Origin of the sequence: Sporosalibacterium faouarense (genome assembly GCF_016765695.1) — a bacterium.
GTDB lineage: Bacteria > Bacillota > Clostridia > Tissierellales > VENL01 > Sporosalibacterium > Sporosalibacterium faouarense.
Map to the genome: position 1 here is coordinate 115343 of NZ_JAETGO010000037.1, position 90372 is coordinate 205714.

Here is a 90372-nt window from a genome sequence, read left to right on the forward strand (position 1 = left end):
ACGATAAATTCATTGTATTCCTTTGGACTTAATCCCAAATAAGCTAACTTTTCCTGTAGAAACTCAGCTGTGTTTTCACCTTTAACTACAAACCCTTCATTTATATCCCAATTGTTCTCATACTCTCCTTCCCAGAATAAATAGCTATATTCTTTTCCATCTTGTAGATTAGTAAGAGAACCATCTGGATTTGCTAATACATTCCATTCATCATTATATGTTGGATATGTCACAAGCAAATCACCATCGAATTCTAATTTAACCTGGACCTCTGTCTTTTCCTCAGGATATAAATAAATTACAGGCTTACTTCCTAAACAGGGTACTCCCCCTTCACATTTTCCAATCCCTATTACTATAACAACTAAAATCAACACTATAACAATTAACTTTGATTTCTTCAATTTACCTTCCCCCCAATTTTATATGCAATTATCTCAATTATATATCGGTTCTAAAAATGATACCCTTCTCTTACCAATCGTGAAATGCTTTATTCTATTATAACCTTTATGCTTTATGATTTCTTTTTTATCAGTGATTATGGTCATAATAGAATCAGGTTTTAGATTTAAAAGCATACTATTGAGAAATTGTTCTAGACTATTCCCTTCATCCCCTGACCACTCTACTAGATTCCCATAAGGAATATCAGTCATAATTAGATCTACAGAATTAGATATGCCTTTATTATTTAGTGCATCTTTTTTAAAGCATTCGACAGTTGTACTTTTATCTAAGCCTCCTAACATTTCTTTTAGCCTTATTCCACTATTCAACGCTTTTTTATGGGAACTCTTTCCAAATTCCTCTATGTATCCTTTAATTTCTTCAATACGATTTTCCATACCTTCTTCTGTTAAAAGTGATAAGTTGCGAGCCGCTAAACTAATCATTTCCTCATTAATATCAGATGCCATTATCTTTGAAAAACTTTTCCCGTAAAGAAATCCTAATGTTGTTAGTAAGTAAGCTCCACCACAGCAAGGATCATATATAGTAATCTTTCCATTATTCCCTTTTTCTTCTAAATGATTTTTGCTCCTTAAAAATATTTCACTTGCCAATCTAACAGGAAAAGAAGTTGCTCCTTTTCGGTTATACAGCACATGTCCACTAGCAAAGTCTTCATAGTTCTTACGTTCTTTCTCAAAAATGTATTTCATAAAATCATCCTCTGTAATTATATTTATAGTAATCCTTTAATGGCTTCAAAGATATATTGAATTAAGAAAAACTCCAAGACTGTAATCACTATGCATAGAAATATAAATCCTCCAGCTTTCATTTCCGACATTCTATCCTGCCAATATTTACCCCTAAATAAAGAGAATAAATCTGGCGTGAAGATATATCCTAATGATTCCTTAAAGTCTTCAATATCATAGAAAAAACCTTTAAATATAAATTTGTATATTGGTATATTAATTATTAATAGTATTCCTATTATAGCAACATTCACGTCTACTCTCCCTCCTTTTCAATTAAAAACAAAGAATACTTCTATCTAAATTTTATTATGATAATCTTCTCTTAATAAACCATATTCTACTCTATCTTTATATTCTCCATCATGCCATACGTGTTTCCCATATTCTGCTTCTTTTACCATATTACACTTTTTCATAATTTTTTCTGAATTACAGTTTTCTTTTATACACCCAGTAACTATTTTATGTACATTACATTCTCTAAAGGCGTAATCAATAACTTTTATTGCAGCTTCAGTAACGAAACCCTTTCCCCAATGCTCCTTAAGGATAAAATAACCTAAATTGACCACTTTGCCCAAAGGACTATCCTCAATTACGGTAAAGCCAATTTCACCAACATATTCTTGACTATCCCTCAATATAATTCCGAAGAAATATTTTTCTCTATTAGCTATTTTGGATTCTAATATTGCTGTTTCTAGGTTTTGCTTTGAATCTTCAAAGCTATTAGACTTTATATCTTGTAGATAATACATTATAGTGCTATCAGATAGCAACTTATGTAAGCCTTCTATATCTGTGGGAATATGATCCCTTATTAATAATCGCTCACTTTCTATCTTTATCATATATGTCCTCCTAATTACTATGTAGAATAGAATTTTAAATCCTTTCTGTACTTTTTATAGAATTCAATTCTATCTTTCCTTGATTTTGTATGTAGTTCAAATAAATGTCCATCTAAATCCCTAAAATATATTGATTTTCCTTCTTCTATATGCCTTTGTCTACCTTCAACTATGTCCACATTGAAAGACTTTAGTTTAGTGAGAATGTGGTCATACTCTTTATTGTCTATGGAAAAACTAATGTGAGTATATGAGTCATAAATTTCATTCCTACTTACATTTTTTTCTACGTTTAATGCAATCCATAGTCCATTAATATCAAAATATGCAAGTTTGTTACCTTTAACTAGTATTTTAGCTTCAAAAACGTCTTGATAAAACTTTATTGATTTTTCAAGATTAGATACTGAAAAAGTTATATGATTAATACCATTTAATTTCACTTAAAACCCTCCAAAGTTTATAAAAAAGTACTGACCCTAATTAGGTAAATAAATTATATACTTATAAATTAAATAAGATATAGCCTGATATAAAATCCCTATGCTCAATTTTCTAAAATAATAAATTTTCTTATCTACATGCATAGATAATCCTAAAAAAATTTTCAAAAATTAAGACTAAACAATAAATTTGAAAAAAATATATATCCAAAAGGCAATCAATAATAAATACACAAATCTATATTCTTTCTCCTTTACTTCTTCGACTTTATACAAATACGACTTTTTCAAAGTTAAAAAGTATCTAAAGTAAAAGCCATACTTACCCATAAAGCCATTTATAATAAGAGCTCCTAGCATATGTACCCAATATATTATTAATGCTACTTCTATATAATTAGGATACTTCAGATCAATAAAAAACAGTCCAATAACTATTGGAAGCCCCAGAGAAAGATATATAATTTCAAATATACCTATTGCTATTTCTTTTTTTATATCTTTAAATATATCCTCTTGTAATCGTTTAAGTATCTGCATAACTCCCCCCTAGTTATATAACAGTCTTAGTCACCATATTAATTTGGCCCCTTTCATCCTTACATTGGAATCCAAACTTCTCATATAATTTGATTGCATTATGGTTTTCTGCATCACAAGCTAGAAAACTTCTTTTTGCCCCGTTCTTCTTTCCAAATTTCATCGCATAATTAATCAGTTTATATCCAATTCCCTGGGATTGATGTTTAGGATGTACAGCCAATTCTCTTATCCATAAAACTGTACCTTTTTCACTATCAAAACCATATAGCCTAATACAGCAAACCCCTACAATCTCTCCAGAAATTTCTCCAACAAAAATCCATGAATTTTCTGATTCATTCCAATCCTTTATCCACTGATTACTTTCTCCACAAAAGCCTCTAGAGTATCCTTCACATGCTCTAGTTATTTCCCCAGAAATATTATATTCTTCTTTTTCTATCTTTCTTATTGATAGGGATTTATCATCCCTTGTAGTGAGATTTATTAAATCATTATTCCAAAAATCTATGTACTCACTTTCAATTTCAAATCCAAGTTTTTCAAGATCAATAACAAAATTCTCAGGTACAAACTCTGTATAAATCTTTTTATCTGACTTTTCTTTTAAAACTCCAATCACTTGCTGTAATCCACTTAAAAAGTCTGCTTTTGACTCAGCTGCCCAGTCTAAATGAATCTTTTCATCACTATATCTGGCAATAAATAAATCATCTTCATTATTTAAAATCACTTCAGCATCGGACATATCTTCAATATCTACATATGCTAGAGTATTAAATTTGTAGTTTCTTGCTTTATTAATGATATTTTTCATCCTATATCCCCCATTTTTAACATTCATTAATTCATATCATATAAAATTATATTATCAGATAAACCCGTATAAATTTTAAAAATTCAATTTCCCCTCTTTAGTCTTCATATTAGTTTTAAAGTTCTTCTCAAAGAATTTTTCTCAAATCATTTATCATTTCCAAACAGAAATAAGCAATAAATGTCACACTCTTCAACTTACACTATTAATCTTAATATTGATTCATTATAGATGATACAACAATTTCTTCTGACATCACTTTAAAGCCTATTCCCTTAGCTAAATTTATTGAAGCTACATTAGTAGAATCAACCCAGTAAATAGGAATTACATTATTTCTAAAGCACCATTTAACTGCATCTAGAGTTACCTGTTTGCCATATCCTCTTCTTCTATACTTAGGAGAAGTCCACACTGCTAAGTTTCCACCATCAAAATCTATATCAGAAACTTTACACCAGCAAGTTATTTTTCCATCATCTAGAATAGTATATTGCCTTCCGTCTTCTACCTCTGTCTTTTTTCTTCTCCATATTCTATCCTTTTCTATTCTATCTTTATCTTTAATATTATCCATTAATATTTCCTTAGTAAGCTGAATAGCTAAAGAACTGGGTATATCAATCATTTCATCTTTATTTACAGTGAGCCTATACATTTTTCTAATTTGATGTTTTTTTAACTTATTCTCAAAAAAACTTTGTAAAAAGGGCTTCAATTTATTAACCCCTTCTAGTTTATTCTCTTTGTATTTTAATATATGCTTTTTAAAGCCATTGTAATATTTAGGTGAGATAGAAAAAATTTGTTTGCCATCTATCTCGGTAATTATTAGATGTTGAAAATGACTACCTGAAATTGGCTCATTCCTCTGATTACAGCTAAATATAATGTTCCCTTTACTTAAATCCAGAATGTTAATTCCTAAATATTTACAATAATAATCTATATACTCTTGTCTCTCATCCAATATTTAAGCTCCTTTATACTCAATTAGTTTATTGCATTGTAAATACTCATATCCTATTGCTTTAATTACAATATCTAAAAGATTATAATTGTTTCATGGTTTCTCTATTATTCTATCTAATTTAGCAACATGGTTTTCTTAATCTATAGTGAAATTTCATCTATTATTATTTGACATATCTAGAATTTCATCTCTATTATATACTTCTGTATAGCTTGACAATTGAGAGCCATTTTGAAATTTTGTATATTCGATAGTAACTTTGTCTCCTTCAACTATAATATCACTAATTTGATCATACCCTTCAGGCTTAATTGTCAGTAAAAATTCTTCATCATTAACATTATGCAAATATAGGTCTCCACCTACAGTTCTTGTACCATAAGCATATTTGATTATAACCAAAAGATTATTATCGTCCAACCAAGCTAACTTGCTAGGAGTATATTCATGATCAAAATCAATTTCTTTCTTAATAATTACTTTATTTGTTCTTTGTATTACATCATAAAGATATACATCCCCAATTGTTTCCCATAGCACCATGTCTATATATGCTACCTTCTTCCTATATGGAGATACTGCAGGTACCGAAGGCTTTTTATCACAAATTACTGCTTCTCCTTCAGATAACTGTACTGATATTTCACTTTTCCCACCCAACTCATCACTTTTATATAAGAGTGTACTTCCATCTGCAAGTTCATATTTGTTTTTTATCTTAAGTGGATATTCATCATCATTCTTAGACTCATCTTCTTTCTTTTTCGGTTTTACTGTCTCTTTTTCTTCAACTGTAGTTTGTTTAACATTTGTACTAACTGTAACTCTTGTGCATCCAGTAATTATTGTCATTATGATTATCAATACCATGACCTTAGCAAAATTCTTACTCATATAATCACTTCCCCCAGTTTTTTATTAGAATAGTCCATTTACTGTATAAAGAAAATCATATATTTGATCTTGAGGAAATTGCATATTTACAAATTCAATATAGTTTTGCACGATTTCATCCCAGTTGCGACTTATTTAGTTACTTTTTTCTTAAATTAAAAAGAAAAGCGGTTGAATATTGGAGTCACAAGGATATAATTTTACATAAAATTTTAATATGCAATTTGCTTATCTTAAATATATTCTCACAAACCTTATTATTAATTTAAATCCATGCTTAATCTAATCATATCAACACATTTAATACCATTTTCTATAATTTCTTCATCATAATGTCTTATGAAAAAATCTTTATCTACTCCCACTATACGAAATCCACATTTTTGATATAATGCCAATTGTCCTAAGCTAGAATTACCCGTTCCTATTTCTAATGTTTCCATATTTGACTCTTTTGCTTTTCTAATTGCATCTTGAACAAGGATTCTTCCTATACCTTTTCTTTGCATATCTTCTCTAACCCCCACATTCACCAATTCCATAGTTTTCGGGCGAGTATTCAATAAAACATAAACCCCCACTATTTCATTAGTCTTGCATACATAGCATATTCCTCTCTTTAAATATTCATCTATAATATCTTTTGAAGGGTCAGCTAGAAGCAATAAATCATATGGTGGAGTATCATAGGATTCTAGTTTAGTAATTCTATAATTACATTCCTGTATTTTCACTTGTTGTTCCTCCAATTTCTAATTGATGATTTTATTATCATCTATAGCTTCATTCTATTGACTAAAATTCTTTAATCCAATATTTACATACTCCTTCATTAACCTCTTCTAAAATTCCTTTACTATACTCTATTACTTTTCTTGAAGGTACATTATCTTCATTACATGTTAGAAGTACTTCTGTTATCCCCTTTTTCTTAGATTCCTTTAATAACTCTTTTAAAATAATATTTCCATAACCTTTACCACGTTCTGAAGGTCTAATGCAATATCCAATATGCCCACCATGCTCTCTTAAATGCTCGTTTAAATAATGTCTTAGCTTCCCTATACCCACAGGCTTATTATTTACCATTAACCAAAACATTGTTTGTGACACATATTCTGACTTTAATCCTATCCCCTTTGACATTTCTATATTATCCTGTAGAAAATTTGAAAAGTCCTTAAATTCAATATCATACCCTCTGTTTCCAAATCCATTTTCACCAGGTCCTATCTCTACAATCATTTTATAAATTTCTTGTCCATCAGATAAAGATAACTCCTTTAACTCCATATTCATTATAAAATCCTCCTAATTCCTATTTAATCATGTACATATCATTTAGACTTCCATTATTGATAAACCCTAAATGGTCATAAAGCTTTTTTGCAGGATTATTATCAAAAACATATAGTCTAATAGCTGAGTATTTTTTACTAGTACAATTAATGCCGTATTTAACTAGATACCTCCCTATTCCCTTACCTTGATGTTCTGGACATACAGCTAGTTGAGTAAGTAATGGCATGTTTTCAAATTCCATATATAAGGATACTCCTACTATTTTCCCTGTATTCATACATACTACAACTCTTGAACTATCATAAATTGCGCCATTTTTACCTTTATTCTTTAAGTGACTATTTACGCTAATAAGGTATGTTTCTTTGTCATAAACAATCTTAATAGACGGATTCTCAGTGTATGCTGTTAAAATCAAACTTGCTACTTCATTTTTATCTTCTTCATGTAGAGGTCTAGATACATAACCTTCTGGAACAGAAGCTTTAATTTCTTCTGTTGGTCTAATCATCCAAAATCCTTTCTCTTGGATTTTAAACCCATTTTTTTCATAAATGGGTACGAATTCTTCTATTATTTCTTGCAGTAATATTTTCTCATTCGTATCCGAAATTTCAATTAAATATTCTGTTATCTTTTCTGCTATGTAATTATAATCATCAAATGGTGGAATTATGAATAAATCACTCATGAAATTAGGCTTTAGAATAACACCACCTATGACTTTATCTCCTTTGAAAATGAGATAGCATGAATCTATAAACTTAGCCCTTTCCTTTAGAGAATCTACAGTATCCCTAAAGTAATATTGCGAAAACTTATGTCCATAATATACAGAGTAATAATTGGCAAAAATCTCGTGCTGTTGATAAGCTATCCTAATATTTTCACCTAAATCAATATCTTTCCCTAGTTCCTTTCTTACTACATCCATACTAATTCCCCCAATTTCATAATATAATAAAATATATTATAATACTGTATTACATTTTCTGATCTATTTTCTCTACTACCTAACTGATTGCCCTTTAGGGTAGTACAACATCAATTCCTAAAACTCCTATAAATTCATCATCTTTATATACAGCTTTTGATAATGAAAAAACATTGGCATCGGTTGAAATATCTTTAAATATACCAGAAACATAATATTCTTTATCTAATGCATTCTTATACCATGCTCTTTCAGCTACATCATAATCTTCTGGTAATTCTACATATGGAGAAATAATAAATTCACCTGTCTTCAAGGCGAAATATACATTTGTAATTTTAAGCTCGCTATTTTCTCTAAAATCATTTAATTGCTGAGTAATATCATCACTATTATCAAGTTTAGACATACTTTGGCTAAGAGAGCTAAGATCATCAACTAATGCATCCATATCTATTTCAGATAAATCTGGTGTCTTTTCCTTTGATGTATTATTTGAAGTTTGTTTGGTTGTCTTCTCATTTGATTTATCAGTAATATAATCTATTCCAATTACTCCTTTTATTTCATTGTCTATAACAATAGATTTAGAAACTGTAATAATGTTTTTCCCTGTAGAAAAGTCCATATATGGTTCAGATACAAAGTAATCTAGTCCCTTTGCCTTTTTATACCATTCACCTTCAACTGCGTTAAAATTCTCAGGCAATTCAACTTGTGGCGAAATAATAATACCACCTGTTTCAAATCCCATATAAGCATTTAATATGTTTTCGTTGTTCTCTTGAACAAATTTATCTAAATACTTTTGAATTTCATTTTGATCTGTGCTGTAGCCCATCTCTTTATCGAATAAATTCAATTTTTCTTTAACCAAATCCAGTTTAGAGCTGATTTCTTCTTTACCCTTAACTGAATTAGCATTAATTGAATTATTATTTGTTGTTAATTTAAGAGATGCACCACAAGCTGATAATAATAAAACTATTAAAATTAGTATTAGTCCTGTAGTTAATTTTTGTTTTGTTTTTATCATCTTCTTCCTCCTAAGTTTTTCTTTTGATGTAAAGCTTGTCCAATCTACATATCTGCGAAAATTTTGTATTTACAAATTAAGTACAGTTTTATAAAACTTTACAGGAGTTTGGGCTTATTCAGATTCTTTATATTCCTTAATCATTTCCATGATATCTTTATTAAATCTACTTTTGTATATTTTGTCATTCATCATTAATTTACCATCTTCATAATTTAGTTTTGTATTTATAATTTCATATGTATCCTGCTTTTCATTAAATATTGGCATCTCAATATTAATTTCATTATCAATTATTTCCACAACTGACTCATGTAGAAAAGCAATAGGCACCCCACTGCCATATATCATATATACACCCATGGGTTTATTATCATTTTCATAAAAATATATTCCCTTTCCAGCCCATGTATCAAAATTACTCCATTCCTTGTTTTCAATATCCATCCACACATTAGAATTTAATACTTCTTTACTAGTAGATTTTGTGCAGCTAGTTAAGAAAATCAATAAAAAAATAATAAAAAAGCTAACTTTTTTATATCCCATATTTTTTACTCCTTCATTTTTATTAATCTATATTACTATCTTAATTTTAATTACATGTACTAATTAATTTGCTTTATTATATCAAAATTTTAGTATAAATAGTACTTTTGTAAACCTACACCATTTATAGGAGTGGTGACACCTTAGGTCCATCCCAAGAATTAAAGTTTGCCCTGTTTAATATTTCCCATATAATCTAATTAGAACTGTCTTAAGATACAATTATGATATAGACAGACTTATTATATTTAGATGCCAATTAATGTAAATTTGTTCCATATTTGCATAATTGTATTTATATGTGTAATCTAATTACAACTTATAGAGATTATGCTTTACGAACTATAACAATTTATTTAAATCCTTTATCTGACATATCTCCATATCAGGTTTAATATCTGTATTATTAATAACCTTGTTTTTATTGTACCAAATACTCTTAAGTCCAAGCTCTTTTGCAGGGGCAATATCACTTGAAAGATTATCTCCTATCATAACTGACTCATTAGGTTTAACTTGAAATTCATTTAATGCGTGTTGAAAAATTTGTTTATTAGGCTTTCCTATCTTAAGATAATAACTAAAGGTAAATGAATCAATATACTTAGCTATTCCAGCTTCTTTAAAACAATTTATCATCACTTCATCATAAATACTTGCATTGGAAATTACCCCTATCTTATATCTTTTATCAACTATACTACTTAGCGTTTGAATAAGTTCTTCCTCAATCCAAATATATTTTCGATACTCTGTATAGAAAATATCTAATGCTTTGATACACATATTTAAGCTTAGATTAACATCATAGCTTTTTAAAAAGTTATTTAAAAAGCTTTCAACAGGATACTCAATATGAGTGATTTTCCTCAATGGCATTATATTTTGCCATTTCGTAAAGAATTTTTTCTTTACATCTTCATATTTTATCCTAGAGTCATATTTTTGCAAAAAATTTGTAAGATATTCTATTCCCTTTTCATCCTTCTCTTCATCGCTTTTCCCATGATGAAAATGCAATAATGTATTTCCCATGTCGAAAAAAATTACTTTGATATTATTCTTCATTAAATCCCCCAAAATTTTATTTTAATTTATATTTTACTATCTGTTTATTAGGGCTAAACTCCAATATGCCAATACCTTCTATTGTTGCATCAATTGGTAATCCTAAGTCTTTACATGATTTTATAGCCCTATTTATATTATTGTTCTCAATTCCCATTATCAAAGTGCAATGAGGAACCCAGTTATCTGGTATATAATACTCCCAAGCAGAACCACTGTGTTTCTTAAATTTAGTGTGAAACTCAGAATGAATATTTAATAGCTCTTTTGTTACAATAGGACTGATAAATAACACAGGACTTTCTGTAACAAACATTCCTATATTTGATAGGGTTATATCAAAGGTCTTTATTTCTTGAGAATATGCTTTCAATTCTTCCTTATATTTTTCCAGGTCCAAATCTTCATAAATTGCCAAAGTTATGTGTGGCTGACCTACATTCTCAATAGAAATTCCTTGTTTATGAAACTCTCTCCTTATCTTAATAATCTTTTCCGTACTTCTCTTGTCGAAATATAACTCTATAGAATATGGCATAGCAACCTCCTATCTTTACAATCAATATAATTAATGTATTGCTATAATTTTACATCATAAACCTATTATATCAAATGTTTCATTTTAATAACACTTGGTACAATAAATTCCATAAAAAAGACTCCTATTGTTGTAACAGTTTTCTTATTTTAACTGTTTACTTCAATAGGAGTGAGTCATTCCAAAGCATTCATTCCTTGATAAACCTTTTCTATATAACTCAAGTTAACTTCATCATCCTGTATTCTATAATATTTTATGTATCTTTTATGTTTCCAAACTGTAAGATTCTTTGACTTATTCTCATCTTTTCTCATTAATTGATAAATGATTCTAATCGTCTTCTTATCATTTATCCCTATATTTAAATACTCATGGGTTTTTGTATTATGAAGTTTTATTTCATATTTGTATCCATCAATCTTTGAAATTTCATTTTCCCTAAGCTCTTCCAATTTCAAATCGTTAAAATGCTTGATTATCTTATCTATATCACTATTTTCTTCACTTTTTCTTATATCATAATTACCATTTTCTATTTCTTTATCTATCAATATCTCATTAAAATCTTTTTCTTTATATTTTTCTAATACTAATTCAGAAAAAGAAGCATTTTCAGTAAAACTAATATTTATGTATTTCACCATAAAAGCTGTAATTAATAAAATAACAACGATTAAGAACTTCCTCTTCATAGAATCTCCCTTTAAATTGGTAATTCTCTTTAAAAAATAATTATAAGCCAATAAGTGATATATGTTTCCTATTCATATACTTATTTTAACTATCAAACACCTTTTCATAAAATTTTTCTCTTCCTAGATTATCAAGAAATTCTATTTTTCTTCTCTCATAAAAGTTCTCACTACTTCCTCTTTCAAAAAACCAAATACAATCAATTAATATACTTAATTTGTATAAATCAAATAGATGTCTTTTTTCTACACCTTTTAAAGGCCTGTACTTTATATATTCAGCTATTGTTTCTTTCATCTTTTGAAAGTTAAATATGTTATCCTCTATCTTAAATTTCTTCCATGTTTCCCAATTAAATTCAGAGATGAAAGGGTCGACTAAACAGACAATATCATATAAAAGATATGTATAGTTGGCATCATCAAAATCCAATAGTGCATTGAACTTTCCATCTTTAAAAAGTATATTAGAATAATGAAAATCACAATGACAAATTCCTTTAGGCAATAATCGTGGCAACTGCAAATTGGATAGCTGTGTTTTAAACCATTTTAATTTTTCTTTAGAGTTTGCCGTGTTAATTTTTTTAGCCTCAAGGTTAGCTAGCTTTTCACAAAATTCCACACTATAATTCCATCTATGTTCTTTATATAGAGGTTTATATTTCTTTGTAATATTGTGTAATCTAGCTATATTTTTAATCAACTCTTTTTCTTGATTTGAATTTAGTTTCTCAATATGCACTCCCTCAACAAACTCAAAAACAACATAGGGTTTTCTATTATATGTCCCCATACATTCTTTAAATCTATCTTTAACTATTTCTGGGCAAGGATAATTATTATCTTTAAGAAATTTCAAAAGATGTACTTCAAATAATACTGAGTTTTTTGAACGGTTTTCATAGTATCTAATTACAAATCTTCCCTTAGTTGTTTGTACATAATAGTTTGTTTGAACAGATCCACTTTTAATTGGTTGATACTCTTTAAGTTCTCCTATATAATAACTTGAAAGAATGTTTATTATATCTTTTCTTGAAAATTCCGTTTTTATAGTCATATATTAAACCACCTTTTTAAAAATAAAACCTTATTTTTATGGTATTATTCCATCCTAGCCTGTACAAAATATCTCTTTGATTTTTTCAATAGCTAATTCTGGATTCGGAGTCTGTAGCAATATAGTTTTATCATTATAAGAAATTCTAATTACTTTATTTAACTCTTTATAAAATAAATTATTAAATATGTTTTTAGTTTTAGCAACTGAAATATGAACCTCTTTTATTTCCTCTTCTCCAAAAGTAAATCCTTCATTCTGAAGATTTTCTCTAAAGGGCTCGAATATAATTTTGTTATTAGTAATATGTAATGCCCCAAAAGTTGGACCGTCTATCTTCTTAAGATTACAAATTAAAACTAACCCATTGGAATTACTTAAGTCTGAATTAAAAAAATTATTAATCGCCTCTTTTGTTTCCTTATACAAAAGATTTGGTGTAAGTAAAAAGACAATAGGTGTTATAATTAATACAACAGTGAGCATAATTAAAACTTTTTCTTTGTCTATAAAACATTCAAATGCTATCCATAGTAAACCAAATAAAAGAAATCTTTTAATTCGTGAGCTCATAAAAAATCTTTTTATAAAAATATTAATACTTTCTTTATATTCACTATTCATAATTTATCGCCTCCATGTCTTTAGACTCAATGACTATAATTTCTAATCATATTTTCAAACATAAGTTTACACTTCATTAACTGTCTATTAATAAGTTTAATAGTTTGAAATTATTCAAGGTCATTAATCCCATAATCAGATAGAAATTTTTCCATTACTTCATGGGTTTCTGTTAAAGCATCTTTTCTAGCATTAGCTGGCCCAGATATTATAATGCCATCTTTGCTACTCCAATTTCCGACTAAAATAACAATGGGATTTAAATTAGTATTAGAATAAATGGTGCCATATGTTCTTGTATAGCCCTCATCAGTATATGTCAATGGTGAAGAGTTCGAATTATTAATTATACAGCTAAACTCTTTATTGTTTAAATATATCTGACCTTCAAATTTGAATCTTCTAAACAATTTTCTCGAATATCGTCCTTCAACTCTTATTTCAACATTTTCTTGATATGATTTATTGTTAGTTTGATATTTTATTCCAGATATATTTCTCTTAAAATTTTGTGGTCTAGTGTAATATTTATATCCAACCATAAAAATTAAAATAAAGAATATGCTGATTAGTATTATCTTTTTCTTATTAGTCATAGTTTCCCCCTATTTAAATACAGCATCTCAGATAATTCTATTAATAACGGCTTTTATTCAATACGCTTTAATAATTTTATTTGTTCACGAACCTATCTAAAAAATCCTAATTTGCCATTAATATTTATGACCACAATCAGGACATTTAGAATAATCAAAATCATGTACTACTCCACAGTCTGGGCAAGTTATTTGCGGCAAATTTTCATCATGCTCTATCCCTAATTTCTACTCTATATAGTCTACCCTATCTAGCAACTCAGATATTATAATGAAAGATAGACCAAGTAAAATCAAAATAGTTATATAAATTAATGAAAATATTATGTTATCTCTAATAAAAAGTAAAATATACATATGAATTTGTATTTCAATATTCATAAAATCCAAATAATAATTATAGTACTATACTAGGTTTGTTTAAAATCTCCTGTATCTTTATAAAATATTTACCTACATGAACTCCGTCCATTAAGGCATGATTTACTTGAACTGAAAAAGGAAGCTTTAACACTTCATTTTCTTTGAAGAATTTTCCCCATGCAATTCTTGGTATCGAATCAGATGAGGATATATCTATTGGATGGGTTACACTAGTAAAAGAAACCCAAGGCATAGTAGTTATATATATTAAATCATCACGATTTGGCTCATCTTCCAGGTCAATTTTACCCTTCAATAGTTTAGCCTTTTCTTCTGCTTTTTTATTAAATTGTTGAAAATTTTCCATATAGTCTACAGTACAAAAACTAAAAACTTCTGGTTGCGTCATAATTGTGAAAGATGGATGAGTTAGGTCATACTCAATAATCTTATCATCTTTCATTCTATATCTAAATTCTGTTATGCTATTCGCTGTATTTGTTGCAATAAATATCATAGCTTTATAGAAAGATATATTGTTCTCTTTTATATAGGAATAAAACTTAGTGATATCAAGATTAGCACATACATTAAAATGTGGATAATCCATCTCCTTAAAAAGCTTATATTGTTGTTTTCTTGGCCAAGATTCCATATCTAAATATTTTTTCATTTTTACCTCCTATAATTTATCATTAGTTTTATTAATAGCTATGCATTATAATTCTAGCTATAATATTTCAATAAATTGTATTAATTACCTTACTTCATTCTATCAATTCAACTTTACTTTATTTAAAAAACATTTGAATAATCATTGAAATGGCTATAATGCAAACCATAATATTTGCTACTGTTCCACCTAATTTTGCTCCCCAATGAACTTCAAATCTCCTTCCTAAAAAGAATCCTAGAATCAACAAAATTATAGAAAAAATCCCAGTATAGTTCACGCCAAAATTTTCATTTGACCATACTTTATTGCCAATTAATCTAAAAAATTTATCACCAGTAGTAGTTCCAAATATTAGTGAAAGTAAAACTAGTGGCAAAGATAGACTTCCTATTCCAAAGTTTTTCTTTTCAACTGCCATAAATCTCACTCCTAAAAATATATTTCTTAATCTATAGATTGTCTTAACTCTAGCTCCATAACATCACTTTGAATTCTAAATCCCTTTCTTTCATAGAAGTTTATTGCTCTATCACTTGGCCATACAATTAATGTTTCCAAATCCTCTTCCTTAGCCCATTCTATTACATAACTCATAAGCTTAGACCCTATACCCTTACCCCTATAGTTCTCTTTAGTAAAAACATTAGTAAGATATCCATATTCATCGAAAAATTTATTAGGTTTAGGTATTTTCCTAATACGTCTAACTGATATATGGGAGATTATTTCACTATTATCTACTACGATCCAATGTATCCAACTTTTATCCTCAATGCCTTCTTCTAAAAAATCTACACAGGACTTAATAAAATCTGATTTATTGTTATTAGGATTTATTTCTTTTCCTTCAGTTTTAAACTCCCATCGCATATCTGCTAAGGAATATAAATCATTACTAGTGGCAATTCTATATTCCATAAGAAATCCCCTTTACTTATGTTAATTTATTAGTCACCTATCAAATACTCTTCTATAGAATTCATATCATAACTATTTTTCGAACTAGTATCTATGATTAAATAATTAGAGTCTTCTGGTTTAATTGACTTATCTACTGCTTGATTAAACCTTTCCAAAGATGTACTGTCGATTTGACTAATTAGTCTATCTCTAGAGTAAATCCTATTTTTTATAATGGAATATTCCTCTACTCTACATTCAATATATTTGTAGTTAATATTAAACTTCTTTGCGATACGAATCCCATGGTCTATAATTTCTTGATAATAGCAGGGAGTATCAATAATAACACTTATTTTATATTCACTAAAACTATTGAAATCATGAAAATCCATATTAAAACAATTACTACAGCAGCTACCCAACTTTGCTTTTTCTGAACACTATTACTTAATTCTCTGTTCAATTCACATTTAACATCATTAGGTATAGTTTTTAAAGCCAATAAAATACCAATAGGAAGTAAAATCATATCATCCAAATATCCTAATATTGGTATAAAGTCAGGTATAATATCTATAGGACTAAAAGCGTAACCTACAACAACTCCAATTAGCAACTTAGAATACCATGGAACTTTTTTACTCTTTAAAGCAAGATATAATAAATGAATATTCTTTTTTATTTCTTTAACTTTTGTTTTCCATGTTATTCTACCCACATTGTATTTTCTCCTTTTAATTCTCATTATTATGAAAATAAAAAACAACTAGATTATAACTCATATTTATCCTCACCATTTAATCCCATGGATTGCAAGGAGTAGAATTTTATCTTCTTACAAACTTACTCATGTTATGCTTTCCTTAATGGTTATACTTGTAGTAACAAATAGAAATTTTATTAAATATTTTTTCGCATCCTTATAAATTCATATTCTCCACCATTTGTTTTTTGAATGTATTTTTCTATAAATTGAAATCCTATCTTTTCATATGCCTTTATTGCCCTCTTGTTAAATGTAGCAACTGCTAGCATAATATAATTTTCTTTATATCCGAACTCATTAATTCCAAAATCTATACCTGCATTTACAAAGTCTGGTCCATACCCTTTGCCTGTGAGACCAGGCTTTAACCCAAAACCAATCCACATAATTCCATCATCAAAGTTAAATGAGTAATAACCAACTAGTTCATCATTTTCATCAAGAACAGCAAAATAACGTCCTTCCCAGCTATCTTCATCTAGAAACTCCTCTAAATCTTCTTCATCAGCCGTCATATCATAAAATGAATAGATATCATTATATTTCCAATTATAAGTGATTTCATTTGCAAATTCTTTTTTCATAGGAACAAAATTATAATTCATTGTTTATCTCCTCCTTTATCACAATATAAACGGTTTCCCATCTTGATAATCTATTAAATTCCATTTAGCCATTCTTCTATGACAGGGATCTCATTTGAATAATTTATAATACTCTGCATTGTTTCTATTACTTCATCAGTACCTAGCTTCTGTTCTTCTTCATCTGTACATTCAATCAATAATGATCTTTTCAAACTATATTCTAACCAACCTAGCTTTCCTGAAAAGCCATTTGATAAAACAACTTTCCAATCCCCATTTAATTCTCCATATATTTTTTTATACTCAGATATAAATGCTAAGAATCTTTCTTTGTCTATGTGACCACTTTCATCTTCTGACCAATAGATTGCTGTCTCTATCATCTCTTTCATTGGGTTTATATACCCTGATGCTTCCCAATCAATAATAATTGGATTGTCTTCATTCCACATTACATTCTTAGGGTCTAAATCTCTATGGCTAATAACCACATTTGATGAAAGAAAAATTTCTGATTTATTCACTCGGTCATTCAATTCATAAAGTCTATTGAGATTCTCTTGAATTAAATTGCTCCAAACAGCATTTTCTTCTTTTCCTTTTTTCATGTAGTACTTCCAGTCTATTAACTTTTCATAATCTGATTTTTCGTATATTATGTCTAAATCCGAATAATCAATCTTATGTATTTTAGCAAGAATAGTCCCTATTTTTTTGCAATTCTCAAGTGTAATATCCTTAGCCCTTATACTTCTTCCTTTAATCCAATCAAATACAAGATAAAACTGACTATCCATTTCATGTATGAAAGTACCATCAATTATTTTTGCTGGTAATGCAGGAATATGATTTGCTGCAATATCTGCAATTCTTTCTGAATTTATATAGTTTTTCATTGCTGTGGGACGAAGCATTATTTGTGGATTTAACGCTTTAATTGCATACTTACCTTTAGTTGTTTTAATACAAAACATTTTATGCAAAAGTCCCCCTGATATTTCCTTAGGAGCTTCAGTTAAAGCTCCTAATTCCAATTTATAACAAAGTTTTTTCATCTGTATATTATATTTTTCATTCCCCATTCTTATCTCCTCTTATGCGTAATATTCTCTATTTATACTCAATAACACTTTATTACTACTATTCTTCCTCCCATAAAACTCCAGCAGTTAACCTAAGTGTATCATTTAATTCCTCCCCATCAATAGTCGAAATTCCCTTCAATAGATAAACATCAAAAGATCTACCTGTTAAATCACCAACGTGGTTAGCTTCGTCTCTATGAAATCCACCCCAATCCGTCATTACCCCTAATTTATTGTCTATAAGTTGTAGTTTTAAGGTGTTATTATTTTCATCAAATACATAGCTAAATTTATCAGATACATTATCTCGGTTTAATAAAACAGGTATATAATTACTATTTATAAACTCACTTGAAATCTCCTTATTAAACTTTATAGAAATTTCATTTTCTTGATTGTAAACCACATCAACTAAATTACCATTTCTAGTATAGCCTTGTTCCATTTTGGGAGATGTGCTTTTAACCCAATCTGTATAATATCCTGAATATAAAGGCTTCCCAATTTGTTTGAATTTTGTAGCCCAACCATAATCCATAGCTTTAAAAGTTGCACTTATTCTTCTCATTTTCTGATTCCACTCTGTTTCAAATCCATAATTTTTTAGTTCTTCAACTGATATTAATGTTTTACCGTCAATATTCCAAGTTTTAGTTTCCTTACTATTAACATATGCTTTCACATCTGAATAGTCATATTGTCCAGCTACTTCTCCAATTTGTGTTTTATACTCCTCTGGGTCCCATGAAATATCTGCAGTAATTCTAAGTGGTTTAGGCATCTTTTCACCAGTGATAGTTGATATACCTTTCATTAAATAGACATTATAATACTCTGAAAGCTTATTACCACTCTTTACAAAATCATGTACAATATTATGGTCAACTAATTTTAACTTAAGAATATTATCCTCTTCATCATATTCATAACTAAATTTATTAGATACATTCTTTTCATGCAAGAAAATAGCTATATATTTGCTATTTATATAATCTAGAGATATATCTTTCAAAAACTTTATTGTAATTGTCTCATCCTCAGCATCTCCTGGAACCTCAACAGGATTCCCACGGGGAGTAACTGTAAAGGAAAGTTCTGGGCTAACTGCTTCTATCCAATCATCAAACCAGTCTTCTTGATAATTATTATAATATGGTTCTGAAGTCTGCCTTAAAAGTAAGGGCTTAGTATTTGGTTGATTATTAAAGGTTGCATGATATTCTCTTAGTTCTTGATTCCATTCAACATTAAATCCATAGTTTGAAAGATCTTCAATGGATATAAAAGTTTCTCCACCTATATTCCATGATTCAATTAACTCTCCATTAATATAAGTCTCTATATCAGTATAGTAGTATTCTCCTACCCCATCACCAACTTGAGTTGCATAGACTGTAGTTGTAAAGATAATAGTGAATATTAAGACAATCATCATTTTCTTCTTCATTATAATCCTCCCTTAATAATTTCTTCCATAATATTAATTTCATTAAAGATTTTCTTTGCCCTATTTTCTAGAAAATCCTCTTTATACTCCAATCCATATTAAAATTATACAATTATATTACTTCATTTTCTTTTAAACATTAATAAATGTACTAAGTTTATCAAAATACTCAATTAAGTTTTTATCATATTTATCAATCCCATATCCTTTATAAAAACTATTTCTATCAAGTTCATTCTTAAAATAATAATCAATTATTGCTAAATCATAATAAGGGTCTCCAATATCTACAAACCCCCAATCAATCACTACAGGGTTACTTTCTTTGTCTATTAATATGTTTTTAGTACGAAAATCTCCATGAATTAAAGAAATCTGCTTTCTATTGGGCTTATTTAGATTTAACCACTTGAGCCTTTCCTCAGGAGTTTCTTCTTGAAATTCTTCAGGATCTAATAGCCCACTTATCATGTTTATTCTTGCAATTCTAAGCTGTTCACTTAACCATTTTCCCTCTAAATTTTCTGTATGAACTGCCTTATGTACTCTTGCTAAGACCTGTCCAACTTTTTCCCATATTTCTACTCTTTCTTCAATGGAATTATTAAGGCTAAGCTTTTCTCTAACACTCTTTCCTTCAATATAATCTAATGTGAGATATGAACAATCATTTAAAATATTAAAATCATATAATCTGGGAGCAAATTGTTTGTATTCACTGTTATTTAGATATCTTAAAGCTTTTGCTTCCCTTTTTAATTCGGTCCTCCTATATATACCTCTGGAAACCTTTATGACCTTGTCTTCATTACTACAACTAAATCTATAAACACCACATATCCTTCCACCAGTCAATTTTCCTAGGTTTTCATATGACTTATTCAAACTTGCTAAGCATTGCTTTACATCTTCTAGAGATACTATTTCATCCTTACGTGACTTAATAAAACCTTCTGTCATAATTTCATATCTAGCCTTTGGTACATTCTTATTCATATTTTCCTCCAATATTAAATACCATAGGCTTCTTTTTAAAAAGAAGCCTATAATAATCTATATACTTTATATCCTATAAGCAAAATTACTTCTCTTCCTAAAAAAGATAGCTTATTTTTTATACTTTTTATCTTTGTTGTAGGAGTAGGTGATGAGTGGGCATTTAATCCATAATCTATTGCCATCAACATAGCTCTTTTCATATGTAAGGGATCACTTACAATTATGACTCTTGAAAAATCATTATTTTTTACAATTTTAGAAGCATAAAATAAATTTTCTTGAGTTATTGTAGATTTCTCTTCAATAAAAATATCTTCATTTGGTACGGATTCATCTATTGCATAGTTCTTAGCTACTTCAGCTTCGGAAAAATTCGAACCTTCACCCTTAGCCCCTGTGAAAATCAACTTATTAACATATCCATTTTCATATAACCAAATCCCATGCTTAATTCTCTCTTCAAATACTGGAGATGGTTTGGAGCCCCAAGTTGCAGCGCCCAAAACTATTGCAGCATCTGCTTTCATAGCTTCATCTATATTGCCATATTGATATATATCAAATGAAATATATGTGACATAGGATATAATAATAACCATTGCTATTATTATTAATCTCTTCTTTTGTTTTCTAAACTTAGCTTTCATGAATCCTCCTCGAAGTATTATCTTACTATTTATTGACCACTTATCTCAAAGTTGAGTAACAAAATTAATCTGCTAAAGAGTTTTGGTCATTCTTACCATTCCAGGGTTATATCCCATCTTTTGATTTAAAGAAATCATATTTTGATTATCATAGTGAACAGTTGTCTGAATTATTTTAATGCATTCCCGTTTGCACCATTCTTCTAATAATATTTTTAGTTTAGTGGCTATACCTCTTTCTCTATAATCTTCTGTTATATATAGAGATAAAATCATTACGCTGTCTTGAGGCTTTTCCTGTTTACATGCCCAAATAAATCCCTGTATTTTATTATTATCCTCAGCAATCATTATAAAAAGATCTTCTTTTTTAGTATTCTTAATTCTTTCTATAGTTTCCTCCATATCCTTAGATGTCACTCTATATTCTGGTCTCCAAAGCTTCGGCGTCATGTTATGCCATTTTGCAATTTGGGGTAATATTGACTCCAAACTCTTATCTTCACTATTAATCTCTATTTTTCTATAATTCATTATTGTAACTCCCCTCTTATTGTCAAAATAATTATAAGCCCTAGAAATTTTCTTTTCATAGGTCTTCACCTATTGCTGCATTATTTATTTTTTGTATTTCTCTAATGATATAAATATTACAACTAACCTTTTAATCTTTAATAAAATTTCTAATTACTTCTGCATATTTAGTTGTTTCTTCAATATCCGGAAAATGCGCACTTTTATCAAAAATAACGAACTTAGAATTATTAATCTTACTAGCAATATCCCGATTTAAATCAAGACCAACATTCCTATCATATATTCCTGTTATGATTAATGATGGTACGTCAATTTCTTCTAACTTGTCCATCATATAGAACTCATTTTTCTCTTTCAATAAAGCCTTCATCATTAATCCAGTATTTAATAGTTCACTTTGTTTCCAAAGATCTCTATTAATTTTAGCATACTTAGAATTATGAAAAAGAAATCTATCGACTGTCTCAGTATCTGCATTATCCCAAATTTCAGAACATTTTTCTTCAATATCAATATCAGAACTCATTATATCTACAATTCTCTTCTTAAAATCACCTTTTGCTATTTGTAAAAATCCATAGGACTGTATAAAACTAATTCTCTTATAGTCACTGAATAGTGATGGAGCTTGGGCAATTACTTTATCCACTAAATTTGGATACAAAATTGTAAATACTAGTGCCAGTTCACCACCAAAAGAAAATCCTAGTGGTATAATTTTGTTTAATCCTAATTCATTACAAAGCACTGCCAAATCAAATGCTAGTAATTTCATTGAATAGGCATCTTTATTCTTTGGAGCTCCTGAACGTCCACAACCTCTTTGTTCATAGTAAATTACAGTAGAAAACTTTTCTAAAAGGGGACCTATTGTTCTTTCAAAAACATAATTGTTTCCTCCAGGACCTCCATGAATAATTACAATTGGTATTGTTTCATTTTCAGCACCAGCTATTTTATACCAATGCTTTATTCCGTTTAAAATTATATAATTTTCTCTATTTTCTAATTTCTTTACATGAAAGGTCTTAGTCATAGAAATCATCCTTTTTGTTTCTTATTTTTATCACTTACTTTTAATAGGATTAAAATTATAATCAACAGTTACAATGTTTGAGGGCAATGACTCTAACCCTTTTTCATAGGTTGCAGTTACATAATAATTATACGTTCCTTCACTAATTGGATTTATATCAAATTCTTTTTTATCCTTTGATAAATGCATAATTAATTCTGTGCTATTATAATCTTCATCTTTATAGCAGTAGACATTGTAACCTAATAATTTGAATTTATTAATATTATTTTGTATATACTTATCTTCAGTCTCATCAAGTTTTCCTAAATAGTCCGACTTAAACTTAAATTTCAATTTATTATTTAAACGTTTATATTCAAGATTAATAATATTTCTTTCTATCTTAGATTCAATTTCTAAACTTTCAAATAAGGTCAGTGCTCTCTTACTATAGTTACCTTTAAAAATCACTTTATGTATTAAAGGGATGTCAATGTTCTGCAAAGGTCCATCTTCAACTGAAATCATTTGACTAAAATCAGAGTGAAAAAAACCAGTGTTCTCATAACCAGGTGGAGGTGATTCATTGAAGGAATACTGTAATGAATAACGAGAGTTTGGCTTCACAGGAAGAAAGTAATCTATACTATTCTTTCCTTCTGGAAATAATATTTCTCTTGAGAAGTACAGTGGAATTTCCATATCATTTGAATCTGTAGAAAAAATATCTTTTGATATTGCAGTTATTTTTATAATTCTTCCACCTCTTGTACACTTAAAGTCATTTGGAAAAGATATTTTACCATAAATAATACTGTTACACGGTTCTAACTCAAAATTAATATTATCTGCTTCATTATTTTCATTAAGTTTTCGTACTAAATCTTTATTTTCTTCTCCGTCTTCTAAAATTGGAAAAGCTTTAATATAATAACCATAATCATCATTTAATAAAAGATATGGAAGCCTAACTTCCATTGCTTTTTCTGAAAGAGAATATTCAACAAAGTTTTCCCCCTCTTCAATATAAAAAGTTTCATAAGTTTCCCCAAGACCTAAAGGTAAATATATTCTTACCTTAACCCCGCCTTCAGGTGCAACCTCTCCTTCTGGTAAACTTATTCTTCCTGATATTTCAAAGAGTTCAGAATGCTCATCTAAATACTTTCCTAAATCTACTTTAGGGCCAGAAGGGTCAGAATAAGTTGTAGCAAAATTAAAACCTAGACTTATAACTATCAAAATATATAATGTAAAATTTCTAAGCTTTATCATTTTTTCTCACTCCAATTAATAATTTTTATTAATATTAATCTTAGAGATTACAAGATGTATTATATATTAGTATGTAAGTAATTAGATTATTACAATTTTATTCATAATCTTCTGAATTCCCGTCTCAATACATTCCTATTATTTCATTAATTTTTATAGTTTTAAATAAATTATTAATCAAATTACTGCCTGAACAATTTATTAATTACAGTATATATCTTTATATACCTTATTCACTATCCATGCTTGATACTCAAGTGACATTATATCTTGAATATCAGTTATATCTCTCCACACTAGCTCATGATCTAACTCGGTTTTCTCATAAATTGATTCTTTCATATTAACTAAATAAAAATATCCTACCAGTTTAAAGTGCATTTCTCTAAAGTTAGAGTATGTATATTGGGCCAAGCAATCCACATATTCTCCCATTTCTATTTCATACCCTGTTTCCTCTATAAATTCCCTTTCTAAACAGCTTATATGACTTTCATCATTTTCAATTCCTCCACCTGGAAGGAAATACCCATTTGGTAACTTTACCAAGGCTACTTGTTTATCAGAATTAAATGATATTCCATATACTCCTTTACGCTCTATATACTCAATCCCCTTATTTTTTTCTCCAAATACTTGTGTCTTCATTAAATCATTCCTCTCGTAGCTTTTATATAAATTATTTTTTTCAATCCTCCTTTAATAATCCATATTTCAAATTATCTTTCCGTTTCAGTTTCCAAATTAATCATATTATAAACTCCTATTGTATTATCAAGTATTCTACCAATAAATTTAATAGCTTCATATTACTTACTATTTAAGATATCTTTAATGTTTTCTATACTGCCCCAGGCATAAGAAACCTTTTTTAAAGCTTAATAATTGTAGAATATTTCTGCTCTATCTTTAGATTCATCTTTATTTCTTATTTTCATTAATAATGGCTCAGTAAAACCGCCTAATTTATAGTTCTCAATATCATTTAGGTCTACCCATTCATACTCTTGAGCTTCATCATTCAAAGTAACTTCATATGAATTTGTTTTACACCTATAATCAATAAAAATAAAATGCTTTTCCTCATGAAAAGTATCACTAAAAATACTTTCCTTTAAACTTATCAGTTCAATGTCATATATTTCTAGACCAGTTTCCTCTAATATTTCTCTCTTCAAAGCATCTTCCATTTTTTCACCTAATTCAATATGTCCACCAGGAATCACATATTCGTTATTCCACTTATGTGATTTACAGAGAAGTATTTTATTGTCAGGATTAAAAATTATAGCCCCAACAGTAGGTTCAGGATATTTCATACTTAATTCACTCCTTTAAATGTTCATAATAATTCCTACTTCAGTTTTTATACTATAAAAATTTTTATTTACATCAATAATATAGTTCTTAGTTTTTCACTTATTCTTTGTTAGATAACTTAAAGACTGTTCCCTTTTCAATCATCCTAACTGCATACTTTCCACTTTGAAATATTAAATTTCCCTCATCAATCGTAAATATGTAAGTTTCATCTTCATTAGCATACAGGGTTAATATATTATCATTAATTGAATAAGTTCCTCTAGGGATATATGATGTGGCCAGACTTCTCATAAACTCAAATTCATTATTCTCCTTTAGTACAACCCATGCCCAAGGCGCTGGTTTTTCTGAGTCCTGCATAATATACTTACCAAGTTCTATCTCATCGTCTTTATTTTGACTTAAGTATGCTGTAATTAGTATAGATATTAGTACTATAATAATTAACACTACCAGAACAATTTTTCTTTTTTTCACTTTTTATTCCTCCCATTACAGTAGCTATACTAAACAACTTATTTTTAGACTAAATATATTCCTAGTAATATGTTTTGTTAAATAAAACAATCAGACAATAATTTAATGTGTCTGAATTACAACAATTACCATAGGAATAACTAATAAGATAAAAATAGTTGTAAATGCTCTCCATAGTCCAACCCTTCCATATTCAAGCTCCGAATCAACCTTATAATCCCATACAGTTTCCCCTCTTCTTTGAAGTCTAAAATATGCAACTAATTTGGTAATAACCTGTATAAATTCAATTCCAAACCCAAGTCCTATGCTCCAAACTAGAAAACTTCTATAAAAAGATTCTCCTAATGATAATAGCTTACCATCCTTCTTCTGTACCTTTATATTTAGAATCCATTTTCCTAATGTAGTTCCAATTTTACATATCAAAATCATCTCAATAAACATCCACATAATAGGAGTTATAGCTATTATTCTAGCTATTCGATATAATATCACATTAATATTAGCTGGTAGTAAGGTCCATATGAAATTTATAAAAAATTGAAATATCATATAATCAATTGATCTAGCAAAATATCTTCTCCAAGGATGGATTTCTTTTGATTCCCCATTCAGATTTTCCTCATAGTTTGCTTCTGCTTCAATAATACCTTTGTTGTCTTTGATTTTATTAAAGGATTGGTCTACATCTCCTTGAGTAAGTCCATGTTTGGTTATAATACTCAAGCAATATGCTACATATGCCTCTTTCCCAATCCTGAATACTTCCTCTGTGTTAACCATGCAAGCCAACCATTGTTTCCAAGTTAAATAATCCATTTCAAATTTTTCTTCTTCTTTTATGTATTGACCAAATATGTTTAATTCTTTAACACTAGGGTTGAAAATATTATCTGATTCCTCAATTGAAATTCTAATATTATTCTCATTTGAAGCATTCATGGATATCAATTCATTGAATACTTTCTCGTAGTCTTCATATGTGGAAGCCTCAATATAAGATATTTTCTTTAGCTTTTTAAATACTTCATCAAATCTAACTTGTAAAATAAGTTCTTTAAAAAGAATGCTTTGATCAGATTTTATATTCTTAAGTCTATTTCTATCTGAAACTAAATAATCTTTAATATTTCTATTGTCAAGTTCCTCTATGGACAATTCTAATGCTTTATCATTGTAATCATCATAATCAATGTTCAACATTTCGATAATTATTCTACTTTTAAAACTTTCTATTCTATGTTTCAAATCTACAAACGATTGCCTTCCCATAAACCCCTCCATAGTTTTATTCAAATATATTCCTCATATTTTTTAAAAATCTCTATTTTCTAAATCTTTCTTTTCTATTAAAGCACTCAATATACCTTCATCAGTGAAGTTTTCACCCATTTGTAAAAGTAATGCTTTTATACCTTCTATAATGTCAAGCATTTCTTTCTCATTAAGCTGATAATTATTATACAAATCAAAAAAAATTTGATTTATTAACATATACAAAATACACATCTTATGGATAATCCAATAGCTCAATATCTTATTTAATATAGGTCAATGCAAATCTAAAGAATCTTCATATCATCTCTGCAATATGTTCTATTTAACATTACTTTCAACGCTTTTTCTCTTGTAATCGATTTTACATTATAAAGTAATTATATCAAACAATTCATAATGATGACACTTTATACAATAATTTCCTTTATATAAAAAATAAATCCATAGATTATATGGATTCTAAAACTATATAACTTATTGAGTTTCTCCTTGATATCTTATTAGTGGCCCTTCATCACTCATAGAAGATGGAAGGCTTAAGCATCTAACCTTTATCAGTGAAATAATAGTTATACAATGTTCTAATATAGTCAGAAATCATTTTCTAAAATGCAAATTAATCTATATTCCCTTATTTCTAAATCACCATTTGTCTTTTAAAACTTCTTTTCTTTTTTTACTATACTCACTATCCGATATTAATCCTTCCTTTTTTAATTTTTCTATTTTTCGCAATTTTTCCTCGAAATCAAGACTACCTTCTTCTTCATCATTAGAGTCAATTTCATAAATGCTTATTCCTTCTTCTGTAAACCCATTTTTATAAGACCTATACGTATTAAATATAGCAATAGATGTCCATATGACTCCAAATGGTAATAAAATCATTGTCATCTGAGTAAATAATGAACTAATTATAAATATAACGCCAAATATACTAAATCCAACTCCAATAAGAAAAGTAAACCTAGATACTCCCTTACTTGGCTTAATAATCTGTTTTGTCATTATTCTATCAATCCTTTCGAATAAGCTTTTCATATACTTTTAGCCACATCTTATTATATCTCAAACCTATGTCAATGTAATTTTTGATGTAAGATTTATAAAGTCATTAGAAGTAATAGACACAAATCTATCCAAGATACTATCTGATGCTTAAATTCTAATTACATAAAATCAATTTTTTCATATCCATTTTCAATTAATTAATAATAGCTTTGATATAAGATATCTTTAAAACTAACCTTATCTTCATTTAGCCAACTAATTTACAAATTGTTCTGTGACTTTTAATACATAACCATCTTGAGTCTCAATCCAAAAAGGAACTTTAGCTCCTTTATCAGAATAAGTATCTAAGTACTTGATAAATTCTTCTCGTTTTGTTGTGCTGTAATTTCTATCTTCATTCTTGCCAACAAAATCATTGCCCCAATCTATAAAGCTATAAGTTGTCTTTTCATTTATTTTAAATGATACTGTTTCTAAACTTGAATTATAAATATAATATCCATTTGGCATATCATTTTGTTGGGACAACCCTAATTCCTTTATTCTATCTTTATCCTCAGAAGTTATCCACTCCACTTCATCTAAAAAAAGTTTATCTTTCTCTATTCTTATATATCCTATATACAAATTCTTGTTGTCACTATCCCCCTCAACCTGATTGCAAGAAATGAGCATCATGACCAATAGACCAATAAATAATGTAATAAATATTTTTTTCATTTTTGATTTCCCCCTTAACAAAATATAGACTATTTATTATGTTTTATAGCTTTATTATAATCAATCTCTAGTATATAACGAATTTAAAAATCTTTCACTTACTTTTCCCTTTAACATTTTGTCAATTACTTTCCTATAATCTTTCTTTTCGATTTCTCCATATAAATTTTCATGTATTTCCTCCCACTTTTTACTCGTTCCCCATAAATAAGTCCCCCAGTTTTTATTTAATCGCATTCCTTCTCTTAAAACAGTTATCATGAACTTTTTTTGAAGACTCTTTACCGTCTTCTTAATTTCTATTTTGTCCATAAAAACACACATTTTTACTACATTCATTGAGACAGGCTGATTGGACTCAATAAATTCCATTAATCTCTCTTCATTGTTTTCTAGTTCTTCTCCTTTTCTTGATTCCTTCAATGCATAATATAGTGTTGGTGATAATAATGTAGTTTTATTATCAATTAAAATACTAGAAAAGCCTTTCTTTTCTTCTATTAATTTAACATATTCCTCCCATCCACCACCATAGTCACAGATACTAGGATAGGTTGAATTATTATTTAACATAATAAAGCCATTTTCTTTTAATATTTCTTCAATTTTTGATTGTATTGTTTTCATAACAATTTCCTCTTTTTCATCAGAATATAGATATGATTAAATACCCTTTTTTACAGTTAACTGAAGAAGATAGAATTATCAATACCTGATTCCCCTGAAAACTGCTCTTTCTAATTTTCTTCTCATCTTCACTAATCATTTTCAAATTCTCTTTTTTTAAATTCAATACTATAGTCTTTATTTTTTAAGATTAATCTGGTATCTTCTATGGATACTTTGAAAATATTTGAACCATTATATTTGATATCAATTGTATTTTCATCAATCCATTTGTATTCAACATATCTCTCAACCCACAGATAATTATTCTGATAATTTTTTGTACTATAATCATATTGTCCTAAATCTAATTTATTATCTTTATGAAAATAATAAACACTATATTTATCTAAAAGACCATTGTAATTTTCACTCATTGATGCTTGAGTACCTAACCACAATCCAGTTAAACTTCCATCAGGTTTATGCTTAGTACAACCAATTATTAGAAAGAATATTGAAAAAAACAATAATAATGATAAGAGTCGAACCCTAACTTTCATTCTTTTTCCTCCTAATGATTATAACTAAATCAACTTAATATCACAAATCATCCAACATTAAGTGTTTACCTAATTGATGTAAACTACTAAACTCAATCAATCATTTTTATTATTATAGCTGTTACTTCTTCAGCTGTTTTTTCATCTGTAATTATATGTTCCTTAAAATACTCATCATTAAGAGCCTCAATACATTTATCAACACGAGCTATAACCCAAGAGTTTTTCCCATCTCCTCGGCTTGTTAACCTATCAATTAAGGTGTCCTTACTTGCAAGCAGTGTAAAATGTTTAACTAATATCCCATCTGACACTAATCTACCTATTATCTCATCAAAATATTGTTTCTTAATAATAGTCATAGGTACAATAATTATTCCTTTGTAATTTGATTCAATATATGACAACATTTTATAGTTAAACTCACGCCAAAGATGAAAGTCTTGGAAATCATAATTTTTTAAAGTAGAAGGAATATTATCACGAATAAAAAATCCTACTTCTTCTGGATCATATATATAAGAGTTCTTTAATCGTTTATTTAATTGATTTGATATACTAGTTTTTCCACTTCCAAATGATCCATTAATCCATATTATCATTTATATCCTCCAATACTTTATTGCCTCAATATTTTTTTATTTAAACATGACTATCTACAGCTTTATGCAACAAACTTAGCTGTTTTAGCCATTATGCCACTCCCTTTAATTTATGAACTAATAACTTTTCTCCACTACATATACATAGCAATTTTACTATTATAAAATATTTGAATAACAGTTAAATACACTAAAAATAATTTTGATAACTGAGAAAAATTATCTTCAAAATATAAGAACGGATTTCTTATGATATCTCTCTACAATATACTTATAATTATTATATAATTTCAAAGTATTTCTTCTTATATTTTTCTGATTCTTCTGATTCAATTAGTCTTAATAATTCTCTTTTTAAATTTTCATCCGAATTATTTTTATAAATACTATTTAAAGCATTGATAATGTCTTGACGAATAAGACTAAAATGTCTTTCATCTCTGCAATCTATATACTGCTTCTTTAAATGTTTTACTATTTGTTTTTCATACTTTCTATCTAAAATAGCAATTTTCCATATGTTTTGAATGCACTGCCTTGAAGTAATAAATTTTTCATCAAATGTATGTGCTAGTATATCATTTAATATATCAGCTATTTTATTGTTGTTATCACTTTTAGCTAAATTACATAGAAGAAGAATACCTATAGATCTTTGGTATGAATTATTATTATTTAACTTCTTTGCTAATTCTAGATATGTATCATCAAACCAATCCACAACATTATCTGTAATTTTAATTAATTGATTTAAGGCGTTTAGTCTTATATTATTATCCTTTGAATTAATTTCTCTAAGCAATTCTTCAACATTTTCATTCATATAAATCTCCCCAATTTTTTGTATAATATATATGACCTATCTACAAATATCATATATCATTCCGAATTTACACCATCTTTAATCCTTATAAAGTGTTATTTGTAAATGCCAACATATACTGATATTAACGTTGATTTTTACTTAAAATTATGATTCCTTTCTCTTACCATATGTAATATTATACCATAAAGCATAGCATGGGAACATATGTTTTTAAGGGAATATTGTAAATGTATCTTTTTTAAATACTTCATGAGATATAGTTGCTAGCTTTCTTTTTTATAACCTTGTATTAAAAATAATATACCTGCAACAAGTGGAATCAGCATATGAGTAACCAACTCTTTCTCCACTATTAACCCAAATAACAAGCCTAATGATATTGGAATTGTTACAAGATACCCTCCTATTTTCTCATATTTCCATCCAAGTCCAAGTCCTATAAACATCAATGGAAATATTGTTAACCAAAGATTATCCCATAGTGTATAATCTTCATTAATAAATGGCATTGGATTTCCATAGCCAAAATAGAAAGGCAGACCAATTAATATAACGACTAGAGAAATGATTCTTGTTACCCATTTCATTATTTTAAATTGATTTTTACTTGATTTCACAAAGCTCCCCTCCCCCCAAAAGATTTTTCATACTTATTATGATAGTATTGATATCTTTAGTGAGTCTAATCATTTTCAGTATTTATGCTTTTATTCCTGTAAATCAAATCATCACGTTTATTAAAACCAACAGATTCCCAAAATTTATTTCCTATTTCATTTTTGCAAAATGCAGTCAATGCTACTTTATTTATTCCTTCTTCTTTTAATGAATTCAATGCAGTATCTAACAAAAGTCTACCTATTCCATTTTTTCTATATTTCTTATCAACTACCATATGATATATATGTCCCCTTCGTCCATCATGACCGCACAATATTACTCCAATAATATTATTACTCTTTTCCACAACAAAATTTGTTTTTGGATTTCTTAGTAAGAATTTTGATATTCCTTCATAAGAGTCGTCTAACTTACGCATACCAATTCCATCAGTAGCGCACCACAACTTATGTACTTGATTATAGTCATTAATTTTCATTAATTGAATTTTCATTTTCCCCTCCAAAAAATTCACAAAATAAATAAACTTTTGAGACACTATACATTATTAGATATATGAAGCTATCCATCCTACTATTCTAGTCTAAACTCAATAATTTCTTTAATAAAGAATTTATTTTAATATCTCAAAATTTTTTCTTTATTTTGACATTGTGTTTTTCTTAGTATTAATAATGATTTGTTCATCAGCACTCTTAGCTAGCCATACATCTAATTGTGTTTTTATTTCGTCTATTATAAAATCTCTATTTAATAAAAATTGTGATTTATCCTGTTGGTCCCTAGTTAAATTCCCTTTCACAGTTACATCAAATTTATTATTAGTGAAGTCTAAATAAAATTGTAATTCCATCAAATAAAACCTTCTTTCATTAATAGAGAAATCTAAGTTAAAATTATTTCTAAACTTAATTAGTAGTTCATAATGATTATTATACTTACACATTTTTGTATATGCGTTTTACACTGTTAATATTATTTATTCAAGAATGATTTTATGTTTTAGTACTTGATTATCCTTAACTTCTATGTAAAATAAACCTTTGATGTGGATAATCAAATTCTTCAATTAACTCACCTTCTATAAAACCAAATTTTTTATATAATGACCTTGGTGCAATTCCTTTTTCGTCATCCTCTCTAAAGGTTGTCATTGAAATATTGATATCATCAGGAAACAATGACAACATCTTTTTTATCATTTCAGATGCAATTCCTTTCCTTCTATAATCTGGATGAACAGCCATACAAGAAATACAACTAGAATTATAAGAAAATAGTAAAACACCAACAATTTTTACATCGTCTTTCACGCAAATTGCAGTTTGTCTATTTATATTTTTGATTACAGTTTGTCTATAACTCTCCAGCTGTTTTGAAGTTTCTAACCCTGGAAAATTATTCCTAACCTCAGTAGCCATATCCATCCATGGATCCAAATCATCTGTTTTAGCAAATTCAACTTTATATTCTTTAACCACTATAAACCACCTTCTCTATAAACATATATACTAGAAAACTAGAGTGATATTTTTATTTAGTCACATTGTAGTCTAATGCTTCTCATTTCCCAGCCTTTCCAATACGCAAGTTTTCTTTAGAACAGACTAATACCCGAAGTATTCTAAAGTATCAATCACAATTCCCTTTAAATCTCTAAATTTTTGAGGTAACTCCCTATTTGACCCTATCATTTGTAAAGGATTTACTAAATCTCGAAGTTTGCTTAAATCATACCAATTTCTTGGCAGTTTAATTTTAGCTACACTATTGTATTCTTTCTCAAATAACCTTTTTTGCTCTTTATTAAAACAATGTTCATATCTAAAAAACTGTCCAATATCAGCAAGAGTATGTCCAAAACCAGCATACTCCCAATCTACGAAGAATACTTTGTCTTCCTTGTTAATCAACATATTAGCAGGTCTAAAATCACAGTGTATAAATGAATTATAAAGATCAATTTGCAGTATAAGCTGATTATGATCTGTAACAAGTTTCTTAACTCTATTAACAGTATCAGCACCTAATCTTTTCGCAGCAAAATCATTATTTAGGAATAAATCATACCATGTATCAAATGGTGGAAGATCTAATTCATTGAGTCCAGAAATATCATCCTCATTTAGGTTATGAATAATTGCTGCACTTCTTGCCACCTGAGAAATAACATTATTTTCTAATATTTGATTCTCCAATAATAAGCTCTGCATTGACATTGATTCTATATACTCATAAATCAAACAACTGTTTTCATTAACTTTTGTAATAGACAATAATTTAGGCATATTCACTAAATCATATAAAGCTTTAAATGCAGCTACCTCATTTTTAAATCCTTCGTCATTTAAGGGGCAGATTCTCAATAAATATTTCCCACTATTTGTTTGTACAATGTAATTAGTATTTCTACATCCAATATTAATAGGTTGAAATTTCAGAACTGTGCTACTATTAAAATTGTGAAAAATACTGTTTAGGTCATATTTTGATATCTTATATAATGGAATTGAACGTTCCCATAGATGGTCCATATCCTCTACTTCCTTCCATATATAATCATTGCATTACCCAATACTTTTTTATGTAATAAAATCCTTGGTAACTTTATTCTACTTTCTAGTTCTATAACTTTAAATTCATTAATCTCAAATCACCTTATGTTCCTTAGAAAAATAAAGATGTGGGAATATAGAACAAATATGGTGCAGTAAATATAGAAAGTGCCAATGCAAGCTTCTTCTTCTGGCTATCGTCAAGAGTTGATTTTCTTAGAGAAAACTTATAATTAAGCAAATATATGAAACAAGCTGCTATTACAACACTTACTGTTACCCATATAAAAGCATAAATGCTTTCAAAGGGATAATAACTAACAGCATTAGAGATGTTTCTATACCACCACTTTCCAAATTGTGTTTCATAATTAAAATCTATTATATTTGAGAGAAACATTAATCCAGTACCAATAAAGTCAGCAACAAATCCAAATATCCAAACTCTAAAAACTATAAGCTTTGTATTTTTTTTAATATCCTTTATTTTCAGATATTTCATAGTTAATAGAACAACAATCAGATCTATAAGAAAATTGGCTGGCAATACTATAATCCAAGTTGTCGGTATTAACCATAAAAGCCATATTGGAAAAATCAGATTGTATAGCTTAAAACTATTCTTTTTCATATAATCCCTCCAAAATACTAACTAGAATTTTTTATGCAAATGCAGTGATATTATCACTACTCTTACTGTTTCTCACCTCATATTTTAATAATTTGAAACCTTTGTTTATATTATTTCTCCTCTACCCCTTAGTTCCTTAATAATACTTGATATCATATTCTGTGCATCTACAATTTGAGCAAGGTTAACCCTTTCCTTTAAGTCAATTAGTTCGAATAAGTTTGATTTTGACATTCTTGAGAGACCTTTAATAATCTTTATTTGTACTTCACCACTCGCTCCTCTCATACCAATAGAAAGCACCAAAATATCAATCTCTCTAAGGAGCCTTTGAATTGATCTATCAGGCATTTTCTTCAATTCCTTATCAAGAATTGTAGTTTTAGTAGAATACGGTTGCTTGTCCTTAACAGAATCAATATATTCCTCCATTTTCTTCTTCATATTCTCTGCTAACTTAAAATGACTGTTTATTTCTTCTAAAAAACCTTCTCCAAAATATGAGCAAAGCTTTTCTCTTATAACCCAAGGATAATCTCCTTGCTGTATTGATAAGATTCCTTCCAACATTAATACTCGTTCTAATAATTCCTTTCCTGTATAATCACCAACAATAATATAGTTTTCTAACACCTCTCGAATCACTAAAGGCTCCATACCATACAATACTAATTCTAATCCTTTCTTAAAAAACTTGTTTGAAATAGCATTAGTATCCTCTTCAAGAGCTAATAAACCTTTTTTATGGGCTTTTTTTGAAGCTTCTAATATCATACCTAAAGTATTTAGACACTCTCTTTTTTCATTACTATTGCATTTAATTCTTTCATTAATATTAAGTTTATTCATATAGTCTTCCCCTTTCTGAGTATGGTTCCCCTTTGAACATTTCTTAATTTTTCTGTATTCATTAGGGGGTATTCCATATAATTTTTTAAATGCTCTGGAGAAAACATCTAGAGAGTTAAAACCAAAGTTTAAAGCTATATAAGTTATATCTTTATCAGAATACATTATTTCATGGGATGCTCTTATTACTCTTCTTCTCCTTATATAACTCATTATGGAATCACCCATTGATGCTAGAAAAATTCTATGAAAGTGATACTTTGAAATATAAAAATTACTAGCAAACAGTTCAAGAGATAATTTTTCTGCTACATTTTCTTCAATATAATCAATACAGTCATTTACCATAACTTCTGATTCCATATTCTCTTCCTCTCCAAAGCTTATATTCAAATTGTAGGAAATATTTTAAGAAAAGACTCGATGTTTTTTGCTATAATGCATGAAATAATTACTGCTCTTATAGACTCACCATTAACAACCACTTATAATTAAAACAAAATTTATATGTTTTTTCTCTAGTTTAAGCATTTCAATAATAAGAAATAGCAAGTTATAATCCTTAATTAAATAGTTATATTATATAGCATTCAGCTTTCAAAGTAGAAGTTATTAATTATTTAAAATATTGATTCTGCATCTTTAGGTAATCCTCTTACATGTTTTAGAAATTCCAATGCCCTTTCACATTCCTCTTCTGGAAACTTAAAATCATATGTTTCTCCAACATATCTAGCTGTCTTAACAAATAATTCATAAAATACAAATAAAGATTCCCATATATTGTCATACTCATAATCAACATATGTATTTTTATATTCATTCCAAAGCTCTGGTTCTAAAAGGTTTTCTAAGTGTTTTCCACCCTTTCCGATTGAACATTTGTAATTAGTTTTTATCCCAATAGACCATTTGAACATCTGAATTAATGGTTGTCGTAATACTATATCTATTAAAGTTTTCAATAGAGGTAATTCTTTCCTCCAAATTGTTTTTGGAATATGGGACCCTAATCCCCATATGAATTCATTACAACAATCTTCATATAATTTCTTTGTTGGTTTTGTTTCAAGATAGCTTCCTTCATTTGCAGGTGGTAATTCTGGAATAATATTATCTTTATCTAATAATACTTTTGTCAAACTATCTTCAATTTGTTCTTCAACTTTATTTATATTAGTAATAGTCATATCAATTCGATTACCATCTATAAACTGCATTAAGTAAATATATCTTCCATCTCCTTCAGATGGTGGCCAGATTTTATCTTCAGGTTTTTGCATAATCATTACCTCACCAAAATGTGATAATATATATTTTTCATCTTTAAAAGACTCTACATCTGTAACCAAATATACGATATCATAATCTTGAAATATATCCTTTTTTATATTTGGATTTACCCGTGAGCCATTTAATAATACTCCTCTAATGCGCTCATCTTGTTCTGCAAAGCTAATTATTAGATCATACATTTCTCTTTCTGTTCTAGTTCGCATCATATACCTCTTTTCTGTAATAAATTTTTATGAGCCTATTAATCTATACAAGTTTTAAATACTTAACAATATCATCTACTACTTCATCTGGACTCATGTCAGTGGTGTCAATAGTATAGTGAGATAAATCATTATACAAATTGCGTATTTCCATGGCACGACCTATTCGCAATTTACTTCTTTCATCCATCTTCATTCTAGTAATATTTTCTTTTTCATCACAAGTTATGATGATTGGTATATATTTAAATTCTATGTCCTCAAGATTTTTTAAAATATTATTAAATATTCTTTTTCTAGGACCGTGGATTCCCCAATCAAATATTACTATATCTGTAGTAGGAAGCTCTAAGTAATTCTTTAGTACTACAGTAATATTCTCTTCAGTAGCTTTTTCATTACTCTATCACCTACTTATTCAATAATATACATATGTTACTCCCAAACCTCTTTTAATGTTTCTCTGAATAGTTCGTTTAAAGTTGATATGCTTGAACCTTATATATCTTTTCTATTTTTTATTTAAAATTCAAACTTAGTTGACCTTAAAAATAAGCTTTCTAACACATCTTTTGCATCTTTTTCCTCATATATAATCCTGTGAAGTGCATCTGTAATAGGTAAATCGACTTCATATTGCATAGATAACTTTCTTAAAGCCTTTATTGTATAGACCCCTTCAGCAAGCTTAGTAAATTCTTCTTTTTTTGCATATCTTTCACCGAAACCTCTATTATTACTGTGCTTAGAAAATAATGTTGCCTCATAGTCTCCAAGATGTGCTAACCCATAAGCTGAAGTTTCATTTCCCCCTAAAGCTTTAATTAATCTTGCTATTTCTCTCGTTCCTCTAGCCATTAATGCTCCTTTTAAGCTACTTAATTCTAATCCATCTAACATTCCTGCTGCAATTCCCATTACATTTTTAGTAGCAGCTCCAACTTCATTTCCTATTAGGTCTTGTCCATAATAGAACCTAATTAGTTCACTGCTAAATGTACTTACTACTTTTTTAGTGGTTTCAATGTTTTCTGAGCTTACTACCATACAATTTGGAATTCCTTTCAAATAATCTTGAACATGTCCAGGTCCTAACCACACAGCAACATTCACATTTTCTCCAATTGCTTCCTTAAATACCTGTGTTAATCTTTTTCCTGTTTCACTTTCAATTCCCTTCATATTTAATATAAAAGTCTTATCTTTATTATCATAGTCCTTCAACTTTTTAGCAAACTCTCTTAAACTTTGAGCTCCAATAGCTACTATTATAAAGTCTGAGTTAGAAATTGAGTATTCTAATGAGTTACTTAACTCAATACTTGGAAGTAATTCTAAATACTCATTTTTTCTTTCATTTTTTAATTTTTTCATATTCTTAGAATTTTCTCTTCCCCATAATATAACATCATGTCCTATTTTGGCTGAATACCATGCTAAAAAACTTCCCCATCTTCCACATCCAATTACAGTTACTTTCATAACTTTCCCCTTTCATTAAATAAATTTAGTTTAGAATATAGTGTCAAAATAAAAAAAGTGAGAATTAAAATTTTCATTAACTAATTTCATCTAATTGTTCCTACAGAATAAATTAATTATATCAAACATTTCATGTTAATTACACTTAATGCAAATAATTCCATAATGCAAAAAAATAAACTCCCAGTTATTTAGGAGTTTCATTATTTAATGATACTTTGTATACACTGAATAAATTTATGCACTAGTATGCATGCTACTTAAATGATTCATTTTTTTCTTTTCTTTTTCGAAACACAGATTCTCCATATTTAATAGTATGATAAATCTGCTTCCCATCACTATTACTTCCATCTAAATAAGTAATTGGTATTATGCAGGCTATAATTACGTATATAGACATGTTTATGAAAACAATTAATAGCCGATGTGATCTAAAAATCTCATTACTTATCAATACAATAACTATTAGTATACTAAATAAATTAAATAATACACCTCCAATATGAACCATAACTCTACCAGTCCTTGTTTTAGCTCCATTATATGCTTCATACCGCCCAGCAAAAAAATATATTTTTCTTATTTCAAGAAAACCTAATCTTACTATAGTTTTTCCTTTTCCGATTACAATTTTTTTAATCTTACAACCAAATAATTTCGAAATACAAGCATGTCCTATTTCATGAATGAGAGTAATAATTGGCATAAAGATAAATATTGCAATAATAATTTCCTTTATATTCATAAAAGTCATATCGTAGACACTCCTTTCTGTAATAAAGTAATTTTACATAGCGACTATCTTTAACTATTATACTTGTATACTAAGCTTCATTGGAATACTCTGTTAGATGATATATTGATAATCATTTTTAAAAATCAAATTTAAAATGTTCTGTTGTCAATTCTTCTAACCATCTATGCCTCTTTTACTAAAGATATAGTCATCACCGATTATTATATGAAAACCAAAATTACTTATTTAGCAAAAGTTTAATTTTTTCAATCTTAAGCAAATCTTTATTATTATTTTTTTCTCTTCTATAACCATCTTTTGAAGATTGGGTATAAACTTCTAAATACTCCTCTATATTTAAGAGTTTATATCTAGTACCATTTTCACAATGATTTTCAATATGTTCAATGTCTATACCTGCAAATGATTCTAAATCTTCAATGCTAGCAAAAGCAATTTTAAATCTTTTTTTAACAAATTTATGCTCATGTAAGTCCACCAGTGTATACTCAAGCATCTCAATAGTTTTCTTAAAATCATTCCATTTATTTTCCAAATATAATTCTGGTATTAATATGTCAATGTCATCAGGACAGAAATCAACATTAGTTACTTTTTTAAGTCCTAAGGACCCATATAATAACGGAATGATATTAAACTCAGAATTTAGCCTTTTCGCAACATTAAGAAATTCTCCATACATTTCATCCAATTTGAACACCTCATCATTATGTATATTTTAAAGCTATTATTTTCTACATAAGTTTTTAATTGATTAACAGTTTTTCAGTTATTTTTGTTGTAACATCTTTAGTATAATTAAAATTCAAAGTTCATACTTGAAATTTTATGAAAGAAAGCTAAGAATAGAATTTAACTCATATTTCCCGCTTTTTTGTTTCTTCAATAAAAACTACATCTTCAATTTACCTATCATTTTTTCTCATATACCAGCATATATCTCCAAAATAATAACCTCTTAAGTTTTATTTCTTTTGATAAATATTCTTTGTATACATTTGAAAGTTCCTTAAATGTCATATACTCATCTAAATGACTATGCTCTTCCCAAGCAGCTTTTTCTTCATCATCGACAGATTTACCATTCTTTAATACTCTCAAGAAATAATTTGCAGGTATAGCAATACAATCCAAAATTCTATCTACAATTCCTTCTCTTTCATATAAATCTAAAACTATCAATTTTCCGTTTTCTTTTAAGAGTCTTACAATTTTAGGCAATGCTCTTTCTAAGTTCAAGTGATGAAACGTTGCAATGCTCACAATATAATCGTATTTAACATCTTCACTAATCTCATCAAAATCTTGTATATTATACTGTATATTGTCTTCATTATGCCGTTTTATTGCCTCTTCAATCATCACGGGAGATAAGTCAATACCATATACTCCTTGAACTTTTTTTGATAACTTTTGTGCAAATTCACCCGTTCCACATCCAATATCCAGTGCTGTTCTATCTTGATTACTTATTTCTCTTATAAGTAATTTTTCATACTGTTGATTATGATCCCACTTATCCTCTAATAAAGCTATTCTATTAAAACTATTTATTATATCATCCTTCATATTATTCTCTCCTCTTCATATTCAAAGACTTCTCTTTATAAGCCATCCTCAATAATCACTATTTAGCTCATATAATTTAAGTAATAAATTAAAATCCTTATTATTTTGACGTCTTCTTAATTAAAGATATGCAAAACAGTCCAACTATTGAAAGTAATGCAAAGATTACAGTTGAAATATACGAAAATGATTGACTTGTCAAATAAATAGCTGTTGGTCCATCTGCACCTCCGATAATTCCAACAGAACTAACTTTGTCTACTTCATTAACCAATTTATGCGATAAATACATAGGTGCTAAAAAATTGATGCCTACACTTATGACAGTTATTACTATAGCTATAATAGTAAGTATGGTAACTGCTTTTCTCATTTTGTCCTTTTTCAATTTTCTTACCCCCTAATTTTAATACTATTGTATTCCACGTAGAGTAAAACCTTGTTCCTTTATTTAAAGGATATTAATTATCAGATTATAATAAATAATAATTCATAATTACAGCTTTACTCTCTTTTGTTCCAAACTTTCTGGGCTCAGTAATTTTAGTCTGTTTATAGCCTATTTTATTCCAAAATTTTAGTGCATTAGTATTCTGTTCTAAAACACCTATTCTTAACTTTTCAGCACCTTTACTTATTATGAAGTTTTTGATCAGATTATGTATTTCTCTACCTAATCCTATGCCTCTTATCTTTGTATGTATTAAAAATAGTCCAATAATCCACTCTCCTTTTTCAGGATAATTTGACACCATATCTATAACTGCAACAAGAGAATTTTTATCAAAAACTCCATATAGGTATTTTTCTTCGAGATTCTTCCCAGGAGGTAAATCATAAAAAAAGCTATCAGAGTCATAAGGTATAACTCCTTCAGTTAAAACAAAAAAATCTTTGCATTCTCTAAATAAATTCATAACTTTGTCTTTATCTTCAATCGTTATTCTTCTAAAAAATAATTCCATATTATTTATTTTTATTACTTCCTGATCATTCACTCTGTTTTCTCTCCTTCATACTATAATGGTTATAATCCAAGGATTAAACTTTGTAGATAAACTGCTCGGATATATTGAATATTTTTCAATATTAATTAACTTCTCATTTCATATGTTTTACATCCAATTTATTTTTACTTATAATTTCTTAATCTGAATTATTATATTATTTTTTCCCAAAATTTCTTTTGTTTCATTTAAAATTATTAAATCCCTAAATTGAATAAATTGCCCAAAATAATCACTTGGTATATCCCTTTTCATCTTTTCTATTGCAGTATCTAAGTCAACCCATATTAATTCGAATCCATCTTTTAATTCTGAATCGGAATATGATGTCTTTCCAATTTCTCCTGCGATAGAGCCATAATAACAATAGGAAAATTGGAGAACATTAATCTCATCTCTATACTCTACTATAAGTCCTACTTCACTTTCTCCTTCAATGCCAACACCAACTTCTTCAATCAATTCTCTGTCTAAGGCTTGCAATATACTTTCTTGGCCTTCTAAGCCTCCACCTGGTAATTTATGATAATTCTTTTTAGTTACATTTAGTAATGCAATTTGACCTGTTTTATTAAATAAAACAGCCCTAGCTGATTTTCGAACTTTATATTTTTTCTCTTGTACTAAGCTATCTTCTTTTATTTTTCCAACTGTTGATTCGTATATTTCTTTTAATAATTTCATTTTTTCTCCTTGTCATAAATTAAATAGTTTTATTTAATATCATTAGATATTTCTGATTTTGACTTACAATAGCTCTTACAGATGTTTTTCTATTAACCTTCGTTTTATCATCTAATTTAGAGCCAAAAAGACCTTTAAATATCATAAGCATAACCTCGTTTATATATTTATTATTAATCATAAATATTTATTTGTTGTTTTAAATAAAATATTTATTCAATGGATAGCAATTTACATTAGCTGTTCTTTCGCCATTTTTAGCCCTATATCCTCCTGTTACCTTACTCTAATAAATATATTTAACATATTTGAAATGAGTTTTGCCAAATACTAATCTATTCCAATATGTTTATTTTGCTTCTTAAAACCTATTTTAGGTTCAGAATTTTTATTGTTCCAATAGGTTATATACACCCAAGTCTTATCATTAATAATCTGAACGTTTTTAATTAACTCAGCACCATCTTCTGATTGTATAATCAAATTATGCGCTCCTTCTGACAAATTTTCGTAATAGTATGTTACCACATGTTGATCTCCAACACTAAAATCATCACTGAATATAGGCTCTCTATCTATAAAACCATTAATTTTAATAGTGTCTTTATTTAGGCTTTGATTACTTACCATTATTATTAAGTTTGATTCTCCTATTTTTTTCTCTGAATAATTACTATTATGTAGGACTCTCTTTTCTATAATTATTTCACCCTGTAAATAATTAACTTTATATACTCTCAACATAAGTATAAAAGCTATAAAAACTATTATTAGAAGTGTTATTACTACTTTTTTATTCATAATATACTACCCCCTAACAGAAATTACATACTTATCGTCGGTGAAATAATAATAAATAATATTTTCCTATGATTTTACCTTAAATAACTTTTATAATAAGTTGATATTAATACTACCTTATTATTCAGTTGCTAAAGGTATACTATATTTAAAAAGGTATTCATTTTCCTCTTCATCAAAAATAGTTCCTAATAACTTGCCGTTGTTCTTCTCTATAATTTTCTTTGAAGCTAAATTCTCTATATTACATGTTATAATTGCATCTTCTAGTCCTATCTTTCTTGCTTTTTCTAGTGCTAGTTTTAAAATCTGAAAACCATAGTCTCTATTTCTAAAGTCAGGTGAGATATCGTATCCTATATGACCAGCGCAGTCTATTTCCTCATGTCTAATCCTCACTACTCCAACAATATCTATCTTATTAATTAACCAGTAAGTTGAAGTTGTAACATCACCTTGAGATAAGTTCTTTCCCTTAGAATAATTATTTAAATCATTTAAATAATCTTGAAAATCTTTTAATGCTTTTTTGTATTTATTGAAGTAATGTTCATCATTTATTTTTCTATATGCTAAAGCATACTTTTTAAAACTTTTTTCATATTTTCTAGTTGGTTCTATTAACAATAATCGTTCCATATATCTCCTCCTTAAAACGATTCAATTTCAATTTAAAACTTTAGTTAACTGCCCTTACCATAATTAGCCATGGATTTTCTTCGTTCCACTCATATTAAATTCACTTCAATTAATAGTTTCGTTATATATCTAATACTTACTAGATTAAAAGTCTAGCTATGCTTTAATCATTAGATTCTTTAAATAGGTTTGATTCCTTATCACTCATATTTCTCTCATCAAAAACATATTCTATATGCATATCTAATTTATCCAGATAACTTCTTAATGCTAGAGCTCTCTCTTTATATAATTCTGCTAAAGCCCAACTTCTTTGAGACAAAGAAATAGTACCATATATAATTCTTTCATTATTTACTACATCTTCATTCTCAAATGCATTAGAAGCTTTAATAGCTGCTACTACATCTCCTTCATTTTCAGCAAAGTCGAGATAATATTCATATGATTTCTTTATACTATCTTTTATATCTTTATGCCCTGATTCTAATAATTTGTTATAAGCATGTCCCATTTCAGCTTTCCAGCACTCTTTATAAAAATTTGCATATACTCTTAAGCTTAATGTACTATTATTTGTAAATTCATGGGTTCTAAAAAATTCGTCAATAGGATTATGTTTTTCACTTGAAGAATCATTATTAACTAGTTCATTTTTTGCTAGATAATTTTTTGACCCTTTTATATTATCTTCAGAAGGATTTATCAACTCTTCTGCCATATTAGTTTTCTCATCATTCTTTTCCTTTACTTGACCACCTACTTGTATATTCCATAGAGAATAGACATTAAAACCAATACTAATTACTAATAAAATCACCAAAATAGGATATGTTTTTTCTTTCATACTATATAATGCAGTCCTTTCCATAAATCAAATAATTAAATCGTTTCTATCTATCTGCAAACATCTTCATATATCATTTCTACTATCTCATTTAAGCTTTGTTCTTTGTAAATATTAACCTCTGGAATAATTTTAATGAAGTTTTTTTCATTCCACCATTTCCTCATTTCCTTTTCTCCAAATTCATGGGCATTAGACTTGTTTTTGTGACGCTTTAAAGTTTCTTTAAAAGGTAAATCAAAGTAATATGCAAAAATTTGATTGTCAAATTCTATCTGAAGGTTTAGAAAAAGTCCCTTATACCACTCTGCATTTAAAATCCCTTCTAAAATGACTATATTACTATTCTTTTTCCCATAAATCGCCAGCTCATATAATAGTCTACTTGCCCTTGGATTAGGCCCATCTTTTACAAATAACATTTCTCTTCTAACAACATCTTGTGAAATGAGCATAGTGTCATGTCCAAATTTCTTTTGTAATGCCTTGCCAGTTGATGTTTTTCCACTTCCCGAATTTCCTCTTAAGATTATTAGTTTAACTGTTTCTCTCATAATTATCTTCCTTCTTTTACTTATAATAAATCATAATCATTTAAACTATTAATATGAATGATTTCTATGATTTTTTATGTTTTATTTTTCCACTTTACTTATTTCTATATTTTTTATCAATAAATTGATTTATCAATTCGATATCTTTTAAATCTTTTTCTCTGCCAAGGTCAACTTTATGTTTCTTAATACTTTCTAAACTACCCACAGGTAATCCCTCAATCATTTCAATTTCTTCTACATCCCAATTTTCAAAAAACTCAAATTCGGCCCCAACTTGTAGACTTCGACTATTATCATCTTCAAATTTTACTTTATAACCTCTTGATGCTAATTTCTCAATAATATTGCTAGTACAACCTAAGTCTATATCTCTTGTTTCTTCTTTTACACCATGTAATACTAGTGCTGCACCTGCCAATACCCAATATTCATTTATCGGTAAATTAAGCTCTTTTAATTTTTCAACAATATTTCCTTTTTTAAGCATAGAAAAACCTCCCTATTCTTAATGTTCTTTTACATACTAATTTTAGTATAAGTTGCTACTAACTCTGTACGTCCAATCTCCTTGCAATAGTTTTGTATTTATATTGTAATTACATATGCAATTAATTTAAAGGAGGTGAAATTTTTGCGTATTCCTATTATATCTATCGGTAACTCAAAAGGCATAAGAATTCCACAAGCAATATTAAAGCAATGTAATGCTGATAAAGAATTTGAACTAGAAGTAGAAGATAATCAAATAGTTTTAAAAACTATTAACCAGAAAAGCTATGACCTTTCATTTAATAACATTTCTAATATGACAGATAAAGAGATTCAAAATCTATTATATAAAGTCAATCCTACAACATTAAGCATTGCTTTAATAGATTGTGATGAATCTACTCAAAATAGAATATTCACCAATCTGTCTCAGAAAGCATGTAAAATGATAAAAAATGAAATTGAAAGATTGTCTCAAATGGATGCAAAGCAATTAATTATTGAAATGCATCGAGCAAAAATAGATAGTGAACTATCAAATATGATTCATAAGTAGAACTATTGCGTGTAGTCCAGTGATCCTAAATATTCTGGACTATACTTTCTGCATACTATTCGTTACTAATCAATCTTTAATAAAAATATACTCTCTTTTATTTTCTTCTATAATAATATATATCGCTCTTAACCTTTAATTTTTTGCCATTTATCTTAATCGTCTCATCATTTATCCATTTCATTTGAGCTTTTGTACAATTATATTGCCAATAAATATTTCTCGTTTTACCATTACTATTATTTTTCACACTAGCTAAAACCGCATAACTAGTTGTAGCACCACCATTATTTAAATAAGCTGTCACACCCACTAAACCTGCTATTACAATGCCTATTACTATAAGACTCAGCTTAGTTTTTTCTTCATATTCCTAATCCTCCTAAAATAAAAATCTTAACTTAGCAAAGAATATAGAGTTCACCACAAATCTCTAAACTAATACTCTTAAACTAATAAGTATCTCATGCAATAAAGTCAAGAGCTCCATGAATAAAAGAAGGTAATACAATATTACTATTACGTGTATATATATAGATAAATAATAAACTTCCTACAATCCCTCCACCAATCTCATTAAATATAGAATTTAAAAAAGATCCCTCTTTTAATACAATATTGACTGGTGCATGCATTATTCCAAAGAAAATCCCACTTAAGATAGTTCCATATTTTTTCCCAAAGCATACTACAAGTCTTGGCCATAGAAAACCTCTAAAAACTATTTCTTCACTAAAACCTAAAATACAAATGAAAAATATCAGATTATATATTATCGAACTTAACTCTTTTCCATTCAATATATGACCAATTGATATAATAGCAACTAAAATAATTCCTAATATAATTGAGCATCTCAAGCCATGTTGCCTAAATCCAATTGTTGATATTTTCTGATTTCTCAACTTCAAAATAATAAAAATAGCGATTATAGGTAATATGTAGAACCCTATACCAGATAATAATCTTCTTAACTCTTTAGAATAAATCTTGGTATTAATACCTAGCATAAAGTCTTTAAATAGATAAAAATCGATAAAACTAAATAGAAAATAGGTTATAATAAAAATGATAGCTATATAACCATCCTTTTTCTTAATATCCTTAAATATTTCTTCTGGAAATATCCCTTTATTTAATTTCATATTATCACTCCCTAATCAAAATCACATTTTTAAAAAACCCCTATAAATTTATTTTGTAATTTTGTGACAATTATGTCTAGACTTTTGATGTTCGTTCAAGTTATTTTATAGATAAAATAGCGTTTATATCTCCTTTACTAGCTTCCTGTTCTCCAATTCTTTTTCTAATACTTCAAAAATATTACTGTTTACTTTTACACTTTCCAAATATTTGATAAAGCTACTCTCTATATCTTTAAATGATTGTTTAAAAGAATGAATAAAATAATACTCAAAATCATCACTTATATTTGAATATAATTCTCTATAAGCTTTCATGCCAAAAAAAGTTAGATATTCCCCACCGAGTTTTGTCAAAGTACATTATATGTTGCATTTCCATTGAAAGACTTTACTCAAATCATTTAAAATATTTACATACAATCATCTCTCAACTGATACATACTGAATATAAGGTGTGGATTTCTTTTGAACACTAATATCAGGAAGATGCATTCCAAACTCTTTTAGATAGTCTCTTAGGTCATTTATTATTTCTTTAGGAAGTTTTTCATTAATATTTTCATACTCTATACAATAATTAGGTTCAAAGTATTCTATATCATCCCAGATCCTATTTTTTATAACATCATATAGCTTATCGCTCTTCTCTAAGGAATTAACTACAAGATAAAATTGAAAATATCCATATTCTAGTGGATTCTCAGCTAATTTATGATAATTTTCATTGAAAAATTTTGAGGCTGGAATACCATCTGGTATGGGACTAGGAATTATAGTTAGTACTTCTTCTAAAAATTTTTTTAACATTTCCAATCTTTCTTCTTGTTGATTTCCCCTCCAAAATGCAACTGCGAATTCATTTACATATTGCTCTTCTTTCCATGGATTCTCCTGCTCCGTTGAACCGTATTGGAATTTCAAAATATGTCCCATTTCATGAACTATATTATACCAATAAAAATACAACTCATAACATTGCTTGGCTTTCTTACCATTACCTTGAAACATCTCCGAGAATAAAGATTTAATTTCATCATCTAATTCTTCCCAACTTGAATAATATAACTTAATATGTCCCATTATAAAATCCCCCTAAATTTTTTAAATAATAGCTATTTCTATCTGGAAGGACGACAAGCTTTATTTTTATTGTAGTACGCCCATCCTATCGTAGTAGCACTATCCCTTCCCTTTTCTTCATTTACTCTATTCAATAAATTAAATATGTTGCTCTTAATATTTACCTTCCCATTATCCTCACTTTTTGTCAGTACATCATATATTAATTTTGAGTTTTCAAACGGTCTTTCTCCACATTCTAGTACTCCATCTGTAATTAGATAAATATAGTTCCAACCTTCTCTTAACTCTCTTATCCCTGTTGAATAACAAGGTACAGTTAAGTTTAATGAGTTGACTTGTCCAACCCATTGATAAAATTGTCTTTGATTCAGTTTATATTGTCCTAACTCTGCAAATTCAGGATGCAACAAATAAACCAAATTATCTCCAATTGAGAGCCACCACACGTATTGTTCTCTCTGAATACAAATTAAACAAGCTGTTTCTCCCTTTACTTTTTTACTCTTTTGCACAAATTCTTTACTTAGAAAAATATCTAAAATTAAATTTTCAACTTTAGCAAACATAGTCTCAATTGGTAAGTTTAGTACTGACAACAATTCTTCTTTGTACTTTATCATATAATTAAGAACCAATTTAGCACTCTCTGATGAAGTGTGAGCATCCAAAATCATTGCAAACTTCCAATCACTATCAGATAAAACAAATGCTCCATCTTCATTTTTGTCTGCACCAGCTTCTGTATTTCCACCATAACTCCCAATGTATATGCTGCCACATTTTTTTATATCTATCTCATCAAGATGCATTTCATCATTTCCAAGCCATTTTAACTCACTATATGTACTCATGAGACTTCCTCCTTTGTTTCCATTTTAATTTACCTTAAAAACATACTATCAAATTATCCGTTCCTACTAATATAAAACCTCTTCATATTATAAACAGTGTTAACTAACCTTTAAAGGAACAATCCTTAATCATGAATGTGATACCTAATATTCAAAGACTGTCCTACTAGATGCTTTTATGCAAATTTATTAATATCTACAATATTTAGATTCGTCGTTTTCCAAATCTTAACCTTCATTTTTCCATCCAATACAATATTATAAATATCATATGATTTATTAGTATTCATAACACTTTGTAAATAAAAATCTTACCTAGATTTTGATTTAACTTTAAATCCACATATTTATATCTATAAAAATAATATTCACTTATGAATGATTCCTACTCTTCTCTTGAAATATTAAGTGCCATACGGACATAAATTGTAATTGCTATTATTTTACTTCAATATCCAGCATATTAGAAATTAGTTCAAAAGATATTGAGAATACTTGTGGTCCAGCTGCTCCACATGCCAAATCATATTTAGGATAGAAAATTACTAGTGCATTTTCTGTAAGGTAAAAATTATTGGGATCAACCCCTCTAATACTCTCAAATCCAACACCAGAGTAAGCATCGTCAAAATTATATCCACTACCGTAACCCAGTTCTTTATTGCTATTAATTTTGGTCATAATTTCTTTAGACACAAATTCATATATGAAGTTCATATATTCATATTCATCTACTTTGAATACATCTCCTAGCTCCAATTTCTCTCCTGTATTTAGATTAAAAGTATCTCCTTCTATACCAGCCCATCCTACACCACCAGCTCCACCATTTAAGTACGCTGACATTGAAATGATATTTCCCAATACAGACTCAAGTTTGTAGTCAGCACTTCTATACCAATTGTCAGCTTCACCTTGTACCTTTATATTAGCTTCTTTTAAAACATCGAGTGGTAACTCATCATAGAAAAACTTTTCTTTATCAATAAAATATTTATTGATTTTAGGTATTCCATCGTAGTTACCTTTTAGTCGTGGTAACTTTAGTCTTAATTCTACAAAACCTTTTATATCATTGAAATACTTTTTATTAATATCAAATGTAGAAAAGCTCACTGTTTTATTGTCTGAATTTGATAGTTTTTCAGAATCACTCTCTGAAAATGATTTCTGAGATGGTTGTTGTAAATCACCTTTATTATTCTCGATTACATTACAACCAGAAAATACTAATACTAGATTTATTATAAAAATTATTATTGCAAATTTTTGTTTTCGATAATTCATTACTTTCGAGCTCCTTTTTTGTAATAGTTATGTATATGCAGACGGTTTCTATAATTCTATCTTGTACAATATAATTTTCCTATTTCTTCATTTGTAAAGTGTAATTTAGGCCCCTCTTTAGATTGCGTTTTTTTTCTCAATTCCTACTATAACTATTAATTCTTACTGCTAATATTATATATTCATATTTTATGTCAGATACTAGCTTAATAACTCCAGGTGATTTACTTCCTTTTGAAAAGCAAAATACGATTTGTCCCTCATTGATAACTCTTAATCCCTCTATCTAAATACCTAATATTAAATCATATTTCTAAATCTTCTCCCTCTAAATCTATTTCAATTTCTTTAACTATACTTCCTATATCTGCAGTTTGAAAATATTTTCAGGCTATCATCGCAAATCTAAAAACTACACCACTATTGCTATTTCCCACAAAAACTGAAGTAATTTTAGGTGCATCTAAAATTCTTTTCTTTACAACTTCATCTGTAATAATAGTGGTTAACATTCTAGCATTTTAAATACTTTTGAAATAAATCTTTAAAAAGTGCTACTCGTTAAATCTTTCTGCTAAAAAAGCAATACACCCTAGTACCCTAATTAATCTTAAAGCTAAACTACGTAATCGGCTTTACATCATAAATTTATTATATCAAATATTTCATATTAATAACACTTAATACAATAAATCCCATAATTGAACGAAAAAAATAGCTCTATATGAAATAGACCCTGACTATGTTTGTATCTAACTAAGGAATGTATTACGGTTACTTGTTCACAAAAACTTTCTTCTTTACCTATACTAAAGCATATTTCAGTCTATATTATGATTTTTTACACATACTTTTCCATTGAAGTCCTAACCACATTACTGTTGTTGGTATAAATGAAACCCAAAAAGCCCTTAAAGGATGTAGCCCACTAAATTTCTCATTTATAGGCACATAACATAATTCTAAAATTGGACTAACACTTGAATAATAAAAACTGTATATTACACCTTTTAATAGCTCAACATTTCTATATTCATGAAAATTATAAATTTTAAAATCAAAAACCCATATAATTATACCAACTAACCAAATTGATGAAAACGACATCAAATTCTTAAATAAATTCCCAGTATCAAGAAAACATCTTCCTAACACGAAATATATAATTACCGAAAAAGCAAATAATATATTTTGAGCAACTATATTTATAGAAGTTACCAACAATCCAATAGAAACAATTACTAAGTGTAATCCAAAAGCAATAAGATTTCTTTTTATCATTAAATCCCTCCTACATCTAAATCAAATTAAACCTCTAATCCTAATTTTGATATTTCATATAGGGCTTTAGGGGCAGCAATATTTTAGCACAATTATACTTAGTACAGTTTTCTATATTATATGGGGCGGATAAATACTTATAAATGCATTTTCGCCAATAGATAAAATTGCTTTCTTTATTTTTACAATCTGATTTTTCTTAACAATACAAAATAAAACATTCTTCTCGCCTTTAGTGTACATTCCTGTTCCTTTTAGCAGAGTAACACCATGCTTTATATCGTTTATAATGAAATTTGATATTCTTTCTGATTGTTCAGATATAATAAAAAGAGCTTTTCCTCTTATTGCTCCTTCTCTAATAAAATTATTACATTAACCCACTAACTAAAATATCTTATATTATCATTAATATACTCAATTAATAATTCGTCAATATTCTCTTCATACTTATAGCATTCATTATCTAAGGAGTCCCAAACAACTTCAGCTTTACTTATAATACTTTCTTTTATTTTTCTTCTTTCAAACATATCTTTTGGAACATAACTCCCAGGAAATTCCAATACAGCTTTTTCAAACAAGTTTTTAAATATAACTGATTTTACTTCTTTTAGTGCTTTCAATGTCTCTTCAGTATAATCTCCATATGAATGTTCAAAAAAAGATTCAAAGCCTCCACTATGTACTTCCATAATAAAATTCAAGATAAGATATACATTCAGTTCTTGAATCGTCATACCGTCCCTATCCTTTTCAAATGCATCATTTAATATTTGCCATACACTATTAGTTGCATCTTGTCCATCACTCTTTTTAAGTACATTTTTTACTCTCTCTTTTTTCTCTAACATAATACACTTCTCCTCGTAATCTAATATAGTATAAGCTCTCAAAAACCATCTCAACAATTAAGTATATTCCCCTTTGTACACAATCAGGTTTAATATCACATTATCCTATTAAAAATGATTACCAATTAGCAAACTTCTAATGATGTTGCTAGAGCAAATTGATAATCTTATACAAAAAATTCATTCATAACTCCTAAACTTCTCTCATAGACTTTCATTTCTATCTCCTCCATTTTCGTAAATTGGTATTGTACTAACCTTAAACACCCTATAATATCATCTAACTAAATCTTTGACTTATTATCTGCAGCTGCATCAAAATTTCGCAAATTCAAAAGTTGTCTTTTCCCTCTGTTTCCCTTTGATATTGTCAATTTACCATTTTCGTCATACTTACGTATAATATAATCACCTGTAAGTAAGTTGTAATCTTCCTCATCTACATAGACATTTCCATCTATACCTGTAAAACTCCCACCCAAGGTAGCTCCTATTAAAAACCAACCTTCATCTTGATAACGAAACCTATAATCCATAAACCATTTAGAACTTGAACCACCATAAAACTTTAATAAAATTGAACCTCTATCGATAATCATGTCTTGAAAAGGGTCTCCAAAAGCCCCTCCTTCATTCCTAAGAAGAATAGCTTTTTCTACCTTTATTGACAGTGTATAAGTATTATCCTTATTGCCAAAAGCTATTAATAAGTTTCTTGGATGTTCATACTCCAGTTGGTCACTTTTCTCAATTACAAATACTTTATCAGTTATATCATCTTTATTTAAATCACCTTCTGCCATAGCCAATTTACCATCACTTTTTTGTAAGACATGCCAGCCTGTAGGTATAAACGACGATATACTTTGAATATCATTATCATTATCATTTTTATTTTTGCTTTCACTTTGTGACCCACTATTAATATCTACATTTGAATTTTCCTTTGGTTTATCTTCTGTTGTAACCTGAGTTCTAATGTAAGTTCGATTCTCAATTTCTGATTCACTAATTTCATTTTTGTTCATACATCCAACTGCCCCAAGTAAACTAAATAATACTACTATTAACAATATAAATCTTTTCATCTTATCAATCCTTCCAAATACATCTTAAAACTTAACAGTACAAATTCCAACATACCCCATATTTGTCTATTAAACTTCCGAATAACTTATATGAGTTCTTAGTTTGTAAAGATATATTTATTTTACCCTCTGCTGATAATTTTTCATATATTTCTTTAATTTGTTCTCTGGTTATACAAGATACTTCAAAAGTAATATTATCAACATTATTTTTATTGCCAATATATCCCTTATTAAATGCCAAAACAGGTGAATCTGCCATAATGATAGAAAAGTAACTTTCTTTGTCTTTTATCTTTAATTCTGATCTAAATACTAACCTTTTTTCATCTTCAGAAAGTTGCATATTACTCATTTCTTTACTGTCTTCAAAAGTTTCAACGTTTACGTTTTCTATTTCAAATACTTCCTTGTAAAACTCAATTGCTTCCCTACAATTCCCGAAAAAAGTTATTCTTGATGAAATTTTCATTTTATATTTTCACTCCTTACTACTTATTTTAATTTATTGGCAAAACACTTCAAAACTTGCTTTGGTACATCCTTATATAAAAACTAAGTTAAGTAAATACTTAACTTAGTTTTATGCTTATTAGGAAAATAATAACGAATCTATTACTTGTTTGTTGTTAATAGGAAACCCTTTAACTGAAAGCTCTGGTAGTTGTGAAAAAGCTTTGTACATTGAGCCACAGGCACTACCAAGACTGTTCATTTGAATTGTTGTGATTGTATGAGGATTCTCTACCTTTCCCAAGGGAAAATCCATAACCATATAAGCCGTCTCATTATCCAACAGACGAATAGCACGAACTCCATACTGCCAGATTGACGGACAGGGAATACCCTTTTTTTAAGAATAAAATGTAAATAAGCTGCTTCAAATGTAGCTTATTCAACCTTCTCCACTTCACAATCAACAAGAGATGCATATTTTTTAAGCCACTCTAACATTTCAGAATCTGAAGAAACTTGATTCAAAGAATCACTTAGCACAAAATTGGCAGATGCTCCAACAATATTTTCATTTCCTGGATAGAAAGACACTATTGCGGAATACTTGCCTTCATAAAGATAAATATACAGAGTATTATTATCTAAACCTTCGCTTATGAAGCTATCCGATGATGTAATAGCAGAAGAAGCTGCTAAAACAAGTGATCCATTCAAAGCATTAACTCGAGAGGAAATCGTAGCAATAAATCGTTTTTCTACTTCTGTCTTTATCTCTTCAGGTATTCCAGTCATATCGCTGCCTACAAAATCATATATTTCTAGCCCTTTGGGAATCGTAATTTTGTATACTTCATTGGGCTTTGAATAATTTCCTTTTCCAATTTCTCTGATATTCTCTCCAACTTGAGTTAAAGCAAACATGAGATCTATATACTTATCGTTTTCAGCCATTATGTCCATTCTGTGAACCAAATCAAGTCCTTTTGTATAAAGCAAAGCATCTACATTTTCATTATTTGCAGTACAACCACCTAATAAGACAGTTAGCATTAAAGTTACAATAATAAAATATTTTTTCATGAAATTTACCTCCAATTAAAATAATAATTGTCATTACATTTTTTTATCATGGACTTTCAATATCTCTCTCCTTAATTCAGTAACAGATTTTCACTTATACATTTTACATTCCAATCCTTTCTAAATAACTCTCAAATTCAAATTTAAACCAACCTTTAATTTTAGCTTTTTCACTTATTGCTACTGTTAAGATATCATTTTGTAATTTTAATATGTTTACAATAGCCGCTCCAATTAGCTTGTCCAAACTTTCAGTTCTTCTTTTAAATGCTTTGTGGTCTATCTACAGTCTTGTCATCTATTGTGCAACCTCTTCTTGTTTGCGACAGCTTAAATCTCTACATAAAGTTGTTTATAATTACGAGATTATGAACTCCTAATACAGTGACTAACCCAGTTGGCGAGAAAATGTATTGCGCATGTCCCTAAATCCTGACCACAGTTCACCTGTAGATACAGCATTTATCATACGCTACCCAAGTTAATGCCTTTTATAGTGTATTAAGATATCTAAATAGAATCACTATAAATATTGTCTAGATATTCAATAGTTTTTCCATCAAGAATTTTTTCACCATTCTTTATTTCTATAGAATGGTGATATTTTAATAAAAATTTAAAAGGATTTCCCACACAACTTTTCAACTCATCTAAACCAAATACATCTTCAATATTTCTCCCCATAGAGTATCCTAGCGGATGAATAATTTGGTTTCTCATTAGAAAATCATATAAATTAATAGATTCTTTTTGGAATTCTAATTTGTTTTTTAACATTTCCCCAAACTTTTTCATATAACTAACTGGGTTATTCAAAACATCTTCCATTAGTACTTTTTCCATAAATCCCAAGAATTCATATATAAAACTTAATCCTTTAAAGCTACACATATCGGCTATTCCTTCATTTTCTAAAGCAAATAGAGATTTGACTACATCTTCATGTCCTTCTTTCGTCTGCTTATAGATACCTCTAATATGACTCTTCATATAATGATGTAGCTCATGAGCTAATAAATCATTAACCTGCTCTTCATTCAATTGACTTAAAAAAGAGACATCTAGTAATACTTGTCCTTTTTCAACGCAAGCATTATTCATAAATATGTATAACTCCATATCAATTTCAATATCCGAATCCAAAACAGGTAAATATTTTAATGCTTTTGAAATAAAATCTTTTTCATTAATTATTTCTTTTATTCTTTCTACATTGGCGTACAAGCTTTCAAAGTTATTTAACGCCCATAAAACAGAATCAATAATATTCTCTTTTATTGGATCTTTTTCTATATTACTTTCAATTAATTTCAAGTGTCTACAATATGCTTCATAAAACAAATTTACCCAGTGTTCTCTCTTTGTAAGACCAACATTTTTACCAAATAACTTTATCATTTTCTCATATGAAAATGTATTAAATAATATTTCTATGTCTTGTTTTTTTAGTACTTTTTTAGTATTAAATACATCGTAAAAGCAATCAAATCCTTCAGTAGATAAAGTGATTTTTACTCCCATAGAATCTCCTCCTTATATGAATACTCGTGACATATAATATCTTAGTATTTACGCTACCTTCAAGCTGAAAGTCTAAGAAATGCCTCTTAGTAAAGATTTTCTTTCAGTAAGAATATTTAGTACACAATCTCCAAAAGTTTGTCGCTAGTGCATATCTGTGAAAACATTGAAGACCACTATCTGTTTTATGTGTGATGGCAACTGTAGCATTGTATTTAATTAATAAACCTGAAATATTTTATATAAGTAGTACTAGTTAATTATTGCATTTCTATCTTTTTAATAAATATTCTTCATGTACTTCGATTTCATTAGATGAATTTATTTGATACCCTACACATGAAAAACTTGATTGATACTCTAATGCTTTCCTCAATCTTAACTGTTGTTTTGCTCTTACTATGTCTAGAGCTTCCTCCTTAGTAACCCACTTTACTTCACTACTTTCATCACTGGTTCGCAACTCACCTGATATGTATTTGCATATAAAGTCAATTGTAACAATTGTTGGAACTTCTTTAACTCCATTGTATCCATTCTTCTTTTTTGTATTTGAATATATTCCTACAATATTTTTTATGTCAACATTAACGCCTGTTTCTTCTTTTATTTCTCTAATCAATCCTTGTATAACGGTTTCACCTGGTTCTACGATTCCACCTGGATACTCCCTCCCTTTACGAGGATTATTTATAAGTAAAATTTCCACTATATAATTGGTTTTCAACATGAATTCATTATATCAAATATTTCATATTAATAACACTTCATACAATAAATACCATAATTAAAGCAAAAAAATAAATCCATAATTTCTATGGATCTTGCACTTAGTACATGAAAAAATATTTGATATTGAAAGCATAAGTCAAAATATTCAAAACTATCTCAAAATATATAGATTGATTTATATCCTTTCTTCTGAATCAATTGTTTATACCATAAGAAAAACTGGGTCAATAAAGAAATATCCAATATTTGATAGGGAATAAAAATGTTGAAGAAAGCACTGCTGTCTATTAAGTATTATAAATATTGTTTGACAACACGATATAACTGAAATGATAAACTGTATTTTAACCAACCTTTTATTTTATCTATATCAGGAAGATTAACTATAGAATTTGGTTTGAGAGGATACTTAAATAAACAACTTACATCTTGCCGTCATTCAGGACTAGATATCTCTACACTAACAGGAACTTGAGATAATTGCCACAAATACTGGAAAAGTAAACTCTCAATGTCTTTATCCCTAACTGGTAACTCTATTTATAACCCAGATTTAGATTCTGAATATTTGCTATACAATGAGCTTGTTACTTATGATAATTATAAAATCTTGTTTAATTTATAGTGATAGCCTTATATCGTTATTTGTATTATTCAAGAAAAATATATAGTTAGGAAGGACTTGAAATATTTAAACTTACTAGAGTAAAGTTTATATATTTTTCTTGAATGTTTTTAATATTTTAGTTAGGTCCTCATATACTTTATCAGACAAGATTTAACTATATGTTCAGAATCTTAGAGAATTTATAATCTTTAAATACACATATTTTTTTGCTTTCTGATTTATATATTATAAAATCTTATTTAAAAACTCCTTAGTCCTTTTCTCTTTAGGGTTCTTGAAGAACTCTTCAGGTGACCCTTGCTCTATCACATATCCATTGTCCATAAAAAGAACCCTGTTGCCAACTTCCTTTGCAAATCCCATTTCATGAGTAACTACTACCATAGTCATCCCTTCATTGGCTAATTCCTTCATAACCTGTAGCACTTCCCCTACCATTTCTGGATCTAAAGCTGAAGTAGGTTCATCGAATAGCATAACCTTAGGACTCATCGCAAGTGCTCTAGCAATAGCTATTCTTTGTTTTTGTCCTCCAGATAATTGAGATGGATAGTTTTCTGCCTTATCTTCAAGTCCTACTCTCTTTAGAAGATTTAATGCTAAAGCCTCCCCCTCTCTTTCGACTAAACCTTTCAGCTTCTTAGGAGCAAAGCATATATTTTCAAGAACTGTCATATGAGGAAATAAGTTAAATTGTTGAAACACCATTCCCATCTGTTGTCTAATAACATTTATATTATTATTCTTTGTTAATATAGATTGATTTTCAAGTAAAATGTCTCCAGAAGTTGGTTGTTCAATCAAATTTAAGCATCTTAGGAACGTACTCTTTCCCGAGCCACTTGGTCCTATCACAACGACAACTTCGCCTTTGTGAATTACTTCATTGATTCCATTTAAAACGTCTACTTTCCCAAATTTTTTATATAAATTTCTTATTTTAATCACCTTGACTCATTCTCCTTTCGGCAACTCCTAATAGCTTAGACAATGTAAATGTCATAATAAAGTAGATAATGGCAGCTATAATAAGAGGTTCAAAGGGCTGAAATAAATTTCCTCTAACAGTATCTGCATTATACATGAGCTCTTGAATACCTATAATTGATACAATCGATGATTCCTTAATAACAACAATAAATTCATTTCCTAATGCAGGTAGTATGTTTTTCAAAGCCTGAGGAATGATTATGTTCTTCATAGCCATAGCATGAGGCATCCCTAAAGATCTAGCTGCCTCCATTTGACCTTTATCAACTGCTTGTATACCTGCTCTAATTATTTCAGCTACATAAGCCGCACTATTAATGGATAGAGTGATAATTCCAGCTATAAAATCTCCATAGGTATCTCCTATAACAGGTATTGCAGTAAAGTCAACACCCATTCTAGGTAATCCATAATAAATTATATATAATTGCACCAACAATGGAGTCCCCCTTATAAACTCTACATATGATGCACTAATCCACTTAATTATTTTTTTCTTAGAAAGTCTCATAAGAGCCAAAAGAGTTCCAAGAATTACACCAATAATTACTGTAAAAAATGAAAGTAGTATTGTATTTTTACTTCCTTCTAAAAAAAACAAATAATACTTACTTAAAAAACTAAAATCCATTCTTATTTACCTCCTATTCTACTTATCTTTTGTTTGGTAAAAGTGTTTAGAAACTAGGGAAAAGGTCCACCCTAGTTTCTAATGAATATAAGAGTTTTGTATATTTATACATTTATTCAATCAATTCTGTAGCTTTAGTTACGAAATTTTCAATTAGTTTTTCTTTCATCAAACGGTCTAAAGTATTGTTTATTGCATTAACAAGTTCAGTACTTCCCTCCTTAAGGGCTACTGCAGACCCTCCTTCTTCCTCATCAAATTTGATTTCAGAAACCAAAAGATCACTATTCTTTGATACATATGCCTTTGCTACACCAATCTCTACAACAACTGCATCAATCTTACCATATTTTAGCTCAAGCATGAGATCTGATACTTTTCCTAATGCCTTTATTTGACCTCCTGGAATTTGCTCAGTTGCTATTTCTTGCTGAATAGATCCTTTTTGAGCTCCTATTTTTTTACCTTCTAAATCTTGTAAAGATGTTATATTTTCTACATTATCTTTTTTTACCACTAAGGCTTGTACAGTTCTATGATATATCTTTGAAAAGTCAACATTCTCTTCTCTATCTGGAGTAGGCGTCATTCCTGCAACAACAAAATCAACATTTCCTGAATCTAATGCAGCTAATAATCCCTCAAACTTCATATCCTTTATTACTAGCTCAACTTCAAGATCCTTAGCAATTTCCTTTGCAATTTCAATATCAAATCCAACTATCTCATCCTTACCATCTATTTCTTTATGGAACTCGTAAGGTGGATAATCAGCGCTTGTCCCTAGTACAATCTTACCTGAAGCTTTTATTGCTTCTAATTGACTTTCTTGCTTATTTACATCTACTTTTTCAGTTGTAGACCCACATGCTATTAATCCTAGAACCAATACTCCTATTAGTGATACTAAAAAAAACTTCTTAAATTTATTTTTTGACATTATTAAATCCCCCTTTGATAGTTTCTTTATCCGAGAAAATTGCATATTAAGATTCTGGTAAGAATGTATTTTACTTGTATATATGCAATCCCCTACTCAACTTACATTGTATCTACATATGAACTTATCAACCGGTTGAAAACAGTTTTTTATGCAATAAAAAAACTCATCTCTTATAATTAAGAGACGAGTAAAATCCCGCGGTACCACTCTTTTTGATATGACTATGGCATATCCTCCTCTTCCCCGTAACGGTGGGATCCGTATTTTCCTACTACTATTTCAAAAAATCTCCTCATGGGCTCTTTTCACTATAACTAGATTACTAGACTCACACCAACTCTAGCTCGCTTAAATCATCATTACACTTACTCTCCCAATCACTGGATTAATATTTAATATTTAAACAAAATTTTGTATAAGTATGATTATACTTGGATATATTACATTTGTCAACACTAAATTAATAAAAACAAAAAAACTAGCTATGATAACATAATCATTTATCATCAGCTAATTAAGTTATAAAAATAATATATTAATCCTTATAAACCTTATATTTTAAAGAGTAAGATGACCCAGAATCAATACCAGCAAAACCAAGTATAAAATGCTATGATTTGCAAATCACTACTCTATATCTAGATTTCATAATAACTGTATCTTTTAACAAATACTTTCTCGCATATGTCAGATAACACCTTTTTGCTTACAAGACTTTGGAACTGTACCCTATCAGAATGCTGACTTGGTAAATTTTTGCTCCCAGTGAAATGCCTTTGAATTTGACTCCAATGGAATACATTACCAATAAAAAACAGTGTCTACAACACTTAAAACTTAATCTTTGGTGCATCCTTGCATAAATATTTTTTATACGCTATTTTCATTCGTAACACTCTTTAGAAATTCATATGGCCATTTATACAGAATATCATTATGTGTATACAGAATATCATTCTTTTTTTCTAATTCTTTTTCTAGTTTCTTTCCTAGTTCTTTTATAGTTATATTTTCTAGCAATCTGATAAGTGGTGGTCGCTCTCTTTCAGCTTTCTGTATTATTTTATTTAATCTCTCTAGTTTAAGATTTCCTAGCTTAAATCCTTCCTTACTCTTTTTTATTCCTTTAAAATAATAAGGATTCATGTTTTGAAAATACACATCAAAGTTAGAATCAATATGTAGTTCCAATTTATCTCTTTGGAGTTGAAATGCTGGTTTGTTCCATTTATCATCTCTCTTAACTTTATTCATCCATTCAGATTCACTATATCTTTCTCTTGGTATGATAGGATAAATCAGTTCAACTTCTTTCATTTGTTTTCTTGTGAAATATAACTCTTCTAGTTTCATTGCTCTACCTTGATACATATATGTCGTTACAATATAATCTTTTTCACTAATCCCTAAGCTTTTAAGTATCCTAATGACTTCACTAATCTCTGAAATATTCTTATTATTAATAAATAAAATATTCCAAAATTTAAATCCCTGACTCGAAGCTTTTTTTATTAGTGAAATAAGTTTTTTAAAAGCACCTTTATAATGAACAAAGCTGTCATGGGTTTCATTTAACCCGTGAAAAGCTAATTGTATATCTTTTATTCCAAATTCTTTCATAAATTTAAGTTCATTATCCGAAATTTCATAGACCCCGTTCGTTGATAATGTATCTCTTTTATATCCATAGTCATTAGATAACTTCAATATTTTGATAAACTCAGGGTGATTTGTTACATCAAAAAGTGGAAAAAAATGACCAATTTCAGAATATTCCTTCATATTATTCAAAATTAGTTCTATTTCATCTAAGCTCATATACTCTTTAGTATGTTTCCCGTACGTTAAACAGTGATCACATGCACATTGACAGCCTGTAATTTGTGCTTCAACTCTTAATCTTTTCATAAATCCTCCCTAATTCTACTCAATATTGAAAAATTGCGTATAACGTTTTTGTGTTTGCGACACCTTCGAACTAGACCTTAGTGGAATCCTCCTCGGTGGAGCTTTGATCCCAGTTAAAAGATGTAGCACTCATATCCCTAAGCTTTTTCTTCCCTAGACGCCTTTATGTAAACATATTATTATGCAATTGTTCCTGCCATTTTTTATAACCACTTCTTTATTTCTAACAGATATAAAATCTTATCTCCCTTTAAAACTCATACTTGTCTTGCAGAACCCTCCCTTAAGTTGCGGATTATAACTTTTCATAATCCTGCTTTAGTATAGAATATAATTCTAAATCAATAAGTCCTTTTTCTTTCCATATTTCACCTTGGCGTATAGTTCCTTCATATACAAATTCATTTCTTTTTAAAACTTCTTTAGATCTAACGTTTTCCGCCATTACAAATGCTTGTATTCTATTGACTCTTATTTTTTCAAACATATAACCCGTTATCATCTTTACCACTTTTGTTGCAATGCCTTTACCCCAATAATTCTCATTTAACCTATATCCAATGGTTATCATATTAATCTTTTTATTAATATCAAAAATCTCAGCAATTCCAATGAGTTTTTTCTCAGGTATAGTAATATAAATTCCTAAAAATATCATCTTCTTTTTATTAAAATCTCTCTTATAATGTCCTATCATATTTTCAACAGATTTGATATTTTTCCTTGCCTTCCCTGGAATATATTTATAGATTAATTCACTGTTATGTATTTCATAAAAATCATTTAAATCTTCTACCTCTATTTCCTTTAGCACTATCTCATTTGATGTTATTACTGGATAACTGCTAAATAGTAATTCGTATTCCATTACTCTATCCTCCTATATATATATTAATATCATTTTTACACTCTAATCTTTAAAACTAGTCTTTTTCTGTCATCTAGCATACCAGGTGTTCAGGGAGTTTGTAAATCTTAGGGTGGCTACCTTTGATTAACGAATTTTGATGGAACGTATCTGAATCTTAAATTTCATGTTAGATGAAGTTCTTTCAGTTACCTGCCCTCATTAATCTTTATTTTTTTTATCATACTATATGATTTATAACCCCTCGGATCATTCTCTTTTATAAAAACAATCTTGTATCCTAATTTTTCGTAGAATTTTTTTGTCTGAAATTCAGTTGTACCTAAATTAATACTATAGACATTTAACTTCTTTGCTTCTTCTTCTATTTTTAACATAAGACCTTTACCAATTCCTTTTTTTCTATATTCTTCATTAACTAAAAGCCAACCTATATACATTGAATCTTCAGTAATACTCTTGTGAACTCCTCCAATAATAAAATATCAAAACGTGGGTCTACATACCTTAGAAAAGCTTTGTATCAAGACACCTGTGAAGGTATTTACAAAAGATCTTCTGGATATGCTAATTCTTTATTAAAAGCTTATTATGATAAAAAAATTAGTGAGGGAAAACCTTCTAAAGCAACTATTATTGCTACTTTTAACAAACTACTTAGAATTGTTCATGGTATTTCAAAAAGTTGTAAACTTTTTACAATGAATAAGTAGTTATATTTGATTAGTAACTAGCAGTAGCTTTTTGAAACCGATTTAATTGATAGGTTTATTTACTATGCCTATTTTTACTATATTCTACTTTTTTTAGAAATATCCTTGACAACTATTAGCTGGTTTATAGGAAGTTGTGACAATTTCCCTCCCTATAGCCTTTACACAATAAAACATTATGATTCTTCTACTCGTGTAAGCCATTCATTGGTTAATGAGTTGAATAGTTTCTCCTGTTCTATCTGTAAGTTATGACCTGCTCTATCCAATACAGCAAAAGTAGCTCTAGGGTAATTTTCTAAAATACTCCATGCATCTCTATAACCCACAAAAGTATCTTGTCTTCCTACTATTATAAGAGCAGGCTTGTCTATTTTTTTATTTATTTTATCTACATCAAATGAGAAATTATATCCATTTTCTTTTAATTGTTCTAAGAATTTATTATCTGCTATTTTAAGACCTGACATTATTTCTTTTTTATACCTTTCATAGTTTTTTTTACTTTGAACAACTGCTATAGAACTAAACTCTTCAGCATCCTCTAGTGTCAATCTAGATAATAACTTATTATCTTTTACTAAAACAATATGTTCAGGAACATCTCTCTTTTTGCTATCCGCGATTATGCAAGGACAAATTAATAAAACACCATCTACTCTTTCACTCATATTATAAATTACTCCTCTTGATAAATAACTTCCGTATGATTCACCAACAATTAAGAAATTTTCATTTGGAATAATTTCTTCAATAAAATCAATAACAATATCTAACATAATGTCTGAATTAGTAATCCATTCTGCACTCTCTGATTTTCCCATACCCGGTAAATCAATGTATATTCTTTTGTATCCATCCTTATTATCAAATACAGGCTCCATACAACCAGTCATTAATCTATGGTCTGGTGAATAGCCATGTAACATAATAACTGGCTTTCCTTTTCCTTTTATTTCATAATTTATAAATATATCTTTAATTTTGCACTTCATTTTTACCCTCCTTCATTCTTATACCATTTTCATTCTACTTCAGATTATCTAATGTTATACATAATAAACTACAAAGAATAACTCCGTTATCACTATTTCATATACCATCTTCGTGTTTGTGACACCTTTGAGCTTTACAAGGAATCGCTTATGCCAGGGTAGCCTCTGGGTGACTGACTCGATTAGCGATAAGATGTAGTCGTATAATCTCCAAAAGCACTCCCTAGTAGTCCCAAAGTAGTGACTTATTCTTAACTGTAACTTTTAGAATAGCATAAGTGTTTAGTATTAGTTTCTGATGTATAAGTAAAACCTAATGTTTCTAATATACTTTACTTAGCTTTATATTTACATGTTCTAAATTTACCTTCAATCCAGAATGTTGCTTCAATAGTTTGAAATCTTAATAAATAACATTTAGGATCTTCTATCCCTTTTTTGAAGAAATTCCTGTCACAATATTTATCAAATTTTCTTTTTTCATCCATGTTTGTTACTATTTCAACATTACCAATTAGTGTGACACTGTCACTACCACTATTGTAACAAACACTTGCCCTGGTATTGTTTTCAAAATGAGTTGCTTTTCCATTCAAATGAGACCTTTTTGATGTCATAAAATAGATTTGCGCAAAACCATTATTTTTAATTTTTGTAATAGTACATACGCGCGGATACCCCTTCTCATTAATTGAAGCAAGCGTTACAACTTCACACCTATCTAGTAATTGAGAAGCTTTCTCCTCAATCTCTTTAATCCTTTCTTTTTGAATTTCATAAGCTGTTTTCCCCATAATCTTTCCCCCTTGTTTTAATAGGTTAATAAATTTCTTAATGTACATAATATGTTTACTAAACTAATAATCAAACATTTCCAAAGAACAACCACGATATCACTGTTTCCTATAACGTTTTCGTATTTGCGATACCTTCGAACTGGACCTTAAGGAATACTTCTTGGTGAAGCTTCGCTCTCAGTGAAAAAGTGTAGTACACAACGCCCTAGAGTTTAACCATGGTGTACCCTTGATGTAATATATTGTTATAGGACGTAGTAATACCTTCATCACTGTAGCCCTTAATATAGTATAAAAATCAATTTAATTTTACTATAAAACTAACTAGAGATACTGCTCCTCATTTTAAGCCGTTTGGATTTTTAAGCATATAGTTCAATTTATCTTCCCTTCTATCATGCATATCATAACAATTCTTTTCTCTATTTAAGAATTCAAATCCAAGCCTATTAAATATTCTTTGCATTTTTGTATTAGACCCCATTGTATCAGCATATATGTATTTAAGTTTCAAGGTATTGAATACATAATCTATTGCGATTTTAATAGCTTCTGTTCCATATCCCATTCCTTTATATTCATCATTGGCAAGAACAATCCCTAGTTCACATTGACTTTTCTCAAAACTAACTCTTTTGAAAGACAACTCACCTATTGGCGTTGCATCTGATAAAAATATTCCAACTCTCGGATACCATGACTCCTTCTCAGTGATAATATCATAGTTTTTATCTACTTTTTCTTTATCATAACTATAAGAATCTGGATCCATTATGGGGTCTGCGATGTACGATTTATAAAATTCATGATATTCTTCTCTTGTAAATGTTCTCAAACATATCCTGTCGCCTTGAATACTAATCATATAGTCCTCCTTTAGAATTATTCCTCTAAAAAATATTTCTTCAATAATAGGTGCGATTACAACAACTTATATAAAAAACAATTTCATTATTTTCATAATTTATAAATTTCTCAATTACTAATTAAATATTATTAAAATCCTTGACTAGAAAATAAATAGAATTGTCATATAGCAATCTAAATGATAGGATAAGAAATACAATGCTTATAATTCCATTTAAAGTTGGTATACTTCCCCACGATATCTTATTGCCTTTATCCAAATATAATTACTTAAGTACAATACCAAAAATGACCAATTCTATAATTGGACTAAAATGAAATGTATTAACGTTTAATATTTTTAGCGCTTGTCCAAGTGTGGCACACATATCCCTGAAGATTATCCCTAATGCACTTTTGAGCAAACTTTTTACTAGATCGTAAATTAGGCCCTTGTCTTCGCCACAAAATAATATTAAGTCAATCCAACATCTTTTAAAACCTGCATAGTTTTATATTGACTAAAGTCTTTAGACAACTTTAACTCTTCTAGATTATATTTTAAATCTACTTTTCTATTAAGCTTAATCAATTTTAAATTCAGGAATACTTCCTCTTTGTAATCTAATAATTTTTTCTTAATTCTATCATTTTCAATATCATTAATATTATCGTATATACTGCTTAGATTCCCGTGCTTATTAAATAGTTTTTGGGCAGTTTTTATCCCGATACCTGGAACCCCTAGAATATTATCTGATTTATCTCCTACAATTGCCTTCATATCAGCTATGAGTGCAGGTTTTAAATTATATTTCTTATCCACTTCTTTTTCATCATATAGTACTGAACTTTTTCCTTTGGGATAATATACATATACATTTTCATTTACTAATTGTAATAAATCAGAGTCAGTTGAGACTATCACTATTTTATTTTCATTATTATAACGTCTTGCATACTCTGATAATACATCATCAGCTTCTACATTCTCAATTTCACAATGCTTTATTGAAAGATAGTCTAATACTTTCTTTAAATCAGGTAGCTGTATAAATGGATTCATATCTTCTGATAAGCTTGACCAATCTTTGATTCTATTGGCCTTGTAATTTGAATCAAGTTGTTGACGAAATGAACCTAACTCACTATCAAATACTACAAGAACCTTTTCTGGTTCAAAATAAGATATTGTTTTTAAAAGTGTTCCTGTAAAGCCAACAATTCCATGAATTAACTGATTATTTTTACCACGTATTTTAGCAGGGAGTCCAAAAAACATTCTAAACAATAGGCTAAATCCATCTATCAATAAAAAATTACATTTCACTCTATCTACCTCCATTTAAATGACGTATTCACTTATAACTTTTTAAGCAATGACCTTAAGCAATTAATTACTACATCTGGTCTATCCTTATGTATTAGATAGTCGCTGTCTGACGCTACTATGAATTCAGCTTTACCTCTCTATAACAAGCGTAGAATTCCCATCACCAATAATTTTATATTCAAAGTTTATGTTATCCATTATTTTCTCTCCAATCAGTGAATAATAATCTCCTTGTTCTCTAAGTGAATAGTCCTTGCAATGGCATGTCCACTTCAATTCAAATACTGAATTCTACTTAATTAATAAATACACCAAGTATATGAGTATCTATTTCTAATAATCCTTCCCTAGTTAAGTTAGAAACTACACTATGTAGTTGGATTACATCATAAATTTATTATATCAAATATTACATATTAATAACACTTAATACAATAAATTCCATTGCCACGCAAAAAAATAAATCCCGGAAGAAATACGAGAATAAAATTCCGCTTTTTTTTGTGCACTGTTCGCTATACTATTAAACTTGTAAACTGCAATGCAAGCTATATTCATAGGAACAGTGCCTAAGGCAATCCATATAAAAGCTCGTTCTTTCCAAGTGAATGGAATCATAGCTGTAGAATCAACAACTTCATTTGATCCGAAAAGACAGATAACTCCTAGGTATAATACAGTAATTATTCCAGCAGTATAAATAACATTTGAAATTATTTTAATAGTTTTTGACCAATTCATATTTTACTCCTTTCCCATAAATACAGAGTGCAATAGTGGTGTCTCTTTATAAACTCAATACTATTTTGTAGTAACCACTGCTAATGTTTTCGATTCTTCAGAATACTCTTTTCCCGTTATATCTGAATAATAAGCATGGTTCTTAAAACCAAATTGATTTAATGTGTTAGTTATAGTTGATTTAGTATAATAATGATTAAAAAGTCTATATATATTAATGTCTTCATCTTCAGTCATAACTATTGTTTGATCTAAAAACGTATCATCTTCTGAATAAATAAATGTTTCCGTCAAAGATAAATAGGGTTTTTTATTCCAAAATCCGTCCTTTGAAATTCCCCAACTTTTTCCCAAATCCCTTTCATCTCTATTTCTATCTGTAAATATATCGAAAATAAATATACCTCCTGGTTTTAAAGCTCTATACACCTTATTAAGCAAGATATCTCTTTCATCATTTGTAAGTGCTCCAAAGTCACAAAAAATCAACATAATTACATCAAATTCAGATTCAAAATCAATTGTCAAATAATCTTGATAAATATATTTAATATCTAAATTGCTTTCTGTAGCACTCTTTTTAGCATAATTTATGGAACGCTTAGAGAAATCTATTCCAGTAATAGAATATCCTCGTTTTGCCAATTTGAAATCATATAGTCCTGGACCACAGCCAAGGTCAAGAATTTTAATATCTTTGTCAGAAAATATGTCATTCTCTAACCATTCAACTGATAAGTTTATAGTTGAAATTTTTCTACTGGCTGCATCCCAATCTGGATTAAGATGGGCTTCAAGCATCTTTTTAGAAATATGTTCATCATCCCAAAAATCTGTTTCACTTTTTTCAAATAAATTTGGTTTTTGAGATAACTTTAGTAGTTTATTAATATCCATAAGACAACACCCCTTACTCTTATTTATATTTTTTTAGCACAATATTACAAAATAACAATTCATTTTTATTAACAATTCGATTTACACTGTCTCTAATGAATTCTTCTGTTATAATTTTTCTTGATTGTAGTTATTATTCCTAATAAAAATAATAATAGTAAATATTATAGCAATAATTACAGCTGCTATAAAACCCTTAATCATACCACCAATGATACATAGTATGAAAGCAGTAATGGCTAATCCCTTTTGTTTACGCCTAACTCCTAATATTAATGGAATTAATCCACATAGCACTCCTACTACTAATGCCCCCACCACTAATCCGATACCGTAACTTATCCTATAATATGTATTATTTATCATACTGACCTCCAATTATATAAGCAATTTCAAACTATATCATACTTAAAAAGTTATTATAAATAACTTTTTTCTAACTAACAAATCATATTTCCACTTATATCTACATAAAGCTATGTATATATGCTATCCTAATATACATAGTATTTTTAGGCTTAAGGACAAAAGTCCAATGCTCCTTCAAAGCTGCAAAGAACTAGTCTTAAAACAAGAAAAATATGATTTCACCAATTCACCACAAATATGGTACCAACCTCCAAGTATTTATACAATAATCCTTATAATCTGAATGGAAATGAGCTATCAATGCCTTTTCTTCAATGTGAATACGACAAATGAATGCTATTGAAAGTATAAAGAGAATAATTCATGTTTTACATTTCAAACTCATAATAATTCTCATGAGTTTTATTGTATTATTTCTTTTAATTTCTGCCTATAAAGTTCTGCTGTTTCATGATACTCCATAATAATTCCTTCTTCTTTCACAAAATTCCCATAACCCCTCGACTCTCCTTTTAATCGAGGTAAAAGCTGAAAATGGAGATGGTTCCTTTTGCCGTCACAAATTGTACACATATACACTTTTTCTGCACCTAAAATTTCTTTATGGAGTTTAATTATTACTTCTGATATTTTTAATATATGTACTCCTAGTTCAAGAGGCATTTCAGAAATATCTTCATAATGCTCCTTTGATACAATAATGGTCTGTCCAGTTGCTCTTGGGTATTTTTCAAACTGACACCTTACCTTTTCATCCTCATAGAAGATTAACCCTTCATCAGGAAATATATCTCCTGTCCTAAAGTTATAACATCCAAAACATATACCCTTTTCCTGCAATTCATTTATTCTTTCAGATCTTTTCTTCAATGCTTTTTCTTCACTGTCTGACAATTTTTTAACATACATTTTAACTCATCCCCTTACAAAGTTAATATAAATTGCTACTAAAAATATAGTGAAGTACTAAACTTATACTATGTCCATTATGAGCATAGTATAGAGTCTATTTCAAACCAGTTTTCCGTTAACCAAAGGATCTCATCTTTAAAACGTCCTGCTTTTCCTCGGTACTTTCTAAAAAATTCAGGCTGTATCCACCACGGTACTTCAATACACCATGAAAGTCGTAAAGCGTCTGCTATATTAGGTAAAGTCAGCATTAAATGCTGAGAATAGCCTTCAAGAAAAGCATATGTTTTCTCAATGTTTATTACATTATCTTTCAATGCAAAAGATAATATTGCTCTTCCTATGTCATGCCAAATGTAGCTGTAACTGTTGCGGTCAAAATCAATTATGGCAGATACACAATCTACATCGAAAAGGATATTATCCGAAGTAAAATCTTCATGGGCAATCCCCTTGGGCAGTTTTTCAAAAAACTCATTTGTAAGCTGTTTTAAAATAGGTTCTTGGGCAAGCACAGCTTCTCTATATTCAATGGGCATGTCAGATGAACATTCCTGCATACTGTCATGAAAGTTAGTCCATAACGAATCTATAACTTGTCTATTGTTAATAGGAAACCCTTTAACCGAAAGCTCAGGAATCTGAGAAAAAGCTTTGTGCATTAACCCGCAAGCATTACCAAGACTGTGCATTTGCATTGTTGTAATTGTGCTAGGATTTTCTACCTTACCCAAGTGAAAATCCATAACCATATAGGCTGTTTCATTATCCAACAGACGAATAGCATTCCCTCCATACTGCCAGATTGATGGACAAGGAACACCATTTTTTTCAAGAATAATCTGTCGTTGCAACGCAGACTCAATTAGCTTCAATTTATCTCTACTAAATCGCTTATTACTAAATTGTTTAACCAATACTTCACCTTTATCAGTGGAAACCTTCCATTGCTTATTTAACCATCCACCCGTTACTGGAGTAATCTTATTACAAATTATCCCATAACTATCTTTCAAATCATATATAATACTGTCCTTCACGTAATAACCTCCTGAACAGAATATAAATAAAACTGCATTGGCTGCAGCTCATTTAATATACTAGTGAATTTTACTGCCTTTCTATAAAAATTTTCTAATTACTAACGGATATAAAATTTTATCTTTTCTTAAAATAATTGCCAATTAACAAACTTCCGATTATATTTTAACCAAATTATTCTACTAAAACGATATCAAACTCAAATGGGAACTCCTTTGCTTCTTTAGCTCTAAAATCTACTTCAAAGCCTGTCCCATTTTTGTAAAAAAATCCACTTGTTAATTCTATTTTAATGTAACACATATTCTCATCCTTTTCATTGTTATGTTCAAAATACCATGGTTCAAAAGCCTTTATCAGTTTCTCTCTTATTTCACTATTATCAGATTTTAATGGATGGCCTATATTTTTAGCAATCCCACTAAATCTATATAGTTTACTACATAGAGATACATTAGGATTATTTTCCATTTCTTTTACTTTTTTCGATTTAGCATATGTTACAACATAGAAACTTTTATTAAAATAATATGTATCTATAAATCTCACAGAAGGTATATTATCATTTGATGTTGCTAGAGCAAATTGATAATCCCGTGCAAATAATTCATTCATAACCTCTAAACTTTTCTCATAAACTTTCACTTTATCTCCTCCATTCTGTGATACATACTAAAAATCTATTTTTCTTTCCCAATACTCTTTAATAGGTCTTGTACCAACAACTCTTCTAATTTCTTGTATATAGTCTGCCACTAAAACACCTCTCAACCTTAGTTTGTTTTGCTAAATATAATGGCATCACCACTTAAAATTCCTCCGTGGGGTTTCAATACATATTCAGTCAGATTTTTTGCTGCATCACGTTTTTCATATATTGAATATACTGGGTTTAAAAGAGTTTCGATATATTCATAACTCTCATAACATTGGGATTTTAAATAATTAATCGTTTTCTTTCTTGTTTGATGCCACAAGTTGTTATTTTCGAGTAATATCGTTATCGCATTTGTAATTAATAATGAAGCTACATAATTAAACTTAATTACATCATCAATGTCCAATAAATCTTTATATATTTCAGTTAAGTCCGATCGCTTTTTAATTCTGTATCCTTCATTTTTCCACTTTTCATTCTCAGTGGGACCCTTATCAAGAGTTTTCTTTGCTTCCTCAACTAATTGTTTAATTTCTGGAATTTTATCAAATAAAACAATTCCATCTGCTAAAGCAAAAAGTATGGGTATTTCATTTTCTGCAATGAATTTTTTCAAGATTTTTAAGTTCATTTCAACAAATTCAACAGTAATCCCGTATCGTACCTCATGCCTTTTTTCAAGATGATTTTTATTGGTTATTGCCAATAGGTCTATATCGCTGTTTGCACTTTCCTCACGCCTTGAAACTGAACCGTATAATATTAATGCTGAAACATTTTTATCTTTATATAATTCTTGAGTTATTCTATTAACCAATTCCTGATGAGTTATCATTTTAATCCCCCTGCAATATAAATAATTTAAATCTTAAATACCTTATCCAAGAAATGAATCTGTATATATCATCTATTTCATACTTTCTTCTCAATGAGGTATTTAATTTAAGGAAAAAGTGACTAAGTAATCCCAACTCAGATGAGCTCTTGTAAAAAAAATTTTAATTTGTAAATATGCAATTTCCTCACTTATAAACCTCTTTTAAGAATACATCGTCAAGTTCATCTTTTGCTTCAAAGTAATATTGCTTTTTATCTATATGGTCTTTTAGTGTACTAACATTCAAGCCAATATAAGTATTTCCACTAGTCAAATCTATTTATATATATTTGTTAACAGTATTTATAAAAATTGTATATGTAATATTGCTATTAGCTTCTGGATAACTTACCCATTGTCCTAGCTTATAAAGCAATTCATCCTGATAATTTCTCTTTAGTTTAATTGAATTAAGATTGTTAAAGAAGTTTTTGATTTCTTCTTTATTATTCAAGTTAACTTCCTTCATTTTATATTTATTTTCATTTGTTATAACACTTAAATCTTTCCGAATAATTTTTATTTCTTTAATATTGTCACTGCTTATATTGATAAAACTATTGATTCTATGTCTTATGACAACTTGATTCGGTATTTATTTTACTATAGTGTATAATCTCAATCCTATTTTTAAATCTAATCAAGTTGTCACAATTATTACTTACATCATAGTAATTATAGTGCTACCTTAACTTAAAATTAATTTCTTTCCAATCTGAGTGATTGGACCGTTATCATTAGATATAATTGTTAGATGGAATCCAACAGGCTAAATTTGGAGCATCCTATTAAATAATCCTTCTAGGTCACCTTTTAGTTCGATTTCAGTTTTTAAAATTAAATTAATGTATCTACTACCTATTTCGTAACAGTTGGCTTAGTCCTCACCATCTATTATATTTTCATAAGCAGGTATTTTACTTGCAACAACCTCATTAGTAGAGGTTAATCCAATATATTTGCTGTTCTTTACCTTCATGGAGATTTTCACCTATTAATATACCACCGCAACTCATCGCAGTTTTACTTGAAGCAACATTATCTTTATCGCAGATAATCATTACTTTTGGAATTTTCATATCTTTTGCAGTTTCTAAAACTAGTAATAATTGTTGCTTACCGTAACCTTTTTTTCGCTCAGTTGGACGAATGCCATAGCCTATTTGTCCTCCATGTTTCTCTAATTCATTAGTTAAAGAGTGACGAAGTTGAATACTACCAATAATTCTATTATCAGATTTTCTTACAGAAAAGAATGTGCTTGCATGAACATTCTTTCTAAGCTTATCTTTCTTAATTGAAAGAACAATATCAAGCCATTCATCAAAATCATTATAACGGGCTAAGCCACAACTACCATTGATATTAGTTTCCTCAAAGTCTAAATACTCTTGCTTATATTTCAAAATCTTTTCTTTTAACTCCTTTGATGGATTTACTAAAATTAATTCGCTCAATTTAATTTCTCCTAATATAAATCGCCTGTAGTTCCTCTTATATAACAATTTCATCTCTAAAAAGCACAACCCTTATACCTGTGACTAAGATTGCAACTAACGGTTCTAGTTGCTGACTCTGGGAATTATTATCAGGCATAAGTAGTTGAATGACAACCTTTTGTTAAGAACTGCGGAAACCTAACCCTAATCTTAGATGTAATATAAAAATGATGTGTTGTTTGTAGTATCAACCAATTAAATAATTGATTACTGATTTATTAGTAACTCTTAATTGTTTAGGAAATTCATTTATCCGTTTTGATAAGAGTGCAAAATATCCTTCTTCCTCAAAATTATCTTTAATTTTTGCATTTTTAAAGCCTAATCCTGTTATTAATTCTTTATAAAACTCCTTATAATTAACCACATCCTCCGACGTCAAATGAATAATTCCATGGAGATTATTGTTTATTATGTAGCATAATTGCTTTGCTATCATTACATCAGTATTAGTATTATGATGAAGTTTGGGATACACAACAATATCTTTATTGCCATGAAGTGAATTTAATAGTTCTTTCATCCTTAGAGAACCTTTGCCCCAAACTTGAGGAATTCTTAATATACAAGCATTCTCATGTAATATATCAGATATTTTCTTCTCACATTCCATTTTATATTTTCCATATTCAGTACAAGACATTGGTAAATCATCTTCATAGTGAGGTTTACTCAAATCATTATCAAAAACATTTGTTGTAGAGAAAAAATATAAACTACCACCATACTTTTTTAAGTATTTAGCTATTTTTAGATGTACAATCAGTTGTTTATCAAAATCTCCTCTTAAACATGAAATTATAATCTGGGGCTTTATAGTATTTAGTATACTATTTATTCTATCTTCCTCTTCAATATCTAGTTTAAAGCATTTATCTTGATTCAAAAGTATCGGATTTTGAAAGTAAGTTGAATAAACATCAAATTCATTATATTTAGTCATCTCATTTATTAACGATGTTCCTATAAGTCCACTTCCACCCAATATTAAAATCTTTCTCATAAGAATTATCCCTCCCATAACAAGTTATTCGTAATATTCCACCATAGTCAATTAATTCATAATTAAATCAATATGTTTTAATCCTTATGAAAAATACCTTGCAGCTCTGTTCCCATATTGCCATTGCACCTTAATGTTTCAGGTTTGGCTACACCTCTGAACTTAGCCTTATAAGAACACTCCTTGATTTGAGTACTAATCCTGTATTATTCGCCAACCTTAGAGACGACTCTTACTTAAAGCCTAGTAAATTTAAGGAGGCAATCTATGAATCTAATTTTTTCAATAGATATATCAAAATCTAATAGTTATGCTGCTTTTCTTTCTATTCTATGTAATTGAAGAATAAAACCGATGCTCGTCCAAGTGTTCTCATTTATTTTCATTTCATTCGTTTAGAAATTGGATGATCTGCATTTAATTCTACTAAATCCCATAAGTTACCATATAAATCTTTAAAAACAGCAACAGTTCCATATGGAGCTTCTTTAGGTTCTCTTACAAATTCAATGCCTCTTTCAACCATCCTTTTATAATCTCTCCAAAAATCATCTGTATTTAAAAATAGAAACACTCTACCTCCTGACTGATTACCTATGAATAACTCTTGCTCAGGCTTTGATGCTCTTGCAAGTAATATTGTCGTTCCTATTGAACCTGGAGGCGATACGACTACCCATCTCTTATTTTGTTCTGGTTGATAAGTATCTTCAACTAATGTGAAATCTAACTTTTCCGTATAAAACTCAATCGCTTCATCATAATCTCTAACCACCAAAGCTATATGTACTATTGATTGAACCATTTTGAAATTCCCCCTATTCTTTTACAACCTCACAATTAAAGTTTCATATAACGTTTTCATGTCTACAACACCTCAAAACTGGACTTTAAAGGAATACTTCTTGATGGAGCTTGTTTTCCAGTGAGAAAGTGTTATGTACAAAGCTCAATGACCTTTCCCTAGTGCACTCTGCAAAAACTTTGTATACGATGGACCAGCTTTATAATATTTTCTTAAACTTGTCCACGCTATTAATAAAATTAAAAATGAAGTATCATCTCAACTTCTTGGTCTTCAACTTCATTCATTTGCTGAAAACCTAGTTTTGTATATAATTTCTCAGCACGGTCATTCCCTTTGATATATGCAATAACAATAGAATCGCACCTTTTATCTTGTTTCATCCACTCGATTGCTACTATCATAGATTGCTTCCCAAAACCTCTTCCTTGATATTTCTCATCAATCATGAACTGCCAAATAAAATAATTACTATATTCTTCATTAAATCTCAATAAAATAAAGCCCACCATAGTTTCATCACTATAGATTGCAAATGGTGTAACAATGTTACTAAAAACATAGGCTTTGGCAAGTGAATTTTCAATTGATGACACAAAACTTTTTTGGTTTTCAGCAACACTTAGTTCTAAACATTCTTTATAATTATCTTCAGTTATCTTTTTCAAACTTATCATTTCCGTTAATCTCCTCAAAAAATATTTTAATATGTATTTATACAATAATTTAAAAATACTACCTACATTTATTTAACAACATACTGTTAATTACTTAGTCTGTCGTATAACGTCTTCATGTCTGTAACACCTCAAAACTAGCCCAAAATGAATATCTGAGAATAAAGCTTTGCTCCCAGTGAAAATGTGTGGTGTACATTTCAACCAGAACAATCCCTGTTTAGTCTTGTGCAAAAACTTTGTATACGCAGCCACCTATAGTTCTTTTTTTAACACTATTAAGTCTCCATCCCATTCAGGTATATATAGTTTGTTATCATGATAATCCATACTACAAATCAGGGATAAATTTAAATTTAATGGATTCCCTTCTGTTTTGATATTTCTTTTTCCTTTTTCTACATTTGTTTTTCCTGCAATAGTTGAAATAATATTACTCTCTTTTTCAACCATTCTTACAACATGATTTTGAGTATCTCCAATATAAATATTTCCTTCTTGATCTAATGCTAGTGACCAAGGCCCATCAAATTCAGCATTTGGATTCCCTCCCAATTTAGCTTTTATTGCAATATCACCATCTCCTATATATCCACCATCTCCAGTACCTATTACCACTTTAACTTTCTCTTCTTCTAAATCTATCATTCGTACTGAATAGTTCTTACTATCTAAAACATATATATTTCCATCAGGTCCGCACTTTAAATCAAATATCCAATTAAATTGTGCCAAATCAAAAGTAGTATCATCCTTTTGAAATCCTGGTTTGCCATTTCCAATACTTCTTATAGCTTGTCCATCGCAACTAAATTTCCATACTCTACAACCAGTAATTTCATTAATCCATATACAACCATTATGGTCATATAGGCAGTTCCCAATATCTTTCATACCAAACTCTTCACCATCTATTAGTAATGTAGCAGATTGTTCCTCAGGTATTACCTTGTATATTCGTTTGTTCCCACTACTAGAAACCAATAATTCTCCTTTGCTATTTCCCGATAAATAAACTGGTTTTTGTATATCAGCTTTAATATGAAATTTACTACTATATTTCTGAAAAGAGCCTAACGTCCATCTTAATTCCCCATTATCTTCAAAACATCCCACCCAATCATTATCATAATCTAGAACATATTGTTTCCCAAAATAATCATGAAATCCAAGATGAGCAAACCCTTCTTTCCATAATTTTTCTTGTTTAAAATTAATTATCTTATCAACTACCCATTTCATTAAACCACCTCACTGACTTATAGGTTATATATAACTTTTTATTTTTGCTACACCTTTGAAACTTTTACTCTATAATGAATCAAAATTCTTTAACTAATTTAGCACATAAATGATTTCAATAAAGTTTGAAGATGTAGGTGCCTAAACTATAGATATCTCTAGTTACAGCTCTCGAGTTAAGTAAAATCTCCAATAAGTAATTGGTTTTTTAACATAAATTCATTATATCAAATGTTTCATATTAATGACACTTAATACATTAAATCCCATAATTAAGGCAAAAAAATAAATCCATAATTCCTATGGATCTTGTAATTAGTGCATGAAAAAACTTGATACTGAAAATATAAATCAAAAGATTTAAAACTACTCCAAAGTATATTGATTGATCTATCCCTGTTTACCGAATTAATTGTTTATATAATCAGAAAATTTAAAGCTAGATAAAAGAAAAATGTTCTGATAATGTTTTCGTGTTTACAACATCTTCGAGCTATACGATGTCTATATTCCCTACCACATACCTAGACAAGGTGACTTATCCTCTATATATTCTTGAATTCTTCTTCTCGTTCCTCTAGAAACGTTATTAGGCAATTCACTAACCTCAAATAATTGATATTTTTCAATTTCCTTATCTGTATTTCCTGTGAAAGAAAATTCATCTGAAGAAAATATAATTATGCTATCATTCTTATATTCAAAGAAGTTATTATATACACCAAACAGCTTATAGTTTATCAGCTCTGCTCCTAATTCTTCTTTAACTTCCCTTTTGATTGCATCTTCAAATATCTCTCCTTTTTTTACTCCACCTCCAGGTAAATACCAATAATCTTGATATGTATGTTTGACTAGCAGTACTTTACCTTGCTCTATCATTAACACCCTAACCCCTAAAGTTGTCGGTTTAGTAATTCTCCACAAGACCTTACTTAGTTTATAGCTTATCTTTGCAATTCTTCCCATGTCTTCTTCCCCCAAAATAAATTAATATGTATAATGTCTTTGTGTTTGCGACTCCTTCGAACTGGACCTATAAAAAATACCTCTTGGTGGAGCTTTGCTCCCATTGAGAAAGTGTACTGCACATATTAGTCAAAACAATATTTCCACTATGTAACTGATTTTACAGCATAAATTTATTATATCAAATATTTTATATTTCTAACACTTAATGTAAATAATTCCATAGAAAAATTAAAACGTGCTTATTACGGGATTTAACACTTTGCTCAGAAAATCATGTTTGATATATCTCTTAAGTATATTTTGCTTTTATTTATTACATTATTACCTAGTAATTCTTTAAGCATCGTAGGGTATATTCTGTAATTATCTAACTTATTTAAAGATAACCCCTCCACACCAATCTGCATACTATTCCGTTAGCATATTAGATGCTACAAAGTTTTATCATTCTTTACATTGATAATCATATTCATTAGGTCAATAATAGACCTTCCTATATTCTAATTTCACGATACTATAATTTTCATAGAATTACTCCTTGTTATTTTATACTAATATTATATCATCAATATTATAATTTAGTAATAGTCAAGAACTACTTAGATGAGAATGCCAGCTAACACCTTCGATGTTTGCGATGTCTCTGTGTTGGACTCAAAAGGAATATCTCAAAGTTGAGCTTGACTCTCAGTGGCGCTCACCCCTAAGTTTTTCCAAGCAAGCCTTAGAGCACTCTTGCTCAAATATTTTGTTAGACCAAGTTTAGACTCTTTATAATATTTCATATAGTTCTTTTAAACTATTAATAGAAATAATATCACTATTACCTCTAGAATTTCCTTCTCTTATAATTAAGACTGAGTTTATTCCAAGTTTCAAAGCACCTCGTACGTTTTTGATATTATTATCAATAAACAATGCTTACTCAGGCTTAACACTTAATTCTGATAAAGCTTCTATTAAACATCAATTGACTGGGTTTTACAACTCCAAGTACTGAGGACATAATAAACGTTGAGAAGTATTTTCTTAATCCACAATTTTTAAATACTTGGTTTAATGATGCCCATGTATCAGAGACTACCCCAGCACCAACGGGCATACGTTATTACATGCTGTTCCATAACCATGCAATTTTCATTTATCACTCATCCCCAAAAGATACTATTTAAAACCAAATTTTTTATATAAATTAAAAGCAGGCACATTATCACTATGAACATCTAATACAATTTTCATTTATGTTGTTTTCAACATATCATTTATACATTTTGCTAATAAAGTTGCACCAATACCTCTACCACGGTATGTTGTTAATACTCCTATTGAATAAATATGTAACCTCTCTACTTCCTCTGGAAGACCTATCAGTAAACCAACTACATCATTATTGTCACGTACTGTAATAATGTATCTCTGTGAAAAATCGCCTAATCTTCCACTTTGTAAATTATTTAAAAATCTATCTGGTTTTTACCTGCTATATCTGGGTCTAATATTCCTTCCATAACATTTAATAAATAGTATTTTAATGCTTCAATTAGCTCTACCTCCCCTAAAACTAATTCTTGCACTTCCCATTTTGTTTTGAAAAAACTTCTACTGGGTTTACTTAAATTCTTTTTGATGTATATTTCATTCAAATTATCTCCCTAGGTCTATTTTTTTACGTATTCTTTATCTTAACTTTAAGATGTCAATAAATATGTCAATTTAATAAGCCTAAAGCATTCTTAGGAATAGCATTTAACGTAACCCTATTGCCGAAGTCCAAGTGCCTTAGATAACTCTTATCTTAGGCACCTGAATTTAGGTACAGCGAGCGAAACCAACAATATATTGTTATACAAAGTATCCTGTCATATAAATGCAGACTACCAATTTCTACTATTTTTTTAATTCAAGCTATAATTGGAACCCATAATTCATCTTTAGGTTCATGATCTGGAGCATAAAAGCACTCAATACATGGTAAATCAGCTAATTCATAACCAGAAGTAGGTAACCATTCAGTATATAGACGTTTCCAAGCATTTTTCATATCTGGAAATACTGCCCATGTACTTTTTGGAATTATTATCTTCTCCATATCTTCAGGTACTTCATTTTTATAACGAACTCCTATCATATAATCAAACTTTTCATCAGTAATAGAAGCTTCTTCTCCAACAATTCCCAATAGACTTTCTAGCTTACATTGAGGGTCTTCCCACGACATATCAATTAATCTCTGTACCAAGCCTGTCTTGCTAGCTTCTTCCCATATTTTAGGAACCATCTCAAATCCCTTTTCAGTAAGAATAGTATTCTTTACTCCTACAACTGCAAACTCAAAATCTAACCTTTCAATTCTGTACTCCATTTCAACATCTCCCTTAATTGATACTTGAAAGGACATTCTTGGAAAGGCTTTTAAAGATATTCCATTATCCCGTGCTTCAGAAGGATTTACACCGTGAAGATTTTTAAAAGCACGAGAAAATGAATCCGAAGATGTATAACCATACTTTAATGCTAATTCTATTACTTTAATATTACTATTTTGCAATTCAAAAGCTGCAGATGATAGCCTTCTTCTTCAGATATATTCAGACAAAGTAACTCCCATTATAGATGTGAACATTTTGGAAAAATGATACCTAGAACAGCAAGCAAGTTGATCCAACTCTTCATAATTAATCTCATTTGTTAAATTTTCTTCAATATAATCCATTACTTTATTTACTTGTTCAAGCCAATTCACATTAACCAGTCCTTTCAATTATAAGTATATAGGAAATAATATTTTTCACCCGATATTTCATGTATAAATATGTAGGGTCTAAATGAATTTACTTACTATACCCTTACCACGATATGTTGTGAACGTTTTAGCGTTTGCCACACCTTCGAGCCTTACAAAAGGTCGTTCATAACTATAAGCATACAAAGGTTTAGTGCGGTAACTGATTCGGTAAATGAGAAGCTGTTTTGCAAAATATCCAATAGCTTGTCCGTCGTGTACCTTTACGCAAAAGCTTTATTAAATGATGTCCAATAAACTAAACCTTAAGCATCTCTCTAAATACTCCTTCTACATTACCTCTTAACTCCCTCTTAGTTCTTAATATAAAGTCTATGTACCTACTACCTATTTCGTAAAAAGAGACTCTATTAAATGGATAGGTAATCTCCTGTGAATTTTTTTCTAATCCAAAGATTACTCTAATTTGATTTTCTATATATCTCGCATATCCTTCTTTCCATTGTTGCCAAATCATATATTCAAAATCAAAACAATCTAAATAGTTCTTCATATACTCATAATATTCATTTACTCTTTTTTCACATGTAGCATCAAAGTACATATCTAACTCTTTAGTTTTTTCTATAAATGTTTTATCTTCATAAGGGAATGAATATTGTATTTCCCACATATAATCCTTCTTTTTCATAGCATCTTGATATACACCTAAATCTGATTTTAATTTCTGTTCACAGGTCCCTTGGTAACAATGTACAAACTCATGAAAAGCAAAAACATATCCCTTTTCAGTGTCAAAAGTATCCTCTGATAACACTGCAGCCATTTTATTTTCATATTCTTGTAGGTCAAAAGCTGCTTTAACTCCTTCTGGCATTGTCATAGGTACTGAACATTTCTTTACAAAAAAATATTTCCTCAATTTTTCATTAAAATCAAATATTATAAAATTATTATTCTCAACAATCGCAACTGGATATAGCTTAGAGAGAGAAATATCAATATCTTTAATTTCACTATGTAGGTCTACTAATTTTTTTAAACTAACCAAGTGTTTTTCATAATTACACTTATCACCATTCAAAATATCACCTCATTTATTATTTGGATTTCATCTAATGTCTTCTTGTTTGCAACACTTACGAACTGCACCCTATAGGATACTTCTTGTTGGATTTTGACTCCCAGTGATAAGGTGTGGTACACCATTCTCCAAAACCCACTATCGTACCCACTTACTGGAACATATTGCTTTAAGATATCATATGCCTTCTTCGAATCTACTAACGCCTCATGTTAGTTTAAACTCTTCTGAGGAATTTCACCATTAGAGTAATAGCGGATTACCTTTCCCTTCTTTTCAGCATATTCGATTTCTTTTTTGGTACTGTCGCCTATATAACCATTGACATCGATTACGAAAATTTCATCAGAGATATCAATTTTCCTAAAATGAACTTCCCCTAATATATCAGCTTGTTCTTTAGTTATTTCAAGACCTTCACTTTGTTCAAAGAAGGCCACGCTAATTACTATATTGCCTTGAAGTGTAAGAAAGGCATTTGTTTGGTTAAACTGTTTCTTAAATTTTGTAGAACCACATAATGTTATTACTTTCATATTTATTCCCCTCATTTGTATTTCCATCTCTGTTTGTTTAACAAGTACTGTATTAAGTATTGAATTAATCTACCTATTTTTTTGAACTTTCTTCATTTGAGTTTGCTAATAACTCGGATGTATGTAGACTAATAATCTGATGAGAAATCACTACACTCTTTTAACTTAAATTTTTTATGAATTTCATTTTCTTTTTGCTATATAAGCAGTTGTATATATCTGTTTCAACAATATCATCTAAGTTTTGATATAGATCTATCACTTTTGAAGAAAGCACCTTCTGTTTTTCCTTGTCTAGAGATAAAAATGATGATTGAGAGAAGAAAGATTTTGTTAATCTATCCCTACTTTCAACCAATTTCCACTTATAGTCTAGATAGTCTTCTAAAATAAAGAAGCCACTATTAGTTATCTCTAACTTTCTATCAGATTTCAGCTAACATAAATGTTGCTTGTCCTGTACCCGATCCTATTTCAAGTAACCTATCACTTTTTGAAACTTTAGTTCTATCTATAATCCAATCTATAACTTCATCTGGATAAGGTGGTCTTGACTCATCATATATCTTTGCTCCACTATTAAAAGATTCTCTTTTTTGCATAATGAATCTCCTATTATTTTGAACTCTTCTAAATCATGTGCTTCTAAATCGAAAATATTTTGCTAGACAATGGCTTGTTTAACTTACACTAATAAAAAAGTTTATCTATCCATTTTATCTCTAGTACCCCAATCATTCAGTCCCTTTTTGATTAAGGGGATTTCAAACCTTAATTCATATTTCACTAAATTATCTACTGTATAAGGCAATTGATAATGTTCTGAATTAGTAATATCAAATTTACCTTTAAACTCACTTGGAATTTTTATTTCATTATAATCTAAAACTAAAACTTCAACCTTAGGTATTCTTTTGTCCCAAATAGATATATCTGTTGTTAAAGAATAACTATCATATTTAAATTTCCTAAGTATATCATGGGCAGCAAATCTCAAAGCACTTTTTTCAGTGTGAAAAATATAAAGTGGACCATACATTTCTATAACAATTAAGATTATAATTACGAAGATAATTCCCACTAGAATATTTTTGCTTTTCATCAAATCATCCCTTTAAATTAAAAATTCATTCTAATAGTTTCACTTTTACTATAAAAAAGATAAATTTTAACAAACTTCTCTAGAAATTCTATATTGTATCTATTAGTGCATGTAACAGAATACAAGGGGTTAATGACCTAGAATTTAAATATATCTTTTCAAGTAAAAATCCTATATACATCTGAAAACAACTAGTTAATATAATATTTATTGAAAACTCATTATAATTTAGAATATGAATTAATCCAAATATTATAGACTGAATAATATTAGATTTTTTATGAGAAACTCCATAGCCTATTAAGCCACTTATCAATAATCCTCTAAATATTACTTCTTTAACTATACTTGGATAGTATATCTGTTGTACTAAGTTTTTAAAATAGTCAATTAGAGAAATATTCATTAAAATTTCTACTTGATTACTCATTATGAGAGGAACTATCTCCAACAAAACATATAATAATATAATTACTAAAAAATCCTTCAGTTTTATTCCCCAGTTAAAATCTCTTCTTAATCTTATGTTAAAAAAATAACTCAAAAGTATCGTCATTATTAATGGTAATTGAAATAATCTCAATTGATTGTGTGTATATTGATCCATCATATTAATTAAGTTTAAGCCAAATTTATAGTATAATTGAATTGCCATATAAACTATAAAAACAAGAATGAAGCCGTATAAAAACTTTTTTTGTTTTTCAGTATCAAGATTACTATTTATAATTTTTGTTCTAAAAACAACTAAAAATAGAAAAGATAATATGTATGTGCCTATTATAATAATTATAGATAATATATAATCTATGTTTGAAATAAATATGCAGAGTAAACATGCTATAATGAAGATTACTTCTAAAATAGAATCATTCTTAACTCTTCCCTTCATAACTCCGCTTCTTTTCATAATAAATTTGATAATTCTGATTTTAAGACCATATATTTTTCCCCTATAGCAACTATTTCACCTAACGTCTTCGTGTTTGCTACGCCTCTAATCTAGCCACAGAAGGAATACTCCTTTGGTGGAGCTTGTCTCCTAGCGGAGAGATGTGGCGCTCATTATCCTAACCCTGAACTACGTGCACCCCTGCAAAAATATTTTGTTAGACAATGACATCTATGAACTTTTATATTAAACCAAATTAAGTTATTTTTTATTTATTCATTGTTTATCTACTAAATTTTGTTATAATAATAGTACAAGATAAGAAAGGTTGATTATATGGATAACATTGAAAAACTTTTAAAACAAGTTATAAATAACCAAGATGACATGAAAAAAAATATATCTGATATCAAATCAAAACTTGATTCAGTAGTTGATCAAACAGCTGATCTTACTGAATTTAGAACACAAACAAATCAAAATTTTAGTGATATTAAAGATACACTTAAATTTATAATTCATAAAGAAGTAGAAAATGAGCAAGAAATTTTTAAATTAAAACAAGTGAATGAAAATAAATAATTATTAATTAGAGCTAATTTATTACTCCATATTTCAAATCCCTTAGATATCCTTGAAAACTATACCTAGGCATTATTCTATTTTTATCAAATTCTGAATCAAAAAAAGGCTCTAGAAAAATTACTATCCGTCGTATATCTCTTTTCGTAACATAGTCCATAACCTTTTCTTTAACTTCTTCATTATTAACTTCCCTTGTGAATCGTTTAAAGTTGTGATATTCATCTACATCTGTTTTATATACTATTAATGGATATTTACTATTATTATGGCTAATTTTATCAATGATTAGCTTTTTAGAATATCTGTTGAATAAAACTATTAGAACAATACAAATGAGCACCTCTCTAACCAAATTTTGTTTTTTATTGATATTCTTAATGATTTTGCCTCTTCCAATCAATTTGTTATAATTTCTTCATTCATATTAAATACCCACAAATTCTTTGTTCTATGATATTTACGATATATGATTCGGTAAATACTAGGATTATAAGATCAATTACTTCTCTATATTACTTTTCAATAAATCATCAATTTCATTTTTATACTTATTACTAATGAACAATACTTCCTTCTTTTAGATTCGCCCTTTTTTATAGATAGTAGTTTAACAATAAATAATAAAAAAATCATTATTCTAATTATTAAATTCCATTTACATATCTTATAGACATAGATATAAATCTTCTGTAATTGTTTTTATTCCTTTAATAAAATCTCATTAAAATATTTATAAAACATAGATACTTCTATTTAATATTAATTATTATTGGCAAAGTTAATTCTATTACTTTATTATCTTACTTTTTTCTTCCCATATTAAATAAAAAATTCCTATAACTAGCGCAATTATACTCCATATATTTAATGAATTTCCAATATAGCTTAACATAGCACTATATAAATTTGGACTCCAACTAGAAACTCCCGAACCAAATATTGCAGCACTAATAAACTTTGTACAATATAATAATGCTGCGATTAAAATAAAAATTACTCCTGTCCCTCTTTTATTCAAAATTAACACAACCTCCTTTTTAATGAAAATACTGTTTATTATCTTAACAAGATTATTACACTTTTCATTTTGAATCAATTATTAATGCAACATACTTACTCCAACCTAGTACACTGTGTGCGTTCTTTCATATAACGTCTTCATGTTTGCGATACCTTCGAACTGGACCCTAAAGAAATGCTCTTTAGTGGAACTTCGTTCCCAATGAGAAGGTGTGGTGCTCATTTTTCTTAACTTCTTTTTCCTTAGAGCATCCTTGTGCAAAAATTTTGTTATGTAAAGTCAGTATTATAACATTTGTAATGAAGATTCGTACACTCTAATCAATTACTTTTAAATACAAATCAAGACTTCGATTTAAAGCCTGAATTACTAACTCGATAAATTCTCTATAATCTCCAGTAATATGTGCTTTGTCCAATGCACTATAATATTTTGCTCTATCTTCATTTCGAATTATTGCTAATGGATAACCTGCTTTCATTAGTTCTAAATTCAATAAGAGTCTTGCCGTTCTACCGTTACCATCTATGAATGGGTGTATTTTTACAAAATCAGTATGTAATTTTGCTGCACGTTCTACTGCATGTAAATCTTTACTTTCATTATTGTACCAATCTAATAGTGTCTCCATCTCTTCTTTAAGTAAAAATGGTTCTGGTGGTATGTGTTCTGCACCACTTATAATAACCTTCTCTTTTCTATATGTTCCTGCATAGCTATCATCAATACCTTTAAGAATCAATCTATGAATACTTTTTACTTGCCATTCTGTCAAAATATCATCTTCTTTTACAAGATCTTCAACGTATAAAATAGCCTCCTTATGATTAATTACTTCCAAATGTTCTTTTAGAGTTTTACCTCCAATAGTAATTCCATCTTCCAAAACAACTTTAGTTTCTGATAAAGTTAAAGTATTACCTTCTATAGCATTGGAATTATATGTCCAAGTTAATAAAAAATTTTCTCTTAAGCTTTTTAGTGTATGATTAGGTAAAGGCCTCTTATTATCAATAATATTCTTTTTCTTATCAATCTCTTGAAACATCAAGAACTCCTCCTTATATTATATAAACTATTATATTAATTCCTTATATTTGTTATAAAACCTTCTCCTATTAAAATATATCCTCAAATATTTTTTTTATAATTAGATTTATATTTCTTCTGCATTCAGAAATCTTTATAAAAATAAATAATAATCCTAATTTCATATAACGTCAATGAATTGAATTTAATATCTTTATCCTTTCTTGCTCTTTGTGCTATGCATGAAAGTTTTGTT

At 28.7% G+C, this 90372-nt stretch carries 121 protein-coding genes, 2 pseudogenes and 1 other annotated feature (1 of these 124 running past the window's edge); of the genes and pseudogenes, 2 read left to right on the forward strand and 121 right to left on the reverse strand.

Features of this window, described 5'->3' with window-relative positions; all coding sequences use genetic code 11:
- From JMO20_RS20015 to JMO20_RS07305, 66 genes are all read right to left on the reverse strand, one after another.
- Positions 1-404, reverse strand: partial view of a hypothetical protein gene (locus tag JMO20_RS20015; protein WP_243414663.1) — the 5' portion only. The gene continues 232 nt to the left of window position 1, outside the view; 404 of the gene's 636 nt are visible here — the first part of the coding sequence; it begins with the start codon at positions 402-404; its stop codon lies beyond the left edge, outside the window.
- A gap of 33 nt (positions 405-437) precedes the next feature.
- Entirely contained in the window at positions 438-1166 is a 729-nt protein-coding gene (locus JMO20_RS06990; RefSeq protein ID WP_202708820.1) for a hypothetical protein, read from the reverse strand.
- A gap of 23 nt (positions 1167-1189) precedes the next feature.
- Positions 1190-1462 (reverse strand): hypothetical protein, encoded by a 273-nt coding sequence (locus JMO20_RS06995; RefSeq protein ID WP_202708821.1) that lies wholly within the window; start codon positions 1460-1462, stop codon positions 1190-1192.
- Positions 1463-1507: 45 nt separating this feature from the next.
- Positions 1508-2062, reverse strand: a complete 555-nt coding sequence (locus tag JMO20_RS07000) for a GNAT family N-acetyltransferase (RefSeq protein WP_202708822.1) — start codon at positions 2060-2062, stop codon at positions 1508-1510.
- 17 nt (positions 2063-2079) lie between these two features.
- Entirely contained in the window at positions 2080-2505 is a 426-nt protein-coding gene (gene fosB / locus JMO20_RS07005; RefSeq protein WP_202708823.1) for a metallothiol transferase FosB, read from the reverse strand.
- Between the two features lie 177 nt (positions 2506-2682).
- Positions 2683-3045 (reverse strand): hypothetical protein, encoded by a 363-nt coding sequence (locus tag JMO20_RS07010; protein ID WP_202708824.1) that lies wholly within the window; start codon positions 3043-3045, stop codon positions 2683-2685.
- A 13-nt stretch (positions 3046-3058) separates the two neighbouring features.
- Positions 3059-3865, reverse strand: a complete 807-nt coding sequence (locus JMO20_RS07015) for a GNAT family N-acetyltransferase (protein ID WP_202708825.1) — start codon at positions 3863-3865, stop codon at positions 3059-3061.
- Between the two features lie 211 nt (positions 3866-4076).
- The gene (locus tag JMO20_RS07020; RefSeq protein ID WP_202708826.1) at positions 4077-4835 is read right to left on the reverse strand and encodes a GNAT family N-acetyltransferase; all 759 of its coding nucleotides are present in this window, start codon (positions 4833-4835) and stop codon (positions 4077-4079) included.
- A gap of 156 nt (positions 4836-4991) precedes the next feature.
- Positions 4992-5732 (reverse strand): DUF4652 domain-containing protein, encoded by a 741-nt coding sequence (locus tag JMO20_RS07025; protein WP_202708827.1) that lies wholly within the window; start codon positions 5730-5732, stop codon positions 4992-4994.
- A gap of 260 nt (positions 5733-5992) precedes the next feature.
- Positions 5993-6466 carry a GNAT family N-acetyltransferase gene (locus JMO20_RS07030; RefSeq protein WP_341533997.1) on the reverse strand — a complete coding sequence of 158 codons (474 nt, stop codon included), beginning with the start codon at positions 6464-6466 and terminating at the stop codon, positions 5993-5995.
- A 61-nt stretch (positions 6467-6527) separates the two neighbouring features.
- Entirely contained in the window at positions 6528-7031 is a 504-nt protein-coding gene (locus tag JMO20_RS07035) for a GNAT family N-acetyltransferase (RefSeq protein ID WP_202708828.1), read from the reverse strand.
- Positions 7032-7050: 19 nt separating this feature from the next.
- The gene (locus tag JMO20_RS07040; RefSeq protein ID WP_202708829.1) at positions 7051-7968 is read right to left on the reverse strand and encodes a GNAT family N-acetyltransferase; all 918 of its coding nucleotides are present in this window, start codon (positions 7966-7968) and stop codon (positions 7051-7053) included.
- A gap of 94 nt (positions 7969-8062) precedes the next feature.
- A complete protein-coding gene (locus JMO20_RS07045; protein ID WP_202708830.1) occupies positions 8063-9004 on the reverse strand; it encodes a PDC sensor domain-containing protein in 942 nt (313 codons plus the stop codon).
- A 114-nt stretch (positions 9005-9118) separates the two neighbouring features.
- Entirely contained in the window at positions 9119-9553 is a 435-nt protein-coding gene (locus JMO20_RS07050; protein WP_202708831.1) for a hypothetical protein, read from the reverse strand.
- 342 nt (positions 9554-9895) lie between these two features.
- Complete coding sequence (locus tag JMO20_RS07055; RefSeq protein ID WP_202708832.1) at positions 9896-10621, reverse strand: HAD family hydrolase; 726 nt, start codon at positions 10619-10621, stop codon at positions 9896-9898.
- Positions 10622-10637: 16 nt separating this feature from the next.
- Positions 10638-11159 (reverse strand): 2'-5' RNA ligase family protein, encoded by a 522-nt coding sequence (locus tag JMO20_RS07060; RefSeq protein WP_202708833.1) that lies wholly within the window; start codon positions 11157-11159, stop codon positions 10638-10640.
- A 176-nt stretch (positions 11160-11335) separates the two neighbouring features.
- The gene (locus JMO20_RS07065) at positions 11336-11854 is read right to left on the reverse strand and encodes a hypothetical protein (RefSeq protein ID WP_202708834.1); all 519 of its coding nucleotides are present in this window, start codon (positions 11852-11854) and stop codon (positions 11336-11338) included.
- 85 nt (positions 11855-11939) lie between these two features.
- Positions 11940-12917 (reverse strand): homoserine kinase, encoded by a 978-nt coding sequence (locus JMO20_RS07070; RefSeq protein ID WP_202708835.1) that lies wholly within the window; start codon positions 12915-12917, stop codon positions 11940-11942.
- Between the two features lie 54 nt (positions 12918-12971).
- Positions 12972-13541 (reverse strand): hypothetical protein, encoded by a 570-nt coding sequence (locus tag JMO20_RS07075; protein WP_202708836.1) that lies wholly within the window; start codon positions 13539-13541, stop codon positions 12972-12974.
- Between the two features lie 110 nt (positions 13542-13651).
- Positions 13652-14137, reverse strand: a complete 486-nt coding sequence (locus JMO20_RS07080) for a hypothetical protein (RefSeq protein WP_202708837.1) — start codon at positions 14135-14137, stop codon at positions 13652-13654.
- Between the two features lie 397 nt (positions 14138-14534).
- Positions 14535-15173, reverse strand: a complete 639-nt coding sequence (locus JMO20_RS07085; RefSeq protein ID WP_202708838.1) for a chloramphenicol acetyltransferase — start codon at positions 15171-15173, stop codon at positions 14535-14537.
- Between the two features lie 118 nt (positions 15174-15291).
- The gene (locus JMO20_RS07090; protein WP_202708839.1) at positions 15292-15594 is read right to left on the reverse strand and encodes a hypothetical protein; all 303 of its coding nucleotides are present in this window, start codon (positions 15592-15594) and stop codon (positions 15292-15294) included.
- Positions 15595-15620: 26 nt separating this feature from the next.
- Positions 15621-16094 carry a GNAT family N-acetyltransferase gene (locus tag JMO20_RS07095; protein WP_202708840.1) on the reverse strand — a complete coding sequence of 158 codons (474 nt, stop codon included), beginning with the start codon at positions 16092-16094 and terminating at the stop codon, positions 15621-15623.
- Positions 16095-16123: 29 nt separating this feature from the next.
- Positions 16124-16471 carry a P-loop nucleotide/nucleoside kinase family protein gene (locus JMO20_RS07100; protein WP_202708841.1) on the reverse strand — a complete coding sequence of 116 codons (348 nt, stop codon included), beginning with the start codon at positions 16469-16471 and terminating at the stop codon, positions 16124-16126.
- Positions 16429-16797 carry a YkvA family protein gene (locus JMO20_RS07105; RefSeq protein WP_341533998.1) on the reverse strand — a complete coding sequence of 123 codons (369 nt, stop codon included), beginning with the start codon at positions 16795-16797 and terminating at the stop codon, positions 16429-16431. The genes JMO20_RS07100 and JMO20_RS07105 overlap by 43 nt, the downstream gene beginning before the upstream one ends.
- A 182-nt stretch (positions 16798-16979) precedes the next feature.
- Positions 16980-17450: a GNAT family N-acetyltransferase gene (locus tag JMO20_RS07110; protein ID WP_202708843.1), complete on the reverse strand. Its 471-nt coding sequence runs from the start codon at positions 17448-17450 to the stop codon at positions 16980-16982.
- Positions 17451-17503: 53 nt separating this feature from the next.
- Entirely contained in the window at positions 17504-18514 is a 1011-nt protein-coding gene (locus tag JMO20_RS07115; protein WP_202708844.1) for a phosphotransferase, read from the reverse strand.
- Positions 18515-18572: 58 nt separating this feature from the next.
- The gene (locus JMO20_RS07120) at positions 18573-19964 is read right to left on the reverse strand and encodes a hypothetical protein (protein WP_202708845.1); all 1392 of its coding nucleotides are present in this window, start codon (positions 19962-19964) and stop codon (positions 18573-18575) included.
- 132 nt (positions 19965-20096) lie between these two features.
- A complete protein-coding gene (locus JMO20_RS07125; RefSeq protein ID WP_202708846.1) occupies positions 20097-20960 on the reverse strand; it encodes a phosphotransferase family protein in 864 nt (287 codons plus the stop codon).
- A gap of 47 nt (positions 20961-21007) precedes the next feature.
- Positions 21008-21610 (reverse strand): YdcF family protein, encoded by a 603-nt coding sequence (locus JMO20_RS07130; RefSeq protein WP_202708847.1) that lies wholly within the window; start codon positions 21608-21610, stop codon positions 21008-21010.
- Between the two features lie 72 nt (positions 21611-21682).
- On the reverse strand, positions 21683-22144 hold the full coding sequence (locus tag JMO20_RS07135) for a GNAT family N-acetyltransferase (protein WP_202708848.1): 462 nt from the start codon (positions 22142-22144) through the stop codon (positions 21683-21685).
- Between the two features lie 130 nt (positions 22145-22274).
- Positions 22275-23183: an alpha/beta fold hydrolase gene (locus JMO20_RS07140; protein WP_202708849.1), complete on the reverse strand. Its 909-nt coding sequence runs from the start codon at positions 23181-23183 to the stop codon at positions 22275-22277.
- 30 nt (positions 23184-23213) lie between these two features.
- The gene (locus JMO20_RS07145) at positions 23214-24440 is read right to left on the reverse strand and encodes a hypothetical protein (protein ID WP_202708850.1); all 1227 of its coding nucleotides are present in this window, start codon (positions 24438-24440) and stop codon (positions 23214-23216) included.
- Between the two features lie 201 nt (positions 24441-24641).
- Positions 24642-25088, reverse strand: coding sequence for an NUDIX domain-containing protein (locus JMO20_RS07150; protein WP_202708851.1), 447 nt, complete (start codon positions 25086-25088; stop codon positions 24642-24644).
- A 230-nt stretch (positions 25089-25318) separates the two neighbouring features.
- Positions 25319-25759 (reverse strand): NUDIX domain-containing protein, encoded by a 441-nt coding sequence (locus JMO20_RS07155; protein ID WP_202708852.1) that lies wholly within the window; start codon positions 25757-25759, stop codon positions 25319-25321.
- Positions 25760-25859: 100 nt separating this feature from the next.
- Positions 25860-26240 carry a hypothetical protein gene (locus tag JMO20_RS07160; protein ID WP_202708853.1) on the reverse strand — a complete coding sequence of 127 codons (381 nt, stop codon included), beginning with the start codon at positions 26238-26240 and terminating at the stop codon, positions 25860-25862.
- Between the two features lie 102 nt (positions 26241-26342).
- Positions 26343-27515 (reverse strand): RDD family protein, encoded by a 1173-nt coding sequence (locus tag JMO20_RS07165; protein ID WP_202708854.1) that lies wholly within the window; start codon positions 27513-27515, stop codon positions 26343-26345.
- A 42-nt stretch (positions 27516-27557) separates the two neighbouring features.
- Positions 27558-27737: a hypothetical protein gene (locus tag JMO20_RS07170; RefSeq protein WP_202708855.1), complete on the reverse strand. Its 180-nt coding sequence runs from the start codon at positions 27735-27737 to the stop codon at positions 27558-27560.
- A 426-nt stretch (positions 27738-28163) separates the two neighbouring features.
- The gene (locus JMO20_RS07175) at positions 28164-28562 is read right to left on the reverse strand and encodes a hypothetical protein (protein WP_202708856.1); all 399 of its coding nucleotides are present in this window, start codon (positions 28560-28562) and stop codon (positions 28164-28166) included.
- A 225-nt stretch (positions 28563-28787) separates the two neighbouring features.
- Positions 28788-29255: a hypothetical protein gene (locus tag JMO20_RS07180; protein ID WP_202708857.1), complete on the reverse strand. Its 468-nt coding sequence runs from the start codon at positions 29253-29255 to the stop codon at positions 28788-28790.
- A 60-nt stretch (positions 29256-29315) separates the two neighbouring features.
- Complete coding sequence (locus tag JMO20_RS07185) at positions 29316-29882, reverse strand: hypothetical protein (RefSeq protein ID WP_202708858.1); 567 nt, start codon at positions 29880-29882, stop codon at positions 29316-29318.
- Between the two features lie 131 nt (positions 29883-30013).
- Positions 30014-30424 carry a hypothetical protein gene (locus JMO20_RS07190; RefSeq protein ID WP_202708859.1) on the reverse strand — a complete coding sequence of 137 codons (411 nt, stop codon included), beginning with the start codon at positions 30422-30424 and terminating at the stop codon, positions 30014-30016.
- A 92-nt stretch (positions 30425-30516) separates the two neighbouring features.
- A complete protein-coding gene (locus JMO20_RS07195; RefSeq protein ID WP_202708860.1) occupies positions 30517-31026 on the reverse strand; it encodes an AAA family ATPase in 510 nt (169 codons plus the stop codon).
- 280 nt (positions 31027-31306) lie between these two features.
- On the reverse strand, positions 31307-31849 hold the full coding sequence (locus JMO20_RS07200; RefSeq protein ID WP_202708861.1) for a hypothetical protein: 543 nt from the start codon (positions 31847-31849) through the stop codon (positions 31307-31309).
- Between the two features lie 266 nt (positions 31850-32115).
- Positions 32116-32469, reverse strand: a complete 354-nt coding sequence (locus JMO20_RS07205; protein WP_202708862.1) for a DUF7670 domain-containing protein — start codon at positions 32467-32469, stop codon at positions 32116-32118.
- A 65-nt stretch (positions 32470-32534) separates the two neighbouring features.
- Entirely contained in the window at positions 32535-32966 is a 432-nt protein-coding gene (locus tag JMO20_RS07210) for a GNAT family N-acetyltransferase (RefSeq protein ID WP_202708863.1), read from the reverse strand.
- Between the two features lie 147 nt (positions 32967-33113).
- Entirely contained in the window at positions 33114-33326 is a 213-nt protein-coding gene (locus JMO20_RS07215; protein ID WP_202708864.1) for a hypothetical protein, read from the reverse strand.
- Positions 33327-33492: 166 nt separating this feature from the next.
- Positions 33493-33954, reverse strand: a complete 462-nt coding sequence (locus JMO20_RS07220; protein ID WP_202708865.1) for a GNAT family N-acetyltransferase — start codon at positions 33952-33954, stop codon at positions 33493-33495.
- Positions 33955-34080: 126 nt separating this feature from the next.
- Positions 34081-35007, reverse strand: a complete 927-nt coding sequence (locus tag JMO20_RS07225) for an aminoglycoside phosphotransferase family protein (protein WP_202708866.1) — start codon at positions 35005-35007, stop codon at positions 34081-34083.
- Positions 35008-35140: 133 nt separating this feature from the next.
- Positions 35141-35659 carry a hypothetical protein gene (locus JMO20_RS07230; RefSeq protein WP_202708867.1) on the reverse strand — a complete coding sequence of 173 codons (519 nt, stop codon included), beginning with the start codon at positions 35657-35659 and terminating at the stop codon, positions 35141-35143.
- 105 nt (positions 35660-35764) lie between these two features.
- On the reverse strand, positions 35765-36871 hold the full coding sequence (locus JMO20_RS07235) for a helix-turn-helix domain-containing protein (RefSeq protein ID WP_202708868.1): 1107 nt from the start codon (positions 36869-36871) through the stop codon (positions 35765-35767).
- A 257-nt stretch (positions 36872-37128) separates the two neighbouring features.
- Positions 37129-38007: an aminoglycoside 6-adenylyltransferase gene (locus JMO20_RS07240; protein WP_202708869.1), complete on the reverse strand. Its 879-nt coding sequence runs from the start codon at positions 38005-38007 to the stop codon at positions 37129-37131.
- Positions 38008-38050: 43 nt separating this feature from the next.
- Entirely contained in the window at positions 38051-38197 is a 147-nt protein-coding gene (locus tag JMO20_RS07245; RefSeq protein ID WP_207753454.1) for a nucleoside/nucleotide kinase family protein, read from the reverse strand.
- Positions 38198-38529: 332 nt separating this feature from the next.
- Entirely contained in the window at positions 38530-39489 is a 960-nt protein-coding gene (locus JMO20_RS07250; RefSeq protein WP_202708871.1) for an NAD(P)H-dependent glycerol-3-phosphate dehydrogenase, read from the reverse strand.
- Positions 39490-39745: 256 nt separating this feature from the next.
- A complete protein-coding gene (locus JMO20_RS07255; RefSeq protein ID WP_202708872.1) occupies positions 39746-40246 on the reverse strand; it encodes a M50 family metallopeptidase in 501 nt (166 codons plus the stop codon).
- 220 nt (positions 40247-40466) lie between these two features.
- Positions 40467-40940 (reverse strand): hypothetical protein, encoded by a 474-nt coding sequence (locus JMO20_RS07260; protein ID WP_202708873.1) that lies wholly within the window; start codon positions 40938-40940, stop codon positions 40467-40469.
- Between the two features lie 221 nt (positions 40941-41161).
- A complete protein-coding gene (locus JMO20_RS07265) occupies positions 41162-41818 on the reverse strand; it encodes a class I SAM-dependent methyltransferase (RefSeq protein WP_202708874.1) in 657 nt (218 codons plus the stop codon).
- A 100-nt stretch (positions 41819-41918) separates the two neighbouring features.
- Positions 41919-42206 (reverse strand): hypothetical protein, encoded by a 288-nt coding sequence (locus JMO20_RS07270; protein ID WP_202708875.1) that lies wholly within the window; start codon positions 42204-42206, stop codon positions 41919-41921.
- An 85-nt stretch (positions 42207-42291) separates the two neighbouring features.
- Positions 42292-42816: a GNAT family N-acetyltransferase gene (locus JMO20_RS07275; protein WP_202708876.1), complete on the reverse strand. Its 525-nt coding sequence runs from the start codon at positions 42814-42816 to the stop codon at positions 42292-42294.
- Between the two features lie 138 nt (positions 42817-42954).
- Positions 42955-43509: an NUDIX domain-containing protein gene (locus JMO20_RS07280; protein WP_202708877.1), complete on the reverse strand. Its 555-nt coding sequence runs from the start codon at positions 43507-43509 to the stop codon at positions 42955-42957.
- A gap of 19 nt (positions 43510-43528) precedes the next feature.
- Positions 43529-43654 (reverse strand): hypothetical protein, encoded by a 126-nt coding sequence (locus JMO20_RS20315; RefSeq protein ID WP_279380073.1) that lies wholly within the window; start codon positions 43652-43654, stop codon positions 43529-43531.
- Positions 43655-43839: 185 nt separating this feature from the next.
- Positions 43840-44310: a hypothetical protein gene (locus tag JMO20_RS07285; protein WP_202708878.1), complete on the reverse strand. Its 471-nt coding sequence runs from the start codon at positions 44308-44310 to the stop codon at positions 43840-43842.
- A 120-nt stretch (positions 44311-44430) separates the two neighbouring features.
- Positions 44431-44949: a GNAT family N-acetyltransferase gene (locus JMO20_RS07290; RefSeq protein ID WP_202708879.1), complete on the reverse strand. Its 519-nt coding sequence runs from the start codon at positions 44947-44949 to the stop codon at positions 44431-44433.
- 163 nt (positions 44950-45112) lie between these two features.
- The gene (locus JMO20_RS07295) at positions 45113-45796 is read right to left on the reverse strand and encodes a hypothetical protein (protein ID WP_202708880.1); all 684 of its coding nucleotides are present in this window, start codon (positions 45794-45796) and stop codon (positions 45113-45115) included.
- A 50-nt stretch (positions 45797-45846) separates the two neighbouring features.
- Positions 45847-46350, reverse strand: coding sequence for a kinase (locus JMO20_RS07300; protein WP_202708881.1), 504 nt, complete (start codon positions 46348-46350; stop codon positions 45847-45849).
- A 94-nt stretch (positions 46351-46444) separates the two neighbouring features.
- The gene (locus JMO20_RS07305) at positions 46445-46840 is read right to left on the reverse strand and encodes a hypothetical protein (protein WP_202708882.1); all 396 of its coding nucleotides are present in this window, start codon (positions 46838-46840) and stop codon (positions 46445-46447) included.
- 144 nt (positions 46841-46984) lie between these two features.
- On the opposite strand from JMO20_RS07305, the gene JMO20_RS07310 reads away from it, so the two are divergent.
- Positions 46985-47398 (forward strand): FliG C-terminal domain-containing protein, encoded by a 414-nt coding sequence (locus JMO20_RS07310; RefSeq protein WP_202708883.1) that lies wholly within the window; start codon positions 46985-46987, stop codon positions 47396-47398.
- 97 nt (positions 47399-47495) lie between these two features.
- Here JMO20_RS07310 and JMO20_RS07315 read toward each other — a convergent pair whose 3' ends face one another.
- From JMO20_RS07315 to JMO20_RS07550, 52 genes and pseudogenes are all read right to left on the reverse strand, one after another.
- On the reverse strand, positions 47496-47705 hold the full coding sequence (locus tag JMO20_RS07315; protein WP_341533999.1) for a DUF5412 family protein: 210 nt from the start codon (positions 47703-47705) through the stop codon (positions 47496-47498).
- A gap of 157 nt (positions 47706-47862) precedes the next feature.
- The gene (locus tag JMO20_RS07320) at positions 47863-48543 is read right to left on the reverse strand and encodes a CPBP family intramembrane glutamic endopeptidase (protein ID WP_202708884.1); all 681 of its coding nucleotides are present in this window, start codon (positions 48541-48543) and stop codon (positions 47863-47865) included.
- A 123-nt stretch (positions 48544-48666) separates the two neighbouring features.
- Positions 48667-48861, reverse strand: a complete 195-nt coding sequence (locus JMO20_RS07325; protein WP_202708885.1) for a hypothetical protein — start codon at positions 48859-48861, stop codon at positions 48667-48669.
- Positions 48862-48966: 105 nt separating this feature from the next.
- Positions 48967-49626, reverse strand: coding sequence for a hypothetical protein (locus JMO20_RS07330; RefSeq protein ID WP_202708886.1), 660 nt, complete (start codon positions 49624-49626; stop codon positions 48967-48969).
- Positions 49627-49664: 38 nt separating this feature from the next.
- Positions 49665-50480: a PP2C family serine/threonine-protein phosphatase gene (locus tag JMO20_RS07335; protein WP_202708887.1), complete on the reverse strand. Its 816-nt coding sequence runs from the start codon at positions 50478-50480 to the stop codon at positions 49665-49667.
- A 438-nt stretch (positions 50481-50918) separates the two neighbouring features.
- On the reverse strand, positions 50919-51767 hold the full coding sequence (locus JMO20_RS07340) for an RsiV family protein (protein WP_202708888.1): 849 nt from the start codon (positions 51765-51767) through the stop codon (positions 50919-50921).
- Between the two features lie 386 nt (positions 51768-52153).
- Positions 52154-52279: a hypothetical protein gene (locus tag JMO20_RS20320; RefSeq protein WP_279380074.1), complete on the reverse strand. Its 126-nt coding sequence runs from the start codon at positions 52277-52279 to the stop codon at positions 52154-52156.
- 319 nt (positions 52280-52598) lie between these two features.
- Positions 52599-53048, reverse strand: coding sequence for a hypothetical protein (locus JMO20_RS07345; RefSeq protein WP_202708889.1), 450 nt, complete (start codon positions 53046-53048; stop codon positions 52599-52601).
- Positions 53049-53159: 111 nt separating this feature from the next.
- The gene (locus JMO20_RS20595) at positions 53160-53411 is read right to left on the reverse strand and encodes a YitT family protein (RefSeq protein ID WP_341534002.1); all 252 of its coding nucleotides are present in this window, start codon (positions 53409-53411) and stop codon (positions 53160-53162) included.
- A 20-nt stretch (positions 53412-53431) separates the two neighbouring features.
- Entirely contained in the window at positions 53432-53902 is a 471-nt protein-coding gene (locus JMO20_RS07355; protein ID WP_202708891.1) for a DMP19 family protein, read from the reverse strand.
- 284 nt (positions 53903-54186) lie between these two features.
- Positions 54187-54990 (reverse strand): hypothetical protein, encoded by an 804-nt coding sequence (locus JMO20_RS07360; protein WP_202708892.1) that lies wholly within the window; start codon positions 54988-54990, stop codon positions 54187-54189.
- 31 nt (positions 54991-55021) lie between these two features.
- On the reverse strand, positions 55022-55462 hold the full coding sequence (locus JMO20_RS07365) for a VOC family protein (protein WP_202708893.1): 441 nt from the start codon (positions 55460-55462) through the stop codon (positions 55022-55024).
- Between the two features lie 120 nt (positions 55463-55582).
- Complete coding sequence (locus JMO20_RS07370; protein WP_202708894.1) at positions 55583-55786, reverse strand: hypothetical protein; 204 nt, start codon at positions 55784-55786, stop codon at positions 55583-55585.
- 95 nt (positions 55787-55881) lie between these two features.
- Entirely contained in the window at positions 55882-56526 is a 645-nt protein-coding gene (locus JMO20_RS07375; protein ID WP_202708895.1) for a hypothetical protein, read from the reverse strand.
- Between the two features lie 103 nt (positions 56527-56629).
- The gene (locus tag JMO20_RS07380) at positions 56630-56773 is read right to left on the reverse strand and encodes a hypothetical protein (protein WP_202708896.1); all 144 of its coding nucleotides are present in this window, start codon (positions 56771-56773) and stop codon (positions 56630-56632) included.
- A gap of 263 nt (positions 56774-57036) precedes the next feature.
- Positions 57037-58047, reverse strand: coding sequence for a DUF5700 domain-containing putative Zn-dependent protease (locus JMO20_RS07385; protein ID WP_202708897.1), 1011 nt, complete (start codon positions 58045-58047; stop codon positions 57037-57039).
- 271 nt (positions 58048-58318) lie between these two features.
- Entirely contained in the window at positions 58319-58774 is a 456-nt protein-coding gene (locus JMO20_RS07390; protein WP_243414664.1) for an NUDIX hydrolase, read from the reverse strand.
- 858 nt (positions 58775-59632) lie between these two features.
- The gene (locus tag JMO20_RS07395) at positions 59633-60355 is read right to left on the reverse strand and encodes an ATP-binding cassette domain-containing protein (RefSeq protein WP_202708899.1); all 723 of its coding nucleotides are present in this window, start codon (positions 60353-60355) and stop codon (positions 59633-59635) included.
- Positions 60348-61028 carry an amino acid ABC transporter permease gene (locus JMO20_RS07400; RefSeq protein WP_202708900.1) on the reverse strand — a complete coding sequence of 227 codons (681 nt, stop codon included), beginning with the start codon at positions 61026-61028 and terminating at the stop codon, positions 60348-60350. The genes JMO20_RS07395 and JMO20_RS07400 overlap by 8 nt, the downstream gene beginning before the upstream one ends.
- Before the next feature lie 112 nt (positions 61029-61140).
- On the reverse strand, positions 61141-61968 hold the full coding sequence (locus JMO20_RS07405) for a transporter substrate-binding domain-containing protein (protein WP_202708901.1): 828 nt from the start codon (positions 61966-61968) through the stop codon (positions 61141-61143).
- Positions 61969-62147: 179 nt separating this feature from the next.
- Positions 62148-62361: a binding site (T-box leader), on the reverse strand.
- A 480-nt stretch (positions 62362-62841) separates the two neighbouring features.
- Positions 62842-63879, reverse strand: a complete 1038-nt coding sequence (locus JMO20_RS07410) for a radical SAM protein (RefSeq protein WP_202708902.1) — start codon at positions 63877-63879, stop codon at positions 62842-62844.
- Between the two features lie 295 nt (positions 63880-64174).
- Positions 64175-64747: a GNAT family N-acetyltransferase gene (locus JMO20_RS07415; protein ID WP_202708903.1), complete on the reverse strand. Its 573-nt coding sequence runs from the start codon at positions 64745-64747 to the stop codon at positions 64175-64177.
- Positions 64748-64935: 188 nt separating this feature from the next.
- A complete protein-coding gene (locus JMO20_RS07420) occupies positions 64936-65226 on the reverse strand; it encodes a GNAT family N-acetyltransferase (protein WP_341534003.1) in 291 nt (96 codons plus the stop codon).
- Positions 65227-65636: 410 nt separating this feature from the next.
- Positions 65637-66455, reverse strand: a complete 819-nt coding sequence (locus JMO20_RS07425) for an alpha/beta fold hydrolase (RefSeq protein ID WP_202708905.1) — start codon at positions 66453-66455, stop codon at positions 65637-65639.
- Between the two features lie 332 nt (positions 66456-66787).
- Positions 66788-67249 carry a pyridoxamine 5'-phosphate oxidase family protein gene (locus JMO20_RS07430; protein ID WP_202708906.1) on the reverse strand — a complete coding sequence of 154 codons (462 nt, stop codon included), beginning with the start codon at positions 67247-67249 and terminating at the stop codon, positions 66788-66790.
- A gap of 343 nt (positions 67250-67592) precedes the next feature.
- Complete coding sequence (locus tag JMO20_RS07435; RefSeq protein WP_202708907.1) at positions 67593-68117, reverse strand: GNAT family N-acetyltransferase; 525 nt, start codon at positions 68115-68117, stop codon at positions 67593-67595.
- Between the two features lie 456 nt (positions 68118-68573).
- The gene (locus tag JMO20_RS07440) at positions 68574-69428 is read right to left on the reverse strand and encodes a 5'-3' exonuclease H3TH domain-containing protein (protein ID WP_202708908.1); all 855 of its coding nucleotides are present in this window, start codon (positions 69426-69428) and stop codon (positions 68574-68576) included.
- A gap of 429 nt (positions 69429-69857) precedes the next feature.
- On the reverse strand, positions 69858-70172 hold the full coding sequence (locus JMO20_RS19835) for a hypothetical protein (protein WP_207753455.1): 315 nt from the start codon (positions 70170-70172) through the stop codon (positions 69858-69860).
- A gap of 60 nt (positions 70173-70232) precedes the next feature.
- Positions 70233-71069, reverse strand: a complete 837-nt coding sequence (locus JMO20_RS07450) for a class I SAM-dependent methyltransferase (protein ID WP_202708910.1) — start codon at positions 71067-71069, stop codon at positions 70233-70235.
- Positions 71070-71177: 108 nt separating this feature from the next.
- On the reverse strand, positions 71178-71435 hold the full coding sequence (locus JMO20_RS07455; RefSeq protein ID WP_202708911.1) for a hypothetical protein: 258 nt from the start codon (positions 71433-71435) through the stop codon (positions 71178-71180).
- Positions 71436-71840: 405 nt separating this feature from the next.
- Positions 71841-72347 (reverse strand): HIT family protein, encoded by a 507-nt coding sequence (locus JMO20_RS07460; RefSeq protein WP_202708912.1) that lies wholly within the window; start codon positions 72345-72347, stop codon positions 71841-71843.
- Between the two features lie 77 nt (positions 72348-72424).
- Entirely contained in the window at positions 72425-73390 is a 966-nt protein-coding gene (locus JMO20_RS07465) for a phosphotransferase (RefSeq protein ID WP_202708913.1), read from the reverse strand.
- A 175-nt stretch (positions 73391-73565) separates the two neighbouring features.
- Positions 73566-74036: a pyridoxamine 5'-phosphate oxidase family protein gene (locus tag JMO20_RS07470; RefSeq protein WP_202708914.1), complete on the reverse strand. Its 471-nt coding sequence runs from the start codon at positions 74034-74036 to the stop codon at positions 73566-73568.
- 128 nt (positions 74037-74164) lie between these two features.
- A complete protein-coding gene (locus JMO20_RS07475; RefSeq protein ID WP_202708915.1) occupies positions 74165-74884 on the reverse strand; it encodes a nucleotidyltransferase domain-containing protein in 720 nt (239 codons plus the stop codon).
- A 187-nt stretch (positions 74885-75071) separates the two neighbouring features.
- Positions 75072-75200, reverse strand: coding sequence for a hypothetical protein (locus JMO20_RS20325; RefSeq protein ID WP_279380076.1), 129 nt, complete (start codon positions 75198-75200; stop codon positions 75072-75074).
- Positions 75201-75206: 6 nt separating this feature from the next.
- Complete coding sequence (locus JMO20_RS07480; RefSeq protein ID WP_202708916.1) at positions 75207-75395, reverse strand: hypothetical protein; 189 nt, start codon at positions 75393-75395, stop codon at positions 75207-75209.
- A gap of 466 nt (positions 75396-75861) precedes the next feature.
- Entirely contained in the window at positions 75862-76431 is a 570-nt protein-coding gene (locus JMO20_RS07485) for a GNAT family N-acetyltransferase (RefSeq protein ID WP_202708917.1), read from the reverse strand.
- A gap of 181 nt (positions 76432-76612) precedes the next feature.
- The gene (locus JMO20_RS07490; protein WP_202708918.1) at positions 76613-77428 is read right to left on the reverse strand and encodes a sugar nucleotide-binding protein; all 816 of its coding nucleotides are present in this window, start codon (positions 77426-77428) and stop codon (positions 76613-76615) included.
- Positions 77429-77810: 382 nt separating this feature from the next.
- On the reverse strand, positions 77811-78233 hold the full coding sequence (locus tag JMO20_RS07495) for a VOC family protein (RefSeq protein WP_202708919.1): 423 nt from the start codon (positions 78231-78233) through the stop codon (positions 77811-77813).
- A gap of 239 nt (positions 78234-78472) precedes the next feature.
- The gene (locus tag JMO20_RS07500; protein WP_202708920.1) at positions 78473-78910 is read right to left on the reverse strand and encodes a GNAT family N-acetyltransferase; all 438 of its coding nucleotides are present in this window, start codon (positions 78908-78910) and stop codon (positions 78473-78475) included.
- Positions 78911-79165: 255 nt separating this feature from the next.
- Positions 79166-80152 (reverse strand): NHL repeat-containing protein, encoded by a 987-nt coding sequence (locus tag JMO20_RS07505; RefSeq protein ID WP_202708921.1) that lies wholly within the window; start codon positions 80150-80152, stop codon positions 79166-79168.
- A gap of 513 nt (positions 80153-80665) precedes the next feature.
- Entirely contained in the window at positions 80666-81121 is a 456-nt protein-coding gene (locus JMO20_RS07510) for an NUDIX domain-containing protein (protein WP_243414665.1), read from the reverse strand.
- A gap of 1242 nt (positions 81122-82363) precedes the next feature.
- Positions 82364-82543 (reverse strand): annotated as a pseudogene (locus JMO20_RS20760) (GNAT family N-acetyltransferase); the annotation flags it as partial.
- A 35-nt stretch (positions 82544-82578) separates the two neighbouring features.
- Positions 82579-82767 (reverse strand): hypothetical protein, encoded by a 189-nt coding sequence (locus tag JMO20_RS07520; RefSeq protein WP_202708922.1) that lies wholly within the window; start codon positions 82765-82767, stop codon positions 82579-82581.
- Between the two features lie 257 nt (positions 82768-83024).
- A complete protein-coding gene (locus JMO20_RS07525; protein WP_341534004.1) occupies positions 83025-83522 on the reverse strand; it encodes a GyrI-like domain-containing protein in 498 nt (165 codons plus the stop codon).
- A 42-nt stretch (positions 83523-83564) separates the two neighbouring features.
- Positions 83565-83690 (reverse strand): annotated as a pseudogene (locus JMO20_RS20330) (helix-turn-helix transcriptional regulator); the annotation flags it as partial.
- A 12-nt stretch (positions 83691-83702) separates the two neighbouring features.
- On the reverse strand, positions 83703-83867 hold the full coding sequence (locus JMO20_RS20020; protein ID WP_243414667.1) for a helix-turn-helix transcriptional regulator: 165 nt from the start codon (positions 83865-83867) through the stop codon (positions 83703-83705).
- 298 nt (positions 83868-84165) lie between these two features.
- On the reverse strand, positions 84166-84951 hold the full coding sequence (locus JMO20_RS07530; protein WP_202708923.1) for a hypothetical protein: 786 nt from the start codon (positions 84949-84951) through the stop codon (positions 84166-84168).
- 212 nt (positions 84952-85163) lie between these two features.
- On the reverse strand, positions 85164-85514 hold the full coding sequence (locus tag JMO20_RS07535; RefSeq protein ID WP_243414668.1) for a hypothetical protein: 351 nt from the start codon (positions 85512-85514) through the stop codon (positions 85164-85166).
- 398 nt (positions 85515-85912) lie between these two features.
- On the reverse strand, positions 85913-86089 hold the full coding sequence (locus JMO20_RS07540) for a class I SAM-dependent methyltransferase (protein WP_202708924.1): 177 nt from the start codon (positions 86087-86089) through the stop codon (positions 85913-85915).
- A 101-nt stretch (positions 86090-86190) separates the two neighbouring features.
- Positions 86191-86589 (reverse strand): hypothetical protein, encoded by a 399-nt coding sequence (locus JMO20_RS07545; protein WP_202708925.1) that lies wholly within the window; start codon positions 86587-86589, stop codon positions 86191-86193.
- Between the two features lie 88 nt (positions 86590-86677).
- Positions 86678-87499, reverse strand: coding sequence for a CPBP family intramembrane glutamic endopeptidase (locus JMO20_RS07550; protein WP_202708926.1), 822 nt, complete (start codon positions 87497-87499; stop codon positions 86678-86680).
- Positions 87500-87817: 318 nt separating this feature from the next.
- Here JMO20_RS07550 and JMO20_RS07555 point away from each other — a divergent pair, with 318 nt between their 5' ends.
- Positions 87818-88063 (forward strand): hypothetical protein, encoded by a 246-nt coding sequence (locus tag JMO20_RS07555; RefSeq protein ID WP_202708927.1) that lies wholly within the window; start codon positions 87818-87820, stop codon positions 88061-88063.
- Between the two features lie 13 nt (positions 88064-88076).
- Here the strand turns inward: JMO20_RS07555 and JMO20_RS07560 are convergent, their stop codons facing one another.
- From JMO20_RS07560 to JMO20_RS07570, 3 genes are all read right to left on the reverse strand, one after another.
- Positions 88077-88466: a hypothetical protein gene (locus tag JMO20_RS07560; RefSeq protein WP_202708928.1), complete on the reverse strand. Its 390-nt coding sequence runs from the start codon at positions 88464-88466 to the stop codon at positions 88077-88079.
- A 387-nt stretch (positions 88467-88853) separates the two neighbouring features.
- A complete protein-coding gene (locus JMO20_RS07565; protein ID WP_202708929.1) occupies positions 88854-89084 on the reverse strand; it encodes a hypothetical protein in 231 nt (76 codons plus the stop codon).
- Between the two features lie 319 nt (positions 89085-89403).
- Complete coding sequence (locus JMO20_RS07570) at positions 89404-90135, reverse strand: Fic family protein (RefSeq protein ID WP_202708930.1); 732 nt, start codon at positions 90133-90135, stop codon at positions 89404-89406.
- Positions 90136-90372: the final 237 nt, after the last annotated feature.

Bases quoted from the DNA above. Each gene is read 5' to 3' on its own strand.
- JMO20_RS06990 (WP_202708820.1), bottom strand. From the start codon at position 1,166: ATGAAATACATTTTTGAGAAAGAACGTAAGAACTATGAAGACTTTGCT.
- JMO20_RS07000 (WP_202708822.1), bottom strand. From the start codon at position 2,062: ATGATAAAGATAGAAAGTGAGCGATTATTAATAAGGGATCATATTCCC.
- JMO20_RS07010 (WP_202708824.1), bottom strand. From the start codon at position 3,045: ATGCAGATACTTAAACGATTACAAGAGGATATATTTAAAGATATAAAA.
- JMO20_RS07015 (WP_202708825.1), bottom strand. From the start codon at position 3,865: ATGAAAAATATCATTAATAAAGCAAGAAACTACAAATTTAATACTCTA.
- JMO20_RS07025 (WP_202708827.1), bottom strand. From the start codon at position 5,732: ATGAGTAAGAATTTTGCTAAGGTCATGGTATTGATAATCATAATGACA.
- JMO20_RS07035 (WP_202708828.1), bottom strand. From the start codon at position 7,031: ATGAATATGGAGTTAAAGGAGTTATCTTTATCTGATGGACAAGAAATT.
- JMO20_RS07040 (WP_202708829.1), bottom strand. From the start codon at position 7,968: ATGGATGTAGTAAGAAAGGAACTAGGGAAAGATATTGATTTAGGTGAA.
- JMO20_RS07045 (WP_202708830.1), bottom strand. From the start codon at position 9,004: ATGATAAAAACAAAACAAAAATTAACTACAGGACTAATACTAATTTTA.
- JMO20_RS07050 (WP_202708831.1), bottom strand. From the start codon at position 9,553: ATGGGATATAAAAAAGTTAGCTTTTTTATTATTTTTTTATTGATTTTC.
- JMO20_RS07055 (WP_202708832.1), bottom strand. From the start codon at position 10,621: ATGAAGAATAATATCAAAGTAATTTTTTTCGACATGGGAAATACATTA.
- JMO20_RS07060 (WP_202708833.1), bottom strand. From the start codon at position 11,159: ATGCCATATTCTATAGAGTTATATTTCGACAAGAGAAGTACGGAAAAG.
- JMO20_RS07065 (WP_202708834.1), bottom strand. From the start codon at position 11,854: ATGAAGAGGAAGTTCTTAATCGTTGTTATTTTATTAATTACAGCTTTT.
- JMO20_RS07070 (WP_202708835.1), bottom strand. From the start codon at position 12,917: ATGACTATAAAAACGGAATTTTCAAGAAAAGATATAATAAACATTCTT.
- JMO20_RS07075 (WP_202708836.1), bottom strand. From the start codon at position 13,541: ATGAATAGTGAATATAAAGAAAGTATTAATATTTTTATAAAAAGATTT.
- JMO20_RS07080 (WP_202708837.1), bottom strand. From the start codon at position 14,137: ATGACTAATAAGAAAAAGATAATACTAATCAGCATATTCTTTATTTTA.
- JMO20_RS07085 (WP_202708838.1), bottom strand. From the start codon at position 15,173: ATGAAAAAATATTTAGATATGGAATCTTGGCCAAGAAAACAACAATAT.
- JMO20_RS07090 (WP_202708839.1), bottom strand. From the start codon at position 15,594: ATGGCAGTTGAAAAGAAAAACTTTGGAATAGGAAGTCTATCTTTGCCA.
- JMO20_RS07095 (WP_202708840.1), bottom strand. From the start codon at position 16,094: ATGGAATATAGAATTGCCACTAGTAATGATTTATATTCCTTAGCAGAT.
- JMO20_RS07100 (WP_202708841.1), bottom strand. From the start codon at position 16,471: ATGGATTTTCATGATTTCAATAGTTTTAGTGAATATAAAATAAGTGTT.
- JMO20_RS07110 (WP_202708843.1), bottom strand. From the start codon at position 17,450: ATGAATTATAATTTTGTTCCTATGAAAAAAGAATTTGCAAATGAAATC.
- JMO20_RS07115 (WP_202708844.1), bottom strand. From the start codon at position 18,514: ATGGGGAATGAAAAATATAATATACAGATGAAAAAACTTTGTTATAAA.
- JMO20_RS07120 (WP_202708845.1), bottom strand. From the start codon at position 19,964: ATGAAGAAGAAAATGATGATTGTCTTAATATTCACTATTATCTTTACA.
- JMO20_RS07125 (WP_202708846.1), bottom strand. From the start codon at position 20,960: ATGAATAAGAATGTACCAAAGGCTAGATATGAAATTATGACAGAAGGT.
- JMO20_RS07130 (WP_202708847.1), bottom strand. From the start codon at position 21,610: ATGAAAGCTAAGTTTAGAAAACAAAAGAAGAGATTAATAATAATAGCA.
- JMO20_RS07135 (WP_202708848.1), bottom strand. From the start codon at position 22,144: ATGAATTATAGAAAAATAGAGATTAATAGTGAAGATAAGAGTTTGGAG.
- JMO20_RS07140 (WP_202708849.1), bottom strand. From the start codon at position 23,183: ATGACTAAGACCTTTCATGTAAAGAAATTAGAAAATAGAGAAAATTAT.
- JMO20_RS07145 (WP_202708850.1), bottom strand. From the start codon at position 24,440: ATGATAAAGCTTAGAAATTTTACATTATATATTTTGATAGTTATAAGT.
- JMO20_RS07150 (WP_202708851.1), bottom strand. From the start codon at position 25,088: ATGAAGACACAAGTATTTGGAGAAAAAAATAAGGGGATTGAGTATATA.
- JMO20_RS07155 (WP_202708852.1), bottom strand. From the start codon at position 25,759: ATGAAATATCCTGAACCTACTGTTGGGGCTATAATTTTTAATCCTGAC.
- JMO20_RS07165 (WP_202708854.1), bottom strand. From the start codon at position 27,515: ATGGGAAGGCAATCGTTTGTAGATTTGAAACATAGAATAGAAAGTTTT.
- JMO20_RS07170 (WP_202708855.1), bottom strand. From the start codon at position 27,737: ATGTTAATAAATCAAATTTTTTTTGATTTGTATAATAATTATCAGCTT.
- JMO20_RS07175 (WP_202708856.1), bottom strand. From the start codon at position 28,562: ATGAAAAGCTTATTCGAAAGGATTGATAGAATAATGACAAAACAGATT.
- JMO20_RS07180 (WP_202708857.1), bottom strand. From the start codon at position 29,255: ATGAAAAAAATATTTATTACATTATTTATTGGTCTATTGGTCATGATG.
- JMO20_RS07185 (WP_202708858.1), bottom strand. From the start codon at position 29,882: ATGAAAACAATACAATCAAAAATTGAAGAAATATTAAAAGAAAATGGC.
- JMO20_RS07190 (WP_202708859.1), bottom strand. From the start codon at position 30,424: ATGAAAGTTAGGGTTCGACTCTTATCATTATTATTGTTTTTTTCAATA.
- JMO20_RS07195 (WP_202708860.1), bottom strand. From the start codon at position 31,026: ATGATAATATGGATTAATGGATCATTTGGAAGTGGAAAAACTAGTATA.
- JMO20_RS07200 (WP_202708861.1), bottom strand. From the start codon at position 31,849: ATGAATGAAAATGTTGAAGAATTGCTTAGAGAAATTAATTCAAAGGAT.
- JMO20_RS07210 (WP_202708863.1), bottom strand. From the start codon at position 32,966: ATGAAAATTCAATTAATGAAAATTAATGACTATAATCAAGTACATAAG.
- JMO20_RS07215 (WP_202708864.1), bottom strand. From the start codon at position 33,326: ATGGAATTACAATTTTATTTAGACTTCACTAATAATAAATTTGATGTA.
- JMO20_RS07225 (WP_202708866.1), bottom strand. From the start codon at position 35,007: ATGGACCATCTATGGGAACGTTCAATTCCATTATATAAGATATCAAAA.
- JMO20_RS07230 (WP_202708867.1), bottom strand. From the start codon at position 35,659: ATGAAAAAGAATAGTTTTAAGCTATACAATCTGATTTTTCCAATATGG.
- JMO20_RS07235 (WP_202708868.1), bottom strand. From the start codon at position 36,871: ATGGAATCAGAAGTTATGGTAAATGACTGTATTGATTATATTGAAGAA.
- JMO20_RS07240 (WP_202708869.1), bottom strand. From the start codon at position 38,007: ATGCGAACTAGAACAGAAAGAGAAATGTATGATCTAATAATTAGCTTT.
- JMO20_RS07245 (WP_207753454.1), bottom strand. From the start codon at position 38,197: ATGGATGAAAGAAGTAAATTGCGAATAGGTCGTGCCATGGAAATACGC.
- JMO20_RS07250 (WP_202708871.1), bottom strand. From the start codon at position 39,489: ATGAAAGTAACTGTAATTGGATGTGGAAGATGGGGAAGTTTTTTAGCA.
- JMO20_RS07255 (WP_202708872.1), bottom strand. From the start codon at position 40,246: ATGACTTTTATGAATATAAAGGAAATTATTATTGCAATATTTATCTTT.
- JMO20_RS07265 (WP_202708874.1), bottom strand. From the start codon at position 41,818: ATGAAGGATGATATAATAAATAGTTTTAATAGAATAGCTTTATTAGAG.
- JMO20_RS07280 (WP_202708877.1), bottom strand. From the start codon at position 43,509: ATGAAATTATTAAAAGAAATATACGAATCAACAGTTGGAAAAATAAAA.
- JMO20_RS20315 (WP_279380073.1), bottom strand. From the start codon at position 43,654: ATGATATTTAAAGGTCTTTTTGGCTCTAAATTAGATGATAAAACGAAG.
- JMO20_RS07285 (WP_202708878.1), bottom strand. From the start codon at position 44,310: ATGAATAAAAAAGTAGTAATAACACTTCTAATAATAGTTTTTATAGCT.
- JMO20_RS07290 (WP_202708879.1), bottom strand. From the start codon at position 44,949: ATGGAACGATTATTGTTAATAGAACCAACTAGAAAATATGAAAAAAGT.
- JMO20_RS07295 (WP_202708880.1), bottom strand. From the start codon at position 45,796: ATGAAAGAAAAAACATATCCTATTTTGGTGATTTTATTAGTAATTAGT.
- JMO20_RS07300 (WP_202708881.1), bottom strand. From the start codon at position 46,350: ATGAGAGAAACAGTTAAACTAATAATCTTAAGAGGAAATTCGGGAAGT.
- JMO20_RS07305 (WP_202708882.1), bottom strand. From the start codon at position 46,840: ATGCTTAAAAAAGGAAATATTGTTGAAAAATTAAAAGAGCTTAATTTA.
- JMO20_RS07320 (WP_202708884.1), bottom strand. From the start codon at position 48,543: ATGAAATTAAATAAAGGGATATTTCCAGAAGAAATATTTAAGGATATT.
- JMO20_RS07325 (WP_202708885.1), bottom strand. From the start codon at position 48,861: ATGAAAGCTTATAGAGAATTATATTCAAATATAAGTGATGATTTTGAG.
- JMO20_RS07330 (WP_202708886.1), bottom strand. From the start codon at position 49,626: ATGGGACATATTAAGTTATATTATTCAAGTTGGGAAGAATTAGATGAT.
- JMO20_RS07335 (WP_202708887.1), bottom strand. From the start codon at position 50,480: ATGAGTACATATAGTGAGTTAAAATGGCTTGGAAATGATGAAATGCAT.
- JMO20_RS07340 (WP_202708888.1), bottom strand. From the start codon at position 51,767: ATGAATTATCGAAAACAAAAATTTGCAATAATAATTTTTATAATAAAT.
- JMO20_RS20320 (WP_279380074.1), bottom strand. From the start codon at position 52,279: ATGTTAACCACTATTATTACAGATGAAGTTGTAAAGAAAAGAATTTTA.
- JMO20_RS07345 (WP_202708889.1), bottom strand. From the start codon at position 53,048: ATGATAAAAAGAAATCTTATTGCTTTTGGATTACACTTAGTAATTGTT.
- JMO20_RS07355 (WP_202708891.1), bottom strand. From the start codon at position 53,902: ATGTTAGAGAAAAAAGAGAGAGTAAAAAATGTACTTAAAAAGAGTGAT.
- JMO20_RS07360 (WP_202708892.1), bottom strand. From the start codon at position 54,990: ATGAAAAGATTTATATTGTTAATAGTAGTATTATTTAGTTTACTTGGG.
- JMO20_RS07365 (WP_202708893.1), bottom strand. From the start codon at position 55,462: ATGAAAATTTCATCAAGAATAACTTTTTTCGGGAATTGTAGGGAAGCA.
- JMO20_RS07375 (WP_202708895.1), bottom strand. From the start codon at position 56,526: ATGAAAAAATATTTTATTATTGTAACTTTAATGCTAACTGTCTTATTA.
- JMO20_RS07385 (WP_202708897.1), bottom strand. From the start codon at position 58,047: ATGGGAGTAAAAATCACTTTATCTACTGAAGGATTTGATTGCTTTTAC.
- JMO20_RS07400 (WP_202708900.1), bottom strand. From the start codon at position 61,028: ATGGATTTTAGTTTTTTAAGTAAGTATTATTTGTTTTTTTTAGAAGGA.
- JMO20_RS07405 (WP_202708901.1), bottom strand. From the start codon at position 61,968: ATGTCAAAAAATAAATTTAAGAAGTTTTTTTTAGTATCACTAATAGGA.
- JMO20_RS07410 (WP_202708902.1), bottom strand. From the start codon at position 63,879: ATGAAAAGATTAAGAGTTGAAGCACAAATTACAGGCTGTCAATGTGCA.
- JMO20_RS07415 (WP_202708903.1), bottom strand. From the start codon at position 64,747: ATGGAATACGAATTACTATTTAGCAGTTATCCAGTAATAACATCAAAT.
- JMO20_RS07425 (WP_202708905.1), bottom strand. From the start codon at position 66,455: ATGAAGTGCAAAATTAAAGATATATTTATAAATTATGAAATAAAAGGA.
- JMO20_RS07430 (WP_202708906.1), bottom strand. From the start codon at position 67,249: ATGGGGAAAACAGCTTATGAAATTCAAAAAGAAAGGATTAAAGAGATT.
- JMO20_RS07435 (WP_202708907.1), bottom strand. From the start codon at position 68,117: ATGATTAGTATTCAAGGCGACAGGATATGTTTGAGAACATTTACAAGA.
- JMO20_RS19835 (WP_207753455.1), bottom strand. From the start codon at position 70,172: ATGAATTGGTCAAAAACTATTAAAATAATTTCAAATGTTATTTATACT.
- JMO20_RS07450 (WP_202708910.1), bottom strand. From the start codon at position 71,069: ATGGATATTAATAAACTACTAAAGTTATCTCAAAAACCAAATTTATTT.
- JMO20_RS07455 (WP_202708911.1), bottom strand. From the start codon at position 71,435: ATGATAAATAATACATATTATAGGATAAGTTACGGTATCGGATTAGTG.
- JMO20_RS07460 (WP_202708912.1), bottom strand. From the start codon at position 72,347: ATGTATGTTAAAAAATTGTCAGACAGTGAAGAAAAAGCATTGAAGAAA.
- JMO20_RS07475 (WP_202708915.1), bottom strand. From the start codon at position 74,884: ATGATAACTCATCAGGAATTGGTTAATAGAATAACTCAAGAATTATAT.
- JMO20_RS07480 (WP_202708916.1), bottom strand. From the start codon at position 75,395: ATGAAGGAAGTTAACTTGAATAATAAAGAAGAAATCAAAAACTTCTTT.
- JMO20_RS07490 (WP_202708918.1), bottom strand. From the start codon at position 77,428: ATGAGAAAGATTTTAATATTGGGTGGAAGTGGACTTATAGGAACATCG.
- JMO20_RS07495 (WP_202708919.1), bottom strand. From the start codon at position 78,233: ATGGTTCAATCAATAGTACATATAGCTTTGGTGGTTAGAGATTATGAT.
- JMO20_RS07500 (WP_202708920.1), bottom strand. From the start codon at position 78,910: ATGATAAGTTTGAAAAAGATAACTGAAGATAATTATAAAGAATGTTTA.
- JMO20_RS07505 (WP_202708921.1), bottom strand. From the start codon at position 80,152: ATGAAATGGGTAGTTGATAAGATAATTAATTTTAAACAAGAAAAATTA.
- JMO20_RS07510 (WP_243414665.1), bottom strand. From the start codon at position 81,121: ATGGGAAGAATTGCAAAGATAAGCTATAAACTAAGTAAGGTCTTGTGG.
- JMO20_RS07525 (WP_341534004.1), bottom strand. From the start codon at position 83,522: ATGTCCTTTCAAGTATCAATTAAGGGAGATGTTGAAATGGAGTACAGA.
- JMO20_RS07535 (WP_243414668.1), bottom strand. From the start codon at position 85,514: ATGGAAATACAAATGAGGGGAATAAATATGAAAGTAATAACATTATGT.
- JMO20_RS07540 (WP_202708924.1), bottom strand. From the start codon at position 86,089: ATGCAAAAAAGAGAATCTTTTAATAGTGGAGCAAAGATATATGATGAG.
- JMO20_RS07545 (WP_202708925.1), bottom strand. From the start codon at position 86,589: ATGAAAAGCAAAAATATTCTAGTGGGAATTATCTTCGTAATTATAATC.
- JMO20_RS07550 (WP_202708926.1), bottom strand. From the start codon at position 87,499: ATGAAAAGAAGCGGAGTTATGAAGGGAAGAGTTAAGAATGATTCTATT.
- JMO20_RS07555 (WP_202708927.1), top strand. From the start codon at position 87,818: ATGGATAACATTGAAAAACTTTTAAAACAAGTTATAAATAACCAAGAT.
- JMO20_RS07570 (WP_202708930.1), bottom strand. From the start codon at position 90,135: ATGTTTCAAGAGATTGATAAGAAAAAGAATATTATTGATAATAAGAGG.